Genomic DNA, 109,883 nt, shown 5'->3' on the forward strand with positions numbered 1-109,883 from the left:
GGTCATGAAGGCCATCGGCGACCCCAACGCCTACTTCAGCCAGACGATCACCACGAACAACCACTACGGCGACAAGATCACTCAGCTTGGGTCCCAGAACATCGGCAAGGTGGCGAGATGACGAACTACCACTATGGCGACAACATCACGCAGCACGGCTCGTACAACATCGGCAAGATCCAGAACAACGCGCCTGTCGACCCGCAGGCGGCTTTCCGGGAGATGATCCAGGCGGTCCAGGTGCTGCGCACCCAGGTCTCCCCGGCCGACCGTGAAGCCATCGACGCCGCCGTCGCCACCGTCACCAGCGCCGAACCCGGCGAGGGCGCCTTCCGGCGGGCCTTGCGGGAGATCGCGGGGGTGGCGTCCGTGGTGGGGCAGGTGGGGGCGCCGGTGATCGACGCTGTGCAGAAGGTGACGACGGCTTTGGGCCTGTGAAACGGCTCGCTCAGGTGGGGGTCTGGGACCGTTGGCACCAGCGCCACCAGCACAGCTTCCACGACTTCCTCACGCTTCGTCGTTCCAGGGCTGCTCAGGCAAGTGAAGGTTTGGCTCGGTCAGGCCGAATCGGCGCAGGATCTCCTCTGCAGCCTCCGGCCGACCGTAATTACGCACCAGAAGTGCTATCTGATGTGCGAAGAGATCGCGCTCTCCATCCAGATCGAGAGAGTGCAGGAACGCCGCCAAATCTTCCACCGGCGACGCCCCATTCATCGGAGACTTCGGCGCGAAGAAATCCGCGGCCTCCTCCGTCGGCGTCTTGTTGTTGGCCGCTGAGGAGAGCGTGGCGAGCAGGCCGATGTCGTTCACCGTCTTCTCCACCTGGTCGTCATTCTTGACGAGCCACCACACGACTGCGCTGCCGGTGTCCTTGAGCACGTCTCCGCCGAGGTACTCGCGCTTGCTCTGCTCGTATTTACGGTCGTGTTCCCAGACCACCTGGTCCTTGCGCACCTCGGCCAGTTTGTCGAGCCGTTCCTGATCCTGAGCGCTAAGGGCGACCTGCACGCCTTCGGCCATGGCCAGGACGTGCTCGGTGGGATCCTTCTGCATGGTGCCCAAGATCCCACCCAGTTCATGCGCGACCAGTGGGGCGCGGCCCGGCTCACGGCGTTCGGTGACTTCTCTCGCGCGGGTGAGTATCGCATCCACCGCGAGTGCCGCGAGGTTCACCTGCCTTTCGTCCCGCAGCGGATGGACAGGCGTCCAGAGGACGACGGCAGAGAACAGGAAGTCATAATCGGCTTCCCGGCTGGGCAACGGGACCTGGTCGATGCGCTGTTCCCGTGGCGCGATCGGGAGCGGCGGCGGAAGAGGTTCGTAGACGGGCTCGGGATGTTCCCGCGCCTTCGGAGGCCAATGCCTCCAGCCGATCCTGCCGAGTGCGATAAGCATGATCACTGCCACGAACGCGAGGGCCGACAGCCAGATCACCCGAGGGGCGAAGGCGATCAGACCGGCCAGCACGAGCGCGCCAGTGACGCAGAGGTAGACCATGACCGTGTTACGGCCCGAACTCATGATGCCCTCCACACTGTGGATCAGGGGATACGGAGACCTTGGCTGGTGGAGATTTTGCGCAGGACGACATCGAGAAAGGCGGCAGCCGACTCCGCGTATCGAGACACTGCGCGGGCCTCTGAGTACAGGCGACTCAGAATCGTCCTGCGCTGATCGCCGGCAGACACGAGTACGTTGATGAGAAAGTGGCGGCAACCATGATCGTGGCAGGCCACGAGAAGCCATCGCCGTAACTGTCCTTGCCACTCGGGTTCGTCGCGTTCGGAAAAGACCCGTCGCCACCCGTCGATCAGCATGTCGCGGACTTCCGCTTCCGCGACCAATGGTCGGCTGTGTTCGTCGGAGGTGGTGAATGCCTCCGGGTCGGCGAGCTCCAGAAAGAGCTCGAGGTCTCGTGCGTACTCCCTCCTGCTGCCTTCCATCGGCCGGGTGAGCCGGGTGAGCAGCAACCTGCGGAACCAGGGGTCCCCGGAGACCAGTTCCAGCAGTGCGGTGCGGGCGTTCGTGGTGCGGCTCTCCCGCCTGGCCCGGTGGTGGAGCCGTACAATCGCCTGATCTGGGTGGTTGAGGGCGATGACCTTGACGCACATCATGATGACGACCTCGGACAAAGCGTCCGAGAGATGATCATCCGTCGCCCAGGTGTAGATTTGTTTGCGGAAGAAGCCGCCGTGCTGCTCGTTCTTGAGCGCCTGCTGCAAAGCACGGTCCGCTGCCACCTGGCGGCGGTAGGCACTGGCCCCGCTGGTCCATTCGGCCACGGCGTCGACCAACACCTGCCGGTATCTGAGGTGTAGGCACTGGTCAGCGAACTGCTCAACGAGGAAGTCCCGATCCTGGTCGAGCAGATCGGTACAGTCGATCATCTTCCCAACCCACTGCCGGATGCCGCTCCGCAGTTCGGGCATGTGGTGCCAGAAATGGGCGCGGACCGCCGCGTCGTACCCCAGTTCCTTGAACCGTAGGTGCCCCCGATCGTCTAGCTCCGCATCAATGCCGTTCAGGCTTTCCAGGAGATCGGAACGCTCCAAGAGATGACTCTCGTCGGCATACGACAGGGTCGAGAGCAGTCTCATGGCGGCGTCATAGACAAGATCGACGTGCGCGCCGTGCAACATGGCGGTGGCGAGAAGCAGAGCGCGTTGGGGACCCGAACGCAGCTCGGCCACCATCTCAGCCACTGCGGCATAATGCCCGGCCTGTGCGGACTCCGCTGCCTTGTACCAGGCCTCGTGGTCCCCCTGCGGATCCTTGAGAGATGCCAAGCGGACGAGGTCAGCGAACCGGGCAACGTCCCGGAGTGGCGGATCCTGGCGCAGGAATTTCGGAAGAGGGCTGCTCACAGCATCGCGCACTTCCGCCAGCCGCAAGTGCCGGCGAAGCACTTCGTGCGCGTTCGGCCGTCGTATCCCGGCATGGAGCCGGGTGAACTCCGGCCAGACCTCGCGCCCGTCCTTGCCTGGCAGTACGACTACGAGAAGGGCCGAACGCTCGGCGATCATTTTGCGTACCGAGGACAGCTCATCCTGAAAGGCGCGCCAGCACCGGTCATCCACCTGCGTCAGGTCCAGCCATACACGGTCATCGTCACCGACGGCCGTCGGCTCAAGCCGATATCTTCCGGTCTCTTGGTCCCTCTGCCACACGAGTTCGTGAAAGCGCTCCTCCCCGGTCGACAGTCCTCGTAACAAAGCTTTCGCCGTGGCGACCCTGCCGCTGCCCGGCTCACCGCTCAGGAGCACTGTCCGGTAGGTTTCGAGGACGTCGTCCGCCTTCCCGTAGCCCGGAGGGTGGACAAAGCGCCGCCACAGCCAGTCCAATTCCTCGATGAAGGCGTACCGCGGATCATGGCTCTGCGTTGCCGCCTGGAAATAGTTGAGATCCCCGCTCCCCGCATGGATCGGTCCGGTCACCGCTTGTCGTCCTTCTCCTCTTCGTCGCGCGTATCGCCGAATTTCTGCCGGATTCCGCCACGGTTGTCACGCGCGACGTATATGGCTCCCGCTCCCGAGATGTGTGGGGAGTGTTGATTGATATCCCCGGAGCCGAAATGCGTCGGGCCGTGATTGCCCTTGGATACCATGCCGGCGTCACCGATGAAATTCCCGGCCTGGACGAGGTTCCCGCGCGCCTCGTCGATCGTGTTGCGTACGCCGCCCACCTCCGGCTCCTGCTGGTGCTGCGGCGTACGGTCGGCCGCCTTGAGGCGGGGCAGTTTGGCGGCGAGTACGTCACCGATCCGCTTGAGTCCCGATGGCAGGTCATGGGCGTCCAGCCGGATCGACTGGACGTCCGCGAGCCGCTGCAGCGGTACCGGAAGGTCGGCGGGGTCGAGCCGCTCGGTCATGCGACCGTCGAGGATCGGTATCACCTCGATGCCGCAGGTCAACGCCTCCTGAATCTCCGTGCGCACCCAGTCGTCCTCGGTATGGAGTCGTGGGTGCTTCGACCAGCTCGGTCCGATGACGGCCAGCACGAGACCACTGCGGCGTACCGCTGTGATCAGTGCCTCTGGGTACGTCGCTCCGGGCGGGATGGCGTTGGAGGCTCGGAAGACGTGCTCCTTCCCGAAGCGATGCCCAAGATTCTCCTCCAGTAGAGCAGCGGTCTTGTCGCCGTCGCCTGTGCGGTAATTGATGAACACCTCGTATGTCACTGAAGTCCCCCACATGGGTCTACTTGGAGTTGACGACTTGCAGAGCCGTGCTGAGTTTCGGGGCCACTCGCTGCACCGCCGCGTTCTTCGGGTGGCGGGAAAGCGCGCGCACGAGAGCACGGATATCCGTACCGATGGTGGCTGAGCTGACCGTGGCAGCGGCGGGAAGGATCCGGTCGACCAGATCGCAGGCACGCTCAAGCTCGCCCGCCATGGCATGGGCGAGCGCGCAGCGCATCCCGTAACGGACATGTGTTCGCAACGCATGCGGCGCCACCAGCGTCAGCTGCCCGCTGATCGCCTCGGCCGCCTCGCGTGGACGCCCGAGGTCGTACAGGCACCACCCGGTGATCATCCCGACCGGATCGGGGAGGTTCGTGGTGCCGATGACGGGCGGCCCGCCCGACTGCGACACCGGCATGGACAGCAGGGCGCGAGCTCGGTCCAGGCTGCGCATGCAGGAGTCGTAATCACCCGCGAGCGCGTGGCCCTGTGCCTCGCGTTGCGCCGCCAGGCCACGGATTCGCGGAGGCAACTTGGAACTCTGCGCCTGCCTGGCTAGATCAAGCGTCTGTGCGGCGTCGTCGCGGTAAAGCGCGACAAGCGCATGTCGGACGTGGCCGTACGCGGCCAGATCATGGTCTCCACCCGCCGCCGCGAGTTCCACCGCGTGCCGGGTCCACCACAGCGCACCCTGATCATTGCCGATCTCCTGCATCATCCAACCGGCATATTCGGCGTAGCGAGAAGCCAGCCGCAGAAGCCCGTCACGAGTGCGAGCTCCCGTACGGGCGCAGAGTTCCCGTAGCGAGTGCGTTTGCGCGATGAGTGCGGGCAACAACGCTCCAGGGCCGGTTGCCTGGCCGAGTTGGCGATAATTGTCGAACAACGCACGGGATGCAGCCAGTAGCGTGGCCTCGCCTGAAAGGGGGGTCATTTGCGGATGACCGATGTTCATGCCGACGCTTGCGGCGACACCCATCGACATCAATTGCCGTCGGCTTAGGGGCTGGAACCAGCTTTGGCCATCCCCGGACAACGCCATCAACCACACATCCTCTTCGTGGCTCGCATGAAGGGCTGTTGCATCCTTCGGCCGTACGGGAATCAGCGCCATCAGCTCGCCATCTGCACCGAGCGCGCTGTCGCAGAGGCGGGCCAAATCGCGACTGGGCATCTTCAAAGCCCGTTCGACCTTGCTGAGCTGCGCCTTGCTGTAATGGACCCGATTGGAGAGAGCAGTGAGGGTGAGGCCGGCGGCCAGACGTCGCCTACGCAGCTCCTGACCGAAGCAAGTTGCCTTTTGGACCACCTGACCGCCCTCTCGGCCCGCCGAGCAGTTGAAGTCACTGCCTGCAAGGGTGCGCCAGTTGAGCCGCATGGACAAGGGAGGCCGGTCGTTTCCCGTTTCCCCTTGTTTCGCGGTCCTTGCGGCTCGTCGAGCACCCGGACCGAGCCGGCCCGACGGTGGCCCGCCTGCTTACGAGCTCAGTCCAGCGCGCTTCTTCTGGACGAACGGGTCGGTTTGCGAGGAGGCAGGAGGAGCGCTGGTGTCCGTTGCATAGCGTGCGTGCAGGACAACACCGCAGTCCGTGCCATGGTTCTCGCGCCAACCCACACCAACGGAAGAGCGAAGATCGCCCGGTGGTGAACGGCGTGCACATATCGAGCGCGGCCGCAGGCACGCATCCCCGCCACCGCGGACGACACCTCCTCCATCCTTCCGGGCACCCGCCCCACCCCTGGGGGACCGGGGGCCGGGAGGCTCCGGCAAGGGGGTGTGGGGGAGCTGGGCTCCCCCACAGTCACAGCCCGGAGCCCGAAGGGCGAAGGCCGGCGCAGTTAAAGGGAAGCGTCAACAGCCTCAGGCGACAGCACATGGTCCAACACCATGACCGCACACCCACTGATCCCCGCAGCCGCCCCCAGCCGGCTGGGCTCGATGCGAAGACGACGAGTGGCCAGCGCGGTGGACCGCCGGTAGACGACCTCACGGATGCTGGAGACCAGGGGCGCGAAGGCCTCGGCCACGTCCCCGCCCAGCACGACCACCGCGGGGTTGAGGATGTTGACCGCCCCCGCCAGCACCTCGCCGATCCGCCGGCCGGCCTCGCGCACGATGGCCATGGTCTCGGCGTCCCCGGCTCGCACCAGGGCGGTGATGTCGTCGATGTCCTTGACGTCCTTGCCGGCCGCCCGCAGGTCGCGCAGCAGGGCGGTGCCGGAGGCGACGGAGTCGACACAGTCGATGTTCCCGCAGCGGCACAGCACGCCCCCGCCGTCGCGCACGGGGATGTGGCCGATCTCGCCGGCCGCGCCCAGGGCACCCCGCAGGATGTGGCCGCCGGCCACGATGCCGGAGCCGATCCGGGTGGAGATCTTGACGAAGAGCAGGTCGCCGGTGTCGTCGGCGTACAGGCCGCGATGCTCGCCGACGGCCAGGACGTTCACGTCGTTGTCCACCAGGACGGGCACGTCGAAGCGGCGGCGGATGATCGGCGGGATGACCACGCCGGTCCAGGAGGCCATGACGCGGGCGCTCTCGGTGCGGCCTTCGGCGAACTCGACGGTGGCGGGCACGCCCATGCCGACGCCGCGGATCATCGAGCGGGGCCGGTCGCCGAGGAGTTCTTCCCAGGTGTCCATGAGCAGCGGGAGGACGACGTCGGGGCCTTCCTCGACGTCGATGTGGAAGCGCCGCCCGGCGAGCTCGCGGCCGGCCAGGTCGCAGACGGCCACGCGGGTACGGCTGGCGCCGAGGGCGGCGACCAGCACGACGCCGCCGGAGGCGTTGAACTCCAGACGGACCGGTGGCCGCCCGCCGGTGGAGGGGGCGTCGGTGCGCTCGACGACGAGTCCGCGTTCCAGCAGTTCGCCGACGCGGAGGGCGACGGCGGGGCGGGACAGGCCGGTGACGCGGCCGATGTCCGCCCGCGTGACGGCTTCCCCGGTGCGGATGAGGGTCAGGACCTCTCCGCTGGTGGCGAGCGCAGCCGTACGTCTGGACATCGACTTAGTGAACCACAGATACCTAAGTCATGAAAAGTCCAAGCTTATGTATCTCAAAATGCAAAACTCGGGTTGAAGTCTCACCCAAGTCTGGTTAGTGTCCGGGTTGTCCGTTCATCAGGAGGCTCCCGTTGTCCCCCCTTGCCACTGAGGCGCCCGCGCCGACCCCCGCCGATCTGATCGTCTTCGGCGGCACCGGCGACCTGTCCATGCGCAAGCTCATCCCCGCGCTCTTCCACTCCGACCTCGAGGGCCGCCTGGCGCCCGAGACGCGGATCATCGCGATGTCGCGCGGCGGACTGGACGACTCCGACTTCCGCGGCAAGGTGGACGCCGACGTCGCCGGGCAGGTACCGGACGACGCGAGCGCGTGGCAGCGCTTCCTGGGCCGCCTGCACCACGTCTCGGTGGACGTGGGCAGCGACGACCAGAGCGGCTGGGACCGGGTGAAGGACATGGTGGCCGCGCACGAGGGCCGCGACCGGATCTTCTACCTGGCCAGCCCGCCGATGACCTTCGGCCCGTTCTGCCGGGAACTGCACGAGCAGGGCCTGATCACCGCCGCCTCCCGCGTCGTGCTGGAGAAGCCGCTGGGCCGCGACCTGGCCAGCTCGCAGCGGATCAACGACGAGGTCGGCCAGTACTTCGGCGAGAACCAGATCTTCCGCATCGACCACTACCTGGGCAAGGAGACGGTCCAGAACCTGCTGGTGCTGCGCTTCGCCAACGCCTTCCTGGAGCCGATCTGGAACTCTCTCTGGATCGACCACGTGCAGATCACCGCCGCCGAGACGGTCGGCACGCCGGGCCGGCGCGGCTACTACGACCACGCCGGCGCGCTGCGCGACATGGTCCAGAACCACCTGCTGCAGCTCCTGACCCTGGTCGCGATGGAGCCGCCGGCGCGCAACGACCGCGAGGCGATCCGCGACGAGAAGGTCAAGGTGCTGCAGGCGCTGCGCCCGATCCAGGAGGCCAGCGAGGTCGCCCGCTTCACCGTCCGCGGGCAGTACGCCGAGGCGGCGGGCATGCCGTCCTACCTGGACGAGCCGGCCTCGACGCCGACGACCGAGGCGTCGAAGCGGGTGGAGACCTTCACCGCCATCCGTGCCGAGATCAAGAACTGGCGCTGGGCGGGCGTGCCGTTCTACCTGCGCACCGGCAAGCGCATGCCGTACCGGCGCAGCGAGATCGTGGTGCAGTTCAAGGACGTGCCGCACTCCATCTTCCCCGGCGGCTCCCCCAACCGCCTCGTGCTGCGCCTGCAGCCGGAGGAGGGCATCGAGCTGCACATCATGGCCAAGGAGCCGGGCGCGGGCGAGGTGAGCCTCAAGCCGGTGCCGCTCAAGCTGAGCTTCGGCCAGACCTTCACCACCCGCGTCCCCGAGGCCTACGAGCGGCTGCTGTCGGACGTGCTGGCCGGGAACCCGACGTTGTTCATGCGCCGGGACGAGGTCGAGGCCGCCTGGCGGTGGATCGACCCGATCCTCGCCGCGTGGGAGTCCACGCCCGAGCTGCCCGAGCCCTATCCCGCCGGTTCCACCGGCCCCGCCGGAGCCCACGAACTGCTCGGCCGCAGCGGTCGCGCCTGGCACGAGGAGTGAACGTGCACGAGATCATCCAGCAGGTCACCGACCGCATCGCCGAGCGCAGCCGCGCCAGCCGTACCGCCTACCTGCGGCGGATCGAGCACGACGGCGAGCAGGCGCGGGCCAAGGGCCCGGCCCGCGCGCACCTGGGCTGCGCCAACCTCGCGCACGGCTTCGCCGCCGCGCCCGAGGGCGACAAGCTGCTGCTCAAGTCCTCCGCCAAGCCCGGCGTGGCCATCGTGACCAGCTACAACGACATGCTCAGCGCGCACCAGCCGTACGAGACCTACCCCGCCGAGCTCAAGCAGGCGGTACGGCGGGCCGGCGGCGTGGCGCAGGTCGCGGGCGGCGTGCCGGCGATGTGCGACGGCATCACCCAGGGCCGCGCCGGCATGGAGCTGTCGCTCTACAGCCGGGACGTGATCGCGATGGCGACGGCCATCGCGCTCTCGCACGACATGTTCGACTCCGCGCTGCTGCTCGGCGTCTGCGACAAGATCGTGCCGGGCCTGCTCATCGGCGCGCTGCACTTCGGCCACCTGCCGGCGATCTTCGTCCCGGCCGGTCCGATGACCTCCGGCCTGCCGAACAAGGTCAAGGCCCGCACCCGGCAGCTCTTCGCCGAGGGCAAGGTCGGCCGCGAGGAGCTGCTGGACGCCGAGTCGAAGTCCTACCACTCCCCCGGCACCTGCACCTTCTACGGCACCGCCAACTCCAACCAGGTGATGGTCGAGGTCATGGGCCTGCACCTGCCGGGCGCGACCTTCGTCAACCCGCACACCGAGCTGCGCCACGCGCTGACCGAGGCGGCGGGCGCGCGGGCGGTGGAGATCACCGCGCACGGCGCGGAGTACGCGCCCGTCGGCCGGGTCGTGGACGAGAAGGCGATCGTCAACGCCTGCGTCGCGCTGCTGGCCACCGGCGGCTCGACCAACCACACCCTGCACCTGGTCGCCATCGCCGCCGCCGCGGGCATCGCGCTGACCTGGGACGACCTGGCGCAGCTCTCGAATGCCGTGCCGTCGCTGACCAAGATCTACCCCAACGGCCAGGCGGACGTGAACCACTTCCGCGACGCCGGCGGCATGCAGGCGCTCATCGGCGACCTGCTCGACCACGGCCTGCTCCACGGTGACGTGCTCACCGTCGCGGGCCAGGGTCTCGACCACTACCGCTCCGAGCCGGCGCTGAAGGAGGGCACGCTGGTCTGGACCGAGCGTACGGCAGGCAGCGCCGACACCGAGGTGCTGCGCCCGGTCGCCGAGCCGTTCGCCGCCGACGGCGGCATCCACATGGTCGACGGCAACCTCGGCTGCGCGGTCAGCAAGGTCTCGGCGGTCAAGCCCGAGCACCTGGTGATCGAGGCGCCGGCCAAGGTCTTCGACGACCAGCTCGACCTGCTGGCCGCCTTCGAGCGCGGCGAGCTGGACGGCCAGGACTTCGTGGCGGTCATCCGCTACCAGGGTCCCTCGGCCAACGGCATGCCCGAGTTGCACAAGCTCACCCCGCCCATGGCGGTGCTGCTGGATCGCGGCCAGCGGGTGGCGATCGTGACCGACGGCCGCATGTCGGGCGCGTCGGGCAAGGTGCCCGCGGCGATCCACCTGTCGCCCGAGGCGGCCGACGGCGGGCCGATCGCGCTGGTGCGCGACGGTGACGTCATCCGGCTCGACTCGGCGGCCGGCACGCTGGAGGTGCTGGCGGACCTGTCCGGCCGCGAGCCCGAGGGACGCGCGCTGAGCGACGCCGAGTGGGTCGGGACCGGCCGCGAGCTGTTCGCCGCCTTCCGCCGGATGGCCGGTCCGGCCGAGCGCGGCGGCTCGGTGTTCACCGTGAGCGGGGCCGAGCACCCCGACCACGGTCCGGGCCGCGGCTTCGCCGCCCCCGCCGGCGCCTCCCACGCGGAAACCACCCGATGAGCTCGATGACGGCTCCGTGGCTGGTCGCCGACATCGGCGGCACGAACGCGCGCTTCGGCCTGGTCACCGAGCCCGGCGGGCGTCCTGAGAAGGTCGCCGTCCTGCCGGTCGCCGGCTACCCGACCCTGCCGGACGCCGTGGCCGCCTACCTGGAGCGCAACGCGGCAGGCGTCCGTCCCGAGGCGGCCTGCCTGGCGATGGCCGCGCCGGTCGAGGGCGAGCGCTACCACCTGACCAACGCGCACTGGGCGGGCTCGACCCGCGACCTGGGCATCGACCGGGCCTACCTGCTGAACGACTTCGCGGCGCTCGCCGCGGCCCTGCCGTACCTGGAGGAGGAGGACCTGGTCCCGCTCGGCGGCCCGGCGCCGGGGCACGGCGTCAAGGCCGTGCTGGGGCCGGGGACCGGGCTCGGCGTCGGCGGGCTGGTGCCGGTGGCCGGCGGCTGGGTCGGCGTGCCGTGCGAGGGCGGGCACGTGACCGTGCCGGTGGCCGACGCGCGGGAGCTGGAGATCGTCCGGGTCCTGCAGGCGCGCGGCCGCGGCCGGGTCGAGGCCGAGGACCTGCTGTCCGGGCCGGGCCTGGTGCGGCTGCACCAGGCGCTGGCCGAGGTGAACGGGGTCGAGGCCGCCGAGCTGAGCTCGGCCGCCATCGCCGAGTGCGGCGACGCGTTGTGCGAGGAGACCGTGGAGGTCTTCTGCGCGATGCTCGGCAGCTTCGCCGGGAACGTGGCGCTGACCCTGGGCGCCAGGGGCGGGGTCTATGTCGGCGGCGGCGTGCTGCCCCGTATCGTCGAGCGGGTGCGGGCCAGCCGGTTCCGCGAACGTTTCGAGACCGGGCCGGCGGAGTACCTGTCGGCCATCGCCACCACCTTGATCGTCGCCTCGCAGCCCGCCCTGACCGGCGCGGCGGCCTGGCTGAACCAGGAGATGTCCTCATGAGCCTGCTCGACCTCGCCCCGGTGATCCCGGTCGTGGTGATCGACGACGCCGAGACCGCCGTCCCGCTGGCGCGGGCGCTGGTGGCCGGAGGGTTGCCGGTGATCGAGGTGACCCTGCGTACGGCGAGCGCCCTGGAGGCCGTCGCGCGCATCGCCGCCGAGGTGCCGGACGCGGTGATCGGCGCGGGGACCGTCCGCAGCGCCGCCGACGTGGCCGCCTCGGTGGCCGCCGGGGCGAAGTTCCTGGTCTCCCCGGGTACCACCCCGGCGCTGGCCGACGCGCTGCTGGGCAGCGGCGTGCCGTTCCTGCCCGGCGCCGCGACCGCCTCCGAGGTCATGGCGCTGGCCGAGCGCGGGCTCAAGGAGCTGAAGTTCTTCCCCGCCGAGGCCGCGGGCGGCCTGCCGTACCTGAAGTCGCTGGCCGGCCCGCTGCCGGACGTGCGTTTCTGCCCGACCGGCGGGATCCGGCCGGAGACCGCGCCGGCCTACCTCGCGCTGCCGAACGTCGGCTGCGTGGGCGGCACCTGGCTCACCCCGGCCGACGCGCTGGCCGCGGGCGACTGGGGGCGGATCGAGAAGCTGGCCGCCGAGGCCGCCGCACTGCGCTGACCTCCCGGCGCCGGACGGCCCGTGACTCCCCTGCGGGGTCGCGGGCCGTTCGCGTTTCCCGACGTAATACACAAAATGCGAATGTGATGATTTTTCGCTTTTATGTGGTGACGCTAGGTGGGGAAAATCACATTACCGTCACGGATAGTTCTAGTTCGCACCTTATTGGATGAAACGGTTGTGACACCCGAGAGTGGGTGTAACACTCAAAATCGAGCGCAGGATGGGCCGGGGCCGACCAGCGTTCACGACCCGGACTACCAGGAGGTGGACACGATCGGGAGAAATACCTGATCCAGGGTGGGGAAAAATTGATATGTCGTTGAATCCGCGTCTCGTCAAAGAGAGTTTCTCCGTCGTCGAACCCGTCGCCGACAAGGCCACCGCCTACTTCTACGGCCGTCTCTTCGCCGAGAATCCACACCTGCGGGGAATGTTCCCGCCGGCCATGGACCTGCAGCGCGACCGGCTTTTCAGCGCGCTGACCCGCATCGTCTGGAGCCTGGACAGCCCGGACGGCATGGCGTCCTACCTCGGGCAGCTCGGCCGCGACCACCGCAAGTACGGGGTGGTCGCCGAGCACTACACCGCGGTGGGCAACGCGCTGCTGGCCACCATCCGGCGCTTCGCCCGCGACATCTGGACCAGCGAGATCGAGGCCGCGTGGGTGGCCGCCTACACCGCGGCGGCGAACCTGATGATCGACTCCGCGGACGCCGACTCCGGGGTCTCGCCGGCCTGGTGGCTGGCGGAGGTGGTCGACCACGAACTGCGCAGGCCGGACATCGCGGTCGTCACGCTGCGGCCCACGCAACGCCTGCCGTACACGCCGGGACAGTACGTGACCGTGCAGACCGCCCGCTGGCCCCGCGTGTGGCGCACCTTCTCCATCGCCAACGCGCCACGCCCGGACAACACCGTCCGGCTGCACGTGCGCGCGATCGGCGGCGGCTGGGTCTCCACCTCCCTGGTCCGGCACACTCGCATCGGCGACACGATCATGCTCGGCCCGCCGGTCGGCACCATGGGACCGCCCGAGCGCGGCAACCGCGACGTGCTCTGCGTGGCCGGCGGCACCGGGCTCGCGCCGATCAAGGCGATCATCGAGCACATCATCGGCTCCGGCCGCCGGCCCAACATCCACCTGCTGTACGGCGCGCGGACCGCGGAGGAGCTCTACGACCTGCCGGACCTGATCCGGATGGAGTCGGCCTTCCCCTGGCTACGCGTCGTCCCCGTGGTCTCCGACCAGCCCGGCTACGAGGGCGTGCGCGGCTACCTGCCGGACGTGGTGGAACGGTTCCACTCCTGGTCGGAGCACCAGGCTTACGTCTGCGGGCCGAGCGAGATGGTCAACGACACGGTACGGCGGCTGCAGGTCGGCGGCCTGCCGCTGACCCGCATCCACCGCGACGTGGTGCACGGCGAGAGCTAGCCGGCGGCGGTGAAGGCCCGCGCCGTCTCCTCGTCGGCCGGCCACAACGTCTCGATGGCCAGCTCGGAGACGGTCACGTCGAGCGGGGAGCCGAAGGTGGCGATCGTGGTGAACATCGACAGCACCCGCTCCCCGTCCCGCACCCGGATGGGCAGCAGGATGTCGCCGGGCCCGGGCACGTGCGCGACGTTGAGCTGCACCCCCGGGTAGCGGTAGCCGGCCAGCTCGTCGTGCAGCTCGGTCAGCCGGCCGTCCCCGGACGCCTCCGCCTGGCGGCGCACCCGGTGCAGCAGGTGGGCGCGCACCTCGGCCAGGTTGGCCAGGCTGCGCGCCATGCCGTCCGGGTGCAGGGTCAGCCGCAGCACGTTGACCGGGTCGCCCTCCAGCAGCTCGGGCTTGACCACGCCGGCGAAGAAGGCGCTCGCAGAGTCGTTGGCCGAGACCAGGTTCCAGGCGGCGTCCACCACGACCGCCGGGAACGGGTTGTGCGCGTGCAGGATCTTCTCGATCGCCTGCCGTACCACGCCCATCTCCGGCGCCAGCACCTCGCGCTCGCGGAAGGCGGGGGCGAACCCGGCGGCCACCAGCAGCCGGTTGCGGTGACGCAGGGGCACGTCGAGCTCCTCGGCCAGCTTCATCACCATCTCGCGGCTCGGCCGGGCACGGCCGGTCTCCAGAAAGCTCACGTGCCGGGCCGACACCTCGGCCTCGATGGCCAGATCGAGCTGGCTCACCCGCCGCCGCTGCCGCCACGACCGCAACAGCTCCCCGAACGATTCCTCGTGTACTGCTGGCGCTCCCATGCCCGGCACGTTACCGACTTATGGGAAGGGCAGCGATTACCTGGGAGGTAACCGGCGGGCAAATCCCGTAGACCCCGGCGATTGTCGGTAGCCCGTGACACCATGGCCCAATCGAAGGGAGCATGAGATGAGTGACGCGCTACTCGCCATCGGCACCCGAAAGGGTCTGATCCTGGCCACCGCCCGCGACGGCGGTCCGTTCGAGGTCCAGCCCATCCAGTTCTCCACCGTCGGCGTGCACAGCGTGGCGATCGACACCCGCGGCGAGCGGCCCCGGCTGCTGGCCGGCATCGAATACGGCCACTTCGGCCCGTCGGTGATGTACTCCGACGACCTCGGCGCCTCCTGGCAGGAGGCCGACAAACCGCCCGTGGCCTTCCCCGAGAGCACCGGCGCCACCCTGGAGAAGGTCTGGCAGCTGCTGCCCTCCCCCAGCGAGCCCGGCGTCGTCTGGGCCGGGGCCGAGCCGGGCGCGCTGTTCCGCTCCGAGGACGGCGGCATCACCTACCAGCTCGTCGAGGGGCTGTGGGAGCACCCGCACCGGCCGCAGTGGCATCCCGGCGGCGGCGGGCTGTGCCTGCACACCATCATCAACCACCCGACCGACCCGCAGATCCTGGGCGTCGCCATCTCCACCGGCGGCTTCTACCGCAGCACCGACGGCGGCCGCACCTGGGAGGCGGCCAACCGCGGCATCCGCGCCCCGTTCCTGCCCGAAGGGCAGCAGTATCCCGAGTTCGGGCAGTGCGTGCACAAGGTCGGCATGCACCCGGCTCGTCCCGAACGACTCTTCCTGCAGCACCACTTCGGCGTCTACCGCAGCGACGACTTCGGCGGCACCTGGACCGACATCGGCTCCCCGCTGCCCTCCGACTTCGGCTTCCCGGTCGTGGTCCACCCCGAGCGGCCCGACACCGTCTACGTGCTGCCGCTCCACGCCGACATGGACCGCACGCCCGTCGGCCACCGCTACCGCGTCTTCCGCAGCGACGACGCCGGAGACACCTGGGAGCCGATGGCCTCCGGCCTGCCCGAGGGGCCGGTCTACGGCACCGTCCTGCGCGACGCCCTCACCGCCTCACCCGCCGGGCTCTTCTTCGGCACCCGCGACGGCTTCGTGTACGGCTCGCGCGACGACGGCGAGAGCTGGTTCGAGGTCACCCGCCACCTGCCCGACGTGCTCACCGTCCGCGCGGCGGTGCTCTAGCCGATGAGCAAGGTCGCGACGATGGTCGTGTTCGTGCTGCCCGCGACTTTCCGGCACTGGGTGGGCGGCGACACCGAGGTCAAGGTCTTCGCCGTCGGCGCCCCGCCCACCCTGGGCTCGGCGCTCGACACCCTGCGGCGCACCCACCCCGACCTGGAGGGCCGGCTCCGCGACGACGACGGACGCATCCGCCGGCACATCAGCATGGTGGTCTGCGGGGAGTACGCCCGCGGCATCGGCGACCTCGACTGCGCCCTCCCGCCGGGCGCCGAGGTCTTCGTCCTCCCCGCCCTGGCCTGACCCGGGGCGGGGGGACACCCCGTGAGCGTCAGGGCGCGATGCGCCCGTTGGCCACGAAGGCGGCGTGGGTCAGCGGCATGAGCTCCGCCCAAGCCGCCTCCATCTTCTCCGCCACCATCTCGATCTCCCGCTGCGGGAAGGACGGCACCTTGGCCAGCTCGTTCTTCGTCCGCAACGACAGGAAGTGCATGAGCGCCCGGGCATTGCAGGTGGCGTACATCGACGAGTACAGCCCCACCGGCAGCACCGCCCGGGCCACCTCGCGGGCGATCCCGGCCTCCAGCATCTCCTGGTAGGCCGCGTACGCCTGCCGGTAGGCCTGCTCCATGCTCTCGCTGACCAGCTTGTGCTGCTCCGGCGTGCCGTCGACGAACTCGTAGCGTCCCGGCTTGCCCTCCTGGACGAGCTTGCGCTCCTCGCCCGGGATGTAGAACACCGGCTGCAACTCCCGGTAACGCCCGCTCTCCTCGTTGTAGGACCACACGCGATGCCGATGGAACTCGCGGAAGACGAAGATCGGGGCGCTGACGAAGAAGGTCATCGAGTTGTGCTCGAACGGGCTGCCGTGGCGGTCGCGCATGAGGTAGTTGATGAGGCCCTTGGACCTTTCGGGGTCCTTGTGCACCTCCTCCAGCGACTGCTCGCCGGCCGTCGACACCCGGGCCGCCCACAGCACGTCGCTGTCGGAGGCGCTGTGTTTGACCAGCTCAACCGTCACATCGCTCAAGAAACGCGGCTCCACCGAGATCCCCCTTCGCTCGCCGTCGGACCGCGGCCATCCTAGTCCCGCGGCCGGAACTTGATGCTTCAAGTTTCCTGGCGGTAGCCTGCGTCCACCTAACACTTGAAGGGTCAACCAATGGATGTGTTCCTCTGGGTCCTGCAGATCCTGCTCGGCCTGATGTTCCTGGTCGGCGGGCTGGTCAAGGCCTTCGCCCCGAAGGAGAGGCTCCAGCCCCGCACGCCGTACGTCGAGGACTTCACGCAGGGGCAGGTGCGGATGATCGGCGCGGTCGAGGCGCTGGGCGGGCTCGGCGTGATCCTGCCCTGGGCGACCGGGATCGCGCCGGTGCTCACGCCGATCGCGGCGCTCGGCCTGGCCGTCACGATGGCCGTCGCGGCCCGGGTGCACGTGCGCAGGAAGGAGCCCTTCACGGTTAATCTGGTCATCGCGGCGGTGGCGATCGTCATCGCGATCGGACGGTTCTGACGGTTCTGACGGATCTGAGGGGGCGCGTTGGCAGAAGATGCACGGGCCTCCGAGGATCTTGACGAAGTCGAGCAGCTCGCATGGCAGGGCCTGCTCGCGGTGATGCTGGTCGGCATCCCCCAGGTCGAGCGGACCTTCCGCGAGCGCGGGCTGGTGCACATCGAGTACGCCCTGCTCAACGGCCTCAACGTGCAGTCGATGACGCTCAGCGAGCTGGCCAACCTGTCGAACGTGTCGATCAGCCGGTTGAGCCACCGGATGAGCAAGCTGGTCGACCGGGGCTACGTGCTGGTCCGGCCCTCCGAGGCCGACGGCCGGGTCAGCGTCGCCGAGATCACCGACCGCGGGCGCGAGCTGCTCGCCGAGATCGCGCCCGCGCACACCCGGGCCCTGCGGGAAGTGATCTTCGATCATCTGTCGAAGGAACAGGTGGCCGCCCTGGCCGAGACGATGCAGCACGTCGGCGCCAGACTGGGCGCCTGCATGGGCCGCAACCTCCAGCCTTGACACCGGGCTCAGGTACGGCTCGCGCGCCAGAAGGCGGTGGCTAGCAGGAGCCAGCCGCAGCCGTTGGCCAGGGTCGAGACCGCTCCCCCGGCCAGGATCACCGGAAAGGCCGCGACCATGGCGATCGCCGCCCAGCGGGGTGTGCCTCCGCCTCGCCAGAAGGCGATACCCATCAGGATGGCCCCCGCCGCCATGCACGGCACGAACAGCGCTCCGGCCAGCAGGGGCGCGGCGAAGCCGTCCAGCTCGCCGAGGAGGCGCTCGACCTGCGGCACCTGGCCGCCCAGCACCCGGTGGGCGGCCACCGCCGTGGCGTCGTAGCCGGCGCCGCTGAAAGCGGCCGCGCCGAAGCCCAGGACGGTGAGGACGAGGCCGGCCGTACCGGTCCGGCGGGAGGCGCGCCTGGCCCGCAGGCCCAGCACGATCGCGCCCGGGACGGCGACGACGGCGAACAACAGCAGCATGACGAAGGCCACCTGCAGGCGGCCGGTCCCGGCCGCCGCCTGAGGGATCCAGACGGGTGCCGGCGCCGAGAGCTGGTACGGCACGGCGAAGGCCCAGCCGGCCATGGCCAGGGGGCCGAGCGGGGGCAGGAGCGCCGTCAGGCGCGGAGGTGCGGCGACGGCCGCGGGGGTGGTGGTCATACCCGAAACGCTAGGAAACCGGGAGGGGCGGCCACATCGGTGCTGACCCCGATTTCGCCGCCACCGACCACGCCGGGCCATCTGAGGACAGGGTGGCCCCCCTTCTTTCACCGCGCCGGGCCGTCCGGGACGGGGCGGCCCGGGTTCTCCCCTCTCGCCACGCTGGGCTGTCCGAGGCGGGCCCCGCGTCCTTCCGGTTAGCCGCGCTGTGCCAGCCACAGCAGGGCGGCGCGGACGCGGCGGTTGTGTTCGGCGTCCGGGAGCAGCCCGAGCTTGCCGAAGATCGAGTTGATGTGGGTGTCGACCGTCCGTTCCGACAGCACCAGCCGTCGCGCGATGGCCTGGTTGGTCAGCCCCTGCGCGAGCAGCCCGAGCACCTCGCGCTCGCGGGCGCTGAGTGTGGTGCCGATCAGGTAGTGGTCGATGACCTGCGGGTCGATCGCGGTGCCGCCGCCGGCCACCCGCTCCACCACGGCCACGAACTCGGCCAGTTCCAGCACCCGGTCCTTGAGCAGGTACCCGAAGCGGGCCGGTCGGTCGGCGGCGAGCTTGAGGGCCAGCACCGGTTCGACGATGTGCGAGAGCACGACGACGGCCAGGTCGGGGAAGCGGCGACGCAGCACCAGCACCGCGGCGGCGCCCTCGTCGGTGAAGGTCGGCGGCATCCGCACGTCGGCGATCACCAGGTCGGGCCGGTGGGCGACGACCGCGTCGATGAGCCCGCCCGCGTCACCCGCCTCGGCCACCACCTCCATGCCGTGCTGGGCCAGCAGGCGGGCGATGGACTGCCGGAGCAGCACCAGATCCTCGGCGATCACGACCCGCACGACGGCACCAGCTCCTTCACGGTTGGGGTTGGGGTGGTCACGGCGGGCATGGGAGCGTCACCTCCAGGAGGGTGCCGCGCGGGTCGCGGTCGCTGACGACCAGGTGGCCGCCCGCGCTCCGGACTCGTTCGGCCAGTCCGCGCAGCCCGGTCCCGGCTCGCAGGTCCGCGCCGCCGCGCCCGTCGTCCTGGACGGTCACCGTCGCGCGTCCGGCCTCGACGCTCACCTCGACGCTGACGTTGTCGGCCGCCGCGTGCTTGAGGGCGTTGGTGACCGCCTCGCAGATGACCAGGTAGGCGACGGTCTCCACCGCGGCAGGCAGCCGCGCCTCGGGGACGTCGAGCCGGATCGGCAGGGGGATGCGGCCGGTCAGGTCGGTGAGTGCCGCCCGCAGGCCGCGGCGGCTGAGCAAATCGGGCGCCGAGCCTCCGGCCAGGGCGCGCAGTTCGCCGATGGCCGCGGTCAGGCTCTCGGCGGCGTCGGTGAGCAGCAGCCTGGCCTCGCCGCCGACGGTCTGCTCGGCCATCTTCAGGTCGAGCGCCAACGCCAGCAGCCGGCCCTGCACGCCGTCGTGCAGGTCGCGTTCGAGGCGAGTGCGCTCCTCGGTGACCGCCGCCTCGACGCGGGCGGCCTGGTCGCGCACCGCCACCTCCAGCACGGCCCGGTCGATCAGCGGCCCGAGCTCGGCCAGGCAACCGTCCAGGTCGGCGACCCCAACACCGAGGGCCAGGGCCGAATCTCCGAGGACCCGAGCCGGCCCGCCCAGCACCCGAGTCGGCTCGCCAGCCAGCTCAGCCGACCCGCCCAGCACCCGGGCCGACCCGCCGACCGACTCACCGACCACTCGGGCCGACTCCCCCAAGGGCACGCCCGCCTCCGGCTGTGGGGCGCCGTCGACGTCGGCCCAGCCGCGTTGCTCCGGGAGGCGGAGCAGCAGCCGCAGGTCCGGCTCGTCGAGGGCCTCGCGCAGGATCTCCTGCGCGCTGCGGGCCGGGCTCAGCCCGTCGCCACGCTCCCGAACCAGCCGGGCGGTCCGCGCCCGGACCGGGTCGGCGCGTAACAGCAGCTCGCGCAGGAGCCGGCGGCGCAGCGGGGTCAGCGCGGCGGCGATCAGCAGGGTGGCCAGCACCACGGGCAGCACCGCGTCCAGTTCGCCGCCGACGATGGCGCTGGCCGCGACCACCACCACCGCGAACGGCAGGCCGACCAGCACGGCCAGCAGCCGGGTCCAGCGTTCGGCGACCGGCCGCCGGGCCGGGCCGCCGAAGGCCTCGGCCAGGCCCAGCGCGGCCAGCACGAACGGCAGGCTGAACAGCACCGCCAGCCCCGCCTCGGCCACCTCGGCGCCGAGCACGCCCGACCAGTAGGCCATGAGCCCGGACAGCACGCAGAACAGGATCGTGCCGATCGGCGCGAGCGCGACCACCGCCACCATGAGCGCCCTCGAGCGCGCCTCGCCGCGGGCCCGCCGCACCGCCCGCCACATGATCACCGGTCCGGCCACCGCCCCGGCCATCCACGGCACCGGCAACATCCAGCCCCAGTCCTCGCCGGCCGGCCACACCGGCCGCAGGTCCTGGTACGGCTCGCCGACCGGCAGCAGGAGCCCGGCCAGCACGGTGAAGGCCGCCGAGTAGCCGAGCAGCACCCGCCCGGCCAGCACGCCGCGCCGCCCGACCACCCCGAGGCGTGCCCCGGCGGCGATGAGGCAGACCTGGAGCAGCGCGACCGGCAGGATGTACCCGGCGGTGTGCGCGATCACCACGAGCTGGGTGAGCGGGTCGCGCAGGCCGCGCAGGCCGCCGAACTCCACCGCCAGGGCGGTCGAGACCAGGTAGGCCAGCAGCGAGCCGGCGGTCGCCAGCAGCCACCGGCCGACCCGGCGCTCGCCCCGCCGTACCAGCCGGGTGCCGGACCGGGCGGCGAGCAGGGTGGCGACGGCCAGCGAGCCGACGAAGAACGGGTTGTCCCCGCCGTACCGGAACCCCTGGGCCCAGGCGCGCAGCGCCAGGCCCGCGGCGAGGGCCACGAGCAGGGGAAGCAGGACGGCGGCGGCCGGCCGCGCGAGCCTCATGCCCCGATGATGGCAGCGCCCGGGCCGGCCGGGAATCCGTGCCGGCACCGGGTTCAGGTGATGTCGCGGCGCAGGGTGGTGAGCGAGGCGAGCAGGCCGAACAGCAGCGCGTAGCCGAGCAGCAGCAGGGCTCCGGCCCAGGCGGGCAGCAGGTAGCCGAGGTCGATCATGGAGCCGGGGTCGATACCGGGGTTGGTGAGGGCGGAGGCGGCGCCCTGCGGGGTCCAGCGGCCGATCGGCTGCAGCAGCGGGATGGCGTTGACGAGCTGCTCGATGACGTAGATCCAGACGGCGAGGGAGACGATGGCGGCGATCTGGTTGCGCATGAGCGAGCCGACGCCGATGCCGAGCAGGGTGTAGAGCGCCAGTGCGGCCAGGCCGCCGCCGATCACCCGGGGCACGCCCTCGTCGAGCAGGTGGAGTTCGCCGCCGGACAGCAGCACCGCCGGGATGATCCCGAGCGCGAACAGCAGCAGGATCGCCACCCCGAACAGCAGGCCGACCAGCACGCCCGCGCCGAGCTTGGCGGCCACGACCCGTTCGCGTCTCGGCGTGGTGAGCAGCGTGGTGGTGATCGTCTGGTAGCGGTACTCGGTGGTGACCATGGTCGCGCCCAGGATGGCGACGATGATCGAGCCGGTGACCGCCTGCCCCCAGGCGAGGCGCTGGAAGGCGGGGGTGTCACGGGCGGGGAAGACCGGCGGGGCGCCCTCCTCGGGCGAGACCCCCGCGAAGCCGATCACCGCGCCGAGCGAGATGCTCAGATAGAGCAGCACCACCAGTAGCATGATCCACCACAGCCGGGTGGTGAAGAGCTTGAGCAATTCGGCCCGGACGAGCTTCACGGCCGCTCCTCGGTCAGTTCCAGGAAGACCTTCTGCAGGTCGCTCCGCTCGCGGAGCAACTCGGTGACGACGGCGCGCGCTTCCAGGGCGGTGCGGCCGACCGTCTCGGCGTCCAGCCCGCGCACCCGCAGCAGGCCGTCGCCGTCGGGCTCGACGCGCCCGCCGGCCGCTTCGAGCGCGGCGGCGAAGGGGCCGGGGTCGAGCGCGCGCACGCGGAGCGGCGCCTCGTCGCCCTCGGCGGTGAGCTCGGCGAGGCTGCCCTGGCGGACCAGCCGGCCGCGGGCGATGATGACCACGTTGTCGACGGTCTGCTCCACCTCGGCCAGCACGTGGCTGGAGACCAGCACGGCGGCGCCCTGCTCGTGCGCGAGGAATCGCAGGAAGCCGCGCAGCCACTGGATGCCGGAGGGGTCGAGGCCGTTGGCGGGCTCGTCGAGGATGTAGACCTTGGGCCGGCCGAGCAGCGCGGTGGCCAGGCCGAGGCGCTGGCGCATGCCCATGGAGAAGCCGCCGACGCGCTTGCCCGCCACGTCGGCGAGGCCGACCTGTTCCAGGGCCTCCTGCGCGCGGGCGAGGGGCAGGCCGGCGGCGGTGCAGATGACCTTGAGGTGGTTGGCCGCCGAGCGGCCGGGGTGGAAGTTGGTCGCCTCCAGCACCGCGCCCACCTCGGTGAGCGGGTCCTTGAGGTCGGCGTAGCGGCGGCCGCCGACCAGGGCGGCGCCGGAGTCGGCCCGGACCAGGCCGAGCAGGCAGCGCAGGGTGGTGGTCTTGCCGGCGCCGTTGGGGCCGAGGTAGCCGGTGATCGTGCCCGGCTGCACGGTGAAGCTCACATCGTCGACCGCCTTGACCGCCCCGAAGGTCTTGGCCAGGTTCGTGATCTCGATCGCGCTCATGGTGCGCCCGATTATTCGCGAAAGGTCGGGCGGGCGCCTCCTCCAGACGGAGGAGATCACAACCGGTAGACGCGGCGGGCGTTGCCCGAGCCGATCATGTGCGCCACCCGGGCGGCGTCGGCGACGGCCCACTCACCCTCGGCCAGCCGCCGGTGCACCGCCCTGGCCAGTCCCCGGCGGAAGTAGAGCGCGCCCAGGTGGCAGTTCTCGGCGACGCCGTAGCAGTCGGAGCTGAACATCTGCTTGTGGAAGGGCACCAGCTCCAGCATCTCCTCGATCACCCGGGCGCTGCCGCCGGCGGTGTAGGTGAGCGCGAGCCCGAGGTCGACGTAGACGTGCGGGTAGACGGCGGCCAGGTAGGCGGCCTGGCGGTGGAAGGGGTAGCAGTGCAGCAGCACGATCGGCACGTTGAGCGGCTGCAGCGCGCGGACGAAGACGGTCATCCTGGCCGGGTCGGCGCGGTGCAGCTCCACGTCGGGGTCGCCGAAGCCGGTGTGGAACTGCAGCGGCAGCCCTCGCTCGCGGGCCACGTCGACCGCGGCCCAGAGCAGGTGGCGCAGCAGCACCGGGTCGGTCAGCCGGGCCGCCGGGTCGGCCAGGCGGCGGTTGGCGGCGGCGATCACCGCGCCGCGGCTGGGCCGGGCGGGGTCGAAGTCGAGGCCGTGGCGGTAGGCGATGACCGTCTTGAGCGCCACCGCGCGGGCGGCGCGGGCCGACAGCTCCTCGGCCAGGCCGTCCATGTAGTCGACCGCGAGCGCCGCCGCCTCGGCGACGTCCTGCTCGATCTGCTCGACGCGCACGATCTCGTCGGCCGCGGCGCCGCCGTGCCGGCCCATCTCGGCGGCGGTCAGCAGGTCGGGCTCCTCCACACCGGTGTCGACCAGGAAGGCCACCACCCCGGCCGCCTCCAGCAGCCGCCGGTTGACCTCGCTCGCGCCGAGCTCGGCGCGGCGGGCCAGGTAGACCGCGGGCGAGGCGTGCGGCTCCAGGCCCAGGACCGGGGCGCACCAGCGGCGGATCGCCACGCCGATCGGGGTGTCGAAGTGGGTGGTGCCGGGCGGCGCGGGGCTGGCGGCCTCGGTGATCTGCAGCTCGAACTGGGCGCGGGTCAGGTCGTCCCGGCGCACCCCGTGGCAGTGGTGATCGACCAGTGGTGCCAGGAGGGCGTCACGCACCGCGTCGGGCAGGTCTACGGGGAGCATGCGCCCGACTCTAGGGGCTGTCCCCGCCGGGCGCCGCCGCCTTCCCGGACTGTCCCGATCTGCGTTCGGGCCGATCTTGGGGTACGGCGGAGCATGCCGTACCTTTCGGTCACGCGGCGGGTGCGGGGCCGGTCAGACCGAGGCCAGCCCGGCGATGACGAGGAGCCCGCCCGCCACGGTCACCACCCAGCCGAAGGCCGCCCACGCGCGCCGCCGCCGCGAGCCGAGCCAGTAGGCCAGCACGTACGGCAGGAAGCCCCCGCACAGCACCCCGGTGGCCGGCACGGTGAGCGCGCCGAGCACCCCGGCAACCCCGGCCTTGACGGCCCGGTCGCCCTCGGGCGCGAGCTGGGCGGGGAAGCTCTCGCCCGCCTCGCTGTCCGGGGAGGCGTCCACCGCCACGGCGGGACCGCCCCCGGCAGGCTGGAAGGAGCCCTTGCAGTCGTAGCGTCCCTGCCCCAGGGCCTGGCAGGACAGCACGGTGAGGGTGCCGGGCGTGCCGGTGAGCCCGCGGGCGAGCTGCAGTTCGCTCCAGCCGAGCACGAGCGGCGCGACGACGAGCACCACCCAGAGCAGCACGAGGATGACCTTGCCGGCCCGGCCGGGGTCGTGTCCCGGCCGGGGAGCGGGCTGGAACGCGTCCACAATCTCCGTCATAACGGCTAATAGTGGGACGTTCGGCTTGGAAACGACTTGCGAGTCACTCCTTGCCGGCGAACCGGTCGGTCGCGGTGACCAGGGCGTCGGTGATCCCCGGCTCGACGTAGGCGTGCCCGGCGTCGGCGATGAGGTGGAACTCCGCCTCCGGCCAGGCCCGGTGCAGGTCCCAGGCGGTGGCCACCGGGGTGCACATGTCGTAGCGGCCCTGGACGATCACGGCGGGGATGTGCCGGATCTTGTCGATGTCGCGCAGGAGCTGCTCGTCCTCGAAGAAGCCGCCGTTGACGAAGTAGTGGTTCTCGATGCGCGCGAAGGAGACGGCGTAGTCGTCGTCCTGGTAGGTGGCGATGAGGTCGGGGTCGGGCACCAGGGTGATCGTCGAGCCCTCCCACACGCTCCACGCCCGGGCGGCGGGCAGCCGTACCGCGGGGTCGGGGTCGTTGAGCCGGCGGTGGAAGGCCGACAGCAGGTCGTGCCGCTCCTCCTCCGGGATCGGCTCCAGGTAGCGCTCCCACAGGTCCGGGTAGACCAGCGAGGCGCCCTCCTCGTAGAACCAGTGCAGCTCGAACGGGCGCAGCATGAAGATGCCGCGCAGCACCAGCTCGGTGACGCGGTCCGGGTGGGTCTGGGCGTAGGCGAGGGAGAGCGCGCTGCCCCAGGAGCCGCCGAAGACCTGCCAGCGCTCGACCTCGAGCTCCTCGCGGAGCGACTCCATGTCGGCGACCAGGTTCCAGGTGGTGTTGTGCTCCAGCGAGACCGCCGGGTCGCTGGCGTGCGGCCGGCTGCGGCCGCAGTTGCGCTGGTCGAACAGGATGATCCGGTAGCGCTCCGGGTCGAACTGCCGGCGGTGGCCGGGGCCGCAGCCGCCGCCCGGCCCGCCGTGCACCATCACGACCGGCTTGCCCTCGGGATTGCCGCACACCTCCCAGTAGATCTCGTTGCCGTCGCCGGTCTGGAGCAGGCCGGCGTCATGGGGTTCGATCGGTGGGTAGAGCGTTCTCATGGAGAAGTAATATGCCACCGCTTGCCCACCCTCCGGACCTCGCCACGAGGGTCGCGCGCTTTGCGGTGATCTCCGATACAGTGAGCGCTCCCACCCGCGAAAATGCCCGCTGGGCTGGGATGTTTCCCTCCACACCCCTTTGTCGCGAAAGCACGTGATGCGTCTCGCACTTGTCAGCAGAACCCGGCTCAGCGCCACCGCCAGCCGGATCGCCCAGACCGCCCGCACCCGCGGCTGGGACGTGCAGATCGTCGGCGACCCCGCCACGATCACCCAGGTCGGCGCCACCCCCGCCACCACCCCCGACGTCGTCTACAGCAGGATCCTGGGCACCGAAGGCGACCTGGTCCACCTGCTCTACCTGCAACGCCAGCTCGAACGCCGGGGCATCCCGGTGGTCAACCCCGCCGCCGCCGTGGAGAGCGCCGTCAGCAAGGCGCGCCAGGCGGCGATCTTCACCGAGCACGGCCTGCCTCACCCGCAGACCTGTGTGATCACGCCTTTCGCCGATCCCGCCGAGCTGGGTGCGCTGCTCGGCTTCCCGCTCGTCCTCAAACCCGACGCCGGGCTGGGCGGCGGCGGGGTGGTCAAGGCCGACGAGGCCGCGGCGCTGGGCGCGCTGCTGGTCGAGAAGGCCCTGGCCGGCCAGTGGCTGGGCGTGGCCCAGCGCATGGTGCCGGAAGCGTGGGCCAGCCTGCGGCTGGTCGTCGTCGGCGGCCGGGTGGTGGCGTGCATGCAGCGCCGCGCCGCGGCCGGTGAGTGGCGCAGCAACGTGGCCCAGGGCGCGACCGCGGTCCCGGTCGAGCCCACCGACGCCGAGGTGGACCTGGCCGTGCTGGCCGCGGCCACCCTCGGGCTGGACGTGGCCGGCGTGGACGTCATCCGCGCCGCCGAGGGGCCGCTGGTGCTGGAGGTCAACTGCTCGCCCGGCCTGGTGGCCACCGAGCAGGCGACCGGGGTGCCGGTGTGCGAGCTGATCCTCGACATGGTCGAGGAGCGGGCCGCGGTGCTGCTCGGCTGAGCCGCGCCGCAGCTCGGGCCGGCCCGGTCACCGCTCAGGCGGGACCGGGCCGGTCCGCGTTCAGCGGCGGGTCAGCCGCAGCACGTTGGCGATGATCTTGGCGCCCGCGCCGCCCTCGGCGGTGAGGATGGACTCGGGGTGGAACTGCACGCCGAAGCGCCGGTTGGCGGCGTCCTCGATGGCCATGACGTTCCCGTCCGGGGTGAAGGCGGTGGGGGTGAAGCCCCGCACGCCGTGCTCCTTGGCGTGCACGGAGTGGTAGCGGGCGGCGACGAACTCGGCGGGCAGGCCGTCGAGCAGCGCCGAGTCGCCCAGCCGGGAGACCTGGCCGCGCTTGCCGTGCTCGGGGTAGTCGAGCAGGTCGAGCGTGCCGCCGGCGTGCTCGACCATGGCCTGCAGGCCGAGGCAGACGCCGAAGACGGGCAGCTCGCGCCGGTAGACCTCGTCGATCAGCGCGGCCATGCCGAAGTCGGTCGGCCAGCCGGGGCCGGGCGACAGGACCACCAGGTCGGGCGCGAGGGAGTCGAGCAGGTCGGGCGGGAAGCCGTGCCGCAGCGTGGTGACCTCGGCGCCCTGCTGGCGGAAGTAGTCGGCCAGCGTGTTGACGAAGGAGTCCTCGTGGTCGACGAGCAGCACCTTCATGCCGAGCCCCGGCCGCTCGGCGACGACCGGCTCGGCGACGGCGGCCGGGTGGTTGACCGCTTCGAGCGCGGCCAGCAGGGCGCTGGCCTTGAGCTCGGTCTCGCGCTCCTCGGCCTCGGGGTCGGAGTCGAACAGCAGCGTCGCCCCGGCGCGTACGGTGGCCACGCCGTCCTTGATCTGGGCGGTGCGCAGGGTCAGGCCGGTGTTCATGGAGCCGTCGAAGCCGATGAAGCCGATGGCTCCGCCGTACCAGCGGCGGGTGGTCTCCTCGTGGTCCTCGATGAACTGCATGGCCCAGGTCTTGGGCGCGCCGGTGACGGTGACCGCCCACATGTGGGTGAGGAAGGCGTCGAGGGCGTCGAACTCGGGGCGCAGCCGGCCCTCGATGTGGTCGACGGTGTGGATCAGCCGGGAGTAGAGCTCGATCTGGCGGCGGCCGATGACCTGGACGCTGCCGGGGACGCAGATGCGCGACTTGTCGTTGCGGTCCACGTCGGTGCACATGGTCAGCTCCGACTCCTCCTTCACGCTGGACAGGAGGGTGCGGATGGCCTCGGCGTCCTCGACCGGGTTGCTGCCACGGGCGATGGTGCCGGAGATGGGGCAGGTCTCGACGCGGTCGCCGCTGACGCGGACGTACATCTCGGGCGAGGCGCCGACGAGGTGCTCGCCCTCGCCCAGCGAGATGATGAACTCGTAGGGCGCCGGGTTGGAGACGCGCAGCGAGCGGTAGAAGGCCGACGGGTCGGCGCAGAGGCCGTGGAAGACCTGGCCGGGGACGACCTCGAACAGGTCGCCGCGCTTGAACTTCTCCTTGGCCGCGGCCACGACGGTGGCGTAGGTGCCGCGCACCGGGTTCGGCGGGACCTCGGCGGGCACGACGGGCTCGGCGCTGTCGCCGTCGCGGGGCAGGCCGCTGGTGGCGCGGCCGTCGACGGTGAACTCGTAGCGGTACTCGACGCTGGTCTCGCGCTGGCGGTCGATGACGACCAGCCGGTCGGGCAGGTGGAGCACCAGGTCGCGCTGGTCGGCGGGGCGCTCCAGCTCGTGCCGGATCGGCTCGAACTGGAAGGCCAGGTCGTAGCCGAAGGCGCCGTAGAGCCCGAGGTGCGGGTCGTCGCCCTTGAAGGCGGCCAGCACCTCGCGCAACGCGCTGAAGACGGTCGGGCGGCGGCTGCGCATCTCCTCGGGCAGCAGCTCCTCCGACTCCGGCACGTGCACCTCGACGAAGGTGTCGGTGGGCTCCGAGACCGGCTTGCCGGCGGCCAGCAGGCAGGAGGCCACCACCGGGAGCACCACCTTGCCGCGCTCGTTGAGCGCCCTGGCGTGGATGCGCCGGCCCTTGGCCACCAGCTCCAGGCAGGGGTCGACGTAGCCGAAGGCCCAGCGGCTGTAGCGGCCCGGGTAGTCCATGCCCGAGGAGAACGCCCCGCCGCGCCGCGTCCCCAGCGCGGTCACGATCTCCTCGAGCGCCGCCTCCGGGACCTCACGCGCCTGGCGTTCGACCCGCACGCCCCCGGCGGTGGTATATCCGCTCGTCTCCACCATCTGCCCCTATTCACCGATAAAGCCCCGGGGGCAGGCACAGGAAAGGCCGCCATCCGGGGCGGCCGTCCGTCGTGAATGCGAATGTCTCGCGCCGCCTAGGAGCGGCGCCACCACTGACTCTGCGGTCGGATTCGCATGCGCCAAGACTAGCCCCGGCGGCGCCCCGCCCGCAACGAGGCTACGCCGGGGCCGGGGCGTCATCCGCCGGAGATCGGCGACAGCTCGGGACGTTTGGGGTCGACGCCGTCGCCCGAGGAGCGGCCGTTGAGCCGGCGGGTGATCCACGGGGTCAGGTGCATGCGGGCCCACTCCAGGTCGGCGCGGCGGGCGTGCGTCCACTGGCGGGGCGGCAGGTAGGGGTAGGGCAGCCGCCAGTCCTCCGCCACCTCCAGGCCCACGACCTCGGCGGCGCGCAGGGCGACGCGGCGGTGGCCGTCGGGGCTGAGGTGCAGCCGGTCCTCGCTCCAGGCGCGCTGGTCGCGGAAGACGGTCATCGGCCACAGGTCGACCAGCAGGGTGTCGTAGCGCCGGGCGATGTCGTGGATGTGCAGGTTGTACAGCTCGATCTTGCTGTGCGCGAGCCGCATGACCGGCACGTGCCGCAGGTCGAAGCCGGTGAACAGCAGCACCTGCGAGCCGGCCTCGCGCAGGGCGGCGACGCCCTGCTCCAGCCATCGGGCGACCTGTTCCACCCGGACGCCCGGCCGGATGATGTCGTTGCCGCCCGCGCAGAGCGAGACCAGGTCGGCGCCGGCGGTGACCGCGGGCGGCACCTGCTCGCGCACGATCTCCTCGATGAGCTTGCCGCGGACGGCGAGGTTGGCGTAGCGCAGGCCCGGTTGCGCCGCCTCGATGTGCTCGGCGAGCCGGTCGGCCCAGCCGCGGAAGCGGTCGGGCCCGCCGTCGTCGAGCCCTTCGGTGAAGCTGTCCCCTAGGGCGATGTAAGAGGTGATTCGTCCCATGACCGGATAGTTTGCCAAGGAGGCCACACCCTACGCGACCGTAATAAAGCGCCCAGACGTCCGGGGACCCCGGCCTATCGGGCCTTCGGCGCGATCTGTTACCTGTAGGGAATGCGTTACCGTGTGCGAGTCCATCGAGACCTGCCGGTGCCGATGCCCGACGGCGTCACCCTGCTGGCCGACCGCTACGTGCCGGTCGGCGCCGAGCGCGCGCCGGTGATCCTCATCCGCTCCCCGTACGGCAGGCGAGGCGCGTTCGGCTGGGCCTTCGGCCGCGGCTTCGCCCGCAACGGCTTCCAGGTCGTGATGCAGAGCTGCCGGGGCAGCTTCGGCTCAGGCGGCCGGCTCGACCCGCTGGGCGACGAGCACGACGACGGGCTGGCCACCGTCGAGTGGCTGCGCCGGCAGAGCTGGTACGGCGGAGCCTTCGCCACCTTCGGCCCCTCCTACCTCGGCTACACCCAGTGGGCCATCGCGCCCTACGCCGGCCCGGAGCTGAAGGCGATGGCGGTGCAGATCAGCGCCTCGCAGTTCCGCGACGCCGCCTACCTGGGCGGGGCCTTCGCGCTGGAGTCGACGCTGAGCTGGACCACGCTGACCAACGCGATGGCCCGCCGGTTCGGCGCGACGGCGATCTTCACCGCGCCGCGGCTGGCCCGGCGCGCGGTGCTGTCGGGCCGGCCGGTGGAGGAGCTCGACCTGGTCTCGGCGGGGCAGCCACTGGCGTTCTACCGTGACCTGCTCGGCCATCACGCCGACCCGGCCGTGCCGTACTGGGACAAGCGGGACTTCTCCGCGCGGGTGGGCGAGGTGAGCGCGCCGGTCACCCTGGTCGGCGGGTGGTACGACGTGTTCATCCCCTGGCAGTTGCGCGACTACCTGGCGCTGCGGGCGGCCGGGCACCGGCCGCAGCTCACCATCGGCCCGTGGTACCACGTGGACATGCGGCACGGCCGGGTGTCGATGCTCGACGCGCTGGCCTGGTTCCGCGCCCATCTGCTGGGCGACCCGTCCGGGCTGCGGGAGCAGCCGGTGCGGCTGCACATCACCGGCGCGGGCGAGTGGCGCGACTACCCCGACTGGCCGGTGCCGGGCATGCGGGCCGAGCGCTGGCACCTGCGGGAGGGGTTCGGGCTGGGCCCTGAGGCGCCGCAGCAGGACGGGACCGACCGCTACCGCTACCATCCGGCGCACCCGACGCCGGTGATCGGCGGGCCGGTGCTGCTGGTCGCCTCGCTCCCGCGCGACCAGCGGCGGCTGGAGGCGCGGCGGGACGTGCTGGTCTACAGCAGCCGGGCGCTGCGCGCCGACCTGGAGGCGATCGGGCCGGTGAGCGCGCAGGTGTGGGTGCGGTCGAGCACGCCGTACGTGGACCTGGTGGTGCGGCTGTGCGACGTGCAGCCGGACGGCGCCTCGCTGAACGTGTGCGAGGGCGTGCGCCGGCTGACCCCGGCCGAACCGGCCGACGCCGACGGCTGGCGGCGGGTCGAGGTGGAGCTGTGGCCGATCGGGCACCGGTTCCGGCGCGGCCACCGGCTGCGGGTGCACGTGGCCGGCGGGGCCTATCCCACCATCGCCCGCAACTTCGGCACCGGCGGCTGGTCGTCGGAGGGGATGGTCCCGGCCGACGTGGAGATCTCGCGCTCGCCGGAGCACCCGTCGGCGCTCCTGCTGCCGGTCGTGGGGTGAGCCGCGACCGTTGACCGCAGACCCTGACGCCGTTCGCCGCGGAGAGTAGACCGTTCGGCGATCGGTGACCCGTCCGAAACGTGCGCGTCCCTACAGTGGCCAGGTCCGGCCCGCCGTGAGGAGTGCGCATGACCAGTGAGAAACCACCGGTCAGGAGCGACCGCAGCCCGTGGAACTGGCTGCTTCTCCTGCCGATCGCCGTCCCCCTGCTGCCGTTCCTGTACAACGCGGACGAGCCCCGCCTCCTGGGCTTCCCGCTGTTCTACTGGCTCCAGCTCGCCTTCATCCTGCTGGGCGTGGTCTCGACCACCCTCGTCTACCGGATGACGCGATGAGCGAGCACATCGTCGAGATCGTCATCTTCACCGCGCTGTTCGTGCTGGTCAGCGCCATGGGCTTCGTGGCCGCGCGCTGGCGCAGGCCCGCCGACCTGGCCAGCCTCAACGAGTGGGGCCTGGGCGGGCGCAACTTCGGCTCGTGGATCACCTGGTTCCTGGTCGGCGGCGACCTCTACACCGCCTACACCTTCGTCGCCGTGCCGGCGCTGCTGTTCGGGGCGGGCGCCACCGGGTTCTTCGCCGTGCCGTACACGGTGATCGTCTACCCGCTGGTGTTCCTGGTGCTGATCCGGCTCTGGTCGGTCTCGCACGTGCACAGCCTGGTCACGCCGGCCGACTTCGTGCGGGTGCGCTTCGGCTCGCCGACGCTGGCGCTGCTGGTGGCGATCACCGGGATCGTGGCGACGATGCCCTACATCGCGCTCCAGCTCGTCGGCATCGAGGCGGTGCTGACCACGATGGGCGTGCAGGGCGCGGGCTTCCTCAGCGACCTGCCGCTGATCATCGCCTTCGTGATCCTGGCCGCCTACACCTACCAGTCGGGCCTGCGCGCCCCGGCGCTGATCGCCTTCGTCAAGGACGTGCTGATCTACATCGTGATCCTGGTCGCGGTGATCTACATCCCGGCGCGGCTCGGCGGCTGGGACGTCATCTTCGGCCGGGCGCAGGAGAAGTTCGCCGCCTCGCCCGCGCCCGGCGACGGCATCCTGCTCAACGCCGGCAACCAGCTCAACTACATCACCCTCGCGCTGGGCTCGGCCCTGGCGCTGTTCCTGTACCCGCACAGCATCACCGGCGTGCTCGCGGCCAAGAACCGCAACGTGATCAAGCGGAACATGTCGGCGCTGCCCGCCTACAGCCTGCTGCTGGGCCTGATCGCGCTGCTCGGCTACATGGCCATCGCGGCCGGGGTCAAGCCGAGTGTGGGCGAGAACGGCAAGCCGCTGACCAACACGGTGGTGCCGAACCTGTTCGACGCGGTCTTCCCCGACTGGTTCGCCGGCGTGGCCTTCGCCGCGGTCGGCATCGGCGCGCTGGTGCCCGCGGCGATCATGTCGATCGCGGCGGCCAACCTGTTCACCCGCAACATCTACCGGGAGTACCTGAACAAGGACGCCACCGACGCCCAGGAGGCGAACGTCAGCAAGATCACCTCGCTGGTGGTCAAGGTGGGCGCGGTCCTGTTCATCCTGCTGATCGACCCGCAGTTCTCCATCGACCTGCAGCTCATCGGCGGCGTGATCATCCTGCAGACGCTGCCGAGCGTGGCGATCGGCCTGTTCACCCGCTGGTTCCACAAGGCCGGGCTGATCGCCGGGTGGGTGGCCGGCATGGGCACGGGCATGGTGCTGCTCTACAACATCTCCAACCCGGCCATCGACCACGCGCACTTCGGCGGCTCGGCCTTCCCGCTGGAGAAGCTGGGCCTCGACACCAAGATGACGATCTACGCCGGCTTCCTGGCGATCATCGTCAACCTGGTCGTGGCCGTGCTGGGCACCTGGCTGGCGCGCGCGTTGAAGGTCCCGGACGGGCCGGACGGCACGCGGCCCGACCACTACACCGCCGACGAGGGCGACCCGCGGATCAAGGATCTCGACCTGTCCGGTTCCACCTGATGGGACAAATTAGTCCAAACCGTAATATTCCCGACACTAGGGATTAAATCTCCCGAACGTTACTCTGCTCCGAACGATCCCCCCTGGCAGGGGCCCTGCACCGGGCCCCTGCCCCCGTCTTTCGGAGACTCGATGACCCCCCGGGAAACCCGGACCGATCGCAGTCCATGGAACTGGCTGTTGTTCCTGCCGATCGTGGTCCCGCTGCTGACGTTCCTGTTCAACGCCGACGAGCCCCGCCTGTTCGGCTTCCCGCTCTTCTACTGGCTGCAGCTCGCCTTCATCGCCCTCGGCGTGACCGTCACCACGATCGTCTACAGGAAGACCAAATGATCAGCACCGAGCTCGTCATCTTCGTGCTGCTGTTCGCGGTGGTGAGCGGCATGGGCTTCGTGGCGGCGCGCTGGCGCAAGCCCGAGAACATCGAGAGCCTCAACGAGTGGGGCCTGGGCGGGCGCAACTTCGGCTCGTGGATCACCTGGTTCCTGGTGGGCGGCGACCTCTACACCGCCTACACCTTCGTCGCCGTCCCGGCCCTGGTCTTCGGCGCGGGCGCGCTCGGCTTCTACGCCGTGCCGTACACGGTCGTGATCTACCCGATGGTGTTCGTGGTGCTGACCCGCCTGTGGTCGGTCTCGCACGTGCACGGCTTCGTGACCCCGGCCGACTTCGTGCGCGCCCGCTTCGGCTCGCCGCTGCTGGCCCTGGTGATCGCGATCACCGGCCTGATCGCGACGATGCCCTACATCGCGCTGCAGCTCGTCGGCATCGAGGCCGTGCTGCAGTCGATGGGCCTGACCGGCACCGGCTTCTGGAGCCACCTGCCGATCATCATCGCCTTCGCCATCCTGGCCGCCTACACCTACCAGTCGGGCCTGCGCGCCCCGGCGCTCATCGCCTTCGTCAAGGACAGCCTGATCTACATCGTGATCCTGGTCGCGGTGATCTACATCCCGATCAAGCTGGGCGGCTGGGGCGAGATCTTCGGCGCCGCGGCCAAGAAGTTCGAGGCCTCCCCCGCGCCCGGTGACGGCATCCTGCTCAACGCCGGCAACCAGCTCCAGTACATCACCCTGGCCTTCGGCTCGGCACTGGCGCTCTTCCTCTACCCGCACAGCCTCACCGGTGTGCTGGCGGCCAAGAACCGCAACGTGATCAAGCGGAACATGTCCGCGCTGCCCGCCTACAGCCTGCTGCTCGGCCTGATCGCGCTGCTCGGCTACATGGCCATCGCGGCCGGGGTCAAGCCGACGGTCGTGGACGGCAAGCCGGTCGGCAACACCATCGTCCCGAACCTGTTCGACCAGATGTTCCCCGACTGGTTCGCCGGCGTGGCCTTCGCCGCCATCGGCATCGGCGCGCTCGTGCCCGCGGCGATCATGTCGATCGCGGCGGCCAACCTGTTCACCCGCAACATCTACCGCGAGTACCTCAACAAGGACGCCACCGACGCCCAGGAGGCCAAGGTCTCCAAGCTGGTGTCGCTGGTGGTCAAAGTCGGCGCGGTGCTGTGCATCCTCCTGCTCGACCCGCAGTTCTCCATCGACCTGCAGCTCATCGGCGGCGTCATCATGCTCCAGACGCTCCCGGCCGTGGCGCTCGGGCTCTACACCCGCTGGTTCCACAAGGGCGGCCTGCTGGCCGGCTGGGCGCTCGGGCTCGGCTCCGGCCTGTGGATGCTCTACACGATCCCGAACCCGGCCAGCGGCAAGCAGCACTTCGGCGGCTCGGCCTTCTCGCTGGGCACCCTCGGCTTCGACACCAAGACGACGGTCTACGCCGGCATCCTGGCGCTCGCCGTCAACCTGATCGTGGCCGCGCTGGTCACCGTGGTGCTGCGCGCGCTCAACGTGGCCGACGGCGTCGACGCCACCAAGCGCGACGAGTACTTCGCCGACGAGGGCGACCCGCGGGTCAAGGACCTCGACCTGTCGGCTCCGAGCTCCGAGGGCCGGCCGCACCCGAAGGCGACGAGCTGACTGACCCCTGGTCCTCAGCCGGTACGGCAGGCGGTCAGGCCAGGTAGCCGGGGTTGGCGACCTCCAGCTTGGCCCGGACCGCCCGCCGTACCAGCTCGGTGACCTCGGGACCGTCGAGCTCGCCGGAGCGGATCGCGGCGGCCAGCCCGGCGTCGTCGGCCACGCCCAGCGCGGCCAGCCGGACGGCGTGCTCGGCCGCCTGTTCCGGGCCCAGCAGCAGCTCGCGCTCGACCATGGCGAGCACGTTGATCGCGACCCGGGTGTGGAAGCGCACCCGGCCCTCGACGGCGGGCAGGACGTCGCTGCCGAGGAAGTCGCGCACCGCGGCCACGAGCTCGGCGGCGGTGGGGGCGTCGTGAGGCGTCATACCGAAGATTGTTCCAATTCCCGTTGACCTCGCAACGGATCTGGCGTGAGATCCGCACATGAGCTTCTCCGTCCCCGACCGTGTCCGGCCCGTCCGCGAGGCGGTGCTGGGCTTCGTGACCGAACGCGTCGAACCCGCCGAACCCGCCCTGCACGCCGCCGACGCCGACACGCTGCGCGAGCTGCAGGAGGCGGCCAAGAAGGAGGGCCTGTGGGCCCTCGGCCACCCTCGCGAGCTGGGCGGCGGCGGGCTGGGCTTCCTCGACTACGTCTACGTCAACGAGGTGCAGGGCCGCAGCGAGTACGGCCAGCTCGCCCTGGGCACCTTCACCCTCCAGGACTCGCTGATGCTGCACGAGCACGCCTCGGCCGAGCAGCGCGAGCGCTACCTGGGGCCGCTGGTGCGCGGCGACATCTGGCCCAGCTTCGCGATGACCGAACCGGCCGTCTCCAGCAGCGACCCCACCCAGCTCCGCACCGAGGCGGTCCTCGACGGGGACGAATGGGTGATCAACGGGCACAAGTGGTTCACCACCGGCGCCTCGCGGGCCGCGTACACGACGGTCATGTGCCGCACCGAGCAGGACGCGCCGCCCCACCGCTCCTTCTCGATGATCCTCGTGCCGACCGACACCCCCGGCTACCGCATCGTGCGCGAGACGCCGGTGCTCGGGCTGTCCGGCGGGCACTGCGAGGTGCGTTACGAGGACGTGCGGGTGCCGGCCGGCAACCTGCTCGGCCCGCGCGGGGAGGGCTTCGTCATCGCCCAGCGGCGGCTCGGGCCCGGGCGCATCTTCCACTGCATGCGCTGGCTCGGGCAGGCCCAGCGGGCCTTCGACCTGATGTGCCGCCGGCTGCACGACCGCACCGCCTTCGGCCAGCCGCTCGGCGCCAAGCAGCTCATGCGCCAGCACGTCTTCGACTCCTACACCGAGATCCAGGCCGCGCGGCTGCTCACGCTGCAGGCCGCGCACGCCATCGACGCCGGCTCCGACGCGCGGGTCGAGATCGGCGCGATCAAGGTCGTCGGGGCGCGGATGCTGCACAACGTCATCGACCGGGCCATCCAGGTGTACGGCGCGGCGGGCCTGACGCCCGACACGCCCCTGGACCGGATGTACCGGCACGCCCGGGCCGGCCGCATCTACGACGGGCCGGACGAGGTGCACGTGGACTCGGTCGGGCGGCGCCTGCTGGGCGCCTACGCGGCGGGCGGGAGCTGGGAGTTCGCCGGGTGAGCGCGGTCGCGGAGTCAGTCGTCGAGGCGGTGGCCGGCGAGGTCTTCGGCGGCTCGGCCACCGTCGAGCGGGCCGTCCAGCTGTCCGGCGGCGCCTCCCGGGAGACCTGGGCGCTGGACGTCGCCGAGCCGTCCGGGACCCGCCACGAGCTCGTCCTGCGGCTGGACACCCCCGCGCTCACCCTCGGGCCGGGCGCCGACCTGTTCGCCGAGGCGACCCTCCTGCGCACCGCCGCCGCCACCGGAGTCCCCGTGCCCCGCGTGCACGCCACCGGCGCCACCCCGCAGGGCGGCCGGCCGTACATCCTGATGGAGCGGGTGGAGGGCGAGACCATCCCCCGGAGGATCCTGCGCGAGGAGGCCTACGCCCCCGCACGGAAGGTGCTGGCCGCCCAGTGCGGCCAGGTGCTGGCCGCGATCCACCGCATGCCGCCGGAGAGCGCGCCCGCGATGGAGCAGGACGACCCGCTGCGGCAGTGGCGCGACGTGCTCGACCTGACCGGCCAGCCGCATCCCGCCTTCGAGCTGGCCTTCCGCCGCCTGGCCGAGACCCGGCCGCCGCGGGGCCGCACGACGCTGGTGCACGGCGACTTCCGCAACGGCAACCTGATCGTCGGCCCGGAGGGCCTGCGCGCGGTCCTGGACTGGGAGCTGGCCCACCCCGGCGACCCGCTGGAGGACCTGGGCTGGTTGTGCGTGAAGGCGTGGCGGTTCGGGGCCGGCCCGCCGGTGGGCGGGTTCGGCGGCTACGACGAGCTGGTCGCCGCCTACGAGCGGGCCGGAGGCGGCCCGGTGGACCGCGCGGCGCTGGCCTGGTGGGAGCGCTTCGGCACGCTGAAGTGGGGGATCATCTGCGTCATGCAGGCGATGCGGCACCTGAGCGGCGCGAGCCCCTCGGTGGAGCTGGCCGCGATCGGCCGCCGGGTCTGCGAGACGGAGTGGGACCTGCTGTCCTGAGCTCGTGCGGGCCGGGATCAGGCGGGCCAGGATCAGGCGGGCAGGGGTCAAGCGGGCCGGGATCAGGCGGGCAGGGCGGCGGCGATCGCGGCGGACAGGGCCTCGGCGACCGCGGTCCGCTCGACCTCCTGGTGGTCGAGCCACCAGTCGCCGGTCGTCTGCACCATGCCGACGAAGGCGTGCCCGAGCACCTGCGCCCGCACCGGATCGGCCACCACCCCCTCGGCGGCCAGCAGCGCGGCCAGCTCCTCGCCGAGCCCGCGGACCAGGGCGCTCATGTGCGAGCGGGTCCGCGGGTCCTCCGCGCCGGCCCGGTGGAACAGGAAGCGGTAGAGCGTGTGGTTGGCCGAGATCAGCCCGAGGTAGACGCCGATCGCCTCGCGGGTCCGCTCGCGCAACGACGAACCGGGCCGGGCGAGCTCGGGCCGCAGCAGCCCCAGGACGGTCCGGACGTGCCGGTCGGCGAGCGCCTCGTACAGGCCGCTCTTGTCGCCGAAGTGCCGGTAGAGGATCGGCTTGGTGATCCCCGCCTCGGCGGCGATGGCCGCCATGGAGACCTCGTGCCCGTCGCGCAGGATGACCCGGTCGGCCGCGTCCAGCAGGGATCTGCGCCGGTCGGGGCTGCGTCCGCTGATCATCTGGTCAGGATAACGAGGCGGACGTAGATTCGAATCATGAGCAACGGCACCGGCCCTGGAGCGATCACCCCCGACGGTTCCCCCGTGGAGTTCTACCTGTTGCTGGACGCCAGGCACGAGGCGGAGGTGATCGCCGGGGTGGTCCCGCCCGGCGGCCGCCTGCTGGAGCTCGGCTGCGGCGTCGGGCGCGTCACCCACTCCCTGGTCGAGCGCGGTTTCGACGTGGTGGCGGTGGACGAGTCCCCCGAGATGCTCGCGCACGTGCGCGGGGCGCGCACGGTCGAGGCGCGCGTGCAGGAGCTCGACCTCGGCGAGCGGTTCGACGGCGTGGTCCTGGCCTCGTTCCTGCTCAACACCCCGGACGACGCGTTGCGGCAGGACTTCCTGGGCGCCTGCGCCCGGCACCTGGCGCCGGGCGGCTCGCTGCTGGCCGAGTGGCAGCCCTACGAGGCGCACGAGCGGTGGGAGGCCCACGGCCACTCGCGCACCGACGGCGAGATCACCGTGAGCATGGCCCGGGTGGAGCGGGTCCGGCCCGACCGGCTCGCGGTGACCATGCGCTACACGCACCGCGATCGGGCGTGGACGCAGTCGTTCGAGTCGCGGCAGTTCACCGACGAGGAGCTCGCCGCCGAGCTGGCGCGGGCCGGCCTGGTCCTCGACCGGTTCCTGACCGAGGACCGCACCTGGCTGCGGGCGGTGGCCGCCTAGTAGCCGAGGCCGTGGCCGAAGGGGTAGAGCGGGTCCTCGGTGTCGCCCGGCACGTCCGAGCGGCTCGCCTCGACCGCGGCCATCGAGCGCGGCAGCTCGTACGGCAGGCGTCCCCGTGGCGCGGCCCGCCCGAACACCACGTCGAGGAAGGCCTCGTCGCTCGCCCCGTAGTCGCCCAGCACCGCGGCGCTCGCGGCGTCGATCTCCGGGAAGACCGCGGGCCGTTCCAGGTAGATCCCGACCACGGTCGGCACGGCGTCCTGGACGGCCCGCAGCCGGGCGATCTCGGCCTCGGGGAAGGCGAGGCTGCCGGCGTGGAAGAACGCCTCGAACCCGCCCTCGCGGGGCTCGTACGGCGCGGCCAGCCGGACGAGGGCGACGTCGGCCTCGCCCGGCCGTTCCACGACCTTGCCGTAGGCCGAGGCGGCCTGCGCGTCCACGCCCTCGACGTAGAGCCGCACCCCCTCGGCCAGCGGCAGCGGCCCGTTCTTGAGCAGCGTCAGCGAGGCCCGCTGCGCGTCCAGCCCGGCGGCGGCGAAGTCGGGCCGGCCGACGATCTCCTCGGCCCGGTCCGGGTCGACGAACCGGTGGTCGAACAGGCCGAGCACGAACTTCTCGCGCAGGATCCGCCGCAGCGAGACGTCGATCCGCGCCTCAGATATCCGGCCCGACTCCAGGAGCTCCACGATCAGCTCGGGGCAGGCCTCACCGCCGAACTGGTCGACCCCGGCGTCCAGGGCCTTGAGCGCGCGCTCCGGGGGCGTCAGGTGCTCCACGCCCCAGGCGCGGGCGGGCATGGCCTGTCCCATGATCTCGGCGTCGGTCAGCAGCCCCCAGTCGGTGCAGACGATGCCGTCGAAGCCGTAGCGCTCGCGCAGCAGGCCGGTGATGACGCCGTGGTTGAAGCCGAAGCCGACCTCCTCGTGCCCGGTGCCGACCGGCATGCCGTAGTAGGGCATGATCTGGCTGGTGCCGGCCTCGAAGGCGGCTTCGAAGGGCTTGAGGTGGTAGTCGAAGCGGCCGCCGGGGTAGACCTGCTCGCGGCCGTAGGGGAAGTGCGGGTCCTCGCCGTCCTTCTGCGGGCCGCCGCCGGGGAAGTGCTTGGTCATGCAGGCGACGCTGTCCGGGCCGAGCCGCTCGCCCTGGAAGCCGCGGATGTAGGCGCGCACCAGGCGCGAGGTGAGCTCGGCGTCCTGGCCGAAGGTGGCGTTGACGCGCGCCCAGCGGGGCTCGGTGGCCAGGTCGATCTGCGGGTGCAGCGCCACCCGGATGCCGACCGCGAGGTACTCCCGGCGGGCGATGCCGGCGAAGGTCTCGACCAGGTCCTCCTCGCCGATGGCGGCCAGGCCGGTGGACTCGGGCCACTGCGAGAAGGGCCCGGCGAGGATGGCGGCGCCCGGGTTGTGGGAGAAGGAGTGGCGCGGGTCGGTGGAGAAGGTCACCGGGATGCCGAGCCGGGTGGCCAGGGCCTGCTCCTGGGCGGCGTTGTGCCACTCGGCCATCTCGCGGGGCGCGGCGCCGCCGAGCACGTTGAAGTGGCTCATGAGCTGGTCGCCGATCAGCTCCACCGGCCGGCCGCACAGGGCGATGGTGTGGAAGAGCTGGCCCGCCTTCTCCTGCGGCGTCATCCGGCTGATCAGGTCGTCGACCCTGGCCGCCACGGGGCGGCCGGGATCCTGGTACGGATTCATGCTTATACGTATAAACGGTGAGCGGCGACCCCGGCAAGTGCTTGCCGAACAAGGTTCTATTACGCTGTGCCGGATGACGACGACCGGAGCCGACTTCCTGCGGGCCATCGCCGAGGGGACCGTCGAGTCCTCCCCCCACCTGCGCCACCTCGGACTGCGCCTGACCTCGGTCGAACCGGGGCGCGTGGTGCTCGGCTGGCTGCCCGGCGCGGAGCTGACCAACCGCTCGGGGGTCGTGCACGGCGGGTACATCGCCACCGCCCTGGACGACGCCTGCGGCATGGCCTGCGGGAGCGCGGCCGACCGGCCCACGCTGCACCTGACCATGAACCTCAACGTCGACTACCTGCGCCCGGTGCAGGCAGGTGAGCCGCACACGGTGACCGGCTGGGTGGAGCATCGGGGCCGCACCCGGCTGCTGACCCGCGCCACCGTGACCGACGGCGAGGGGCGGCTGTGCGCGCAGGCCACCTCCAGCCTCACCCCGAACAGGGCGACCCGGCCGAGCTGACCCGGGCCGGGACACAGATCCACCACCTCGCGGGCCGGGCCGGTGCGCCCGGCTCCTGGGGTGGCGCGGATCAGATCCGGCGGCGCCAGACGTCGATCACCAGGATGGGCCGCATGCCGGCCGAGGTGTACAGGCCGAGCGCCGGGGTGGTGTTGTTGGAGTCGACGTGCAGGATCGTGCCCTTCCTGCCACGCGCGGCGTCCTCGGCGAAGGCCGTGCGGAGCAGGTAGCGGCCCAGGCCCAGGCCGCGGAAGGCCGGGAGCACGCCGAGCGTGGCGACGTAGCCGCACTGCTCGTCGGGGGCGAACTGGTTGTTGGACAGCAACACCGCCGCCGGCTGCCCGTCGACCTCGGCCAGCACGGCCTGCTCCCAGTCGTTGGCGCTGGAGCCGTCGCGCCGGGCGAACCAGTCGTCGAAGTCCACCTTGGCGAAGCCGAAGTGGTCGGCGAAGGAGTCCTGGTGCACCTGGTGGATCCGCCGGCGCACCTCGTCGGTGGTGCCCCGGTGCAGCGTGACGCCGGCCGGGGCCTCGGGCGCGGCGACCCGCCCGCCGGGGGCGGCGTCGGCGAAGTCGATGCGCATGCGGTGGAAGCTGGTCCCGGACTCGAACCCGTGCCGGCGGACCACCTCCCGCTTGGCCTCGTCGGCGCGGTAGACGCCGATGTCGAGCGTGGCGCCCTCGTGGCCGAGCTCGGTGGTGATCTCCTTGGCACGGTCCAGGACCATGGCCCAGAGCCGGTCGGTGAGCTCCTCGGAGCCCGGCCGCACGACCACGTCCAGGTCGATCTGGTCGCTGGCGCCCTTGCGGCGGGCCCAGGCCCAGCCGACGAGCGTGCCGGCCGCGTCGTGCACGAGCCAGCCGTCGCGCTCGCGGTCGAAGCCCGGCTCGTCGAGTTCGTCGGCGACGTCCTCGACGGTGGCGTCCACGAAGCCGATGACGCGGACGTCGCAGTCGCGGATGAGGTCGAAGACGGCTTCGGCGTCCTCGGGCCGCGGCCTGCGGAACTGATAGGTATCCATGCCGGTGATTGTGCCCATCGTCCTGGTTGATCCGCCTCTGGTTTTCGGGGGTGCTATCCTGTCCCGCCGTCACGCCCGGTAGCATCGGTGGCGTGCTGCGCATCGAAGTCGGCAATCCGGACACCACGACCGTACGGCTGGCGTTGAGCGGCGACCTCGACTTCACCTCCGTGAGCGAGCTCTCCGATCTCACGCTGGCCGACGGTCTTCACCGGCTCGACGTGGACCTGTCGGGCCTCGACTTCATCGACTCCTCCGGGCTGGCCGCCCTGATCCGGCTCTACCACCAGGCCGAGGAGGCGCACGCCGTCTTCCAGGTGACCGCGCTCACCCCCTACCTGCGGCATCTGCTGCACACGACCGCGCTCGACCGGCTCTTCCGGCTGCCGCCCGCCTGACACGAGTGGGGCTGGAGGTGGTTGGGACCCCCCTCCAGCGGGCAGGGGAGGCCCGTGGAGGCGACAATCGCGCTGAGGCTGCCGAGAGACGCGGCCAGCGTTCCCCTGATCCGACAGATGCTCGACGCCGCGCTTCGCTCGCTCGGCGTCGTTCCCGATATCCGAGACGACATCGAGCTGATGTTGACCGAGGCGTGCTCGAACGTGATCAAACACGCCGACCCGAGCGACGAGTACACGGTGAGCGCGACCGTGCACAACGCGCTGTGCGTGATCCGGGTGATCGACACCGGCGACGGCTTCGACCCGCACCGGCTGCGTGAGGCCGCTCCCGGGGCCGAGGGCGGGCGCGGGGTGCAGATCATGCGTGCCCTCGCCGACGACGTGCGCTTCGACAACCGGCGCGAGCACGGCGCCATCGTCTGCCTGGAGAAACGGCTGAGCTTCCTGCCCGACGCCCCGCTCAAGGCCGGCTGAGCCCGAATCCCTCGCGGCCCGACCCCCTCGCGGCCCGACCCCCTCGCGGCCGCCCGGTCAGTCGGGCAGGCCGTCCAGGCGGCGCAGGATCACGCCCTCGCGCAGCGCCCACGGGCACAGGTCCAGCCGGTCCACCTCGAACAGGTCCATCGCCGCGTCGGCCACGATCGCCCCCGCCGCGAGCTGCGCGGCCCGGCCCGCCGACACGCCCGACAGCTCCGCCCGCTCCCGCGACCCCAGCCCGACCAGCTTGACCGCCCACTCGGCGACGCTTTCGCGCGTCAGCGAGCGCGGCACGTACTGCCCCTCGTGCGAGGGGGCCGCCCCGGCGATCCTGGCGAGCTGCTTGAAGGTCTTGGACGTCGCCACCACCCGGTCCGGCTGCCCGTAGCGCGCCACCCCGCCGACCGTGCGGGCGATCTCGGCCCGCACGTGCTTGCGCAGCTTGCGCACCTCCTCGGCCGGCGGCGGGTCCGCGGTGAACCAGTCACGGGTCAGCCGCCCCGCGCCCAGCGGCAACGACACCGCCACGTCCGGCTGCTCGTCGACGCCCGCGGCGATCTCCAGGGAGCCGCCGCCGATGTCGAAGGCCAGCAGCCGCCCCGACGACCAGCCGAACCAGCGCCGCACCGCCAGGAAGGTCAGCCGCGCCTCGTCCTGCCCGGACAGCACCTGGATGTCCAGGTCGCAGCGCTCGTTGATCTCGGCGAGCGCCTCCTCGCCGTTGGCCGCCTCGCGCACCGCGGAGGTGGCGAAGGCCATGAAGTCCTCCACGCCCTTGTCCTCGGCGATCTGCTGGGCCTCGGCCACGAACTCCCCCAGCCGCTGCACGGCGGCCGCGGCCAGCCGGTTGCCGTCCTCCAGCAGCTCCGACAGGCGCAGCTCGGCCTTGTGCGAGTAGGCGGGCAGGGGCCTGGCCCCGCGGTGGGCGTCCACCACGAGCAGGTGAACCGTGTTCGAGCCGATGTCCAGGACCCCTAGTCGCATGGCGGCACGCTATCGCCCCGCCTGCCGTACTGCGAAAGTGAGGGCGAAGTGGTCCAAACTCCCAGGCAGGACGGCAGGCAGGCGGGGGCCGGCGAACTGGCGCTCGCGCAGCAGCTCGGTCAGTTCGGCGGTGGCCAGCTCGGTCGCGAGGTCGCGGCCGGGGCAGGCGGCGTGCCCGGCGCTGAAGGGCACGCCGGTCGGGGCGCCGGGGGCGAAGCGGTCGCCGCCGGCCTCCCGGTTGACGTAGGGGACGTGCACGGCGACCGTCGCGCCGTCGGGCGCCGTGCGCAGGATGATCGGCGTGGTCGGCCACAGGCGCACGGACTCCAGCACGCTCTCCCGGATCGGGGCGCCGGGGTGGGCGGCTAGCAGGGCCAGGGCGCGGTAGGCGGCGATGCCGACCGCGTCCATGGCGAACAGCCAGTGCGGGACCTGGCCCTCGGCGTGCAGTTCGGGGTCGGCCGGGGTGGCTGCGGCGCGGGCGGCGAGGCTGCCGGGCTCGGCGCGCTCCAGGTGCGTGCGCAGCCGGCGCTCGAAGCGGGACCGCACGTCGGTGCGGTGGCCGCGCAGGTAGGACCAGTTGGCGTCGCCGCGCAGCCGGTTCAGCATCCAGGTCAGCGCCTCGTCGTCGCGGGCGCCGTCGCCGAGCACGACCCGGCGCGCGATGCGCCAGTGCACCGCGGAGAAGGCGTCCCAGGTCAGCCGGCCGTACCGGGGCAGCGTGCGCAGCTCCTGGCGGGCGATCTCGCCCAGCACGCCCGGATCGGACGCGGCCAGGACCCGCTCGTTGAAGGCCCGGCGGCGGGCGCGAAGCCCGGGATCGCGGGTGGCCAGCACCCCGTCGGGCTGGAAGTGCGCGAGCGCGCCGGTCTTCTCCCTGGTCGCCGGGTGGTGGGCCGGGTCGGCCAGCACGCGCTCGACGTCGGCGGCGGCCAGCGGCAGGATCAGCGGACCGCGCCCCGGGAGGGGCACCACGAGGGGGCCGTCACCGTACCGCGCGCGCATCCGCCGCAGCAGCCTGGTCGCGCGCCCGTCGGCGTCGGCGAGGGCCGCCAGCCACACTCCGCTCCGGCGTCGCAGGATCACTCCCTGCAGCAGTGGGGGTGCCATGACCTGGGCGGCGAGCCGTACCGACGCCGGAAGGGAGGCCCGCGGCAAGGACTTGGCAGACATAGGGCACGACTACCCCCACCGGCAGTCCCGACACCCCGGCGCGCGGCCATAGTCTGATCGCATGCGATTGCTCATCACCGGCGGGGGCACCGGAGGACACACCTATCCGGCGCTGACCACCCTGTCCGCTCTCCAGAAGCGAGGCGTCCCGCACGACGTGCTCTGGGTGGGCACGGCCAACGGCCTGGAGGCCAGGATCACCGCCGAGCACGGCATCCCGTTCAAGGCGATCACCACCGGGAAGCTGCGCCGCCGGCCCAACCTGCGCGAGCTGGGCACCAACCTGGCCGACCTGTTCCGCATCCCGCTCGGCGTCAGCCAGGCCATCGGCCACTGCGCCCGCTACCTGCCGGACGTGGTGCTGTCCACCGGCGGGTATGTGGCGGTGCCGATCGGCCTGGCCGCGAAGATCATCCGGCGGCCGCTGGTCATGCACGAGCAGACCACCGTGGTCGGGCTGGCCAACCGCATCCTGGCCCGCTTCGCCACCCGCATCGCGCTGAGCCACCAGTCGTCGGTCGAGCACCTGCCGGCCTCGGTGCGCGACCGGGTGGTGGTCACCGGCAACCCGGTCCGTCCCGAGCTGCTGCGCGGCGACCGGGCGGCGGCCTACGACCACTTTGGGCTGACCTTCGAGGTGCCGGTCATCTACGTGACCGGCGGCGCGACGGGAAGCCTGCAGATCAACACGCTCATCGCCGAGCTGCTGCCCCGGCTGCTGCCGCACGCGCAGGTCGTGCACCAGTGCGGCCCTGCCTGGATCGACCGCATGCGCGCGGTCGAGCTGCCGCCGGAGCTGGCCGAGCGCTACCACCCGCTGCCGTACGTGGGCTCCGAGCTGCCCGACCTGTTCGCGGCGGCCGACGTGGTGATCTCGCGCAGCGGGGCCGGCACGGTGTCGGAGCTGACCGCGATCGGCAAGCCCTCCGTGCTGATCCCGCTGATCCCGACCGGCGGCGACGAGCAGCGCAAGAACGCCGCCTACCTGGCCGAGGCGGGCGCGGCCCGGGCGCTGCTGGAGCCGAAGCCGAGCGCCGACCTGCTGCTGGCCGAGCTCATGCCGCTGCTGGCCGACCCGGAGCTGCGCGCCTCGATGGGCAACGCCGCGCGGGCGCTCGGCCGGGTGGACGCGGCCGACGCCCTGGCCCAGCTCCTGCTCGACGCCGCGCAGCTTCCGCCGGCACCCGCCGCGCACGCGGCGGGCGGGCCTCAGGCGCCGGGCTCGAGGTAGCCGAAGGCCTCGCGGGCGGAGCTCACGCTCCGCCTCAGGGCCTGCTCCAGGTCGCCGGCGTCGTCGGCGAGCCGGTCCAGTTCCGGTACGGCTCCCGCCCCGGCCTCGGCGACCAGCTCCTCGTACTCCGGCAGCCGGCTGCGCAGTTCCTCGACCTGCCGATGGGCGTGGAAGGCGGCCTCGGCCTCGGCGACGTGCTCGGCGTAGCGTTCCAGCGCCTCCACCCGGGCCACCACCGCCTCCTCGCTGCTGTCCAGCGCGCGGGCCAGCGGTTCGGCGACCGCGGCGAGCTCGGCGGTCATGCCCTGGGAGACGGTGTCGCGATGCTTGCCGCGCAGGTCCGACAGCTTGGCCAGCAGCCGCGCGATCTCCCACTCCTGGGCGGGCAGCATCACCGAGTTGCGCACCGAGTCGAGCAGGCCCTCCCGGTTGACCTCGGAGTCGGTGATGGACACCACCGCCCAGCGGGCCCGCTGCAGCAGCCGCCGGGCCGATTCGTCGAGGTCGGAGCCGAGTACGTAGCGGCCTTCGTACCAGCGCGCCTGGTCGTAGACGTGCCGGTGCTGCTCGGCCTCCTCCTGCACCGACTGGCGGGCGAAGTAGCCGAGGAAGACGGCGAGCGCGATGATCACCACGATCATGGAGCCGTTGATCGCCATCCCGGCCAGGACCAGCAGCCCGCAGACGAGCGCGACGACGGCCAGGTCGGGCACCCTGCCGACCAGCCGTTTGCGCCGCCCCTCCGGCACCCAGCCCGTGCGGAACCTCGCTAACAGCTCCCCGTTCTCCCGGAGCAGCCGCGCGTCGTCCTCTGGCACTCCTGGATCAATCACGACATCCATTACCGAGCGATCCTATGGCGGTATCGAGCGCGATGTCAGCCGTCCAGGTAGCGAAAGGCGTCCTTCGCGGAGTCCAGGGTGCGCCGGAGCACCCGATCGAGCTGTCCGGCGTCGTCGGCCAGGCGCTCCAGTTCGGGGACGTTCCCGGCCCCGACCTCGGCGACCAGTTCCTCGTACTGCGGCAGCCGGCTGCGCAGTTCCTCGACCTGCCGGTGGGCGTGGAAGGCGCGCTCGGCCTCGGCGACCCGCTCGGCGTACCGTTCCAGGGCCTCCACGCGGGCCACCACGGCGGCGTCGCTGCTCTCCAGCACCCGGCCGAGCGGCTCGGCGACGGCGGCCACCTCGGGGACGGTGCCCGCGGCCAGGGTGCGTTCGTGCTTGACCCGCAGCGCGGAGAGCTTGGCCAGCAGCCGGGCGATCTCCCACTCCTGGGCGGGCAGGGTGACCGCGTTGCGCGGGCCGTCCAGCAGCCCTTCGGCGTTGACCTGCGAGAAGGTGACCGAGCGCACGGCCACCCTGGCCCGGTGCAGAACGCGCAGCGCGGGCTCGTCGAGGTCGGTGGCCAGCACGTAGCGGCCCTCGTGCACCCGGGCCCGCTCGTAGACCGCGCGGTCGGCGCACGCCTCGACGTCCTCGTCGTCGATGGGCTGGTTGATGAAGGCGGCGGTGAAGATGATGAAGCCGATGAAGCCGAGGATGGTCAGGCCCGGGCCGGTTCTGGCCAGCCCGATGAAGATCATCAGCGTGCTGACCGCGAGGAAGCCCAGTAACCCCATGATCAGCGCGCCGGCCAGGCCCACCCGGCGCGAGCGCGGCCGGGGCCGCCAGCCGGCCCGCATGCGAGCCAGCAGCTCGGTGTGCTCCCGCAGGAGCCGGGCGTCCTCGGCGGGGACGAGCGGGTCGATGACGACGTCCATGGAGGTCACCTCTCCAGATAGCGGAAGGCGTCCCTGGCCGACCGGACGCTGCGGCGGAGCGCCTGCTCCAGCCGGTCGGCGTCCTCCGACAGCCGGGCGATCTCCGGCTCGATGTAGTCCTGGGCGCCGGTCTCGGCCAGCAGTTCCTCGTAGCGGGGCAGCTTGGCGCGCAGCGCCTCGATCTGGTGCTGGGCCCGGTAGGCCCGTTCGGCCTCGGCGACGTGCCGGGCGTAGCGTTCCAACGCCTCCACCCGCGCCACGACGGCGGCCTCGCTGCTGTCCAGGGCTCGCGACAGGGGCTCGGCGACCGCGGCCACCTCGGCGGTCACCTCCCCCGACACCAGCTCGCGGTGCTCGGTGCGCAGCCCCGACAGCTTGCCCAGCAGCCGGGCGATCTCCCACTCCTGCGCCGGGAGCATCACCGCGTTGCGCGCGTCGTCGAGCAGGCCTTCCTCGTTGACCTGGGAGTTCATGACGGAGTCGACGGCCACCTGCGCGCGGCGCATCAGCCGGATCGAGGGTTCGTCGAAACGGTCCAGCAGGACGTAGCCGCCGCGGTGCTCGCGGGCCTGCTCGTAGACCTTCCACTCGGCCTCGGCGCGTCTGTCGGCCTCGCTCACCGGGTCGCCCTTGACCAGCGAGCCGAAGAACAGCAACGACAGGCCGAGCATCACCAGCGCGAAGGGCGCCAGGATCGTCGCGTCGAACAGCACCAGCGCCATGAACAGCGCGCCCAGCGCGGCGATGACCCGCGCCACCTTCCATCCCGTGCGGGCCACGGCCCGTCTCCGGTCGCGCACCGGCTCCCAGCCGTTGCGCATCCTGGCTAACAGGGGCGCGTTCGCACGCAGCACTGCCGCTACTTCCGGAGGCACCTCCGGGTTCACTACCACGCTCGAGCCACGTCCCGCCACGTGCAGCCCCCAACGTTCCGGGTATTTCGGATACTACGGATCGATCTGGGCGAATGTCAGCCCTTTATATGCCCGAACGTTGACCGTGAAACACCGGATTCGCCGGGCGGCGCGGCAACCAGCCCCGATGCGGGCGCGGCGGGCGGCGGGAGGGCCACGCCCCCGATAACATGACGGAAATATCATGTCTTGCGGGGGTGGCCATGGAGCTGTGGAACAAAGTGGTGCTCGTGACCGGCGCCTCCTCGGGCATCGGCGAGGCCACGGCGCGCGAGTTCGCCCGCGCCGGGGCCAAGGTCGCCCTCGTCGCCCGGCGCGAGGACCGGCTCAAGTCCCTGGCCATGGAGATCGGCGAGCCGGCCTACGTCTATCCCGCCGACCTGTCCGACCCGGACTCGGTCGTCGAGCTGGCCAAGCGGGTGCGGGCCGAGCTCGGCGTGCCTGACGTGATCGTCAACAACGCCGGGGCGGGGGCATGGCTGTTCGTGGACGAGACCACGCCGCACCAGTTCCGCGAGCTGGCCGCCGTGCCGTACCTCGCCGCGGGCTACGTGACCACCGCCTTCGCCGGCGACATGGTACGGCGGGGCAGCGGCCGGATCGTGGTGGTGAACTCCCCCGTCTCGCGCATCGCCTGGCCCGGCGCGTTCGGCTACGCCGGGGCCCGCTGGGCGCTGCGCGGCCTGGTCCGCGCCCTGGAGGCGGACCTGCGCGGCACCGGCGTCGGGGTGACCGAGGTGATCCCGGGCAAGGTGTCGAGCGACTACTTCCTGGCCAACCCCGGCTCGGAGGAGCGCATCCCGCGCATCGCCGCGCTCATCCCCGAGGTGACGCCGGAGCAGGTGGCCCGGGCGCTGGTGAACGCCACCCGGCGGGGGCGCTCGCGCACGCAGTTGCCGTTCATGCTCCGGCTCTTCCTCGGGCAGAGCTGGGCCGCGCCCCGGCTGACCGACTGGATCGCCGGCATGACCGGCGCCCGCCGCTGAGGCTCGCCCCCGTCGGCCGCCCGCCGTACGGGACCGCGCCTATTTGCGGCGCGAGATGGCCACACCGGCCAGGCACAGCGCGCCGCCGGCGAAGGTGAGCCAGCCCGGCACCTCGGCCAGCACCACCCACGACATCGCCACCACCAGGGCGGGCACCACGTAGGTGGTGGCGCCCATCTTCCCGGCGGTGGTGCGGGCCAGCGCGTAGGCCCAGGTGGTGAAGGCCACGGCGGTCGGGAACACGCCGAGGTAGACCAGGTTGAGCGTCGCCGACAGCGGCGCCTTGGCCGCCTCCTCGACGAGCTGCCCGGTGAACGGCAGGCAGGCGACCGTGCCGACGAGGCAGCCGAAGGTGGTCACCTGCAGCGCCGAGGCGACCCGCAGCGCGGGCTTCTGCGCCAGCACCGCCACCGCCCAGGACGCCGCGGCGACCAGGCACAGCACCACACCGAGCACCGAGGAGTCCGCGCCGCCCGACTTGGAGACGCCGACCACGACCGCGCCGGCGAAGGAGACGGCCATGCCGGCCAGGAGCTTGCCGGGGAAGCCCTCCTTGAGGAACCACCCGGCCAGCAACGCGATCAGCAGCGGGCCGATGTTCACCACCATCGCGGCGGTGCCCGCGTCCACCAGTTCCTCGCCCCAGTTGAGCGCGACCATGTAGACGCCGAACCAGAGCACGCCCGAGACCAGGATGCCCGGCCACGCCGCGCGCGGTGGCCAGCCCTCGCGGCGCAGCAGGAGGATGACCACGAGCGTCACCGTGCCCGCCAGCAGCCGCCCGAGCGCCAGCGCGCCGGGCGAGTAGGACTCGACCGCGACGCGGATGCTCACGAAGGCCGAGGCCCACAACACCACGGTGACCCCGGCCGCGAGCAGCGCGCGCCGGTCCGTCCTTTCGGCAACCTGATTCATAGGGGCACGCTAGCGGGCCGATGTTTCGATCGGTGACGAAGGGTGCACGACGTCCGGTTTTCGCCACCAGGCGTGCGGCGGGTACCATACAGCCGTTCCACCTCAGGCTTAAGGGGCCCGCGACGTCACCTCCAGTGACGGAGCCAGTGGGACAGCTCGGCGCGTCCTTAGCGCCGGGCTCTCGCGGGCCCCCTTCGACCATTTCTCGTTCCTTGGCGGCCCGTGCCTGTTCGCACCAAGGTTCAAAGGAATGACGATGGTCCCGCGATTCGACACGATCGCCGTGCTCCGCACCGCCAAGGCTCTGCTGACCTTCACCGTGGGCGGTTTCGCCCTCCTGGTGGTCTTCGGCAACCTGACCGACTACGGCACCAACTTCGAGTTCGTCCGGCACGTGCTGGCCATGGACGCGCAGAAGCCGGAGCTGGCCGCGGTCAGCCAGATCAACTACCGCTCCATCCCGTGGACGTGGGCGCACCACGCCGCCTACATCGGCGTCATCGTCACCGAGGCGCTCATCATGGTCACCTGCCTGGTCTCGGCCTGGCAGCAGGCCAGGGCCATCGGCAAGGACGACGCCGCCTTCCACGCCGCCAAGCGCTGGGGCGTGGCCGGCTGCACCCTCGGCCTGCTGCTGTGGTTCTTCGGCTTCCAGGCCATCGGCGGCGAGTGGTTCGGCATGTGGATGAACGGCACCTGGAACGGCATCCCCGACGCGGTGCGGCTGTGCACCTACATCGGCGGCGTGCTGATCTTCCTCTCGCTCCGCAACGACCGGCGACAGGACGCCTGAGCCGCCGGCATCCGCCAAGATGGAGCCGTGGACACTTTCCGACTGCTCGCGCCCCTGCACCTGCCGCCGGCCGCCGAGCTGGCCGATGCCGTACGCCGGACACCGCTGGCCCGCGCCCTGCTGGAGCTGGAGGGCCCGCGCGAGCTGGCCCTGCGCACCGGCCTGCTGGAGGCGGAAGGCGGGCCCGGCGGCGAGCTGGAGGTGCTGCGCGACGGGGCGCCGGAGGAGGTCCTGCGGCTCTGGTCGGAGGTGAGCTTCGTCGCCGTGCACCCGGCCGAGCTCGGCACCGAGCAGGACGCGGTCACCCTGGCCGAGCTGTTCCTGCTCGGCAGCTCGACCGAGCCGCCGGGCGAGGTGCTGGCCGGGCTCGGCCTGGTCACACCCGGCGGCGGGCTCACCCCGCTCGGGCAGTGGGCCGGCCGCCGCGTCTTCGCCAGCCTCACCGGCCAGACCGTGCCGGTCTTCGGCTCGCTCGCCGACCGCGACGCACCCACCCTGCTGTACGGCCTGCGGTCCTACTCCGAGGACGAGCGGCGCGAGGAGGTCCGCGGCTGGCTGGAGGGCCGCGACCCGGCCAAGGCCGCCCAGGCCATCGCCACCGTCCTGGCCGACGTCAGCCCGCTGGCCCGCACGGTCGGGCTGCAACTCCTGCACGCCGAGCTCGGCGAGGAGGGCGTCGAGGCGCTGCGGAGCCTGCTGCCCTCGTCCAAGGTCGGCGCGCTGGCCGCCGCCCGGCTGGGCGTGGAGCGCGACTCCGCCGCCGAGGAGATCGCCTGGGTGCTGGTCGACATGGCCGCCTCGCTGCTGGAGTACGGCGGCGACAGCGAGCAGGTGGTCGCCGCGATGGCCATGGGCATGAACCCCGGCGAGCAGGTCGAGACCATCGCGATCCTGCCCTTCGGCGGCCACGCCGAGACCGAGCGCGTGCTGCTCACCCTCGTGGAGGGCCACCCCGACCCGGCCGTGGTGGCCGCCGCCCGCAAGGCCCTGCGCCGCGCCCGCGGTCTGGCCGAGGGGTAGGGTGAGGCCCCATGCACCTCATCTTCCCGCGCGCTGACGCCGTCCTGGGCGAGGTCTTCGGCTGCGAGTGCGGTGCCACGCTGTCCGGCCGGATGCCCGCCGAGCTCCACGCCGCCGAGAACCAGCTGTGCACCGTCTGCCTGGGCAGCGCCCGCGAGGAGCTGGCCCCCGGGCTGGTGCGCGGCTGCTCGGCGTGCGCCGGCACCGGGCGGCGCCGCGAGCAGATCACCTGGCAGCTCGCGCACACCGAGGCCGAGCAGCTCATCACCGTGCCGCTGGTGCGGTCGGTGATCTCCGGGTACGAGGGCAGCTTCCGGCTGTCCGAGATCGCCGACGCGGTCCGGTCCGGGCTCGGGCTGCCGGCCGGGCGGCTTCCGGTCGGGCCCCGGGTCCGCGACATCCTGCTGCAGCTCCAGTTCTGGGGCGAGATCGTGATGGTCTCGGCGCCCGACGAGCTGGTCGACGACGTGCCGACCTTCCTCTACCGCGACCCGAGCTGGCAGCGGGCGCGCACGCTCAGCGGCTGACGCGGCCTGCCCGGCGGCTGAGGCGGCCTGCCCGGAGCCTGAGCCGGCCTGCCCGGCGTCAGTCGCGGCAGATGACCTCGCCGTGCAGGATGGCCAGCCAGCCGTCCGGCTCCTGCGCCCAGGCCGCCCAGCCGGCGGAGATGCGCCGCAGGTCGGCCTCGGTGGCGGCGCCGGTGGCCAGGGCCTGGGCGGCCATGTCCGAGCTGAGGACACGCTCGGCCCACATCCCGCCCCACCAGGCTCGGTCGCCCTCGTCGGCGTAACACCACACCGAGGCGCTCGGCTCGACGCTGCCGAAGCCGGCCTCGCGCGCCCAGGAGAGCAGGCGGCGGCCCGCGTCCGGCTCGCCGCCGTTGCTGCGGGCGACCTTCTGGTAGAGCGCCAGCCACTCGTCCAGCTCGGGCAGCAGCGGGTACCACGCGAAGGCCGCGTAGTCGCTGTCGCGGGCGGCCACCACGCCGCGCGAGACGCGGCGCATCTCGCGCAGCGCGCCCACCGGGTCGGCGACGTGCTGCAGCACCTGGTGGGCGTGGACCACGTCGAAACTGTCGTCGGCGAAGTCGAGGGCGTGCACGTCGGCCACGGCGAAGTCCACGTTGGTCAGGCCGCGCCGCTCCACCTCGGCTCGGGCCAGGTCGAGCGCTTCGGGCTTGACCTCGGAGGCGGTCACCCGGGCGACGTGGCCGGCCAGGTCGGCGGTGATGGTGCCGGGGCCGCTGCCGATGTCGAGCAGGGTGTGCTCCGGGGACAGGTGCGGCAGCAGGTAGGCGGCGGAGTTCGCGGCGGTGCGCCAGCGGTGGGAGCGCAGGACCGATTCGTGGTGGCCGTGGGTGTAGGTCATGACGATCACGCTAGTGCATGTCCCATATTTCGGGAAATATCGTCTTACATGATGGACGCCAGCCATTCCTCCGCTGATCGGGCCACGCTCGGCCTGCCGTACAGGCGGGTGCTGTGCGCGGTGCCGGGCACCACCCGCACCTCGGCGAACGGCTGTAGCGGCAGGCTGTGCTCGGGCGGCACGAACTCGCGGGCGGAGTGGTAGAAGACCATCGGCGGGCTGCCGGGGCCGGCGTGCGCGGCGACCTCCATGCTCCGCCAGACCCACGGGCAGCGGCGCGGGCGGCAGCCGGCCAGCGCCACCGCCGAGCGGCCCAGCCGGCCGCCGGCATCGAAGGCGAGGTGCGGCGAGGTGACCGGCGAGAAGGCGAGCACGCCGCGCAGGCCCCGCGGCCCCGAGCGGTGCACCGCGGCCGAGGCGGCGATGTGGCCGCCGGCCGAGAAGCCCACCAGCGCGTAGCGGCCGGGGTCGAAGCGGAAGCGGGCCGCGTGCCGGCGGGCGTAGGCGACGGCCCGCAGCGTGTCGTCACGCTGCGCGGGCCAGCGGGCGGCGCCGGACAGGCGGTAGTTCAGGTTGAACACGGCGTAGCCGAGGTCGGCGAAGCGGGCGGCCACCGCGGCCAGGGCGCTCTTGTCGCCCTCGGACCACCAGCCGCCGTGCACCAGGAAGATCCCGGGGCGGCGGCCGCTCGCGCCGGGGAGCACGTCCATGGACTGCGTGCCGTACGACACGACCGTGGTGCGGGGACCCGCCGGCGCGGAGGGAAAGGCCAGCGTCACGACCACGAGCAGGGCGGCGGTGAAGCTCACGCGCGCCAGAATCCCACCGCCCCGGCTCCCGGCGCGCCTTCAACCACCCCTCCGTGCTGCCGTACGGCGGTCCTGGCGCGACGAGCGGTCAGACCCGTTTCGGCTCGTAGGTGGCGGGAAGGGGCGAGCAGATGATGAGGAACCTGCTCCGAGGCGCCGCCGCCGGCAGCATGGCCACCACCGCGATGAGCACGGTCATGCTCGCCGGAGACCGGCTGGGCCTGATGGGAGAACAGCCGCCGAAACGGATCGTCCGCCGCGTCCGGGGCGGCAAGGCCAGCGACGCCGCCGCGATCGCGGGCCATTTCGGCTTCGGCGCGGGCGCCGGGGCGCTCCTGAGCCTGCTCAGCCGCGGCCGCAGCGTGCCCGGCTGGCTCGGCGCCGCCTACGGCCTGGGCATCTGGGCCGCCTCCTACCAGGGCTGGCTGCCCGCCATCGGCGCGATGCCACCGGCCCACCGCGACCGGCCCGGCCGCCAGGCGGTCATGATCGCCGGCCACCTCGTCTACGGGGTGACGCTGGCCCGGTCCCTGCGAAAGGCGACATGATGAAGGCGCTCACCTGGCACGGCAAGCGCGACGTGCGGGTCGAGGAGGTCCCCGACCCGCAGATCAAGGAGCCCACCGACGCCATCGTCAAGGTCACGACGACCGCGATCTGCGGCTCCGACCTGCACCTGTACGAGCTGCTCGGCCCGTTCCTGGGCGAGGGCGACATCCTCGGGCACGAGGCGATGGGCATCGTCGAGGAGGTCGGCTCCGACGTCGGCCACATCAAGCCCGGTGACCGCGTGGTCGTGCCGTTCGTCATCTCCTGCGGGCACTGCTTCATGTGCCAGCGCGAGCTCTACACCCAGTGCGAGACCACGCAGGTCAAGGAGCACGGCTCGGGCGCCGCGCTGTTCGGCTACACCCGGCTGTACGGGCAGGTGCCCGGCGGCCAGGCCGAGTACGTGCGCGTCCCGCAGGCCCAGTTCGGGCCGGTCCCGCTGCCCGCCGAAGGGCCGGACGAGCGCTTCGTGTACCTGTCCGACGTGCTGCCCACCGCCTGGCAGGCCGTGCAGTACGCCGACCTGCCCGCCGAGGGCGGCAGCGTCACCGTCTTCGGGCTCGGCCCGATCGGCCAGATGAGCGTGCGCATCGCCCGCCACCTCGGCCACCGCGTCATCGCCACCGACGGGGTGCCCGAGCGGCTCGCGCTGGCCCGCCGCTACGGCGCCGAGGTCATCGACGCCCGCGAGGGCTCGGTCGCCGACCGGGTGCGCGACCTCACCGGCGGGCGCGGCACCGACTCCGTGATCGACGCGGTCGGCATGGAGGCGCACGGCTCGCCCGTCGCCAAGCTCGGGCAGGCCGTCACCGGCCTGCTGCCCGACGCCCTGGCCGCCCCGCTCATGCGCAACGCCGGCGTCGACCGGCTGGCCGCGCTGATGGAGGCCATCGAGGCGGTACGGCGGGGCGGGACGATCTCGATCGTCGGCGTCTACGCCGGGATGGCCGACCCGATGCCGATGTTGCGGCTGTTCGACAAGGGGATCACGCTGCGGATGGGGCAGGCGCAGGTCAGGCGGTGGATCCCGGCGCTCATGCCGCTCGTGCTGGAGGAGTCGGACCCGCTCGGCGTCATGGACCTGGCCACGCACCGGCTGCCGCTGTCGCGGGCTCCTGAGGCGTACTCGATGTTCCAGCGCAAGCAGGACGGGGCCATCAAGGTGCTCTTGACACCGTGACGGACATTGACAAGAGGGCGGGCTTCCGGGCCCGCCCTCTTTCGTGCGCCTGCTCTCATCCGCCGTGCGTTTTGGGCCGTGCGTTGGGGCCGTGCGTTTGGGGCCGTGCGTTTGGGGCCGTTTTGTCGTGCCGGTCTACGGGCGGGCGCCGACGCCGGTGCTGAGCTCGCTCAGGCGGCTCGGGTGGGCCTCCAACGGCGGGGTGTTCATGCCCGCGCCGCCCGCCAGCCCGTCCACCAGCTCGCCCACCGTCTCCATCGAGCTACGGCGAGCCCGCCACCCCAGCTCGTCATGCGCCCGCGTGATCGACATGACCGGGATGTTCATCAACATCTCGAACATCCCCGGCGACGCCGGCACCAGCCGCGCCCGCCAGGCCGCCGCGACACCCTGCCGAGCCGCCCACGCCGGGAGCGGCACCAGCTTGGCCCCGAGGATCTCGGCCAGGTCCGCCGGCGTCAGCACCGGATCGGCGGCCAGGTTGAACGCCCCGCGCACGTCACTCCCGAGCGCCAGCCGGTAGGCCTCGGCGACGTCGTCGGCGTGCACGGCCTGGACCCGCAGGCCCGGGATGTCCGGCAACACCGGCACCGCCTTCACCAGCCCGCCCGGCAGGAACGGCCCGGCGAACAGCCGCCGCTGGTGGCTGGCGGCCTCCCGCTTGAAGATGAACCCCGGCCGCATCCGCACCACCCTGGCCTGCGGGTGGTCGCGCTCGAAGATGTCCAGCAGCCGCTCGACGTAGGCCTTCTCCCGGGAGTAGGCCGAGTTGGGCCAGCCGTGGGTGGGCCACGACTCGTCCACCTCGCGGCCCTCCGGGCCCGGCGAGTACGCGCCCACCGAGGAGGCGACGACCAGGGTGGGCACGCCCGCCTTGGCCACGGCGTCGATCACGCGCGCGCTGCCCAGCGCGTTCGCCCGCCAGGTCACCACCGCGTCGCGGGTGGGCTGCAGCAGCCACGCCAGGTGGACCACCGCGTCCGCGCCCTGGAAGATCTCGGCCAGGTCCGAGCTGGCCACCTCGGCCTGGCGCCACTTGGTCTTGCCGCCCGGGTTCCAGGACGGCAGCCGCCGGGCCAGGCCCAGCACCTCCGTCACCGACGGGTCGCGCTCCAGGGCCTTGACCAGGCTCGTTCCGACGTTTCCGGTCGCTCCGACCACCACCACTCTCATGCCTGTCGCCTGCCCACACCGGCCCGCGCTACTCCCACCGGCTGCGGCGTGACCGGTCTTTTGGCGGAGTACGGGCCTGCTGTGGAAGCGCCCTTTTGGGGAGTGGGGGACCCCCGGCGGCGGCGGCCTTCCAGGGCGTCCGCGGCCGACGGTGAGAGCCGCCGTCGGCCAGTTCGGGGCCCGCGGTGAGAGCCGCCTTCGGGGAGCTCGCGACCCGCTGGGAGCCGCCTTCCGGGGAGTTCGGTGCCCGCGCTGGGAGCCGCCTTCCGGGGGTCCGTGGCTGCCGTCGGGACCGGTTTTTCGTGGAGTGCGGGACTGTCGGTGGCCGTCGCTAGAGTCGCGCCATGGTCACCGTCGAGGATGTCCGGCGTCTCGCCGTCACCCTGCCCCGCTCCTCCGAGCACCTGATCCGCGACCGGGTCAAGTTCCGCGTGGGCAGCATCGTCTACGTCGCCTTCTCCCGCGACGAGACCATCATGGGCTTCGGCTTCCCCAAGGAGGAGCGCGAGGCCCTGGTGGCGGCCGAACCGGACAAGTTCATGCTGCCCGGCGAGTCCGACATGCGCTTCCACTGGGTCCACGCCCGGATGAGCGCCCTCGACGAGCAGGAGATGCGCGAACTGGTCGTCGAGGCGTGGCGGATGTGCGTGCCCAAGAAGATCCGGGTACTGATCGACGACCAGGGTCGTCCGGTGCCGCAGACATGACCGTTGACCGCGGGCCTGCGTCCGCTGAGGGAAGGATTGCATCGATATGAGCCATCGGCACCACACCATCGACTACATCGAGCTCGGCAGCCTCGACCTGGAGCGCGACAAGCGCTTCTACGGCGAGGCCTTCGGCTGGGAGTTCAACGACTACGGCCCGGGCTATGCCGGCATCCGTTCCGCCGACGGGACCGGGGAGGTCGGCGGCCTGCGCGCCGACGAGACGGTCAAGCAGGGCGGCCCGCTGGTCCTCTTGTTCTCCACCGACCTCGACCGGTCGGTCGAGGCCGTCACCAAGGCCGGCGGCACCGTGGTCAACGGCCCCTACCCGTTCCCGGGCGGCCGCCGCTTCCACTTCACCGACCCCAGCGGCAACGAATTGGGCGTCTGGTCCGAAGCCACCGAGGACTCCCACTAGAGGCTCCCGCTGGAGCGCTGCCCCTGGAGCGCTGCCGCTCGAGCGCTCCCGCTCGAGCGCTGCCTCTAGAGCGCTCCCGCTAGAGGGCTCCCGTGCGACCGCGCACTGCGACAGGCCCCAGCACGTCCATCCGACCCCGCGCCCGCGCCCCAGTTGGAGGCTGCCGTCTCCACCGGGGCGGTCGGTTGGAGCCGCGGTTAGAGCCCCATCCTGGCCCAGCCGGGGATCTGCGGGCGGCGCTGGGCGCAGGCGGCCGGCGCTTCTGCCGAGGGAGGGCCTAGGCGACCCGGTAAAGGCCCGTACCTGGGTGTTGGGCGGAGGCCGGGGTCAGAGGAGGGATCGGTAGAGGGCGGCGGTGAGGCGGTTGATCCTCTTCACCGAGTCGGTCCAGGTGCCGCCCGCCGGGTGGGCGGTGAGCAGGACCAGGATGTAGCGCTCCCCCGGCCCCACCAGGCCGGTGGTATGCAGCACCGGCCGCCCGAGATCCGGCACGCTGGCCGTCCGCCCCGCCAACTCGCCACCGCTAGCCGTCCGCCCCGCCAGCTCCCCGCCGCTGGCCGTCCGCCCCGTCAGCTCGCCGACACTGGCCGTCCACTGCGTCAGCTGGCCGGCACCGCCCTTCCGAGGGGCGACGATGTGGGCCGCCGCTACGGCGGGTGCCACCGGCTGAGCGGCGGGCAGCGGCTGGGACTGGGTGGTGGCGGGCTGGCCGGTGGCGGGCTGGGGCTGCGGGGAGGTGCGCTGGGTCTTGGTGGAAGGGGGCTGCGGGGTGGTGCGTTGGGTGGCGGGGGTGAGGGAGTGGGTGGTGCTTCGGGTGGCCTTGCACTTGACCGGGGGCACCGTGCCGAAGCCCGACCACCCCTGCTTGACCGCCCAAGGCCGTGGGACGGCGGAGGGGATGCCGAAGGTCTGGTCGAAGCCGTCGGTCCCGCACGGGGTGGCGGCACGAAGGTGGCCGAGGACGAGCTGCCGGATGTCGGGGCGGGCGGTGTCGAGGAGGTAGCGGTAGGTGGTCACCACATCCCGGGCACTGAAGGAGACGTACCCCCAGAAGCCGGGCTTGGCCGCGGGCGGCGGGGTGGTCTCGGTCAGGCCGAGCTTGCGCGCCATCCGCACCACGATCTGCCCCTTGCCTCCGCGGTTCCAGAAGGCCGAGGCGGCGTCGTCGTCGCTGGAGCGGAGCATGACCTTGAGGAGTTCGAGGTCACCAGCGCTCACCTTCTTCGTCCGCTCCAGAAAGTCGACCGCAAGCAGGATCTTGATCACCGAGGCGGAGCGGAACTGGCGGCGGGCGTTGCGGTGGGCCACGATCTTCCCGCTCTGCCGGTCGAAGACCACGTAGCCCGCGGTCGTCCCCGGCGGCACCCGGGGCGGCGCCACGGACACGGCGTGAGCGGGGCTGCCACTGGCGAGGACGGCGGCGGCGAGCAGCGGAAGGCCGAGGAGGGCTGGCGAGCGGCGCATGTCGGCCATTCCTATCAGAGTTGTGAAATATCAGCACTCGGGACGATCGGCTCACAGGTGTGGAATATGGGCACCGGGGACGGATCAGCGCAGAGCTGTGGAATATCGGCACCCCGGGACGAATCAGCGCGGAGTCGTGAAGTATCGGCACCCGGAGCGATCAGCCGACCAGGGTCCCGGCGTAGTAGGTGACGACGGCGGCGAGCAGGACGATGAGGAGTTGCCGCAACGCCCCGAAGACGATGTTCCGCCCGCTCGACCGCGCCACGACGGCGCCCACGCCCAGCCCGGCCAGCCCGGTCCCGGCGATGGAGGCGATCACCGCCCCGGTGCCACCGGCGAAGAACCAGGGCAGCACCGGCACCAGACCACCGACCGTGAACAGCGCGAACGACGAGATGGCCGCCGTCCAGGGCGAGCCGAGTTCGCCGGGGTCGATGCCGACGATCCGCCGCGCGGAGACGGCGAACAGGCTCTCCTCGGTCGCGGCGGCCTCCCGGGCGGCGGCTTGCGCGGTCTCGCCGGAGAAACCGGCCTTGCGGAGCGAGGCGGCGAGCATCGAGGCGAGCGCGTCCGGGGCCGAGCGGACGAAGCCCCGCAGTTCCTTCAGCACCCCCTTGAACAGCTCGACCTGGGCGGTGACGGAGATCCACTCCCCCGCGGCCATGGACACCGCCCCGGCCAGCAGCCCGGCCAGGCCGGCCAGCCGTACCGCCGTGGGAGAGGAGCCGGCGCCGGCCACGCCGAGGATCAGGCACAGCACGCTGACCAGGCCGTCGTTGACGCCCAGCACCGCCGCCCGTGCCCCGCCCTGCTGCACCTGGTCGGCGCGGCGGGCGAGGTCGCCGATCGGGACGCCCGGCGGCGGCTGGTCGTCTGGGTGCTGGGTCACAGGGGGCGAGATTTCCGGCCCCGGCCCGCCACAAGCCCCGGCCGCGGTAAAACCCCGCCCGGAGGGCCGGAAGCACGATCGGACGGGAAGCACGAGGGCGGGGAAGCACGAGGGGTCGGGAAGCACGATGGGCCGGGAAGCCCGATGAGCCCGGAAGCACGAGGGGCCGCAGGGTCGCTCTCGGCCAGAGACACGGCGGGACGCGCATGGTTGCTCCCGGTCGGGAAGTACGGCGGGGCTCGCGCGGTTGCTCCCGAAGGGGACGATCCAGGCACCCTGGCACGGCGAGCCACCGAAGCGGCACACCGCGTGACAGGATGCCAAGGGCCCCCGACGCCGGGCCGAACCGCGGCCCGGTCCTTTGCGTAGGAGCAGATATGGACCTTGCGGACATCGGTGTGACGGGTTTGGCGACCATGGGGCGCAATCTGGCGCGCAACCTGGCCCGGCACGGGTACGCCGTGGCGGTGCACAACCGGAGCAACAGCCGGACCGACCACCTTGTGGAGCAGTACGGGTCTGAGGGCACGTTCCTGCCGTCGCGGGATGTGCGGAGCTTTGTGGAGTCGCTGAGCCGCCCCCGCCGGGCGATCATCATGGTGAAGGCGGGCGCGCCCACCGACGCGGTGATCGAGGAGCTCGCCGCGGTGATGGAGCCCGGCGACATGATCGTCGACGGCGGCAACGCGCTGTACTCCGACACCCGGCGACGCGAGGCGGCGTTGCGCGATCGCGGCATCCACTTCGTCGGCGCGGGCATCTCGGGCGGCGAGGAGGGCGCGCTCAACGGGCCGAGCATCATGCCGGGCGGCTCGCCCGAGTCGTACAAGGCGCTCGGGCCGATCCTGGAGGACATCTCGGCCAAGGTGGACGGCGTGCCGTGTGCGACGTACGTCGGCCCGGACGGTGCCGGACATTTCGTGAAGATGGTGCACAACGGCATCGAATATGCCGACATGCAGCTCATCGCCGAGGCGTACGACCTGCTGCGCCAGGCCCTGGGCGCCTCGCCCGAGGAGCTGTCCGGCGTCTTCCGCGAGTGGAACCAGGGCGATCTGGGGTCCTACCTGATCGAGATCACCGGCGAGGTGCTCGCCCAGGTGGACGCCGAGACCGGCAAGCCCTTCGTGGACGTCGTACTCGACCGCGCCGAGCAGAAGGGCACCGGCCGCTGGACCGTGCAGAGCGCCCTCGACCTGGGCATCCCGGTCACCGGCATCGCCGAGGCGGTCTTCGCCCGAGCGCTGTCCGGCCACCCCGAGCAGCGCGCCGCCGCCCGGCCGCTGGAGGGGCCGGAGCTGACCGGCGTGGCCGGGCGCGAGCTGATCGAGGACGTACGGCAGGCGCTGTACGCCTCGAAGATCGTCGCCTACGCCCAGGGCTTCGACCAGATGGCCGCGGCGTCGAAGGAGTACGGCTGGGACGTCGACCTGGGCGCCATGGCCACGATCTGGCGAGGCGGCTGCATCATCCGGGCCCGCTTCCTCGACCGGATCCGCGAGGCCTACGACGCCCAGCCCGACCTGCCGACCCTGCTGGCCGCGCCGTACTTCGCCGGCGCCCTGGCACTCGCGCAGGACGCGTGGCGGCGGGTGGTCACCACCGCGGTGTCCATCGGCGTGCCGGTGCCCGGCTTCTCCTCCGCGCTGGCCTACTACGACGCGCTCCGGCGCGAGCGCCTCCCGGCCGCGCTGGTGCAGGGCCTGCGCGACTACTTCGGCGCGCACACCTACCAGCGGGTCGACCGCGAGGGCGCCTTCCACACCGACTGGTCCGGCGACCACCGGGAGTACCCCGCCTGAGCCCCGGCTCAGGTCAGCCCGGTGAACATCGGGTGAAACCGGTTGCCCACGGAGCCCGCCTGCCCTTCGCTGGCCCCGTGGACAACGCGGTCACCGTGTACGAGCAAGTGGCGAAACGCCCCACCGGCGAGCTGTCGCACGAGGGCAACCGGGTCCCGGACGTGGCCGTGCTGGGCGGCGGCAGGCTGGTGGTCGCCTGGCGGGCCGGCGTCCCCGACCCCGTGGACCCGGCCCCGGCCGACCAGGGCTCGATCCTGGTCGGCCGCTCGTCCGACGACGGCCGCACCTGGACCGTCGGCGTCCTGGCGAAGGCGAGCGCCCAGCACCGCTACCACTACGTGATCCTCCTGCACGACGCCGGCGTCGTGCACGCCTTCCTGGGCCGCATCACCGTGGCCCGGGACCGCGACCCCGCCGGGAACGTCGACGGGTTCCCGGTCGAGCTGGTGGCCAAGCGCAGCACTGACGCGGGGGCCACCTGGACGGACTTCCCCGTCGAGACCGACGTGCCGCCCAACGGCCGTGGCGTCGTCCTGGCGGCCCGCCCCCTGCGCCACCGGGGGGACTGGCTCCTGCCGTACTGGCAGCAGGGCGGCGCGGGCGTGCTGCGCTCGGCGGACCTGCGCACCTGGCGGCGCGGCGGCCTGGCCCGCGCCCCGCGCGGCATGGGGGTCGAAGAGCCACAGGTCGTCGTCTCCCAGGACGATCCCGGCACCCTGCTCATGGTCGCCCGGACCCTCGACCTGTCCGGCGGCAGCACGCCGGCGGAGAAGGACGCGCACTACCGCCGGCACGCCTGTTACTCCCTCACCGCGACCAGCACGGACGGCGGAGCCACCTGGTCACCGATGACGCTCGACCGCAACCTGCCGAATTTCTACGTGAAGGGCTTTTTCACCCGCGACGCCGACGGTCGCTACGTCGCCGTCTACAACACTCTCGGCGGCCCGTTCCAGGGCGAGCGGCCCGACCGGCACCGCGAGGTGCTGCACGTCAAGGTCAAGGAGCCCGGCCGGCCGTGGAGCCCGGGGCGGCTGTTCGCCGACGGCCCCCGGCTGACCACCGGGGCGGCGCGCGGCTGGGACGTCTACGCCAGCGCCGACGAGGAGGCGCCCGGCCGGTTCGTGGTGGTCTGGGAGCACAACCAGACCGCGATCAAGCTGGCCCGCCTCGACGTCACCCGGGTCTTCACCGGCCTGCACCGGCCGGAGCTGCTCCCCCGGCACTTCCTGCTCACCGTGGGCGCCGGCCCCGTCGAGCTGTCCACCGGCCGGCACCTGCTCGCCGCCGAGGGCCCGGCGCGGTTCGTGGTGCGGGACGGCGTCGCCGTACAGCCGGAAACCGGGGCGCGGCTGCGCCTGCCGGCCAACCCCGGGCCGCCGCGGTGCACCGGCCCCGCAGAGGCCGCGGAGGTCCTCGCGGCCTGGACCGAGGAGGTACGGCTCAGCGGCCCGGCCTCGGTGTCGCAGCCGATCGCGCGCTGCGACTTCGGCGTCGAGTTCCGGGGCGAGGTGACACGCGGCGCCCGGCTCGACCCGGCGACCGGCCGCGGGGTGTGCCTGGGTGTCAAGGTGGCCAACGGCGCGAAACGCCTCATGCTCGCCGTACAGCCGGACGGCGTCTGGGCGATCGTGAAAGGCTCCTCCGGCTGGACCCGCGTGCTCGCCGGGCCGATCGCCGGCCCGGCCGTCTGGCGGGTGGCCGTGGACAGTGCCGGTGCGGCCGTCCTGCTCCGCGACGGCCGGCCCACCGGCGCCGCCTGGGTGGTCGGCGACAGCGGCGAGCGCCCCCACGCCGCCCACTGGACCAGCGCCTCCGCCGCCTGCCGGATCACCTGGAGCATCGTCACGGCCCCCTGCTCCCCTCAGCCCTGAGCCCTGCCCCGGGTGTCAGCTCGGCGGCCGGGTCATCAGCCCGCCGCCGGGATTGGCGACCGCGGTGACCAGGCAGTAGCCGACCGGCCCGTGCAGATCGTGCAGCGTGCAGTGGCCCGTGGCGATGCCGTCGGCGCTGAGGTGCCCGCTGGACTCCAGCCCCAGCTCGGGCGTGCTCGGCGTCCGGCTGAGCGTCAGGGTGTAGTCGGCGTTGATGAAGTGCAGCCCGGCGCTGCCGCTGTTGGCCAGCGGGCTGGCGAAGTCGGCGGCCAGCGCGGCCCGCACCAGCGGCGACAGCGGCTCCTCCGCCACCAGCGGGTACAGCTCGCGCATCCAGGCCCGCTTGGGACCGGTGCCGGTCCACTCGGTGAGCGGCCACATCTCGAACGGCGGGAACTCCCCCATCCGCGGCGCGGGCCCCTCCGGCGGCGGCTCCGCCCAGGCGGGCGTCGGCGCGACATGCCCGGGCGGCTGCTCGCCCTCCCGCAGGAACACCACGCTCGCCCGCCCGAGCGCCCCCTGCGCCGAGCTGATGGTCACGTCGGCGACCCGGATGCGGCGCCCGTCACGCACCCGGACCGTCTCCACGGCCAGCGGCAGCAGGGCCGCGTTCCGGAACAGGTCGACTGTCAGCCGCGCGGCCCGCAGCCCCGGCTCGGCGTGCTCCAGTTCGGCCGCCCGTGCCGCCAGCCCGCCGAGCAGCCGTCCGTGCAGCATCTCCGGCGACCAGGGGCCGCGCGCGTGGGGGGCGGGGACGAACTCGCCCGCCTTGAGGGTGAAGAAGGCAGTCACAGAACGATATTCTAGTGACTCCGGCTCTCCTGCGGGACTCCCCTGGCGCACGGGCCAGGCGGCGGGCCTGGCCTCTTGGTCAAGCAGCGGACCCGGCGCTTGGGTCAGGCGGCGGACCTGGCGCTTGGGTCAGGCGGCGGACAGGCAGAACAGGTGGCCCTCCGGGTCCCGGACCACCGTCCAGTTCCCGTCGCCCGGCTGGTGTTCCGGCAGGGTCGCGCCGAGCTCCTGCAGCTCCTTCACCGTCCGCTCCACGTCCTCCACGGCCAGGTCGAGGTGCGCGTGCTTGCCCGCCTCCCCCGGCCAGGCGGGCGGGCTGTAGCCGGGGACCCGCTGGAAGCTGAGGGTGACCGGCCCGCCCTGCAGGCTCGCGAAGTCGGCGTCGCTGTAGCCGATCTCGCCCCCGAGCACCTTCTGGTAGAAACCGGCCAGCTCCGTGGGGCTGGCGCAGTCGATGACGATCGCGGAAATCTTGTTCATGGGGCCAAGCCTCGCCCGGCCGCCGGGCCCCGGTCTTGAACATCCTTGCGCCCGCCGAAACTGTCGGAGGCGGGGCGTACCTTCTCCAGCGTGCGCACCTCTGTCCGCCTCGCCACCGGCGACGGGTTCACCGCCGACGCGGTGACCTGCCTCGACGACCACCGCGACTGGTCGGCGCAGCAGGCCGGTGACCATCACCTGATCGTCCTGGTCCGCCGGGGCCGCTTCCGCCGCAGGTCGCGAGGTCATACCGCCGACCTCGACCCCACGCTGGCCTATCTCGGGCTGCCCGGCGAGGAGGAGCACTTCGCGCACCCCTCCGGCGGTGATCTCTGCACCTCCCTCGCCCTCACCGGCCCCCTCTGGCACCGCCTCACCGGCGGCCGTCCGCTCCGCCCGACGCTCTACGTCGACGGCCGTCTCGACCTGGCCCATCGCCGGCTCCTGCGGGCCACTCGCTCGGGTGATGCCGGTTTCGCGGTGGCCGAGTCCCTGCTGGACCTCCTGCGTGCCGCTCTCGCCCAGTCGCCGCCGCCTGCGGCCTCGACCGCTCCCCTCGCCCCGTGCCCCGCGTCCGGGCGCCCTCCTGGGCACCACCGGCATCCCGGGGCGGTCGGCGGGAAGGCGAGCGGACCGGCGCGGACCGGCCCGGGCGGCGCGCGGCGCAAGGTGAAGGGCGACAGCGGCCCTGGCCTGGTCTCGTCGGCACGGGAGGCCATCGCCGCCGGGCACCCCGCCGCCGGGGGTCTGCTCACCCTGGCCGCCCTGCTGGAGGTCTCGCCGTTCCAGCTCAGCCGGGCCTTCACCCGCGAGATGGGCGTCTCCCTCACCCACTACCGCAACCGGGTGCGGGTGGCCGGGGCCCTCGACCGCCTCGAACAGGGCGAGAGCGACCTGGCCGGGCTGGCGGTGGAGCTGGGATTCGCCGACCAGGCCCACCTGACGCGCACGACCAGGCAGCACGTCGGCCACACCCCCGCCGCCCTGCGCCGCCTACTGGGGGCTGAGCGATGACGGAGCGAGGTTCCATGACGTCCGGTTTCGTGGCGGGTGAGCAGCAGTGGCGGGCTCGGCTGAGCACGCTTCGGCAGGTCGTCCGGCAGGAGCTGGTGGCCCGGCAACTGGCGGGTCACCTTGCCGGTGCGGGGCCGCAGCGGGTGCTGGATGTGGGCTGTGGTCAGGGCACCCAGCTCGTACGGCTGGCGCGGCTCGGGCATGAGGTGACCGGGCTGGACTCCTCGGCGACGTTGCTCGGTGATCTTCGGCGGGATCTGGCGGGTGAACCGGACGAGGTTCGAGCGCGGGTGCGGGTGGTTCAGGGGGACGCGCGCGATCTCGCCGGGGTGTTCGAGCCTGGGAGCTTCGAGGTCGTGCTGTGTCATGGGGTGCTGATGTACTTCGCCGATCCGGGACCGCTGCTGGACGGCCTGGCGCGGGTCGTGGCACCCGGGGGCATGGTTTCGCTGCTGGTGCGCAACGGGGACGCGCTGGCGATGCGGGCTGGGCTGCTCGGCGACTGGGACTCGGCGCTGCGGGCGTTCGACCACGTGTCGTACGGCAACCGGCTCGGGGTTGCGGCCCGGGCTGACCGGGTGGACGACCTGGTCGCCTCGCTGGCCGGCCGGGGGCTGTCGGTGCGCGCCTGGTACGGGGTGCGCCTGTTCACCGACGTCGCACCCGACGATGCCGGGCTGCCGGACAAGCGGGAGCTGGCGGCGCTGCTGGCCTGCGAGGAACGGGCCGCAACCACCGACCCGTACCGGCGGGTGGCGGCCCTGACCCACCTGATCGCCGAACGAACCCAACCCGCGATCCAACCGAGTGACCACCCGCAGACCCATCCCGCGCTCCGGCCGACCGGCCCCCCGCGAGCCTAACCCGCAGCCCGGCCTCGCGGCCGCCCGCGGACCACCCGCACTCCGGTTGAGCGGTTGCCTGCGATCCCAAACCCGCGGTCCAGCCGACCGACCCACTGCGGACCTAAACCGACCTCGAGCTGAGTGGTTGCCTGCGGACCGCTCCGGTCAACCGGCCCCACAGATCTGGCCCGCCCTCCGGTTGAGCCACTGGCTCTGGGAGGGGTGGTGGATTTGGGGGTGGTGATCACCGTACGCTCTGCTTCGTGGATTTGTTCGGAGATGACCCTCGTCCGGCGCGCGGTGCGGTGCGCGAGATCTACAGCATCGACCGGGCCGCCACGCTGGCGTACTCCCCCGACCTGGACGGTCTGGCCGATCCGGGGGAGATCGTCTGGGCGTGGGTGCCGTACGAAGAGAACCCCGCCCGCGGCAAGGACCGGCCGCTCCTGGTGGTGGGCCGGACCGGGCGACGGCTGCTGGCGATGATGCTGTCCAGCAGGGGCGACGACGGGCCGGAGTGGCTGGAGCTCGGCTCCTGGGACGGCGACGGGCGTGTGTCCTACCTGCGGCTGGACCGGGTCTTCGTGCTGGACGAGGACGACATCCGGCGGGAGGGCGCGGTGTTGCACCGCGAACGTTTCCAGCGCGTCGCCGCGCGGCTGCGGAGCTCGCACGGGTGGGCAGCCGACGGCTGACCGGCCCAGAGCCCAGCCGGATCTCGCCCGACAGGACCGGATCGGGAGGGGGTGCTGGGCGTCGCGTGGTCTCCCTGGTCACAGGGGTTTGTGACAACCCAGATCCGAAAGCCGGAAAATGCGCGATTGGATCACCCGCAGGGTGGGAATCCCTTCACGGTATCAAGCGTTAGACACCGTGGGAGACAGACCCCCACGATGGGGGCCCTGTAGGAGGCATTAAGACATGGGCGAGCGCGCGCTTCGTGGCACCCGGCTCGGGGCAACCAGCTACGAGAACGACCGTAACACGGATCTGGCACCGCGCCAGGACGTGTCCTACACCTGCTCCAAGGGCCATACTTTCGAGGTCCCGCTTGCCGCTGAGGCCGAGGTCCCCGCGACCTGGGAGTGCCGCATGTGCGGCGCCACCGCCTGGCGAGTGGACGGCGAGTTGCCGGAGGCCAAGAAGTCCAAGCCCCCGAGGACGCACTGGGACATGCTCCTGGAGCGGCGTTCGATCGAAGACCTGGAAGAGGTGCTCAACGAGCGGCTGGCCGTCCTTCGGGCCCAGCGGCGGAAGAGCGCCTGACGACCTCACGGTGTGACGTGGAGCCCCCGGCCCCTTATGGGTGACCGGGGGTTTTGCATGCCTGGCCACCGTAGTGGCGAGCGGGCGTCCGGAGGGGGTGCTCGTCTCTTGGGGAAAAGGGGGGCGGCCGGGCCGTACGGGGTGCTCGTCTTTCGGGGGTGGGCCGGCCGCACGGGGTGCTCGTCTCCCGGAGAGAGCCGGGCCGTACGGGGTGCTCGTCTCCCGGAGAGAGGGCCGGGCATCCCGGGCGTCCGAGGGTGCCGGAGGATCGGCTAGCGGTCGTCCTCGTCGACGACCTCGCCGTGGACGACCTTGGAGCCCGGCTGGGGCTGGGGGCGGGCGTCGGGGTCGAGGCGGAAGCCGAGGTTGGCGTACGGCGAGGCCGCCGTCATGGCCTTGACCCGCCGCGCGAAGAACCACCCCGCCACCCGCCGCATCATCGGCCGGGTGAACGGCAGGATGCACAGGAACCCGAGCACGTCCGTCAGGAACCCCGGCGTGAGCAGCAGCGCGCCGCCCACCAGGATGAGCCCGCCGTCGGCCAGTTCGCGGTCGGGCATGCGGCCGGAGCCGAGCGCGCCCTGGAGGTTGCGCCAGGCCTTGCGGCCCTCGCGCCGGACCAGCCAGGCGCCCAGCAGGCTGTCGGCGATCAGCAGGGCCACCGTGGGCCAGCCGCCGATCACCGAGCCGACCTGGATGAGCAGCCAGATCTCCAGGACCGGGACCACCAGGAAGGCCAGGAAGAGCAGAAGCCTCATCGTCGTCCTCATTCGCGCGTCAGCCGTACAGAAGGGTCAACGTCCGGGGAGGCGGTCACGTTCCGGCCTCCACCGTGAGCGAACCGCGGAGGTCAGTGGCGGTGGCGGCGGAAGCGGCGCGGCAGGCCGGTGAGCCCCCAGACGGTGACCCGCCACAGCGCCTCGTTGATGACCTTGCCGCTCATCTTGCTGGTGCCGACGGTGCGTTCGACGAAGGTGATGGGCACCTCGACGATGCGCAGGCCGTTGCGGTCGGTGCGGAGGGTGAGGTCGACCTGGAAGCAGTAGCCCTGGGAGTCGACGTCGGACAGGCCGATCTTCTCCAGGGTGGAGGCGCGGTAGGCGCGGAATCCGGCGGTGGCGTCGCGGACCGGCAGGCCGAGCATGAGCCGGGTGTAGACGTTGGCGCCGCGGGAGAGGAACTCGCGGCGGGCGGGCCAGTTGACCACCTTGCCGCCGGGCACCCAGCGCGAGCCGATGGCCAGGTCGGCGCCCTCGCTGAGCGCGCGCAGCAGCTTGGGCAGCTCCTCGGGCTGGTGGGAGCCGTCGGCGTCGATCTCGACCAGCACGTCGAAGCCTTCGGCCAGGCCCCAGCGGAAGCCGGCGATGTAGGCGGCGCCCAGTCCTTCCTTGGCGGTGCGGTGCAGGACGTGGAGCTGCTCGTCCTCGGCGGCGAGCTCGTCGGCGATGCGGCCGGTGCCGTCGGGGCTGTTGTCGTCGGCGATCAGGACGTGCGCCTCGGGAAGGGCCGCGCGCAGCCGGGCGACGATGCGGGGCAGGTTGTCACGCTCGTTGTAGGTCGGGACGACCACGAGGACCTTCCCGATCGAGCCGTCGGCCGGGGCTCTGCCCGTGACGTCCGGGTCGTCAACCGAGTTCATCCAGTGCCCTTCCGACTCTGCCGTTTGTGGCAAGGGTAGACCAGTTCGGGCCATAGGCATGCTCTTGACCGGCCGGCCCGTGTCACCCCGTGTCGCCTGCCCGTCCGGGGCGCGGCTAGGCCACCGGTTCGCGGCGGCGGCGCCAGCCCAGGGCGACGGCGGCGGCTCCGGCCAGCACGAGCGCCCACTCGGGCGCCGGGCCGAGCCGGGTGGCCAGGGTGCCGGCGGTTCGGACCGGGACGGTGACCACGGTCATGTCCCGCACCCGCTCGGCGGTGCTCCAGGCGACCTTGCCGTCGGGGGTGACGTAGGCGGAGATGCCGGTGGTGGCGGCGGTGACGACGGCCCGGTTGTGCTCGACGGCGCGCAGCTTCGACATGGCGAGCTGCTGCGGCGGCAGGTTGGACAGCGCGTAGCTGGCGTTGTTGGTCTGCACGACCAGGGGCGTCGCGCCGGTGCGGACGGTCTCGCGGACGATGCCGTCGAAGGCCACCTCGTAGCAGTTGACCGCGCCGACGGTGACCGGCCCCATCTTCAGGTCGCCGGGCCGGTCCCCCGCGACCGACTGGCGGCCGACCAGGGCGGCCCGCTCGAACAGGGCCAGGAAGATCTCCTTCATCGGCGTGTACTCGCCGAAGGGCACGAGCTGCTGCTTGTCGTAGTAGGCGCCGGGGCCGGTGACCGGGTCCCAGACCAGGCTGCGGGTGGCGCGCTCGTCGGTGCCGAGGCCGACCACCGCGCCGACCAGGGTGGGGACGCCGACGTCCTTGACCGAGTCATCGATGATCTTCCTGGCGGTGGGGTCGGCGTACGGGTCGATGTCGGTGGAGTTCTCCGGCAGCACGACCAGGTCCGGCTTGGGCAGCTTCCCCGCGCGCACGGCGGCGGCCAGGGCGTGGGTGGTGTCGGCGTGGTTGCGCAGCACGACGGCGGGCTCGTCGCCGAAGATCGCCATGCCCTCGCCGGGCACGTTGCCCTGGACGAGGCCGATGTTGACGGTGCGTCCCTCGTCGCCGAAGCGCGGTACGGCGAGGCCGAGCAACGGGAGGAGCAGCGCGCCGCCGGCCAGGAGCGCGACCGGCCGCCGTCCCGGAAGCCCCGGTGCCGTCCGGGGGGCCGCCAGCCGCAGGACCGCCGCGGCCAGGAGCGCGCCGCACAGGGCGACGACGAAGGAGACGAACGGCACCCCGCCGAGCGCGGCATACCGGGTGAACAGCGACTCGCCCTGGCTGAAAGCCACCCGAGCCCACGGGAAGCCGCCGATCGGGAAGAGTCCCCTGGCCCACTCCATCCCCACCCACAGTGCCGCGAACCACAACGGCCACAGACGCAAGCGGAAGAGCAGGGCGGCCCCGGCAGCCAGGGCGGCGTAGAAGGCGCTCTCCAGGGCAACCAGGGCCAGCCAGGCGTCATAGCCGATGGGCCGGACCCAGGCGAGTGCGGGGAGCAAAAAGACCAGGGCCGCGAGGTAGCCCAGCCAGGCCGCCCGGCGGGGCCGCGTGCCGTACAGGCTGCCGGCGATCAGCGCGAGGCCGAGCGGGGCGGCCCACCACCAGTCGAGCGGCGGGAAGGCGAGGAAGAGCGCGAGGCCGCCCAGGGCGGCGGCGGCCACTCTGGCGAGGAGGGGCGCCCCGGCGCGCGGGGTGTCGGTGCGTGCCGCGCCGGCGGTCTCGGAAAGGTCCTGCGCCACGGCCGTGCTTCTCCTCGCGATAGGACGTGCTGGGACAAACGCTACCGCCCTCGCGAGGCAGGCCGGACAGGGCCGGGCGGTCCCACCGTCGTGGGACCGCCCGGCGCTCTCGCGGTGAGTCCGGGAGCACGGGAACGGGAAGAGGGCCCGGCAACCCTTCGGACCGGATCCGTCCCGTCGGCGGCGAGCGCGGAGTTCCGTTGTCTACTGGGCTGCCGGGCCCGTCCCGGGTCCAACCCCCCGTCCGGTTGGGGTGCCCCGACTCGACGGACCGACGGCCCTGCACCTGGCTGTGTGGACGAAACCATCGGCTTCGTCACGGACGCAGGATCTGTCGATGTCAGAGACGGCCAACCGGCCAAGTCCCGTGCTGGACTGGGCAGCAAACTACCGACTCTGGCGATGATGTCAACCGTGTCCCGATCAGCGGCAACATCAAGTTTTCGCAGCTAGGACATGCTTGGCGCACTGCTCAATGACCCGTTGTCGGGACATTTCCCAGGCGGGACAGGCTGGACGGAAGGGGCAAGTCGTGCACGACGCCGAGCCGTTGCGTGGCCCGGGTCAAAGCTACGTAAAGATCGCTCAAGCCTCGCGGTGACTCCGCCACGATGCCCGCCGGCTCCACGACGATCACCGAGTCGAACTCCAGTCCCTTGGTGTCGCCGACGCCCATGACCGCCACCGGGGCGTCGAGCGCCTCGGCGCCGGCCCGCTCGCCGGGCCGTACCACGACCGCGTCGCCGAGGCTGAGCGTCGCCAGCATCGACTCCGGGGCGATCACCACCGTCTTGCCCCCGGCCTCGGCCGAGGCCTTGACCAGGGCGGGCAGTTCGGCCAGCGGCGCGGACCACGGCTGGAAGCCGCTCTCGCGCACCGACAGCGGCGGGCGCAGCTCCGGCCCGATGGCGGCCAGCACGTCGGCGGCGACCGCCATGAGCTCGACGGGCGTGCGGTAGTTGACCGTCAGCTCCTCCTGCCGCCAGCGGCCGGCGACGTAGGGGTCGAGCACCTCGCCCCAGGAGCGGGCGCCGGCCGCCGAGCCGGTCTGGGCGATGTCGCCGACGATGGTCATCGACCGGGTCGGCACCCGCCGCATCACCGCGCGCCAGGCCATCGGCGACAGCTCCTGCGCCTCGTCCACGATGACGTGGCCGAAGGCCCAGGTGCGGTCGGCGGCGGCCCGCTCGGCGGTGGTGAGGTAGGGGCCCTCGCCGCGCTGGCGCTCGGCCAGGCGCTCGGCCTCCATGACGTCCGACAGGCCGGTCAGCTCCAGCACCTCGCGCGCGTAGGCGAGCTCGGACTCGCGCTCGCGCTCCTCGGCCAGCCGGGCGGCCAGCAGTTCCTCCTCGGCGTGCGCGGCCGAGGCGCGCAGGACCTGCTCGTCGATCTCGCCGAGCAGCTCGGCCGCCTCGTCGAGCAGGGGGACGTCGGCCTCGGTCCAGTCGCCGCCGGTGCGGGCCAGCAGCTCCGCCTCCTGCGGGGTCAGCCCGGCCGCGGCCAGGCGGTCGGGCGAGCCGTACAGGGAGATGAGCAGCCGCTGCGGCGTGAGGTAGGGCCACCAGCGGTTGAGCGCGCTGCGGACGACCGGTTCTGTGCGCAGGTCCTCGCGCAGGTCGGCGAGCTCGTCGTCGTCGAGCAGCCCCTTGCCGAGCTTCTTGCCCGCCTGGCGGGCCAGCGCGTTGAGCAGGGAGCGGACGAAGACCGCGCGGGCGGCGTTGTGCGGGCGGCGCGACTTGATCGCCTTGCTGCGGGCGGCGTCGAGCATGCGGCCGTCGATGGTCAGCGTGTAGCGGCCCAGCGGCAGCTCGACCGTGCTGCGCGGCACCCGCTGCCGCTCGCGTACGGCCCGCGTGAGCACCTCGGTCATCCGCAGGCTGCCCTTGAGCGCGGCGGTCTCTGGCCGCTCGCGGGCCAGGCCGGTGACGCCCGGGTAGAGCTCGCCGACGGTGGACAGCAGCACGTCGGTCTCGCCCAGCGAGGGCAGGACCTGCTCGATGTAGCGCAGGAAGGTCGGGTTGGGCCCGAGGATGAGCACGCCGCGCCGCTCCAGCCGCTCGCGGTGCGAGTACAGCAGGTAGGCGGCGCGGTGCAGCGCGACGACGGTCTTGCCGGTGCCGGGGCCGCCCTGGACCACCAGGACGCCGTTGAGGTCGGAGCGGATGACGCGGTCCTGCTCGCCCTGGATGGTCGCGACGATGTCGCGCATGCGGCCGGTGCGCTGCTCGCCGAGCGCGGCCAGCAGCGCGGCCTCGCCGTTCAGCGTGGCGCGGTCGGCGTCGGCCAGGTTGTCGAGGTCGAGCAGGTCGTCGTCGACGCCGGTGACGGTACGGCCGCGGGTCTGGATGTGCCGCCGTACGGTGACGCCCATCGGCGCGGCGGGCGTGGCGCGGTAGAACGGCTGCGCCACGGGGGCCCGCCAGTCGATGAGCAGCCGTTCCTGCTCGTCGTCGGTCAGGCCGATCTTGCCGATGTAGAAGCGGTCGCCGTCGGCCTGGTCGAGCCGGCCGAAGGCCAGGCCGCGCTCGACCGCCCACAGGCGCGCCAGCCGGGCGGCGTACATGCCGGCGAAGCTGTCACGCTCGGAGCGGTTCTGTTGCGTGCCGACCGCGCCCGTGGCCAGGACGTCCTTGAGTTGCCGCTGGGTTCGCTCGCGCAGTACGTCGAGGCGCTCGTACAGGCGCGTGACGTAGTTTTGCTCCCTGGCGAGCTCGGAATGAGTCGAAATAGGGCACTCCCGCTGTGAAGACGACTATCAAGTATGCCGCAGCGAGGGTCACGGCTTGGTTGCGCCGCTTGACCCGGACGGTCCGAGTTCCCTATGGTCAGAGCTAGTTAGGAAAGTTTCCTAACCCACAACGAGGAGCCGATGTGAAGCCTGGGACCCCGAGCCTGCTGCGCGCGATCAACGACCGCGCAGCCTTGGAGGCGCTCTTGGAGCGCGGTCCCCTGACACGCCCGGAAATCGGTACTTTGACCGGTTTGTCGAAGCCCACAGCCTCCCAGCTGCTCTCCCGCCTCCAGGAGGCGGGGCTGGTGGTGCTCGACGGCATCCGGGAAGGCCTGCCGGGCCGGACCGCCGAGGTCTACCGCATCAACCCGGAGGCCGCCTACGCCGCCGCGCTCGACGTCACCCCCGACCGGATCGAGGTGCGCGTGGCCGACCTGACCGGCACGGTCGTCGGCGAGCACACGCTGGAGACGCCGCGCCGGCCCACCGGGGGCCTGGTCGAGCGGCTCAAGAGCGCGCTGGCCGGGGCCAACCCGCCCCCGGGGCTGCGCCACGTCGTCATCGGCGTGCAGGCGGCGGTCGACCCCAGCACCGGCAAGCTGGGCTACGCCACCGCCAAGGACATGCCCGGCTGGCAGATCCCCGACCTGGTGCCCACCCTCGGCAAGGGCCTGGGCGTCCCGGTCGACGTGGAGAACAACGTCAACCTGGTCGCGCTCGCCGAACAGGCGCACGGCGCGGCCCGCGGCCACGGCGACTTCGTGCTGCTCTGGGCCGACGAGGGCCTGGGCTCTGCGGTCGTGCTCGGCGGCCGGCTGCACCGCGGCGCGACCGGCGGCGCGGGCGAGGTCGGCTACATGCCCACTCCGGGCGCGCCCACCGCCCGGGAGACCGGGCGCACCGGCGACCACGGCTACCAGGCGCTCACCGGTGGCCGGGCGATCCACAAACTGCTCAGGTCGTACGGCGTGCGCGGCGCCGACTTCCGCCAGGCGATCACCAACGCGGTCCGGCTCAGCCCCCGCTCGGACGACGCCAGGGCGGGACTGCGCGACGTGGCCGCTCGGCTGGCGGTCGGCCTGGCCGCCATCACCTCCGTCCTGGACCCGGCGCTGATCGTGCTGACCGGCGGAGTGCTGAGCGCGGGCGGCGAGACGCTGCGCGAGCTCATCGAACACGAACTGCACGCCCAGACCATCCCGCGGCCGCAGGTGCGGCTGTCGAGCGTCGAAGGCAACCCCGTCCTGGCCGGAGCCCTCGGCCTCGCCCTGGACGCCACCCGTGAAGAGGTCTTTCCCTAAACCGATCAGGAGGCACCCCCCGTGCGTTTGATCCCCCTCGCGGTCGCCGGGCTTCTGGCCCTGACCGCCTGCACCGCCACCCGGGAGGCGCCGCCCACCCTCGGCGCCCAGCCCAAGCCCAGCGCGGCCGGCACCGAGCCGGCCGCCGCCGCCCTGCCTCCGGCCTCGCTGGAACTGTGGCACGGCTTCTCCACCGACGCCGAGGTCAAGGCCTTCGAGGACGCCATCGCCGGCTTCAACAAGAAGTTCCCGCAGATCAAGGTCGTCGCCAAGAAGGGCATCCAGGACGACCAGATCACCTCGGCCATCCGCAGCGGCAAGGCGCCCGACGTGGCCGCCTCCTTCACCACCGACAACGTCGCCCAGTGGTGCAAGAGCGGAGCGTTCCAGGACCTCACCCCGGTCATCCAGCAGGACGGCATCGACCTGTCGGTGCTGCCGGCCGCCTCGCGCTCCTACACCGAGTTCGAGGGCAAGCGCTGCACCATGCCGCTGCTGGCCGACGCCTACGGCCTGTACTACAACAAGGCCCTGATGAAGGGCAGCGAGCCGCCCAAGACGCTGAGCGAGCTGACCGAGCTGACCAAGAAGCTCACCGTGCGCGACGCCGACGGCACCATCAAGGTCGCCGGCTTCATCCCGAGCTTCCAGTACTACGAGAACTCCCCCTCCCACCTCGGCCCGATGACCGGCGCGAAGTGGTACAACGAGGACGGCACCTCGGCCATCGGCTCCGACCCCGCCTGGAAGCAGCTCCTCACCTGGCAGAAGGAACTGGTCGACTGGTACGGCTACGCCAACCTGGAGAAGTTCCGTAAGAGCCTGGGCGACGAGTGGGGCGCCGAGCACCCGTTCTTCAAGGGCAAGGTCGCCATGATCGTCGACGGCGAGTGGCGCAACGCCATGATCGCCAACGACCCCAAGGCCAAGACCCTCGACTACGGCACCGCCCCGCTGCCGGTCGCCGACGACAAGCCCGACCTGTACGGCAGCGGCTTCACCGCCGGCACCGTCGTCGGCGTGCCGAAGGGCGCCAAGAACCCGCAGCACGCCTGGGAACTGGTCAAGTACCTCACCACCGACACCGACTCGCTGGTGACCCTGTCCAACGCGCTGCGCAACGTGCCCACCACGAAGGCCGCGGCCGAGTCGCCGAAGCTGGCCAACGACGCCAACTTCAAGACCTTCCTCGACATCTTCGCCCACCCGAAGACCTCGACGCTGCCCGCCAACGTCAACAGCGTCTTCAACCAGGACGCCTTCAGCACCTTCCTCACCTCGTGGGAGAAGGGCTCCGTCAAGGACCTGGACGCCGGGCTCAAGGACGTCGACAAGCGGATCAACGACAAGCTGAAGCTGTCCGGAGGCTGATCGTGGCTTCCTCCCTCGCCGCGCCGCCCGTCCGGCGGCGCGGCCAGGGCCTGCGTGCCCTGGTCTGGCTCTCGCCCCTGCTGGCCGGTCTGGCGATCTTCCTCGTCTACCCGCTGCTCGCGACGGTCTTCTACTCCTTCCACCGCTACGACCTCTACACCCTGGAGTTCGTCGGGCTCGCCAACTACGAGTACCTGCTCTCCGACGAGCGGGTCTGGCAGTCGGCCCGCAACACGCTCTGGCTGGTCGTCTTCATGGTGCCCGCCCAGCTCGCCTTCGCCCTGGCGCTGGCGCAGCTCGTCACCCGGATCAAGGCCGGGGCGGGCGTCTTCCGCACCATCTTCTACCTGCCCTCGCTGGTGCCCATGGTGGCCGGCACGGTCGCCTTCGTCTTCCTGCTCAACCCGGCCACCGGTCCGGTCAACAACCTGCTGTCGCTGCTCGGCGTCGCCGGTCCCGACTGGTTCGGCGACCCGGCCTGGTCCAAGCCGAGCCTCACGCTGCTCGGCATGTGGGGCGCGGGCAACACGATGGTGATCTTCCTGGCCGCCCTGCTCGACGTGCCCAAGCACCTGTACGAGGCGGCCTCCATCGACGGCGCCGGGGCCTGGCGGCAGTTCAGGAGCATCACGCTGCCGACCATCTCGCCGGTGCTGATGTTCACGGCCATCACCGGGGTCATCTACGCGCTCCAGTACTTCACCCAGGCGATGATCGCCTCCCGGGTGGCCTCCGGCGCGACCGACTCGGCCGGGTCCACCTTCACCCCCGGCTACCCCGAGGGCTCCCTGCTCACCCTGCCGCAGCATCTGTTCCACTCCGGCTTTCGCGACTACGAGCTCGGTTACGCCTGCGTGCTGGCGCTGGCGCTCTTCCTGACCGCGATGGTCTTCACCCTGTTCCTGCTGCGCCGCTTCCGCTTCGCCGAGGAGGCCTCATGAGCGTCGCCGCTCCGCCCCGCCCCGTCGCACCGCGCGCGGCCGCCCGGGCCGCCCGCGGTACGGCCCGCCGGCGCCGTGCCCTGCACTGGATCGCCGTCCACGCCATAGCCGTGGCCCTGGCGATCATGTTCCTCGCGCCCGTCGTCTTCGTCGGGCTGACCGCCCTGATGACCGACGAGCAGGCGCTGACCAGCCAGTTGTGGCCCCAGGACTGGCACTGGGGCAACTTCGTCACCGTCTTCGCCGACTCCCAGCTCATGACCTGGATGGTCAACAGCTTCCTGTACGCCGGTCTGGCGACCGTCTTCATGCTGCTGTCGTCCATCCCGGCCGCCTACGCCCTGGCCCGCTTCCGCTTCCGCGGCCGGCGGTTCATGCTGCTGCTGGTCATCGCCTGGATGATGCTGCCGCCGCAGGTGGTCGCGATCCCGGTCTTCACCATCTGGGTCAACCTCGGCCTCACCGGCTCGCTGTGGCCGCTGATCCTGCCCATGCTGCTCGGCGACTGCTTCTCCATCTTCCTGCTGCGCCAGTTCCTGGTCAGCATCCCGCGCGACTACTTCGACGCCGCGCAGGTGGACGGCTGCTCCGACTTCCGCACCCTGGTCAAGGTCGTGCTGCCGATGGCCCGTCCGGCGATCGCCGCGGTGGCGATGTTCTCCTTCTTCTACTGCTGGAACGACTACTACGGCCCGTTGCTCTACACCGACCCCGGTGACCAGAGCGGCTGGACGCTCTCCCTGGGGCTGGCGACCTTCAAGGCCTTCCACAGCGTGCAGTGGAACCTCACTATGGCCGCCACCCTCCTGGTCACCGCACCGGTGATCATCGTCTTCTTCCTGGCCCAGCGGGTCTTCATCGAGGGAGTCACGCTGACGGGAGTCAAGGGGTGAACACCGCAGGGCGGCTGCTGGCCGTCGACGGGGGCAACAGCAAGACCGACGTGGCGCTGGTGGCGATGGACGGCAGTGTCCTGGCCACCGTGCGGGGCGGCGGGTTCGATCCGGGCCAGACCGGCTTGGCGCCGGCCGTGGACCGGCTGGAGGAGGCGGTACGGCGGGCGGCCGGTCCCGGTGCGGCGCCGCCGTACGCCGGGCATGTGGCCGCCTACCTGGCCAACGCCGACTTCCCCGAGGAGGAGGCGGCGATCGCCGCGGAGCTGGCCGGGCGCGGCCTGGCCGGTTCCGTGACGGTCGGCAACGACACCTTCGCCCTGCTGCGCGCGGGTGCGGCCAACCCGTGGGGGGTGGCCGTGGTGTGCGGGGCGGGCATGAACGCGGTGGGGGTCTCCCCCACCGGCCAGGTGGCGCGCTTCCCGGCCCTGGGCGCGCTGAGCGGCGACTGGGGCGGCGGCCTGGACCTGGGCACGGACGTGCTGTGGCACGCGGTCAGGGCCGAGGACGGGCGCGGCCCGGACACGGTGCTGACCGAGCTGGTCAAGGAGCGGTTCGGCGTGGCCACCGTCCTGGAGGTGGTGCTGGAGCTGCACGCCGGGCGGATCGAGTGCGCGGGACTGCAGGTGCTCGCGCCGGGGTTGTTCGAGGTGGCCCAGGCCGGGGACGCGGTGGCACGCTCCATCGTGGGCCGGCAGGCGGCCGAGGTGGTGGCGATGGCGGAGGTCTGCCTGCGCCGGCTCGACCTGCTCGACACGCCGGCCGAGGTGGTGCTGGGCGGCGGCGTGCTGGCCGCGCGGCACCCGTTGCTGGAGGCGCGGCTGGAGGAGGAGTTCGCCCGGCGCGCGCCGCAGGCCAAGCCGGTGGTGGCCGACCTGCCGCCGCTGGCGGGGGCGGCGCTGCTGGGCCTGGAGCACCTGGGTGCGGGCGAGACCGCGAAGGCCCGGCTGCGCGCCCACTTCCAGGCGAGCCGTTAGGCCCTACTCGGCCGCGGGCGCCTCGCCGATGGTCGGCGGGCGGTGCTCGAACGGGGTGCTCAGCACCACGGTGGTGCGGGTGGAGACGTTGGCCGCCGCGCGGATGCGCTGGAGCAGGTCCTCCAGCGCGTGCGGCGAGCCCACCCGCACCTTCAGGATGTAGCTCTCGTCCCCGGCCACGCTGTGGCACGCCTCGATCTCGACGAGGTGGGCCAGCCGGTCGGGGGCGTCGTCGGGAGCGGCGGGGTCGATCGGCTTGATGGACACGAACGCGGTCAGCGGCAACCCGATCGCCTCGTGGTCGACCAGCGCGGTGTAGCCGCGCAGAACGCCGCGCTTCTCCAGCCGGCGCACCCGCTGGTGCACCGCCGAGACCGACAGGCCGGTCTCCTTGGCCAGGTCGGTGAAGCTCATCCGGCCGTCGGCGGCCAGGAGCGTGACGATGCGGCGGTCGATCTCCTCCATCGGACAAAGGTAGCGGTTCCGGCCGACCGCCTCATCATGCGTGGATGCCCGCCCGCCCGGCCGCGTGCTGGAGCAGGGCGATGAGCACCTCCTTGCCCGATTCCCGGCGCCGGGCGTCGCAGGTCACCATGGGGACGTCGATGTCCAGGTCGAGCGCCTGCCGTACCGCGTGCAGAGGCAGCTCGCCGGCGCCCTCGAAGCGGTTGAGCGCGACCACGAAGGGCGTGCGGTGCTGCTCGAAGTAGTCGATGGCCGGGAAGCTGTCGGCCAGGCGGCGGACGTCGGCCAGCACCACCGCGCCGACCGCGCCGGAGGCCAGCTCGTCCCAGACGAACCAGAAGCGGGCCTGGCCGGGGGTGCCGAACAGGTACAGAAGGTACTGGTCGCGGATGGTGATGCGGCCGTAGTCCATGGCCACCGTGGTCGTGGACTTGCCTTCCACGCCGGAGAAGCCGCTGATGCGTTCCTCCGTGCGTACCGGGCGGGTTTCCGAGACCGCCCCGACCATCGTGGTCTTGCCCGCGCCGAATCCGCCCGCGATCAAGATCTTGATCGCGACTGGCGGCCGCAAGCGGTCCATCGCTCACCACCCCGTGTCAGGAGAGTGTCAAGAATGTAGCAACGCTCCTGACGCCCCTCAAGACCCATTCGCCGCAATTTGAACTTTCTTCACTTGACTCGCATGGTCAGGAAACCTGGTCAGGCGGTTGTGCAGCCCACCCATGGCATGGCCCGGTTTCCATTCGTTGCGACAACCGCTTGCCACGATTGAATGTGCGGTTTTCGTGAGCATTGTGGCCATGTATTGACAAGGAACGCAAGCGCTTGCACTCTTGTGCCCACCCCCGGTCATGAAAGGACGTGTCCCGCGATGGACCACTCCCCCGTGCCTCGACGGCAGGTGATCAAGGGTGCGCTCGGGTTCGCCGCGCTGGGCGCGCTGGCCGCCTGCGGCTCCGGATCAGGCGGCGGACCAGGCGGCGGACCAGGCTCCGGACCTGGCGCCCAGACCTCCCGCGCCGCCGTACGGTTGCCCGACCACCTGCCCTACACCGGGCTCGAGCCCGACCTGCCCGGCACGCCGGAAGGGGCGCTCCCGGCCTTCTTCGCCTACCCGGCCGACCCGGTCCGCTTCACCACCGGCACGCCGGCCCGCGGCGGCACGATCCACGCGCTGTGCACCATGAACACCCCGCCCACCCCGCTGCCCGGCAACCGCTACTGGCAGGCGCTCAACACCGCGCTCGGCGCCGAGCTCAAGGTCACCGGCGCGCCGACGGCCGACTACGTCAACAAGTTCCAGACGCTGATGGCCGGCGGCGACCTGCCCGACACCATGGAGGTCCGGGCCAACACCCCGCAACTGCCCGGCCTGCTGGAGGCCAGGTTCCAGGAGCTGTCGGAGTTCGTGTCCGGCGACCGGATCAAGGACTATCCGGGCCTGGCCAACATCCCCACGGTGAGCTGGCAGTCCACCGTCTACAACGGCGGCATCTACGGCATCCCCATCCACCTGCCCGCGGTACGGCTGGCCGCCTCGGCCCGCGCCGACCTGATCGCCGCCAAGGGGCTCGACCTCGACGTCAAGACCGGCGCGGAGTTCCTGGAGCTGTGCCGCGCGCTGAGCGAGCCGGCCGCCAACAAGTGGGCCATCGACGAGCCGCTGTCCACCCTGGAGTACGTCGGCTCGATGCTCGGGATCGCCAACAACTGGCGGGTCGAGGGCGGCCGCTTCACCAAGAACTACGAGGACCCGCGGTTCGCGAAGGCCCTCGAACTCGTCGCCAGGATGTGGGCCGAGCAGGCCTTCCACCCCGACGCCTTCACCGCCACCGGCGCGCAGAAGGTCGCCTGGATGTCCTCGGGCGCCACCAAGATCCACATCGGCGCCTCGACCTGGTCGAACATCGCCGTCGCGGCCCGCGCGGCCGACCCGAAGGCCGAGATCAAGGCCATCGCCGCGCCGAAGTTCGACGGCGGCGGCCAGGCGGCCACCTACCTCGGTCCCGCCGTCTTCTCCATCACCGGACTGAAGAAGGCTCCCAAGGAACGCATCCAGGAGGTGCTGCGGGTGCTCGACTGGCTGGTCTCCCCCTTCGGCACCGCCGAGCACCGCCAGCGCGTCTACGGCGTCAAGGACTGGGACTTCACCCTCAAGGGCAGCGACCCCCTCCACACCGACGTCGGCAAGTCCGAGACCACCGTGCCGACGCTCTACATCGCCGCCTCGCCGGTGGTGCACTACACACCGGGCTTCCCCGACATCACCAGGAACGAGTACGAGGCCGAGAAGACCGCTCTCGCCACCCGGGAGGCCTGGCCGACCGGCGGCCTGTACTCCCCCACCGACCAGGCCCAGGGCGCAGCGCTCGACAAACGCATGAAGGACCTGCAGGCCGACATCATCCAGGGCCGCAAGCCCGTCTCCGCCTGGGCCGAGGGCGTGGCCGCGTGGAGGTCCGGCGGCGGGGACAGGATCCGCGCCGAGTACGCCGACTCGTTGCAGAAGACCGGGAGGAACTGACCCATGATGCGCCGCCTGCTCACCCTCACCGCCTTAGCGGCCGTCCTCGTCGCCGGCACCGCCACCAGCGCGGGCGCCGGGCGCCGGGCCGACCTGCTCCAGCCGCGCACCCAGGCCCACGGCATCTCCCGCGGCCAGGTCTTCGACAACCGCATGCCCGACAGCTCGGTCTACCAGGGCCGCGTGCCGTTCGTGTGGGGCGCCTACCCGCTGGACGCGCAGCCGCCGGACGTGGTGCCCAGCCGCTACCTGCCGGCCATCCGCGACAACGGCCCGGCCCGGCCGCTGTCGTGGTACCAGGCCAACCACCCGGACTGGATCATGTACCAGGCCGACCGGACCAGCCCGGTGATCCAGGGCGGCAGCTCGCCCATCGTCACCCTCGACGTGGCCAACCCCGCCGTGCGCGAGTTCTACTTCACCACCCTGGTGCTGCCGAACATCCAGGCCGGCTACCGCTGGATCGCCCTCGACAACGTCGTGCCGTGGAACTGGACCGCCGCGGCCGGCCACTACGACGCCTCCGGCGCCTGGGTGCAGCAGTACAGCGGCCTGGACGACCCCGCCTACGCCCAGGTCTTCCTCGACTGGCTGTGCTGGCTGCGCAACAAGCTGCACAAGTACGACGTGGGCCTGGCCGGCAACATCAGCCCGCTCGGCGTCAACGCCTTCCAGCGCGACAAGTCCGCCAAGGCCGTGCGCATCGTCGACCTGTGGCTGCACGAGGGCGGCTTCACCCGGGCCCGCGACAGCAACATCCTCGACGGCGAGTGGGCGCAGACCTTCGCCCTCTACCGCTCGGTCGTGCCCGCCAAGCCGGTCGTCAGCGTCGGCATGACCACCGGGGCGCTGGCCACCGCGAGCCAGAGCCAGATCGACTGGATCATCGCCAACTACCTGCTGGTCCGCGAGCCGGCCACGATGCTCGCGCTGGTCGGCCGGTTCGACTACGGCTACTTCGTCGACCGGCCCGAGCTGGACCTCGACCTCGGCGCCCCCACGGCCGCCCCGGCGCAGCACGCCGGCGGCCTGTGGTACCGCGACTACCAGCGCGGGCGCACCGTGGTGAACCCCTCCTCCACCGCCACCTCGACACTGCCGCTGCCCGCCGGCACCTGGACCGACAGCCACGGCGCCGCGCACACCGGCCAGGTCACCCTGGCGCCCAACTCCGGCCTGATCCTCACCCGTTCCTAGGAGGTCGCCCCGATGCGCCTGTCCGCACCCGGCGAGCTGAGCGGCGGCCTGGCCGAGCTCGCCGCCGAGCACCCCCGGCGGTTCGGCCACGGCCCCGAGGTCCGCCTCGAACCCGACCCCGCCGTCGCGGGCTTCTCGACCACCGCCGAGGAGTACGGCTGGCGCATCGGCTACGCCCGCCCGCGCGACGCCTACCGGGCGCTCGGCGCGCTCCTCGGCGAGGCCGCCGAGCGCGCCGAGTCCAGCCCGTTCACCAGCCTGGCGGTGATGCTCGACACCTCGCGCAACGCCGTCATGCGCCCCGAGGCCGTGGCCTCCTACCTGCGCAAGTGCGCGCTCATGGGCATCGACACGCTCTGGCTCTACATGGAGGACACCTACCAGGTGGCCGGGGAGCCCGTGCTCGGCTACGCCCGCGGCCCCTACACCCCCGAGGAGCTGCGGGCCATCGACGACACCGCGCACCGGCTCGGCATCGAGGTGATCCCGTGCGTGCAGACGCTCGGCCACTTCGAGCAGATCCTGCAGTGGCCGGCCTACTGGCCGCTGCGCGACACCGAACGGGTGCTCATGGCCGAGGCGGCCGAGGGCTACGCGCTGATCGGCCGCATGCTGGCCACGGTCGCCTCCTGCTTCCGCAGCCGGCGGGTGCACGTCGGCCTCGACGAGGCGCACGGCGTCGGCACCGGCGGCTACCGCCGGCGCTTCGGCGACCGGCCGCCCTTCGAAATCCTCTCGGCGCACCTGAAGAACGTGCTCGGCCTGTGCCGCGAGCACGGCCTGGCGCCGATGATCTGGAGCGACATGTACTTCCGGCTCGGCTCGGCCACCGGCGACTACTACGACCCGGCCACCGAGATCCCCTCCTGGGTGGCCGGGCAGATCCCGGCCGAGGCCGAGCTGGTCTACTGGGACTACGAGCACGGCGACGCCGCCTTCTACGCCGGCTGGATCGGCCGCCACCGCCGCGACCTGGGCAAGACGCCCGTCTTCGCGGCGAGCGGCTGGACCCACCACCGGCTGTGGGCCGCCCTGCCCCGCGCCCTGGCGACGCTGACCGCCGGGATGACCGCCGCACGCGCCGAGGGGCTCACCGAGGCGGCGATCACCATGTGGGGCAACGACGGGACCGAGTGCGACCTGTTCTCCGCGCTCCCGGCCGTCCAGGCCTTCACCGCGCTCGCCTACGGCGCCGAGCCGGAACGCGACCCGCTACGGCCCTCCGCGCGGCTGGCGGCCGACTTCCGCGGCTCCTGCGACGCCACCTTGGAGGCGTGGCTGGCCGCCGCCGAGCTCGACTACCTGCCGGGGGCGGGCGATCCGGCGCGCTGGCGGGGCAACCCGGCCAAGTGGCTGCTCTGGCACGACCCGGTGCTCAGCTTCCTGACCGCCGGCCTGCCCGGCTGGCTGGCCGGGCACTACGCGGAGCTGGCCGCCCGGCTGGAGGGGCCGCTGCCCGGCGACGTACGGCTGGCCTTCCCGCGGGCGCTGGCCGAGACCTTGGCCGCCAAGGTCGTGCTGCACCGGGAGCGCCGGGCCGTACCGGGCCTGGCGGAGCAGGTGCGGGAGCTCCGCGAACGGCACCGCGAGGTGTGGTGCGGCGACAACAAGCCGTTCGGCTGGGACGTCATCGACCGGCGCTACGGCGGGCTGCTGGCGCGGCTGGAACACCTGGAGCGGTTCGGGGCGGTGGAGTTCGAGGCACTCGACCCGTACCCGGACGGGGCGCTGGCCCAGTGCCTGCCGTACGCGCGCACCGCCTCGGCGAGCTTCCATGCGTGAGCGGCTGCGGCGGGACGGCTTCCTGCTCCTGCTGGCCGTCCCCGGCATGGCGGTGATCGTCGTCTTCCAGTACCTGCCGCTGCTGGGCAACGTGATCGCCTTCAAGGACTACCAGCCCTACCTCGGCATCGCCGGCTCCCCTTGGGTCGGCTGGGACAACTTCGGGGTCATCCTCACCCTCGACCCGCTGTTCCTGACCGCGCTGAGCAACACGCTGATCATCGCCTTCCTGCAGGTGGTCTTCGTCTTCCCGGTCCCGATCGCGCTGGCGCTGCTGCTCAACTCGCTGCTGTCGGAACGGCTCAAGCGCCTCGTGCAGTCGGTGCTCTACCTGCCGCACTTCATGTCCTGGGTGATCGTCGTCGCGCTGTTCCAGCACATGCTGGGCAACGGCGGCCTGCTCAACGCGTGGCTGCGCAGCAAGGGCATGGAGGGCTTCTCGATCATCGGCGACCCCGAGCTGTTCAAGGTGCTGATCACCAGCCAGGTCGTCTGGAAGGACACCGGCTGGGGCACCATCCTGTTCCTGGCCGCGCTCTCCCGGGTGGACGTCGAGCTCTACGAGGCGGCGGCGGTGGACGGGGCCTCGCGGCTGCGCCAGCTCTGGCACATCACGCTGCCCTCCATCCGCGGCGTGATCGTGCTGCTGCTCATCCTCAAGCTCGGCGACGCGCTCACCGTCGGCTTCGAGCAGATCCTGCTCCAGCAGCGCGCGGTCGGCGTGGACGCCTCGGAGGTGCTGGACACCTACGTCTACAACAACGGCGTGATCAACGGGGGCTGGGGGACGTCGGCCGCGGTCGGCCTGGTCAAGGGCGTGATCGGGGTCGCGCTGGTGCTCGGCGCCAACAAGCTGGCCCACCTGTTCGGCGAAAGGGGCGTCTACTCCCGATGAACACCTTCACCCCTTCCCCGCCCGTGCGGGCCGCCAAGGGCGTGCTCCTGCTGCTGTGCTGCGCGGTGGTGGTACTGCCGTTCGCCGCGGTGGTCGCCACCAGCCTGGCCGGGCAGGCGCAGATCAACGCCGCGGGCGGCTACGTGCTGTGGCCCTCGCCGGTCACCTTCGACGCCTACCGGGCGATCTTCGCCGGCGGGGTGGTCTCGCGGGCGCTGGTGATCTCGCTCCTCGTCACCGTCGTCGGCACGGTGCTCAGCCTGGGCTGCAGCACGCTGCTGGCCTACGCGCTGTCGCGGCCGGGCAGCCTCGGCTCGCGGCCGCTGCTGATGCTCGTGCTGTTCACGCTGCTGTTCTCGCCCGGCATCATCCCGCTCTACCTGGTGGTCCGGCAGCTCGGGCTGCTGGAGTCGCACTGGTCGCTGATCCTGCCGGTGCTGATCAACGGGTTCAACGTGATCGTCATCCGGTCGTTCTTCCTGGACCTGCCGCGCGACCTGCTCGACTCGGCGCGCATGGACGGCGCGGGCGAGCTGCGCGTGTTGTGGCAGATCGTGCTGCCGCTGTCGAAGGCGGTGCTGGCCGTGGTCGGGCTGTTCTACGCGGTCTCCTACTGGAACAGCTTCTTCGCCGCCCAGCTCTACCTCAACGACTCGGCCGACTGGCCGCTCCAGCTCGTGCTGCGCACCTACGTGGTGGACGGCTCGACCATGGGCGTGGACAACGCGGCGCTGACCGGCGAGCTGCCGCCGCCGCAGCAGGCCATGCAGATGGCCGTCCTGGTCGTCTCACTGGTGCCGATCTTGCTCGTCTATCCTTTCCTGCAGCGGCACTTCGCGAAGGGCGTCCTGGTCGGTGCGGTGAAGGGATGAACGTGCTCTGGTTGTTCTGCGGCGACAGCGTGACCCAGGGGGCGCTCCACACCTTCGGCTTCCGCGACTACACCCAGCTCTTCGCCGAGCGGGTCCGCTTCGAGCTGGAGCGGCCCGGCGACGTGGTGGTGAACACCGCGGTGAGCGGCGCGCGGTTCACCCAGCCGGACCTCGCGCGGTTCGAGCCGGACGTGGTCTCGCTGATGTTCGGCATGAACGACTGCCTGGACGGGACGCGCGGGCTCGACGGCTTCCACGCCGCCTACGCCGAGGCCGTGGCGCGCATCCAGCGTGCCGGGGCGCGGGCGGTGGTGCACACGCCCAACCGGGTCCTGCCCGGCGCGCTGCCGGAGCGGATCGAGCACCTCGGGGCCTACGCGGAGGTGGCGCGCAAGGTCGCCGCCGACACCGGCGCACTGCTGGTCGACCACCACGCCGAGTGGGGCGACCGGCCGATCGCGCACTGGATGGCCGACGACTGCCACCCCAACGAGTACGGTCACCGGGCCCTGGCCCGCGGCCTCCTGCGAGCCCTCGACCTGTGGGACCCGGCCAGCGGGACCGGGCGGTTGTTCATCCCCTGAGCTCGCCGGGCGCCAGGCGCGCGGCCAGGCCCGGGATCACCGCCTGCCAGCCGTACGCGGGCTCGCCGACCCCGGCCGCGACGGCGGCGCGCGGGTCGAGCGGCGCGGCGCCCTCCACCGCGCGCACCCGCGGCTCCAGGCGGGCGGCCAGCGTGACCAGCAGCGCCTCCTCCGGCCCCGCGCCGTACAGCACCAGGCCGGTACGGCAGGCGGCCAGCCGCTCGTCCCGCCAGGCGAACCCGACCGCCCGCAGGACGTCGAACACCCGCCCGGCGGCCAGGCTGTCGCCCAGCCACAGCAGGTCGGTGGCCAGCTTGAAGGTGGTGTCGAAGTACCCCGGCGCTCGCGCGTTGACCGGCGCGGGAGCCAGCGCCCCGGTGCCGCGCACGTCGATGGCGAGCACCAGCCGGCCGGGGCCGGGCTCGGGCGGCTCGCCGAGCGCGATGACCAGCTCGCGGGCGCCCTCCGGGTCGCCGTGCAGCACGCCGCAGTTCCACAGGTCGGCCTCGGAGCGCCAGAAGACGTGCCGGTCGAACCAGCGGGGGAAGAACTCCTCCGGCGGCGTGCGGTGCGCGTGCACCCGCTCGGCCAGCCACCCGGTCCAGTCCCGGCCCGCGTCGGGCAAGTGGGCGAGGTTCAGGTCGCGGGGGTGGCGGGTGTCCGGGCGGTCGGCGAAGATCCCCTTGGCGGTGCAGCGCAGGAGGTGCTCGGGCAGCGGTTCCGGCTCGCGCTCGTCGGTGACCCGGCCGCCGAGGTGCTCGGCGAGGAAGGCGGTCGCGGCGCGCGCCAGCTCGGGGAAGAAGCCGTGCCCGACCTCGGAGCGCACGAGCCGCAGCCGGTCGGCCGCGCCGAGCAGGCCGAAGGCGCGGCGCGCGCGGCGGACGCTGCGGACGGTGCCCTCGATCGGGAAGAAGTCGTAGTCGGCGGCGAGCACGAGCGTGGGCCTGGGCGCCATGGCCAGGAGGAAGTCCTCGTGGTCGACGCCGCCCAGGGTCGCGCCGGGCAGCACCTGTTCGGCGTCCTGGGCCTGGCCCGACCACAGGTAGGCCTCGCGGCCGGTGACGAACGTGCCGGGCGCGGCGGCGGCCAGGCGCGGCTCCAGCGCCATCAGCAGGGTGGTGATCGTGCCGCCGCCGCTGTTGCCGGTCATGCCGATGCGGGCCGGGTCGACGTCGGGGCGGGCCGAGAGGTAGTCGATGGCGCGGCGGGCGTCGTGCACGAAGTAGCGGGCCACCGAGTGGCCCAGCCACCAGCACTGCACGCCCGCGTCGGTGTGCTCGGAGACGCCCCCGTCGGTGCGGGCGGTCGCGGCGCGTTCGCCCTGGCCGAACGGGTCCGTCGCCAGCGCGATCAGGCCGGCTCTGGCCAGGCGGGCGCAGACGGCCTGGTAGGTGGGGTGGGCCTTGGCCTCGGGACCGTGCCCGCAGGCGAACAGCACCGCGCCCGCCGGCTCGCGCACCTCGGCGGGGCGCCACAGGTTGGCCGGCACCACCACTCCGGGGGCGGTGGTCAGGAGGAGTTTCTCGACGACGATGTCGCCGAGGTCGATCACCCCGCACTCCTCGGCCTCGACCGCCACCCCGCGCTCATCAGGCAGGTCGACGGATGGCGGGGCGCCGGTGACGTCGGGGAGGCCGCCTAAAGAGGCGAGGACCTGGGCGCGGATGGCCGCCTGGCGGGCCCGCACGTCCTCCGGCGTGGCGAGGGCGTCGTTGACGGCGTGCCAGCGGCGCAGCTCGGCCAGGGTCCGCCGGTAGACGTGCGCCTGCAGGTCGTGCGAGACGTCGAAGCGCCCGCCCAGGTGCGGCCCGAAGCTCACCGCCGCTCCGGCGCCGGCCCGGTGGAGCTGCGCACCACGAGGTAGGTCTCCAGCTCGGCCAGCGGCGTGCCGCCCCCCTCGTGGGTGCCGTCGATGACGTCCAGCAGCAGGTCCACCGCGGTCGCCCCCGCCTCGGCGCCGGGCACGTGGATGGAGGTGAGCGTCGGATAGGCCACCCCCGACAGCGGGCTGTCGTCGATGCCGATCACGCTGAGGTCGCGCCCGACGCTCTGCCCGCGCTCGGCCAGCCGCGCCATCACCCCGAGCGCGATCAGGTCGTCGTAGGCGATGACCGCGGTGACCGGGCTGCCGTGCAGCAGGTCGGCCGCCTGCACCCCGGCCTGCACCTGCGGCTCGAACGGCCCGAAGACGGTCAGCTCGGTCCCGAGTTGCGCGCACGCCTCCTCGATGGCCGCGGTGCGCTGCTGGTTGGACCACGAGCGCCGCGGCCCGGCCAGGTAGCCGATGTGCCGGTGGCCGAGGGCCACGAGGTGCTCGACCGCCTGCCGGATGCCGTCCGCGTTGTCGATGATCACCGTCGGCGCCTCGGGCACCTGCCGGTTGACGAACACGACCGGTCCGAGCCGGACGATCTCGGCGATCCGCGCCTCGCTGGACCGCGGCGAGACCATGATCAGCCCGTCGACCTGCTTGGCCAGCACGCGGGCCCGGTCGAGCTCGTCTGCGGCCCGCTCGTCGGTGTCGGCCAGCACGACCGCCAGGTCCTTGCGCGCCGCCCGCGCCTGCACGGCCTTGATGATCGGCGGGAAGAACGGGTTGGCGACGTCCGGCACGATCAGCCCGATGGTGCCGGTGCGGCCCATCGACAGCGAGCGCGCCACCCGGTTGGGCGTGTAGCCCAGCTCGCGGGCGACCCGCTGCACCTTGTCGCGGGTCTGCGCGCTGACCCGGCCCGGGTCCGACAGCGCCCTGGAGACCGTGGACGGCGACAGGCCGCACGCCTCGGCCACCTCGGCCAGCGTGACGGTCATGGCCACCTCCCCTTCGAGTTCGCAACCGCTTGCCGGAAGCTTCCCACACTCACCCGAGCGGTCCCGCCGGATCGGCGCCGCCCGCGACGGCGAGCAGCGCGTCCACGTCGACCGCCTGGCCGGTGCGGATGGAGCGCCGCACCGCCTCGCCCAGCACCACCGCGCGCGCGGCGTCGGCGGCGGGAGCCAGGTCGCCCGGACCGTCGCCGAACAGGTCGGCCACCATCGGCCCGTCGGCGCCCAGATGGCCGCCGTGCTCGCCCGGCACCTCGTACGCGCGGCGCTCGCCGAACATCGGGTGGACCACCACGGGCGGCTGCGGGCCGGCGGCCTGCCTGCCGTACTCCAGGCTGGTCTCGAGGCGGCCGTGCGTGCCGTTGACGCCCAGGCGGTAGCCCTCCCAGGGGGCGGCGAACTGGATGGAGTACGACAGGTGCGCGCCGCCACGGTAACGGACCAGGGCGGCGTAGTTGTCCTCGATGTCGATCTCGGCGTCGTAGAGGTACCGCTCCTGCCCGCCGTACTGCCGGCCGCGCAGGGCGGGCAGTTCCACGCCCTCCTCGCGCCAGCGCGCGTTGAACGGGCAGCGGCGGCGCTGCTCGGCCACCGGCAGCGCCGCGCCCGGGTTGTGCGGGCTGGCGGCGCCGAAGTAGGCCAGCGAGCCGGCCGCGTAGACCTGCTGCGGCGTGTCGCGCAGCCACCAGCCGACCAGGTCGAAGTGGTGGCAGCTCTTGTGCACCGCCAGCCCGCCCGACAGCGCCGCCCGCCGGTTCCAGCGCTGGAAGTAGCTCGCGCCGTGCAGCGACTCCACGTTCCAGACCAGCTCGACGCCGAGCACCCGGCCGATCGCGCCCTCGTCGAGCAGCCGCCGGATCAGCCGGTGGCGGGGCGCGTAACGCAGGTTGTGCGTCACCCGGACCTGCCCGGGCGCCGAGGCGGCCAGGACGCGGCCGGCGTCGGCGGCGGTGGTGACCATGGGCTTCTCGGAGACGACCCGGAGCCCGTGCCGCAGCCCGGTCAGGATCGCGCCGGCGTGGGTGTGGTCGGGCCCGGCCACCAGCAGCACGTCGGGGGCGGTCTCCAGGACCATGCGCTCGAAGTCGTCCGGCGCGTACCACGCCAGGCGCTCGTCGAAGGCCCGCACCCGCTCGCGGTCGGGGTCGAGCACGGCGACCAGCTCGCCGCGCCCGGCGTACTCGCCCAGCAGCGGCCGGGCGAAGACCGACATCCCGCGCGCGCTCAGCCCCGACAGCGCGTAGCGGGTGCGTTCAGGACGCATCGGCCGGCACCAGCGCCGCGGAGTCACGGTCGAGGAAGAGCCGCGCCCCGGCCTGCTCACGCAGCCACGTGGCCGGGCAGTGCGCGCCGACCGGGCCGCACAGGCTCTCCTGTACGGCTGCCGCCTTGCGCCCCTCGGGCACGACGGCCTGCACGACGGCGGCGCTGAGCAGCGCGGGCACGGTCAGCGTGAGCGCGGTCGCCGGGACCGAGGCCAGGTCGGGGAAGTGCCCCTCGCCCACCTGCTGGCGGCGCGACTCCGGGGTGAGCGTGATCGTCTTCACCCAGCGCGGGTCGTGCCGGTCGGCCTGGTGGGGCTCGTTGAAGGCCAGGTGACCGTTCTCCCCGATGCCCAGGCAGACCAGGTCGAGCGGCGCGGCGCGCAGCAGGTCCTCGTAGCGGCGGCACTCGGCCTCGGGGTCGGCCGCGTCGCCCGCCAGGTAGCGCACCGCCGCCGGGCGCAGCGGCTCCTCGACGTTCTCCCTGATCCAGCGCCGGAACCCGGCCGGGTGCCCGGCGGGCAGGCCCGCGTACTCGTCCATGTGGAAGACGGTCACCGCCTCCCACGGCACCCGCTCCTCGCGCAGGGCGCGGACGAAGCCGAGCTGGGAGTTGCCGGTGGCGATCACCACGCGGGCCGAGCCGCTCGCGGCGACGCGCTCGCGCAGCACCTCGGCGGTGTGCCGGGCGGCGGCCTCGGCGAGCTCGGCCTGGTCCCGGTGGACGTGGACGGCCAGCAGCCCCGCCTCGAAGCGGTGGTTCACGGTGTGGTTTCCCTTCTGATGACGGTTCCGGCGCCGTGCCGGGCCAGGTCGCGCAGGTCGGCGTGGAGCAGGTCGGTGAAGCCGCGGTGGCCGGGCAGGTCGTCGCCGAAGACGGCGCGCTCGCCGAGCAGCCGGCCCAGGTTGGCGGCCGGGTTGCCGGCGGCGCGCCGGGCCAGCCGGGCGGCTCCGGGGTCGGCGGCCTCGACCGGCCGGCCGGCGTCGTCGAGCCCGACGGTGACGTGCCGCAGCCAGGCGGCGACGGCCAGGACCGCCCAGCGCGGCACCGCCCCGGCGGCCAGCCGGTCGCGTACGGTGCCGAGCAGCCGGATCGGCACCTTGAGCGAGCCGTCGGCGGCCACCTGGGCGCAGCGGTGCCGCAGCGCGGGGTTGCGCATGCGGCCCAGCACGGTCGCGGTGTACTCCCGCAGGTCCACGCCGTCCGGCGGGGTGAGCGTGGGCAGCACGTCCTCAAGTGCCAGCCGCTCGGCCAGCCGGCCCAGCGCCGGGTCGGCCAGGGCCTGGTCGATGCGTTCGTGGCCGGTCAGGGCGCCGGTGTAGGCCAGGGCGCTGTGCACGCCGTTCAGCACGCGGATCTTGGCGCGCTCGTACGGGGTGACGTCGGCGGTGAACACCGCGCCGGGCCAGGCCGGCCGGCCGCCGGGGAAGCGGTCCTGCAGCACCCACTGCCGGTACGGCTCCGCCACCACCGCCGCCCGATCGCGCTCGCCGGTCAGCGCCTCGACCAGCGTGTGGTCGGCCTCGGTGGCCGCGGGCACGATCCGGTCCACGACGGTGGCCGGGAAGGCGACCCCGGACTCCACCCACCCGGCCAGCCCCTCGTCCCGAGCGGCGCAGGCGGCGAGCACGAGCCGGGCGAGCGTGGGGCCGTTGCCCGGCAGGTTGTCGCAGCACACCACGGCCAGCGGCCCGGCCTCGGCGGCCCGCCGGGCGGCGAGCCCGTCCACCAGCAGCCCGAGCACGTCACCCGCCGGGGTGTAGGCCTTCTCGGTGACGGTCAGGGTCACCACCCGGGTGTCGGGATCGGCGAGGGCCGCGACCGCCTCGGCCCGCTGCGTGGGCGCGTGCAGCGTCTCGGTGATCGCGCTCACCGGCACCGCCTCGGCCCGGCCGTGCTCGCGCACCAGCACGTGGTAGCGGTGCCCCTGGGCTCGTAACGCCCCGGCCACCGTGCCCGACCTCGGGGCGATCGCCCGGATCCGCCAGCCGGGCGAGTCCTGGGTGTAGACGGCCTGGTGCGCGCGGTGGAAGGCGCCGAGGCCGACATGGACCACGGAGGGCATCACATCACCGCCCCGAGCTGCCACGGCACGAACTCCTCGGCGCCGAAGCCGAGCTCCTCACTGCGGGTGCGGCGGCCGGAGGCGGTCTCGACCAGCAGGCCGAACAGCCGCCGCCCGGCCTGCTCGACGTCCTCCAGGCCGTCGGCGACGGTGCCGCAGTCGAGGTCCATGTCGTCGCCGAGCCGGCGGAACAGCTCGGTGTTGGTGGCGACCTTCACGCTGGGGACGGGGCGGCAGCCGTACACCGAGCCTCGGCCGGTGGTGAAGCAGATGAGCTGCGCGCCGCCGGCGACCATGCCGGTGGCGGAGACCGGGTCGTAGCCGGGGGTGTCCATGAAGACCAGGCCGCGCTCGGTGACGGCCTCGCCGTACTCGTAGACGGCGGTCAGCGGGCTGGAGCCGCCCTTGGTGACCGCGCCGAGGGATTTCTCCAGGATCGTGGTGATGCCGCCCGCGCGGTTGCCCGGGGAGGGGTTGTGGTCGAGGCTGCCGCCGTGCCGGGCGACGTAGCCGCGCCACCAGTCGATCCGGGCCAGCAGCCGGGCGGCCACCTCGGGTGACGCGGCCCGCGCGGCCAGCAGGTGCTCGGCGCCGTAGATCTCCGGCGTCTCGCCCAGCACCGCGGTGCCGCCGTGCGCGACGAGCAGGTCGGCGGCCACGCCGAGCGCCGGGTTGGCGCTGAGCCCCGAGTAGCCGTCCGAGCCGCCGCACTGCAGGCCCAGGACGAGCTCGGCCAGCGGCACCGGCGTGCGCCGGGAGCGCGCGGCCTCGGGCAGCAGTTCGCGCAGGGCGGCGGTGGCGGCCGCGACGGTGGCGGCGGTGCCGCCGGACTCCTGGATGGTGAGCGTGGGGATGGGCAAATCGAGGGCGGAGATCTGGTTGACCTCGCAGCCGAGCCCGATCATGACCAGGCCGGCGAAGTTGGGGTGGCGCGCGTAGCCCTCCAGGGTGCGGCGCAGGATGGCCAGGCCCTCGCCGTCGTCGGCCAGGCCGCAGCCGGTGCCGTGGGTGAGCGCGAGCACGCCGTCGGTGCCGGCCTCGCGGGCCTCCTGGTCGAAGCGCTGGGCGACCAGCTTGGCGACGGTGGCCGAGCAGTTGACCGAGGTCAGGATGCCCAGGTAGTTCCGGGTTCCGGCCCGGCCGCCCGGGCGGCGGTAGCCGTCGAAGGTGCCCGAGAGCGTGGGCTCGGCGGGTGTCGCGGAGGCCGGGGCGGCGGCCGTTCCGCCGTGCTCGGCGAACTCCAGGTTGTGGGTGTGCACGTGCTCGCCGGGGACGATCGGGCGGCTCGCGGTGCCGATGGGCTGGCCGTACTTGCGCAGCCAGGTCCCGGCGGGCACCGGGCGCAGGGCGAGCTTGTGCCCGCGCGGCACCGGCCCGGCGACGGTGAGGGAACCGATCCGCTCCCCCGCCACCAGATCGCGCAGCGCCACGGCCACGTCGTCCTCCGGCCTCAATACCAGCACGTCCTTGGTCATCGCCCCGCCCCGATCCCGCTCGTGCTCAGCCATGGACCGGCTCCCCGATCCCGGTCAGGTCGACCGCCCAGCGGCCGGCCACGATGGTGGCGACCGCGGTGAACTCCTCGTCGAACAACGCCAGGTCGGCCGCCAGGCCGGGCCGCAGCGCGCCCCGGTCGCGCAGCCCGAGCACCCGCGCGGGCACCTCGGTCGCCGCGGCCACCGCCTCGCCGAGCGGCAGCCCGAGGTCGCGGTGCAGATGCCGCAGCATGCCGTCCAGCCCGGTGACCCCACCGGCGAAGCTCCCCGTCCCGGGCAGCACGCCGACCCCGCCGGCCACCACGCAGTCCAGGGCCCCCAGCCGGTACGGCGAGCCGTCCGGCAGCCCCGCACCGGGGGTGGCGTCGGAGACCACGGCCAGGTCCCCGCCCAGGCACCGGAAGGCGATGCGCAGCAACGCCGGAGGCAGGTGGCGGCCGTCGGCGATCACCTCGGCGGTCAGCCCGGTCGAGGCCAGCGACTCCTCCAGCAGCCCCGGCACCCGCCAGGGCCCTTCGCGGCGCAGGCCCGACTGGCCGCTCCACAGATGGGTCAGATGCCGCACCCCGGCCTCGACCGCGGCGGCGAAGAGGGGGCCGTGCGCCTGGCTGTGGCCGATGGCGACCACCGTGCCCGCCGCCGCGAACCGCCGCACCGCCTCCAGGCCGCCGGGCAGTTCGGGGGCGAGGGTGACCATCGTGGGCGGGCCCGCCGCCAGCAACCGCTCGACGAGCGCGGCCGACGGGTGCCGCAGCAGCCCCGGATCGTGCGCCCCGGCCTGCTCGGGAGCCAGGAAGGGCCCTTCCAGATGCACCCCGGCCAGCCGTGCCCCTCGCTCGGGTGCCGTGCCCGGCCGGCGGGTGGCGAAGGCCAGGGTCTCGGCCATCCGGTCGAGCTCGGCGGTGGCCAGCGAAGCCTGGAGCGTCGCCACCCCGAACCGGGCGTGCGCGGCCAGCACGGCCTCGTACCCGGCGGCGGACGGCTCGTCGAACCCGTGCCCGGCGGCCCCGTGCGCGTGCAGGTCGATCAGCCCGGGCGTCAGCAGCAGCCCGGAGACGTCCACCCGCGTCACCCCGCCCGGCACCTCGGCGGCGGGCGGCATCGCCTCGATCACGCCGTCCCGCACCAGGACGGCCCGCGTCCCCCCGGCGGGCAGCCGGGCGCCGACGAGTGCGTATCGCGTCATGCCGTCCCTCCGGTGTGCAAGCGGTTGCGCACACTTTCTATCCCATCGATACAGCCCCCTACAAGACCGCGATGGAAATTGCGGCAATCGCTTGCGCAACCGATGCCACCGCCTCCTAGGATCAAGCCATCCCCGTCGAAAGGAGCGGTCATGTCCCGATTCCAGGGCCGCACGGCCCTCGTCACCGGCGGCGGCTCGGGCATCGGCCTCGAGATCGCCCGCCGCCTGAGCGCCGAGGGCGCCGCCGTCACCGTGGCCGACCTCGACCCCTCGGCCGCCGCGCGGGAGTTGGGCGCGACCCCGCTGGAGCTGGACGTCACCGACGAGCGCGCCGTCTCCGCCCTCGACCTGGCGCCGGACGTCCTGGTCAACAACGCCGCCACCTGCACCGACACGCCGTTCCCCGAGCTCAGCGGCGAGGAGTGGGACGCCGACCTCGCCTCGGTGCTCAAGGGCCCGTTCCTGATGTGCCGGACCCTGCTGCCGCGCATGCCGGCCGGCGGCAGCGTGGTCAACATCGGCTCCGTCAACGCCGCCGCCTTCTTCGGCAACGACGCCTACAGCGCCGCCAAGGCCGGTCTCGAGAGCCTCACCCGGGGCCTGGCCGTGCGGTACGGCCCGCGCGGCATCCGGGTGAACCTGGTGGCCCCGGCCACCATCCGCACCCCCATCTGGGACGCCCGGCTGAGCCGCGACCCGGCGCTCATGGCGCGCCTGGCCGGCTGGTACCCGCTCGGCCGCATCGGCTCACCCGCGGACGTCGCCGCCGCCGTGCTCTTCCTCGCCTCGCCGGAGGCCGCCTGGATCACCGGGACCACGCTGCGGGTCGACGGCGGTCTCACCGCGGGCAACGCGCGGCTCGTGGCCGACATCCTCACGCCCGGCCACCTCCGCTGAGCAGGGGCGCCGGACACGCGACGGCCCCCGCGCGGTCGAGCCGTCGCGGGGGCCGTCGTCAGCGCGCTGAGCCGATCAGACGATCACCAGGTCGCGGGTGGTGCGGTTGAGCCGCTCGCCGCCGTCGGCGGTGCAGACCACGATGTCCTCGATCCGGGCGCCGTGCCGGCCGGGCAGGTAGATGCCCGGCTCGACGGAGAAGGCGAAGCCCGGCTCCAGCAGCTCGCCGTTGCCCGCCACGATGTAGGGCTCCTCGTGCGTCTCGATGCCGATGCCGTGCCCGGTGCGGTGGATGAAGTACTCCCCGTATCCGGCCTCGGCGATCACCTCGCGGGCCGCGGCGTCGATCGACTCGCACGACACGCCCGGCCGTACCGCCTGGCAGGCGGCTTCCTGGGCGCGCTGCAGCACCGCGTAGTACTCGGCGAACTCGGCGGGCGGCTCGCCCACGCAGTACATCCGGGTGGAGTCGGAGCAGTAGCCGCTGTGGAACTGGCCGCCGATGTCGACGACGACCGGCTCGCCCGGCTGGATCACCCGGTCGGACAGCTCGTGGTGCGGGCTGGCGCCGTTCGGCCCTGAGGCGACGATGACGAAGTCCACGACGGCGTGCCCGGCGGCCAGGATGGCGTCGTGGATGTCGCGGCCGACCTCGCGCTCGGTCCGCCCGGCCTTGAGGAACTGCGGCACCTGGCGGTGCACGGCGTCGATGGCCGCCCCCGCCTCGCGCAGCGCCGCCACCTCGACGGCCGACTTGCGCATCCGCAGCTCGCGCAGCACGCTCCCGGCCAGCACCTGCTCGGCCTGCGGCATCGCCGCCCTGAAGCGCAACGAGGCCATCGCCCACATCCGGTCGGCCAGGCCGACCTTGCGCACCTGACCCAGGCGGGCGGCGACCACCGCGTAGGGGTCGTCGGTCTCGTCCCACGCCACGAAGTCCAGGCCGAGGCGCGCGGCGGGCGAGGCCTGCGCCGCGGGCAGCTCCAGGCGTGGCACCATCATGAAAGACTCTCCGGAAGCCGGCACGACCAGGCAGGTCAGCCGCTCCAGCGGCAGGGCCTCATAGCCGCTGACGTAGCGCAGGTCCGGGCCGGGGGTGAGCAGGAGGGCGTCCAGGCCCGCCCGGGCGGTGGCCTGCTGAACTGCGGAAAGCCGGGACACCGGATAAAGGTCGGTTGAGGTCACGCTCGCTAATCTACTCCGGCGCAGCCCGGCAAAATCCACGAAAAGCTCTCACAACACGGCAAGCTATCGCTACACTCCGTTCAAGGACGATCACATACTGTGGGGGTAATTGTCCTGTTCCGTTGAGGTCTGAGAGTGAGACATATGGTCGGCGTCGTTCCCTCCTCGTCGCAAGACCGCCGCCCGCTGACCGCGGAGGAGCTCGTACGCCAGCTCACCGACCAGCAGGCCGCCGAGCGTGAGGCCGCCATGCTCTCCATCCAGCTCGCGCACGCTCAGCGGCTGGGGAACATGGGCTGGGCGCGCTGGGACCTGCGCAGCGGCGAGATCACCTGGTCGGAGCACGTCTACGTGATCTTCGGGCGCGACCGCGAGCGCGGTCCCGCCGCGCTGGCGGACCTGGCGGCCTACATCGACCCGGCCGACGCCGCCGCGCTCGACCGGCTGCTCGACGCGGTGGAGGCGGGCGTGAGCCCGATCCAGGCCGAGTTCCGCATCCGCCGGGCCGGCGAGGTGCGCAACGTCCGCATGGTCCTCGAACCGCTGCCCGCCGCCGACGGCGTGTCCGGCGTGTCCGGCGGGCCGGGCGGCTCCGGGGTGCCCGGCGTGCACGGGGTCATCCAGGACATCACCGGCCGCCGCCGCGCCGAACGCCTCATGTCCGAGTCGCGCCGCCAGCTCCTGGAGGAGCGGGAGAAGGCCGCCGTCGACCGGACGATCATGCTGGCCATGCGCGAGGCCATCCTGCCCGCCGAGACGCCCTGCCTGGCCCTCCCCCGCACCAACGTGGCCGTGCGCTACGTCCCGGCGGAGAAGACCGCCTCGCTGGGCGGCGACTGGTTCGAGGCCGCCGGGCTGCCCGACGGGCGCGTCCTGCTGGCCATCGGCGACGTCTCCGGGCACGGCCTGCCCGCCATCGCGCACATGGCCCAGCTCCGGCACGCTCTGGTCGGCCTGACCATGACCGGCGAACCGGCCGACCGGCTGCTCGGCTGGCTCAACGAGCTGGTCATGCACCGGCTCGACGGCACCACCGCCACCACGGTGCTCGGCCACCTCGACCCGGTCAGCCGCGTCTTCACCTGGGGGCAGGCCGGGCACCTGGCGCCCATCCTGGTGCGCGGGGGGCGGGCCCAGCAGCTCATCGCGCCGAAGGGCGTGCTGCTCGGCGCGACCTGCGATCAGCCGTACCGGCTGGCCAGCACCCGGCTGGAGGCCGGCGACGTGCTGCTGCTGTTCACCGACGGCCTCGTCGAGCGGCGCACCCGCGACCTCGACGCGGGCCTCGCCCTGGCCCTGGCCGCGGCGAGCGAGCTGCCGCCGCTCGACCTGGAGGCCGGGCTCGACCGGCTGCTGGAGCGCATCGGCGGCCCCAACCCCGAGGACGACGCCTGCCTGCTGGCTGTCGGTATCCTCGGCTAGGTTGAGTCCGTGCTGATGCTGCTGGACACCCCGTCGCTGTACTTCCGCGCCTTCTACGGGATCCCCGAGTCGATGACCGCGCCCGACGGCATGCCGGTCAACGCCGTGCGCGGGCTGATCGACATGATCGCCACCCTGGTGCGCACCCACCGCCCGAGCGAGCTGGCCGCGACCATGGACGCCGACTGGCGGCCCGCCTTCCGGGTGGAGGCCATCCCCACCTACAAGGCGCACCGCGTGGCCCACGGCGAGGTCGAGGAGGTGCCCGACACGCTGGTGCCGCAGATCCCGGTCATCGAGCAGGTGCTCGACGCGCTCGGCATCGCGCGCCTGGAGTGCGCCGGCTACGAGGCCGACGACGTCATCGGCACCCTCACCCACCGTGCCAAGGGCGCGGTCGACATCGTCACCGGTGACCGCGACCTGTTCCAGCTCGTCGACGACAGCCGGCCCGTGCGCGTCCTGTACACCGCGCGCGGCATCCGCAACCTCCAGCTCGTCGACGAGGCCTTCGTCACCGCCAAGTACGGCATTCCCGGCCGCTCCTACGCCGACTTCGCCACCCTGCGCGGCGACCCCAGCGACGGCCTGCCCGGCGTGCCCGGCGTCGGCGAGAAGACCGCCGCCGCGCTCATCACCCGCTTCGGCTCGCTGACCGCGCTGCTGGAGGCCCTCGACGCGGGTGAGAGCGCCGGCTTCCCGGCCGGGGCCCGCATCAAGCTCGCCGCCGCGCGCGACTATCTGCGCGTCGCGCCCGCCGTCGTCGAGGTCGCCGCCGACGCGCCGCTCCCGGCCGCCGACCTCACCCTCCCGGCCGCGCCGGCCCACCCCGACGAGCTGGTACGGCTCGCCGACCGCTACGACCTGACCAGCCCGCTCAACCGCCTCCTCAACGCCCTCCAGCTCTAGGCTTTTGGCGGACGGCTTCAGGTGGCGGCCCCGCGTTCCTGGATCAGGGCCTCGACGCCGTCCAGGATGCGGGCCAGCCCGAAGCCGTAGTCCAGCCGCCGCTCCTCCGGCGGCAGCTCGGCCGGATAGGCGTACGCCCCGGCGTCGATCGCGGCACGCAGGGCCGGGAAGCGCCGCGCGTCGACCAGGCGCGCGAGCAGCGTGCTGTAGGCGGCCACCGACTCGTCCCTGGCGGCCTGCCCCACCTCGGCCGCCAGCCGGGCGGTGGCGTGCAGGTAGTTGGCGACCAGCAGCACGACCTCGACCTTGTCGGCCTCGGCGAGTCCGGTGCCGCGCAGGGCGGCCAGGGCGTGCTCGGTCCAGGCGAGCTGGTTGGGCGTGACGGGCGGCCCGGTGATGGGCAGGTGCACGATCCAGGCGTGCGCGCGCAACATTCGCCACTGGGCCGCGCTCCAGCGCTCCAGCCCGGTCCGCCAGTCCCCGGCGGGTTCGCCGAGTTCGGCGGGCACCGCCGCGACCGCGTCGAGCATCATCAGCAGCAGCTCGTTCTTGCTCTTGACGTAGCGGTAGAGCGACATCGGCGTGTAGCCGAGCCGGTCGGCGAGCTTGGCCATGGACACGGCCTCGAGCCCTTCGGCGTCGGCCGCCTCGACCGCCGCCGCCACAATGCGGGCCTGGCTCAGGCCGGGCCTGGGTTCCGGCTCCGGCCGGTCGAGCCGCTCCCAGAGGCTGCGCAGCCCGGGCGGAAGGTCGCCGTTCATCTGATGTCCCCACATAGCAACGAGGCTTGCCGTCCCGTCGAGTATATGGCATAGATTAGGTATATGGCATATACAGCACTGGTCATCGGTGGCGGCATCGCGGGCACGGCGAGCGCGATCGCGCTGCACAAGGCCGGGATCGAGGCGGTCGTCCACGAGGCGTACGACCGGCCGGCCGACGACGTCGGGGCCTTCCTCACCCTCGCGGTCAACGCCCTCGACGCCTTACGCGCCCTCGGCTTCGACGTCACCCGCCTCGGCTTCGAGACCCCGCGCATCACCCTCACCAGCGGCTCCGGCCGGCGGATCGGGGACCTGCCGCACGGCCCCCGGCTCCCGGACGGGACGGTCAGCCGTAGCGTCAAGCGGGCCGAGCTCTACCGGGCCCTGCGGGAGCAGGCCCTCGCCAGAGGCATCCGCATCGAGTACGGCAAGCGGCTCACCGACGCGGTGAGCACCGGCGGCGGCGTCCGGGCCCGGTTCGCCGACGGCAGCACCGCCGAGGCCGGCCTGCTGATCGGCGCCGACGGCGTGCGCTCCCGCACCCGCCGGATCATCGACCCCGACGCCCCCGGCGCCCGCTACGGCGGGATGGTGAACGTGGGCGGCTGCGCGCGGGGCGTCCGGGCCGGCGAGCCGGGCACGATGCACGCCGTCTTCGGCCGCCGCGCCTTCTTCGCCTACGCCGCGCAGCCCGACGGCCAGGTCCTGTGGGCGGCGAACCTGATGCGGCCCGTCGAGCCCACCCCCGCGGACCTGGCCGCGATCTCCGGGCCGCGATGGCGGGCCGACCTCACCGACGCCTTCCGTCGCGACCACAGCCCGGCTCTGGCCCTCATCGAGGCGACCGAGACCCTGGTCACCGGCTGGACCACCTATGACGTCCCCTCCGTGCCGAGGTGGCACCGCGACCACCTGGTCATCGTCGGCGACGCCGCCCACGCGACCGTCCCCTCCGCCGGCCAGGGCGCCGCCCTCGCCCTGGAGGACGCCGTCGTGCTGGCCAAGTGCCTGCGCGACACGCCCGGCATCGGCCCTGCCTTCGCGGCCTACGAACGGCAGCGCCGCGACCGGGTGGAGCGCGTCGTCGCGCACGGCCGGCGCACCGACACCTGGAAGACCCTCGGCCCGGCCGCCCGGCTGACCCGCGACCTGGTCATGCGCCTGGCACTGAAGCACCTGGCCCGCACCGGCCACGACCCCAGCCGCTGGATCTACGACCACCACCTCGACTGGGACGAGCCGGCGCCCGCGGCCCGGTGAGAACCGTGGCGGGTCAGGCGATGGGGGGTCAGACGATGACGGCTCAGGGGATGGCGGCTCAAGGGTTGGCGGCTCAGGGGATGGCGGCCAGGTCCACGACGAGCCACTGCTGGCCGAGCCACTGCACCACGGTGCGGCCGTCGGACAGCACGCGCGGCAGGCGCAGTCCCTGGCCCGGCGGGGCCGCCGGACCGAGCGCCGCGATCAGGCCGCGTTCGGCGTCCTGCAGCACGGGCCGGTGCCGGCCGGTGGCCTCGGACACGACACCGGCCCGGAAGCGGTCACGCACCAGCGGCTCCGGCGGCCCGGCGACCGCGTACGGCACCGGGCGGCTGGTGCCGTCGGCGGCGACCAGGGCGGCGGACTGCCCGCCCGCGTCCGCGTGCAGGCAGCGTGTGGCGCCGCAGCCGAGCAACCGGCCCGATCCGCTCGCGGCCTGCCGGGCCTGGCCGGTCTTGAGGTTGCGGACCGAGGCGAAGGTCCCGTCGCCGAAGGGACGGCGACCGGGGCTGCCGATCCACGGCCAGGCCAGCAGGTGCTGCCCCTCGGTGCCCGCGACGAGCTGGGGGCCTGCGCCTGGCTCGGCCCGGTACAGGCCGCCCGCTCCGGCGGAGTAGACGATCCCGCCGTCGGCCAGGGCCAGTTCGGAGGGACGCTGCGCCCGGTCCCGCGCCGGGAAGGCGACCGCCACCGCCGGGGTGCCGCCGGTGACGGGAACCGTCCAGATCTCGACGAGCTCGCCGCCGGCCGCCTTGCGTGCGGTCCACCAGGCGACCTTGCCGTCGCCGACGGTGAAGTCCCCGGCGAACAGGACCGCCCGGCGGGGGGTGACGACGTCGGCCACCTTGGTGGGCGGGCCGCCGGCCAGGTCGTAGCGCCACAGGGAGTCGGACTTCTCGAAGCTCGACTCGGTGGTGACCAGCAGGGTCCCGTCGTCCAGCAGGGCTTGGGGGTGGAAGCGGCGGCCGTCGGGGAGGGTCGCGGGGATCCGCCTGACCGCCTGCGGCCAGACCGCGGCCGCCTCCTGGAGAGGGTCCTCCGCCTGCCGTACCGGCTGGGCCGGGACCAGGGCGGCGGGCGCGCCGGGGCGGGCCAGCCAGGTGGCTCCCGCCACCACGACGCAGACCGCCGCGGCTCCCGCCAGAGCCGTGCGCCACGGCCGGCCGCGTCGGGCCGGGGCGGAGAGCTGCTCGGGGTCAGGCATAGAAGACTCCCTTCGAGCCGCAGTTGAAGACCCGGACGCCGCCCGAGACCGAGTCCCTGCTGCACGCCTGGAGCTCGACCTGCTCGCCCTCGTAGAAGGAGGCGTAGTAGTCGTCGCCGGTGCCGGCGCCGCCGGTGTAGTCGTAGGTGCCGTAGTAGCTGCCGTACTGCCACACCTTGACCCGGACGCCGTACCCGTCGGGCTCGTAGTCGTGGATGTAGATCGTCTCGGTGGCGAGACCGTCGTCGAACCAGGCGCCGCCGCTGCGGTTGCCGGTGAAGACGCTGCCGTCGCTGGCGTGCGCGGGCGTCGCCCCACTCGCCACCAGCGCCAGCGCGGCGGCCACCATCGCCACCCGCCTCGCTAAAGGCCCTATGTCAAGCACTGTCCCACCTTCCAGTCAGATAGCCAGTCATATCGTGGTCTATCAAGACGGCCCCGGAAGCGAAAGATCTTGACTTGTCCCGCCACCCCGGCGCTGACCGGGGTAGTCACGACATCACCCGACTTCTTTCCCGATAGGTTGATCACATGACGAGCATCCGCGTGCCCGGCGAGCCCCACCCCAAGCTGAGCGACGGCCTGGAGCGCATCAGACGTGAGCAGAAACTGCCCGACGCCTTCCCGCGCGCGGTGCTCGACGAGGCCGAGTGGATGGCCACCTCCCCCGAGCACACCCGCCGCGACCTGACCGAACTGCCCTTCATCACCATCGACCCGCCCGGCTCGATGGACCTGGACCAGGCGATGTACATCGAGCGCCTGGGCGAGGGCTACCGCGTCTGGTACGCCATCGCCGACGTCGGCGCGTTCGTCCGGCCGGGCGGCGCGATCGACGCCGAGGCGCGGCTGCGCGGCGAGACGATCTACATGCCGGACGGGCGCATCCCGCTGCATCCGCCGGTGCTGTCGGAGGGCGCGGCCAGCCTGCTGCCCGGCGCCGACCGCCCGGCCGCCGTCTGGCAGATCGACCTGGACGCCGAGGGCAAAACGGTCGGCGCCGACGTGCAACGCGCGCTGGTGCGCAGCCGCGAGCGGCTCGACTACGACTACGTGCAGGCCGCCGTCGACACCGGCACCGCCGACGGCGTGCTGAGCCTGCTGGCCGAGGTGGGCGAGCTACGGCTGCGGCTGGAGCGCGAGCGCGGCGGCGTCACCCTGCCCACACCCGAGCAGGAGATCGTCGCCCTGGGCTCGGACGACTACCGGCTGGAGTACCGCATCCCGCTGCCGGCCGAGGCGTGGAACGCCCAGATCTCCCTGCTCACCGGCATGGCCGCCGCCGCGATGATGCTCGACGCCGAACTCGGCCTGCTGCGCGTGCTCCCGCCGCCGCACCCCGACGACCTGGCCAAGGTCCGCCGCGTCGCCGCCGCCCTCGACGTGCCCTGGCCCGAGGGCGCCGGCTACGGCGACGTCGTGCACGGCCTCGACCCCAGCAAGCCCCAGCAGGCCGCCTTCCTGCAGGAGTCGAAGGTGCTGCTGCGCGGCTCCGGCTACGTCGCCTTCAACGGCGCTCCCCCGTCGCTGGCCGAGCACTCCGCCGTGGCCGCGCCGTACGCGCACGTCACCGCGCCGCTGCGCCGCCTGGCCGACCGCTACGCCACCGAGATCTGCCTGGCCATCGCCGCCGGCGAGCCCGTCCCCGACGACATCCAGGAGGCGCTGCCGGACATCCCGGAGATCATGTCCACCACCGGCCGCCGCGCCGGTGCCGTCGAGCGCGCCTGCGTCGACCTGGTCGAGGCCTTCCTGCTGCGCGAGCGGGTCGGCCAGAGCTTCGACGCCTTCGTCATCGACGTCGACGAGCGCCGCTCCGGCGGCCTGGTGCAGCTCCTCGACCCCGCCGTCATCGCCCGCTGCACCGGCGCCCTCCCCCTGGGCGAACCGGTCACCGTACGGCTGGCCCAGGCCGACCCTGCCACCCGCGAGGTCCGCTTCACCCTGGCCTGAGGGCCCGCTTCGCCCCGGCCCGGACATGGGCCAAGGCCGCGTCCGGGCGGGACGCGGCCTTGGGGACGACGGCTACTTCTTCAGCAGGCTCCACCCCGCCCCCACCCCCATGAGGTGCAGGGCGACGCAGAGCAGGCCGGCCGTGCCGAGGGTGGCGACGGTGACCACGCTGCCGACGGCGACGCCGGCGATCTCGAAGACGAGGGCGAGAACGAAGAGCAGGGCGGCGAGAAGAGCGAACATCGGCAACCTCCGAGGGGTGGCGGACGCGGCGGCCTCAGGCGGAAACGTCCGGCGGCTGGTGCTTCGACAGGGGGATTTCCGCTGCGATCACCAGGGAAACTGACCGCCAGGTGACGTTGAGTGAACTCACGATCACACCACCTTGACCGGGCGGTCAGCCACCCGCACTACACCATCGAGGAGTAGGCCACCACGCCGCGGCGCATCGCGTCGATCGCCTTCGAGGCGGTCTGCTTGACGCTGCTTCCGGGCGGGGCGGCGGAGCCGAGCTGCGACAGCAGGTCCATGAGCTGCTTGACCCAGCGCACAAAGTCGCCCGCGGCCAGCTCGTTGCCGTTGATGCCGTCCATGAGCACCGCGTCCAGCGAGTGGCCCTTCGTCCAGCGGAAGGCCGCCCAGGCGAAGCCCAGGTCGGGTTCGCGGATGATGGACACGCCGTTGTCGCGCTCGATGCCCTCCAGTTCGCCCCACAGCCGGACCATCGCGGTGAGCGCGTCTTGCGCCCGCCCGGCCGGGATCTTGGGCCGGCGGGCGTCGTCGGACTGGCGGGACTCGAAGACCAGCGCCGACACGCACGCGGCCAGCTCGGGGGCGTCGAGCTTCTCCCACAGGCCCGAGCGCAGGCACTCGGCGGTCAGCAGGTCGAGCTCGGTGTACAGCCGGCCCAGGCGGCGGCCCTCGTCGGTGACGGTCTCGTCGTCGAGGTAGCCGAGCTGGTCGAGCACCCCGCAGACCCGGTCGAAGGTGCGCGCGATGACGTGCGAGCGGCCCTCGACCCGGCGGCGCAGCCCTTCGGTCTCGCGCTGCAGCTTGTAGTAGCGCTCGGCCCAGCGGGCGTGGTCCTCGCGCTCGTCGCAGCCGTGGCAGGGGTGCTGGCGGATCTGCCGGCGCAACTCGAGGATCTCGTCGTCCTCCACCGCGTGGTCACGGGCCCGGTCGGGCTTGCCGAGGTCGCGGTCGCCGATCTTGGCCAGCAGGGTGGAGACCAGGTTGGCCCGTTCCTTGGGCGCGCGGGCGTTGAAGTTCTTCGGGATGCGCAACGTCTCGATCGGCTCGACCGGCACCGGGAAGTCGGCGGAGTCGAGCTTCTTGACCTGCTTGCCGATGGTCAGCACCAGCGGGCGCGGGCCGTCGCCACGCGGGGTGAGTCCGGGGTCGAGCACGATGGCCAGCCCGGCGCGACGGCCGCCCGGCACCCGGATGACGTCGCCGGGCTTGAGCGCCTCCAGCGAGCGCAACGCGGCGGCCCGGCGGGCGTGGCCGCGCTGCTTGGACAGCT

107 protein-coding genes (2 of these 107 running past the window's edge) are annotated in these 109,883 nt (G+C 72.4%); 54 read left to right on the plus strand and 53 right to left on the minus strand.

Features of this window, described 5'->3' with window-relative positions; genetic code table 11:
- Both AB0I67_RS29990 and AB0I67_RS29995 read left to right on the plus strand, forming a co-directional pair.
- Window positions 1–121 carry the 3' portion of a DUF6232 family protein gene (locus tag AB0I67_RS29990; protein WP_357930054.1) on the plus strand. The gene continues 389 nt to the left of window position 1, outside the view, so only the last 121 of its 510 coding nucleotides appear in the window; the start codon falls outside the window, past its left edge; the stop codon is at window positions 119–121.
- Window positions 118–438: a hypothetical protein gene (locus AB0I67_RS29995; RefSeq protein ID WP_357930057.1), complete on the plus strand. Its 321-nt coding sequence runs from the start codon at window positions 118–120 to the stop codon at window positions 436–438. Before AB0I67_RS29990 ends, AB0I67_RS29995 begins: the two co-directional genes overlap by 4 nt.
- A 69-nt stretch (window positions 439–507) precedes the next feature.
- On the opposite strand, the gene AB0I67_RS30000 is transcribed toward AB0I67_RS29995, so the two are convergent.
- The 5 genes from AB0I67_RS30000 to AB0I67_RS30020 all read right to left on the minus strand — a co-directional run bounded on the left by AB0I67_RS30000 (window position 508) and on the right by AB0I67_RS30020 (window position 7,186).
- Window positions 508–1,521 carry a hypothetical protein gene (locus AB0I67_RS30000; RefSeq protein ID WP_357930059.1) on the minus strand — a complete coding sequence of 338 codons (1,014 nt, stop codon included), beginning with the start codon at window positions 1,519–1,521 and terminating at the stop codon, window positions 508–510.
- Between the two features lie 20 nt (window positions 1,522–1,541).
- Window positions 1,542–3,434, minus strand: a complete 1,893-nt coding sequence (locus AB0I67_RS30005; protein WP_357930062.1) for a hypothetical protein — start codon at window positions 3,432–3,434, stop codon at window positions 1,542–1,544.
- On the minus strand, window positions 3,431–4,177 hold the full coding sequence (locus AB0I67_RS30010; RefSeq protein WP_357930065.1) for a toll/interleukin-1 receptor domain-containing protein: 747 nt from the start codon (window positions 4,175–4,177) through the stop codon (window positions 3,431–3,433). The genes AB0I67_RS30005 and AB0I67_RS30010 overlap by 4 nt, the downstream gene beginning before the upstream one ends.
- Before the next feature lie 19 nt (window positions 4,178–4,196).
- Window positions 4,197–5,558 carry a helix-turn-helix transcriptional regulator gene (locus AB0I67_RS30015; RefSeq protein ID WP_357930068.1) on the minus strand — a complete coding sequence of 454 codons (1,362 nt, stop codon included), beginning with the start codon at window positions 5,556–5,558 and terminating at the stop codon, window positions 4,197–4,199.
- A 461-nt stretch (window positions 5,559–6,019) separates the two neighbouring features.
- Entirely contained in the window at window positions 6,020–7,186 is a 1,167-nt protein-coding gene (locus AB0I67_RS30020) for an ROK family transcriptional regulator (protein WP_357930071.1), read from the minus strand.
- A gap of 131 nt (window positions 7,187–7,317) precedes the next feature.
- Here AB0I67_RS30020 and zwf point away from each other — a divergent pair, with 131 nt between their 5' ends.
- The 5 genes from zwf (at window position 7,318) to AB0I67_RS30045 (ending at window position 13,678) form a co-directional block, all read left to right on the plus strand.
- Window positions 7,318–8,790 (plus strand): glucose-6-phosphate dehydrogenase, encoded by a 1,473-nt coding sequence (zwf, locus tag AB0I67_RS30025; RefSeq protein WP_357930073.1) that lies wholly within the window; start codon window positions 7,318–7,320, stop codon window positions 8,788–8,790.
- Window positions 8,787–10,694, plus strand: coding sequence for a phosphogluconate dehydratase (edd, locus tag AB0I67_RS30030; RefSeq protein ID WP_357930075.1), 1,908 nt, complete (start codon window positions 8,787–8,789; stop codon window positions 10,692–10,694). The genes zwf and edd overlap by 4 nt, the downstream gene beginning before the upstream one ends.
- A 5-nt stretch (window positions 10,695–10,699) precedes the next feature.
- Complete coding sequence (glk, locus tag AB0I67_RS30035) at window positions 10,700–11,635, plus strand: glucokinase (RefSeq protein ID WP_357930078.1); 936 nt, start codon at window positions 10,700–10,702, stop codon at window positions 11,633–11,635.
- Window positions 11,632–12,243 (plus strand): bifunctional 4-hydroxy-2-oxoglutarate aldolase/2-dehydro-3-deoxy-phosphogluconate aldolase, encoded by a 612-nt coding sequence (gene eda, locus AB0I67_RS30040; protein WP_357930081.1) that lies wholly within the window; start codon window positions 11,632–11,634, stop codon window positions 12,241–12,243. The genes glk and eda overlap by 4 nt, the downstream gene beginning before the upstream one ends.
- 316 nt (window positions 12,244–12,559) lie before the next feature.
- Window positions 12,560–13,678: a globin domain-containing protein gene (locus tag AB0I67_RS30045; RefSeq protein WP_357930084.1), complete on the plus strand. Its 1,119-nt coding sequence runs from the start codon at window positions 12,560–12,562 to the stop codon at window positions 13,676–13,678.
- Here the strand turns inward: AB0I67_RS30045 and AB0I67_RS30050 are convergent.
- Entirely contained in the window at window positions 13,675–14,481 is an 807-nt protein-coding gene (locus AB0I67_RS30050) for a helix-turn-helix transcriptional regulator (RefSeq protein WP_357930086.1), read from the minus strand. The two genes, AB0I67_RS30045 and AB0I67_RS30050, sit on opposite strands and share 4 nt — an antisense overlap.
- Window positions 14,482–14,608: 127 nt before the next feature.
- Between AB0I67_RS30050 and AB0I67_RS30055 the strand changes: the two genes are divergently transcribed.
- Together AB0I67_RS30055 and AB0I67_RS30060 are read left to right on the plus strand one after the other, a co-directional pair.
- Window positions 14,609–15,688, plus strand: coding sequence for an exo-alpha-sialidase (locus tag AB0I67_RS30055; protein ID WP_357930089.1), 1,080 nt, complete (start codon window positions 14,609–14,611; stop codon window positions 15,686–15,688).
- Window positions 15,689–15,691: 3 nt separating this feature from the next.
- A complete protein-coding gene (locus AB0I67_RS30060; protein ID WP_357930092.1) occupies window positions 15,692–15,988 on the plus strand; it encodes a hypothetical protein in 297 nt (98 codons plus the stop codon).
- A gap of 28 nt (window positions 15,989–16,016) precedes the next feature.
- On the opposite strand, the gene thyX is transcribed toward AB0I67_RS30060, so the two are convergent.
- Window positions 16,017–16,706: an FAD-dependent thymidylate synthase gene (thyX, locus tag AB0I67_RS30065; protein ID WP_357930094.1), complete on the minus strand. Its 690-nt coding sequence runs from the start codon at window positions 16,704–16,706 to the stop codon at window positions 16,017–16,019.
- Window positions 16,707–16,847: 141 nt separating this feature from the next.
- Here thyX and AB0I67_RS30070 point away from each other — a divergent pair, with 141 nt between their 5' ends.
- On the plus strand, window positions 16,848–17,198 hold the full coding sequence (locus tag AB0I67_RS30070; protein ID WP_357930097.1) for a DoxX family protein: 351 nt from the start codon (window positions 16,848–16,850) through the stop codon (window positions 17,196–17,198).
- A gap of 27 nt (window positions 17,199–17,225) precedes the next feature.
- The gene (locus AB0I67_RS30075; protein ID WP_357930099.1) at window positions 17,226–17,705 is read left to right on the plus strand and encodes a hypothetical protein; all 480 of its coding nucleotides are present in this window, start codon (window positions 17,226–17,228) and stop codon (window positions 17,703–17,705) included.
- A gap of 8 nt (window positions 17,706–17,713) precedes the next feature.
- Here AB0I67_RS30075 and AB0I67_RS30080 read toward each other — a convergent pair whose 3' ends face one another.
- The 8 genes from AB0I67_RS30080 to pip all read right to left on the minus strand — a co-directional run bounded on the left by AB0I67_RS30080 (window position 17,714) and on the right by pip (window position 25,853).
- On the minus strand, window positions 17,714–18,349 hold the full coding sequence (locus AB0I67_RS30080) for a hypothetical protein (RefSeq protein ID WP_357930102.1): 636 nt from the start codon (window positions 18,347–18,349) through the stop codon (window positions 17,714–17,716).
- Window positions 18,350–18,546: 197 nt separating this feature from the next.
- Complete coding sequence (locus tag AB0I67_RS30085) at window positions 18,547–19,176, minus strand: response regulator transcription factor (protein WP_357930104.1); 630 nt, start codon at window positions 19,174–19,176, stop codon at window positions 18,547–18,549.
- 37 nt (window positions 19,177–19,213) lie between these two features.
- Entirely contained in the window at window positions 19,214–21,250 is a 2,037-nt protein-coding gene (locus AB0I67_RS30090) for an ATP-binding protein (RefSeq protein ID WP_357930107.1), read from the minus strand.
- Between the two features lie 53 nt (window positions 21,251–21,303).
- Entirely contained in the window at window positions 21,304–22,095 is a 792-nt protein-coding gene (locus tag AB0I67_RS30095; protein ID WP_357930110.1) for an ABC transporter permease, read from the minus strand.
- On the minus strand, window positions 22,092–22,988 hold the full coding sequence (locus AB0I67_RS30100) for an ATP-binding cassette domain-containing protein (RefSeq protein WP_357930112.1): 897 nt from the start codon (window positions 22,986–22,988) through the stop codon (window positions 22,092–22,094). The genes AB0I67_RS30095 and AB0I67_RS30100 overlap by 4 nt, the downstream gene beginning before the upstream one ends.
- A 56-nt stretch (window positions 22,989–23,044) precedes the next feature.
- Entirely contained in the window at window positions 23,045–24,190 is a 1,146-nt protein-coding gene (locus AB0I67_RS30105; protein ID WP_357930115.1) for an amidohydrolase family protein, read from the minus strand.
- Window positions 24,191–24,322: 132 nt separating this feature from the next.
- Window positions 24,323–24,847 carry a hypothetical protein gene (locus tag AB0I67_RS30110; protein ID WP_357930118.1) on the minus strand — a complete coding sequence of 175 codons (525 nt, stop codon included), beginning with the start codon at window positions 24,845–24,847 and terminating at the stop codon, window positions 24,323–24,325.
- 43 nt (window positions 24,848–24,890) lie between these two features.
- On the minus strand, window positions 24,891–25,853 hold the full coding sequence (gene pip / locus AB0I67_RS30115; RefSeq protein WP_357930121.1) for a prolyl aminopeptidase: 963 nt from the start codon (window positions 25,851–25,853) through the stop codon (window positions 24,891–24,893).
- Window positions 25,854–26,010: 157 nt separating this feature from the next.
- Between pip and AB0I67_RS30120 the strand changes: the two genes are divergently transcribed.
- Window positions 26,011–26,874 carry a RimK family alpha-L-glutamate ligase gene (locus AB0I67_RS30120; protein ID WP_357930124.1) on the plus strand — a complete coding sequence of 288 codons (864 nt, stop codon included), beginning with the start codon at window positions 26,011–26,013 and terminating at the stop codon, window positions 26,872–26,874.
- A 60-nt stretch (window positions 26,875–26,934) separates the two neighbouring features.
- Here AB0I67_RS30120 and AB0I67_RS30125 read toward each other — a convergent pair whose 3' ends face one another.
- Both AB0I67_RS30125 and AB0I67_RS30130 read right to left on the minus strand, forming a co-directional pair.
- Window positions 26,935–29,064, minus strand: coding sequence for an anthranilate synthase component I (locus tag AB0I67_RS30125; protein WP_357930126.1), 2,130 nt, complete (start codon window positions 29,062–29,064; stop codon window positions 26,935–26,937).
- A 197-nt stretch (window positions 29,065–29,261) separates the two neighbouring features.
- Complete coding sequence (locus AB0I67_RS30130; protein ID WP_357930129.1) at window positions 29,262–30,026, minus strand: SGNH/GDSL hydrolase family protein; 765 nt, start codon at window positions 30,024–30,026, stop codon at window positions 29,262–29,264.
- Between the two features lie 123 nt (window positions 30,027–30,149).
- Here AB0I67_RS30130 and AB0I67_RS30135 point away from each other — a divergent pair, with 123 nt between their 5' ends.
- The 5 genes from AB0I67_RS30135 (at window position 30,150) to mctP (AB0I67_RS30155) (ending at window position 35,651) form a co-directional block, all read left to right on the plus strand.
- The gene (locus AB0I67_RS30135) at window positions 30,150–31,715 is read left to right on the plus strand and encodes a CocE/NonD family hydrolase (protein ID WP_357930132.1); all 1,566 of its coding nucleotides are present in this window, start codon (window positions 30,150–30,152) and stop codon (window positions 31,713–31,715) included.
- A gap of 128 nt (window positions 31,716–31,843) precedes the next feature.
- The gene (locus AB0I67_RS30140; protein WP_357930135.1) at window positions 31,844–32,050 is read left to right on the plus strand and encodes a DUF3311 domain-containing protein; all 207 of its coding nucleotides are present in this window, start codon (window positions 31,844–31,846) and stop codon (window positions 32,048–32,050) included.
- On the plus strand, window positions 32,047–33,672 hold the full coding sequence (gene mctP, locus AB0I67_RS30145; RefSeq protein ID WP_357930138.1) for a monocarboxylate uptake permease MctP: 1,626 nt from the start codon (window positions 32,047–32,049) through the stop codon (window positions 33,670–33,672). The genes AB0I67_RS30140 and mctP (AB0I67_RS30145) overlap by 4 nt, the downstream gene beginning before the upstream one ends.
- A 132-nt stretch (window positions 33,673–33,804) precedes the next feature.
- Window positions 33,805–34,005 (plus strand): DUF3311 domain-containing protein, encoded by a 201-nt coding sequence (locus AB0I67_RS30150; RefSeq protein WP_357930140.1) that lies wholly within the window; start codon window positions 33,805–33,807, stop codon window positions 34,003–34,005.
- Complete coding sequence (gene mctP, locus AB0I67_RS30155) at window positions 34,002–35,651, plus strand: monocarboxylate uptake permease MctP (RefSeq protein WP_357930143.1); 1,650 nt, start codon at window positions 34,002–34,004, stop codon at window positions 35,649–35,651. Before AB0I67_RS30150 ends, mctP (AB0I67_RS30155) begins: the two co-directional genes overlap by 4 nt.
- A gap of 34 nt (window positions 35,652–35,685) precedes the next feature.
- Here the strand turns inward: mctP (AB0I67_RS30155) and AB0I67_RS30160 are convergent, their stop codons facing one another.
- Window positions 35,686–36,018 (minus strand): DUF6285 domain-containing protein, encoded by a 333-nt coding sequence (locus AB0I67_RS30160; RefSeq protein WP_357930146.1) that lies wholly within the window; start codon window positions 36,016–36,018, stop codon window positions 35,686–35,688.
- Between the two features lie 58 nt (window positions 36,019–36,076).
- Here AB0I67_RS30160 and AB0I67_RS30165 point away from each other — a divergent pair, with 58 nt between their 5' ends.
- Entirely contained in the window at window positions 36,077–37,255 is a 1,179-nt protein-coding gene (locus AB0I67_RS30165) for an acyl-CoA dehydrogenase family protein (protein ID WP_357930149.1), read from the plus strand.
- Window positions 37,252–38,211: a phosphotransferase family protein gene (locus AB0I67_RS30170; protein ID WP_357930152.1), complete on the plus strand. Its 960-nt coding sequence runs from the start codon at window positions 37,252–37,254 to the stop codon at window positions 38,209–38,211. Before AB0I67_RS30165 ends, AB0I67_RS30170 begins: the two co-directional genes overlap by 4 nt.
- A gap of 62 nt (window positions 38,212–38,273) precedes the next feature.
- Here the strand turns inward: AB0I67_RS30170 and AB0I67_RS30175 are convergent, their stop codons facing one another.
- Window positions 38,274–38,849: a TetR/AcrR family transcriptional regulator gene (locus AB0I67_RS30175; RefSeq protein WP_357930155.1), complete on the minus strand. Its 576-nt coding sequence runs from the start codon at window positions 38,847–38,849 to the stop codon at window positions 38,274–38,276.
- Between the two features lie 36 nt (window positions 38,850–38,885).
- On the opposite strand from AB0I67_RS30175, the gene AB0I67_RS30180 reads away from it, so the two are divergent.
- Window positions 38,886–39,560, plus strand: coding sequence for a class I SAM-dependent methyltransferase (locus AB0I67_RS30180; RefSeq protein ID WP_357930158.1), 675 nt, complete (start codon window positions 38,886–38,888; stop codon window positions 39,558–39,560).
- On the opposite strand, the gene AB0I67_RS30185 is transcribed toward AB0I67_RS30180, so the two are convergent.
- Window positions 39,557–41,251, minus strand: a complete 1,695-nt coding sequence (locus tag AB0I67_RS30185) for a glycoside hydrolase family 3 N-terminal domain-containing protein (protein WP_357930160.1) — start codon at window positions 41,249–41,251, stop codon at window positions 39,557–39,559. The genes AB0I67_RS30180 and AB0I67_RS30185 overlap by 4 nt on opposite strands.
- 73 nt (window positions 41,252–41,324) lie before the next feature.
- Here AB0I67_RS30185 and AB0I67_RS30190 point away from each other — a divergent pair, with 73 nt between their 5' ends.
- Window positions 41,325–41,762, plus strand: coding sequence for a PaaI family thioesterase (locus AB0I67_RS30190; protein ID WP_357930163.1), 438 nt, complete (start codon window positions 41,325–41,327; stop codon window positions 41,760–41,762).
- 70 nt (window positions 41,763–41,832) lie between these two features.
- On the opposite strand, the gene AB0I67_RS30195 is transcribed toward AB0I67_RS30190, so the two are convergent.
- Window positions 41,833–42,783, minus strand: a complete 951-nt coding sequence (locus tag AB0I67_RS30195) for an N-acetyltransferase (protein ID WP_357930165.1) — start codon at window positions 42,781–42,783, stop codon at window positions 41,833–41,835.
- Between the two features lie 92 nt (window positions 42,784–42,875).
- On the opposite strand from AB0I67_RS30195, the gene AB0I67_RS30200 reads away from it, so the two are divergent.
- Window positions 42,876–43,181, plus strand: coding sequence for an STAS domain-containing protein (locus AB0I67_RS30200; RefSeq protein ID WP_357930168.1), 306 nt, complete (start codon window positions 42,876–42,878; stop codon window positions 43,179–43,181).
- Between the two features lie 54 nt (window positions 43,182–43,235).
- Window positions 43,236–43,658, plus strand: coding sequence for an ATP-binding protein (locus tag AB0I67_RS30205; RefSeq protein ID WP_357930171.1), 423 nt, complete (start codon window positions 43,236–43,238; stop codon window positions 43,656–43,658).
- Window positions 43,659–43,715: 57 nt separating this feature from the next.
- Here the strand turns inward: AB0I67_RS30205 and AB0I67_RS30210 are convergent, their stop codons facing one another.
- The gene (locus AB0I67_RS30210; RefSeq protein WP_357930173.1) at window positions 43,716–44,645 is read right to left on the minus strand and encodes a Ppx/GppA family phosphatase; all 930 of its coding nucleotides are present in this window, start codon (window positions 44,643–44,645) and stop codon (window positions 43,716–43,718) included.
- Window positions 44,646–44,654: 9 nt separating this feature from the next.
- Window positions 44,655–45,818, minus strand: a complete 1,164-nt coding sequence (locus AB0I67_RS30215) for a hypothetical protein (RefSeq protein ID WP_357930176.1) — start codon at window positions 45,816–45,818, stop codon at window positions 44,655–44,657.
- A gap of 61 nt (window positions 45,819–45,879) precedes the next feature.
- Here AB0I67_RS30215 and AB0I67_RS30220 point away from each other — a divergent pair, with 61 nt between their 5' ends.
- Complete coding sequence (locus AB0I67_RS30220) at window positions 45,880–47,049, plus strand: UDP-N-acetylglucosamine--N-acetylmuramyl-(pentapeptide) pyrophosphoryl-undecaprenol N-acetylglucosamine transferase (protein ID WP_357930179.1); 1,170 nt, start codon at window positions 45,880–45,882, stop codon at window positions 47,047–47,049.
- On the opposite strand, the gene AB0I67_RS30225 is transcribed toward AB0I67_RS30220, so the two are convergent.
- Genes AB0I67_RS30225 through AB0I67_RS30235 form a run of 3 tightly spaced genes read right to left on the minus strand, consistent with a single transcriptional unit; the run spans window position 47,028 to window position 49,662 of the window.
- A complete protein-coding gene (locus AB0I67_RS30225; protein WP_357930182.1) occupies window positions 47,028–47,891 on the minus strand; it encodes a hypothetical protein in 864 nt (287 codons plus the stop codon). The genes AB0I67_RS30220 and AB0I67_RS30225 overlap by 22 nt on opposite strands.
- Window positions 47,892–47,926: 35 nt before the next feature.
- Window positions 47,927–48,808: a hypothetical protein gene (locus AB0I67_RS30230; protein ID WP_357930185.1), complete on the minus strand. Its 882-nt coding sequence runs from the start codon at window positions 48,806–48,808 to the stop codon at window positions 47,927–47,929.
- A gap of 5 nt (window positions 48,809–48,813) precedes the next feature.
- A complete protein-coding gene (locus AB0I67_RS30235) occupies window positions 48,814–49,662 on the minus strand; it encodes a hypothetical protein (protein ID WP_357930187.1) in 849 nt (282 codons plus the stop codon).
- A gap of 263 nt (window positions 49,663–49,925) precedes the next feature.
- Between AB0I67_RS30235 and AB0I67_RS30240 the strand changes: the two genes are divergently transcribed.
- Complete coding sequence (locus tag AB0I67_RS30240) at window positions 49,926–50,708, plus strand: SDR family NAD(P)-dependent oxidoreductase (RefSeq protein WP_357930190.1); 783 nt, start codon at window positions 49,926–49,928, stop codon at window positions 50,706–50,708.
- A gap of 39 nt (window positions 50,709–50,747) precedes the next feature.
- On the opposite strand, the gene AB0I67_RS30245 is transcribed toward AB0I67_RS30240, so the two are convergent.
- The gene (locus AB0I67_RS30245; protein ID WP_357930192.1) at window positions 50,748–51,623 is read right to left on the minus strand and encodes a DMT family transporter; all 876 of its coding nucleotides are present in this window, start codon (window positions 51,621–51,623) and stop codon (window positions 50,748–50,750) included.
- 256 nt (window positions 51,624–51,879) lie between these two features.
- Between AB0I67_RS30245 and AB0I67_RS30250 the strand changes: the two genes are divergently transcribed.
- From AB0I67_RS30250 to AB0I67_RS30260, 3 genes are read left to right on the plus strand one after another with little or no spacing between them, the layout of a single operon-like run.
- On the plus strand, window positions 51,880–52,416 hold the full coding sequence (locus AB0I67_RS30250) for a DUF2165 domain-containing protein (protein WP_357930195.1): 537 nt from the start codon (window positions 51,880–51,882) through the stop codon (window positions 52,414–52,416).
- Between the two features lie 27 nt (window positions 52,417–52,443).
- Window positions 52,444–53,436, plus strand: coding sequence for a hypothetical protein (locus AB0I67_RS30255; RefSeq protein WP_357930198.1), 993 nt, complete (start codon window positions 52,444–52,446; stop codon window positions 53,434–53,436).
- Between the two features lie 11 nt (window positions 53,437–53,447).
- Complete coding sequence (locus tag AB0I67_RS30260) at window positions 53,448–53,963, plus strand: hypothetical protein (protein WP_357930201.1); 516 nt, start codon at window positions 53,448–53,450, stop codon at window positions 53,961–53,963.
- A gap of 58 nt (window positions 53,964–54,021) precedes the next feature.
- Here AB0I67_RS30260 and AB0I67_RS30265 read toward each other — a convergent pair whose 3' ends face one another.
- Together AB0I67_RS30265 and AB0I67_RS30270 are read right to left on the minus strand one after the other, a co-directional pair.
- A complete protein-coding gene (locus AB0I67_RS30265; RefSeq protein WP_357930204.1) occupies window positions 54,022–54,804 on the minus strand; it encodes a class I SAM-dependent methyltransferase in 783 nt (260 codons plus the stop codon).
- 44 nt (window positions 54,805–54,848) lie between these two features.
- Window positions 54,849–55,613, minus strand: coding sequence for an alpha/beta hydrolase (locus tag AB0I67_RS30270; RefSeq protein ID WP_357930206.1), 765 nt, complete (start codon window positions 55,611–55,613; stop codon window positions 54,849–54,851).
- A gap of 131 nt (window positions 55,614–55,744) precedes the next feature.
- Between AB0I67_RS30270 and AB0I67_RS30275 the strand changes: the two genes are divergently transcribed.
- Entirely contained in the window at window positions 55,745–56,161 is a 417-nt protein-coding gene (locus AB0I67_RS30275) for a DUF6789 family protein (RefSeq protein ID WP_357930209.1), read from the plus strand.
- Entirely contained in the window at window positions 56,161–57,342 is a 1,182-nt protein-coding gene (locus tag AB0I67_RS30280; RefSeq protein WP_357930405.1) for a zinc-dependent alcohol dehydrogenase, read from the plus strand. Before AB0I67_RS30275 ends, AB0I67_RS30280 begins: the two co-directional genes overlap by 1 nt.
- A gap of 135 nt (window positions 57,343–57,477) precedes the next feature.
- Here AB0I67_RS30280 and AB0I67_RS30285 read toward each other — a convergent pair whose 3' ends face one another.
- Window positions 57,478–58,515 (minus strand): NAD-dependent epimerase/dehydratase family protein, encoded by a 1,038-nt coding sequence (locus AB0I67_RS30285; RefSeq protein WP_357930212.1) that lies wholly within the window; start codon window positions 58,513–58,515, stop codon window positions 57,478–57,480.
- Window positions 58,516–58,859: 344 nt separating this feature from the next.
- On the opposite strand from AB0I67_RS30285, the gene AB0I67_RS30290 reads away from it, so the two are divergent.
- Together AB0I67_RS30290 and AB0I67_RS30295 are read left to right on the plus strand one after the other, a co-directional pair.
- The gene (locus AB0I67_RS30290; RefSeq protein ID WP_357930215.1) at window positions 58,860–59,222 is read left to right on the plus strand and encodes an MmcQ/YjbR family DNA-binding protein; all 363 of its coding nucleotides are present in this window, start codon (window positions 58,860–58,862) and stop codon (window positions 59,220–59,222) included.
- 46 nt (window positions 59,223–59,268) lie between these two features.
- Window positions 59,269–59,640: a VOC family protein gene (locus tag AB0I67_RS30295; protein WP_357930217.1), complete on the plus strand. Its 372-nt coding sequence runs from the start codon at window positions 59,269–59,271 to the stop codon at window positions 59,638–59,640.
- Window positions 59,641–59,967: 327 nt separating this feature from the next.
- Here AB0I67_RS30295 and AB0I67_RS30300 read toward each other — a convergent pair whose 3' ends face one another.
- Window positions 59,968–61,104: a hypothetical protein gene (locus AB0I67_RS30300; protein WP_357930220.1), complete on the minus strand. Its 1,137-nt coding sequence runs from the start codon at window positions 61,102–61,104 to the stop codon at window positions 59,968–59,970.
- Window positions 61,105–61,264: 160 nt separating this feature from the next.
- Entirely contained in the window at window positions 61,265–61,996 is a 732-nt protein-coding gene (locus tag AB0I67_RS30305) for a VIT1/CCC1 transporter family protein (protein WP_357930223.1), read from the minus strand.
- Window positions 61,997–62,373: 377 nt separating this feature from the next.
- Here AB0I67_RS30305 and gndA point away from each other — a divergent pair, with 377 nt between their 5' ends.
- Complete coding sequence (gene gndA, locus AB0I67_RS30310; RefSeq protein WP_357930226.1) at window positions 62,374–63,798, plus strand: NADP-dependent phosphogluconate dehydrogenase; 1,425 nt, start codon at window positions 62,374–62,376, stop codon at window positions 63,796–63,798.
- A gap of 77 nt (window positions 63,799–63,875) precedes the next feature.
- Window positions 63,876–65,672: a sialidase family protein gene (locus tag AB0I67_RS30315; RefSeq protein ID WP_357930228.1), complete on the plus strand. Its 1,797-nt coding sequence runs from the start codon at window positions 63,876–63,878 to the stop codon at window positions 65,670–65,672.
- Between the two features lie 15 nt (window positions 65,673–65,687).
- On the opposite strand, the gene AB0I67_RS30320 is transcribed toward AB0I67_RS30315, so the two are convergent.
- Both AB0I67_RS30320 and AB0I67_RS30325 read right to left on the minus strand, forming a co-directional pair.
- Window positions 65,688–66,464, minus strand: a complete 777-nt coding sequence (locus tag AB0I67_RS30320; protein WP_357930231.1) for an acyl-CoA thioesterase domain-containing protein — start codon at window positions 66,462–66,464, stop codon at window positions 65,688–65,690.
- Between the two features lie 129 nt (window positions 66,465–66,593).
- On the minus strand, window positions 66,594–66,944 hold the full coding sequence (locus tag AB0I67_RS30325; protein ID WP_357930234.1) for a VOC family protein: 351 nt from the start codon (window positions 66,942–66,944) through the stop codon (window positions 66,594–66,596).
- Window positions 66,945–67,034: 90 nt separating this feature from the next.
- On the opposite strand from AB0I67_RS30325, the gene AB0I67_RS30330 reads away from it, so the two are divergent.
- From AB0I67_RS30330 to AB0I67_RS30345, 4 genes are all read left to right on the plus strand, one after another.
- The gene (locus AB0I67_RS30330; RefSeq protein WP_357930237.1) at window positions 67,035–67,958 is read left to right on the plus strand and encodes an AraC family transcriptional regulator; all 924 of its coding nucleotides are present in this window, start codon (window positions 67,035–67,037) and stop codon (window positions 67,956–67,958) included.
- 14 nt (window positions 67,959–67,972) lie between these two features.
- Window positions 67,973–68,821, plus strand: coding sequence for a methyltransferase domain-containing protein (locus AB0I67_RS30335; RefSeq protein WP_357930239.1), 849 nt, complete (start codon window positions 67,973–67,975; stop codon window positions 68,819–68,821).
- 245 nt (window positions 68,822–69,066) lie between these two features.
- Window positions 69,067–69,498: a type II toxin-antitoxin system PemK/MazF family toxin gene (locus tag AB0I67_RS30340; RefSeq protein ID WP_357930242.1), complete on the plus strand. Its 432-nt coding sequence runs from the start codon at window positions 69,067–69,069 to the stop codon at window positions 69,496–69,498.
- A 226-nt stretch (window positions 69,499–69,724) separates the two neighbouring features.
- Window positions 69,725–70,069: an RNA polymerase-binding protein RbpA gene (locus AB0I67_RS30345; RefSeq protein ID WP_357930245.1), complete on the plus strand. Its 345-nt coding sequence runs from the start codon at window positions 69,725–69,727 to the stop codon at window positions 70,067–70,069.
- Window positions 70,070–70,341: 272 nt separating this feature from the next.
- On the opposite strand, the gene AB0I67_RS30350 is transcribed toward AB0I67_RS30345, so the two are convergent.
- From AB0I67_RS30350 to AB0I67_RS30365, 4 genes are all read right to left on the minus strand, one after another.
- The gene (locus AB0I67_RS30350) at window positions 70,342–70,827 is read right to left on the minus strand and encodes an FxsA family protein (protein WP_357930247.1); all 486 of its coding nucleotides are present in this window, start codon (window positions 70,825–70,827) and stop codon (window positions 70,342–70,344) included.
- Window positions 70,828–70,919: 92 nt separating this feature from the next.
- A complete protein-coding gene (locus AB0I67_RS30355) occupies window positions 70,920–71,708 on the minus strand; it encodes a polyprenol monophosphomannose synthase (RefSeq protein ID WP_357930250.1) in 789 nt (262 codons plus the stop codon).
- Window positions 71,709–71,823: 115 nt separating this feature from the next.
- On the minus strand, window positions 71,824–73,398 hold the full coding sequence (gene lnt, locus AB0I67_RS30360; RefSeq protein WP_357930252.1) for an apolipoprotein N-acyltransferase: 1,575 nt from the start codon (window positions 73,396–73,398) through the stop codon (window positions 71,824–71,826).
- A gap of 472 nt (window positions 73,399–73,870) precedes the next feature.
- Entirely contained in the window at window positions 73,871–75,961 is a 2,091-nt protein-coding gene (locus AB0I67_RS30365) for a DNA/RNA helicase domain-containing protein (RefSeq protein WP_357930255.1), read from the minus strand.
- 308 nt (window positions 75,962–76,269) lie between these two features.
- Between AB0I67_RS30365 and AB0I67_RS30370 the strand changes: the two genes are divergently transcribed.
- The 5 genes from AB0I67_RS30370 to AB0I67_RS30390 are packed head-to-tail and all read left to right on the plus strand — an operon-like array spanning window position 76,270 to window position 81,612.
- On the plus strand, window positions 76,270–77,430 hold the full coding sequence (locus AB0I67_RS30370) for an ROK family transcriptional regulator (RefSeq protein ID WP_357930258.1): 1,161 nt from the start codon (window positions 76,270–76,272) through the stop codon (window positions 77,428–77,430).
- A gap of 21 nt (window positions 77,431–77,451) precedes the next feature.
- Window positions 77,452–78,801 (plus strand): ABC transporter substrate-binding protein, encoded by a 1,350-nt coding sequence (locus AB0I67_RS30375; protein ID WP_357930261.1) that lies wholly within the window; start codon window positions 77,452–77,454, stop codon window positions 78,799–78,801.
- A 2-nt stretch (window positions 78,802–78,803) separates the two neighbouring features.
- Window positions 78,804–79,742 carry a sugar ABC transporter permease gene (locus AB0I67_RS30380; protein ID WP_357930264.1) on the plus strand — a complete coding sequence of 313 codons (939 nt, stop codon included), beginning with the start codon at window positions 78,804–78,806 and terminating at the stop codon, window positions 79,740–79,742.
- Window positions 79,739–80,635: a carbohydrate ABC transporter permease gene (locus AB0I67_RS30385; RefSeq protein ID WP_357930266.1), complete on the plus strand. Its 897-nt coding sequence runs from the start codon at window positions 79,739–79,741 to the stop codon at window positions 80,633–80,635. Before AB0I67_RS30380 ends, AB0I67_RS30385 begins: the two co-directional genes overlap by 4 nt.
- Complete coding sequence (locus AB0I67_RS30390; RefSeq protein WP_357930268.1) at window positions 80,632–81,612, plus strand: BadF/BadG/BcrA/BcrD ATPase family protein; 981 nt, start codon at window positions 80,632–80,634, stop codon at window positions 81,610–81,612. Before AB0I67_RS30385 ends, AB0I67_RS30390 begins: the two co-directional genes overlap by 4 nt.
- Window positions 81,613–81,615: 3 nt before the next feature.
- On the opposite strand, the gene AB0I67_RS30395 is transcribed toward AB0I67_RS30390, so the two are convergent.
- The gene (locus AB0I67_RS30395; protein ID WP_357930271.1) at window positions 81,616–82,077 is read right to left on the minus strand and encodes an AsnC family transcriptional regulator; all 462 of its coding nucleotides are present in this window, start codon (window positions 82,075–82,077) and stop codon (window positions 81,616–81,618) included.
- A gap of 34 nt (window positions 82,078–82,111) precedes the next feature.
- Window positions 82,112–82,657 carry an ATP/GTP-binding protein gene (locus AB0I67_RS30400; RefSeq protein WP_357930273.1) on the minus strand — a complete coding sequence of 182 codons (546 nt, stop codon included), beginning with the start codon at window positions 82,655–82,657 and terminating at the stop codon, window positions 82,112–82,114.
- Window positions 82,658–82,948: 291 nt separating this feature from the next.
- Between AB0I67_RS30400 and AB0I67_RS30405 the strand changes: the two genes are divergently transcribed.
- The 6 genes from AB0I67_RS30405 to AB0I67_RS30430 are packed head-to-tail and all read left to right on the plus strand — an operon-like array spanning window position 82,949 to window position 89,931.
- Window positions 82,949–84,601, plus strand: a complete 1,653-nt coding sequence (locus AB0I67_RS30405) for an extracellular solute-binding protein (RefSeq protein ID WP_357930275.1) — start codon at window positions 82,949–82,951, stop codon at window positions 84,599–84,601.
- 3 nt (window positions 84,602–84,604) lie between these two features.
- A complete protein-coding gene (locus AB0I67_RS30410; RefSeq protein WP_357930278.1) occupies window positions 84,605–85,798 on the plus strand; it encodes a putative glycoside hydrolase in 1,194 nt (397 codons plus the stop codon).
- 12 nt (window positions 85,799–85,810) lie between these two features.
- On the plus strand, window positions 85,811–87,580 hold the full coding sequence (locus AB0I67_RS30415; protein WP_357930281.1) for a hypothetical protein: 1,770 nt from the start codon (window positions 85,811–85,813) through the stop codon (window positions 87,578–87,580).
- Entirely contained in the window at window positions 87,573–88,475 is a 903-nt protein-coding gene (locus tag AB0I67_RS30420; protein WP_357930284.1) for an ABC transporter permease subunit, read from the plus strand. The genes AB0I67_RS30415 and AB0I67_RS30420 overlap by 8 nt, the downstream gene beginning before the upstream one ends.
- A complete protein-coding gene (locus tag AB0I67_RS30425) occupies window positions 88,472–89,347 on the plus strand; it encodes a carbohydrate ABC transporter permease (protein WP_357930286.1) in 876 nt (291 codons plus the stop codon). The genes AB0I67_RS30420 and AB0I67_RS30425 overlap by 4 nt, the downstream gene beginning before the upstream one ends.
- Window positions 89,344–89,931: an SGNH/GDSL hydrolase family protein gene (locus tag AB0I67_RS30430; RefSeq protein ID WP_357930288.1), complete on the plus strand. Its 588-nt coding sequence runs from the start codon at window positions 89,344–89,346 to the stop codon at window positions 89,929–89,931. The genes AB0I67_RS30425 and AB0I67_RS30430 overlap by 4 nt, the downstream gene beginning before the upstream one ends.
- Here the strand turns inward: AB0I67_RS30430 and AB0I67_RS30435 are convergent.
- From AB0I67_RS30435 to AB0I67_RS30465, 7 genes are read right to left on the minus strand one after another with little or no spacing between them, the layout of a single operon-like run.
- Entirely contained in the window at window positions 89,921–91,750 is a 1,830-nt protein-coding gene (locus tag AB0I67_RS30435) for a CocE/NonD family hydrolase (protein WP_357930289.1), read from the minus strand. The two genes, AB0I67_RS30430 and AB0I67_RS30435, sit on opposite strands and share 11 nt — an antisense overlap.
- Window positions 91,747–92,742: a LacI family DNA-binding transcriptional regulator gene (locus AB0I67_RS30440; RefSeq protein ID WP_357930291.1), complete on the minus strand. Its 996-nt coding sequence runs from the start codon at window positions 92,740–92,742 to the stop codon at window positions 91,747–91,749. Before AB0I67_RS30440 ends, AB0I67_RS30435 begins: the two co-directional genes overlap by 4 nt.
- A gap of 49 nt (window positions 92,743–92,791) precedes the next feature.
- The gene (locus tag AB0I67_RS30445) at window positions 92,792–94,021 is read right to left on the minus strand and encodes a Gfo/Idh/MocA family oxidoreductase (RefSeq protein WP_357930294.1); all 1,230 of its coding nucleotides are present in this window, start codon (window positions 94,019–94,021) and stop codon (window positions 92,792–92,794) included.
- On the minus strand, window positions 94,011–94,784 hold the full coding sequence (locus tag AB0I67_RS30450) for a glucosamine-6-phosphate deaminase (protein WP_357930296.1): 774 nt from the start codon (window positions 94,782–94,784) through the stop codon (window positions 94,011–94,013). The genes AB0I67_RS30445 and AB0I67_RS30450 overlap by 11 nt, the downstream gene beginning before the upstream one ends.
- Entirely contained in the window at window positions 94,781–96,085 is a 1,305-nt protein-coding gene (locus tag AB0I67_RS30455) for a mannitol dehydrogenase family protein (protein ID WP_357930298.1), read from the minus strand. The genes AB0I67_RS30450 and AB0I67_RS30455 overlap by 4 nt, the downstream gene beginning before the upstream one ends.
- Window positions 96,085–97,593 carry an altronate dehydratase family protein gene (locus AB0I67_RS30460; protein WP_357930299.1) on the minus strand — a complete coding sequence of 503 codons (1,509 nt, stop codon included), beginning with the start codon at window positions 97,591–97,593 and terminating at the stop codon, window positions 96,085–96,087. The genes AB0I67_RS30455 and AB0I67_RS30460 overlap by 1 nt, the downstream gene beginning before the upstream one ends.
- A complete protein-coding gene (locus tag AB0I67_RS30465; RefSeq protein ID WP_357930302.1) occupies window positions 97,586–98,767 on the minus strand; it encodes an amidohydrolase family protein in 1,182 nt (393 codons plus the stop codon). Before AB0I67_RS30465 ends, AB0I67_RS30460 begins: the two co-directional genes overlap by 8 nt.
- A gap of 150 nt (window positions 98,768–98,917) precedes the next feature.
- Here AB0I67_RS30465 and AB0I67_RS30470 point away from each other — a divergent pair, with 150 nt between their 5' ends.
- A complete protein-coding gene (locus AB0I67_RS30470; protein WP_357930305.1) occupies window positions 98,918–99,664 on the plus strand; it encodes an SDR family oxidoreductase in 747 nt (248 codons plus the stop codon).
- Between the two features lie 75 nt (window positions 99,665–99,739).
- On the opposite strand, the gene AB0I67_RS30475 is transcribed toward AB0I67_RS30470, so the two are convergent.
- Window positions 99,740–100,849: a Xaa-Pro peptidase family protein gene (locus tag AB0I67_RS30475; protein ID WP_357930308.1), complete on the minus strand. Its 1,110-nt coding sequence runs from the start codon at window positions 100,847–100,849 to the stop codon at window positions 99,740–99,742.
- A 144-nt stretch (window positions 100,850–100,993) separates the two neighbouring features.
- On the opposite strand from AB0I67_RS30475, the gene AB0I67_RS30480 reads away from it, so the two are divergent.
- Both AB0I67_RS30480 and AB0I67_RS30485 read left to right on the plus strand, forming a co-directional pair.
- Entirely contained in the window at window positions 100,994–102,271 is a 1,278-nt protein-coding gene (locus tag AB0I67_RS30480) for a SpoIIE family protein phosphatase (RefSeq protein WP_357930311.1), read from the plus strand.
- A gap of 15 nt (window positions 102,272–102,286) precedes the next feature.
- A complete protein-coding gene (locus AB0I67_RS30485; protein WP_357930408.1) occupies window positions 102,287–103,180 on the plus strand; it encodes a 5'-3' exonuclease in 894 nt (297 codons plus the stop codon).
- A gap of 17 nt (window positions 103,181–103,197) precedes the next feature.
- On the opposite strand, the gene AB0I67_RS30490 is transcribed toward AB0I67_RS30485, so the two are convergent.
- Complete coding sequence (locus tag AB0I67_RS30490; RefSeq protein ID WP_357930314.1) at window positions 103,198–103,941, minus strand: TetR/AcrR family transcriptional regulator; 744 nt, start codon at window positions 103,939–103,941, stop codon at window positions 103,198–103,200.
- Window positions 103,942–104,004: 63 nt separating this feature from the next.
- On the opposite strand from AB0I67_RS30490, the gene AB0I67_RS30495 reads away from it, so the two are divergent.
- Window positions 104,005–105,204, plus strand: coding sequence for an FAD-dependent monooxygenase (locus AB0I67_RS30495; RefSeq protein WP_357930317.1), 1,200 nt, complete (start codon window positions 104,005–104,007; stop codon window positions 105,202–105,204).
- Between the two features lie 73 nt (window positions 105,205–105,277).
- Here the strand turns inward: AB0I67_RS30495 and AB0I67_RS30500 are convergent, their stop codons facing one another.
- Together AB0I67_RS30500 and AB0I67_RS30505 are read right to left on the minus strand one after the other, a co-directional pair.
- Window positions 105,278–106,408 (minus strand): hypothetical protein, encoded by a 1,131-nt coding sequence (locus AB0I67_RS30500; protein WP_357930320.1) that lies wholly within the window; start codon window positions 106,406–106,408, stop codon window positions 105,278–105,280.
- A complete protein-coding gene (locus AB0I67_RS30505; protein ID WP_357930323.1) occupies window positions 106,401–106,793 on the minus strand; it encodes a hypothetical protein in 393 nt (130 codons plus the stop codon). Before AB0I67_RS30505 ends, AB0I67_RS30500 begins: the two co-directional genes overlap by 8 nt.
- A 146-nt stretch (window positions 106,794–106,939) precedes the next feature.
- Between AB0I67_RS30505 and AB0I67_RS30510 the strand changes: the two genes are divergently transcribed.
- On the plus strand, window positions 106,940–108,361 hold the full coding sequence (locus AB0I67_RS30510; RefSeq protein WP_357930325.1) for an RNB domain-containing ribonuclease: 1,422 nt from the start codon (window positions 106,940–106,942) through the stop codon (window positions 108,359–108,361).
- 72 nt (window positions 108,362–108,433) lie between these two features.
- Here AB0I67_RS30510 and AB0I67_RS30515 read toward each other — a convergent pair whose 3' ends face one another.
- On the minus strand, window positions 108,434–108,604 hold the full coding sequence (locus AB0I67_RS30515) for a hypothetical protein (protein WP_357930328.1): 171 nt from the start codon (window positions 108,602–108,604) through the stop codon (window positions 108,434–108,436).
- Window positions 108,605–108,771: 167 nt separating this feature from the next.
- A protein-coding gene (locus AB0I67_RS30520) for a DEAD/DEAH box helicase (RefSeq protein WP_357930331.1) crosses the window boundary here: on the minus strand, window positions 108,772–109,883 show its 3' end. The gene runs 1,615 nt beyond the window's last position; only the last 1,112 of its 2,727 coding nucleotides appear in the window; the start codon falls outside the window, past its right edge — the gene reads right to left on this strand; it ends in the stop codon at window positions 108,772–108,774.

The organism is Nonomuraea sp. NPDC050310 (assembly GCF_040655795.1).
Taxonomy (GTDB): domain Bacteria; phylum Actinomycetota; class Actinomycetes; order Streptosporangiales; family Streptosporangiaceae; genus Nonomuraea.

Excerpts from the sequence above, each read along its gene's own strand:
- AB0I67_RS30245 (WP_357930192.1), bottom strand. The coding sequence starts at position 51,623 with ATGAATCAGGTTGCCGAAAGGACGGACCGGCGCGCGCTGCTCGCGGCC.
- mctP (WP_357930138.1), top strand. The coding sequence starts at position 32,047 with ATGAGCGAGCACATCGTCGAGATCGTCATCTTCACCGCGCTGTTCGTG.
- AB0I67_RS30490 (WP_357930314.1), bottom strand. The coding sequence starts at position 103,941 with ATGAACGGCGACCTTCCGCCCGGGCTGCGCAGCCTCTGGGAGCGGCTC.
- AB0I67_RS30295 (WP_357930217.1), top strand. The coding sequence starts at position 59,269 with ATGAGCCATCGGCACCACACCATCGACTACATCGAGCTCGGCAGCCTC.
- AB0I67_RS30415 (WP_357930281.1), top strand. The coding sequence starts at position 85,811 with ATGCGCCTGTCCGCACCCGGCGAGCTGAGCGGCGGCCTGGCCGAGCTC.
- AB0I67_RS30290 (WP_357930215.1), top strand. The coding sequence starts at position 58,860 with ATGGTCACCGTCGAGGATGTCCGGCGTCTCGCCGTCACCCTGCCCCGC.
- AB0I67_RS30500 (WP_357930320.1), bottom strand. The coding sequence starts at position 106,408 with ATGCCTGACCCCGAGCAGCTCTCCGCCCCGGCCCGACGCGGCCGGCCG.
- AB0I67_RS30515 (WP_357930328.1), bottom strand. The coding sequence starts at position 108,604 with ATGTTCGCTCTTCTCGCCGCCCTGCTCTTCGTTCTCGCCCTCGTCTTC.
- AB0I67_RS30400 (WP_357930273.1), bottom strand. The coding sequence starts at position 82,657 with ATGGACCGCTTGCGGCCGCCAGTCGCGATCAAGATCTTGATCGCGGGC.
- AB0I67_RS30070 (WP_357930097.1), top strand. The coding sequence starts at position 16,848 with ATGGATGTGTTCCTCTGGGTCCTGCAGATCCTGCTCGGCCTGATGTTC.
- AB0I67_RS30385 (WP_357930266.1), top strand. The coding sequence starts at position 79,739 with ATGAGCGTCGCCGCTCCGCCCCGCCCCGTCGCACCGCGCGCGGCCGCC.
- AB0I67_RS30120 (WP_357930124.1), top strand. The coding sequence starts at position 26,011 with ATGCGTCTCGCACTTGTCAGCAGAACCCGGCTCAGCGCCACCGCCAGC.
- AB0I67_RS30185 (WP_357930160.1), bottom strand. The coding sequence starts at position 41,251 with ATGAATCCGTACCAGGATCCCGGCCGCCCCGTGGCGGCCAGGGTCGAC.
- AB0I67_RS30350 (WP_357930247.1), bottom strand. The coding sequence starts at position 70,827 with ATGAGGCTTCTGCTCTTCCTGGCCTTCCTGGTGGTCCCGGTCCTGGAG.
- AB0I67_RS30165 (WP_357930149.1), top strand. The coding sequence starts at position 36,077 with ATGAGCTTCTCCGTCCCCGACCGTGTCCGGCCCGTCCGCGAGGCGGTG.
- AB0I67_RS30175 (WP_357930155.1), bottom strand. The coding sequence starts at position 38,849 with ATGATCAGCGGACGCAGCCCCGACCGGCGCAGATCCCTGCTGGACGCG.
- AB0I67_RS30230 (WP_357930185.1), bottom strand. The coding sequence starts at position 48,808 with ATGGACGTCGTCATCGACCCGCTCGTCCCCGCCGAGGACGCCCGGCTC.
- AB0I67_RS30215 (WP_357930176.1), bottom strand. The coding sequence starts at position 45,818 with ATGTCTGCCAAGTCCTTGCCGCGGGCCTCCCTTCCGGCGTCGGTACGG.
- AB0I67_RS30445 (WP_357930294.1), bottom strand. The coding sequence starts at position 94,021 with ATGCGTCCTGAACGCACCCGCTACGCGCTGTCGGGGCTGAGCGCGCGC.
- AB0I67_RS30250 (WP_357930195.1), top strand. The coding sequence starts at position 51,880 with ATGGTCCCGCGATTCGACACGATCGCCGTGCTCCGCACCGCCAAGGCT.
- AB0I67_RS30480 (WP_357930311.1), top strand. The coding sequence starts at position 100,994 with ATGGTCGGCGTCGTTCCCTCCTCGTCGCAAGACCGCCGCCCGCTGACC.
- AB0I67_RS30365 (WP_357930255.1), bottom strand. The coding sequence starts at position 75,961 with ATGTACGCCGCCCGGCTGGCGCGCCTGTGGGCGGTCGAGCGCGGCCTG.
- AB0I67_RS30430 (WP_357930288.1), top strand. The coding sequence starts at position 89,344 with ATGAACGTGCTCTGGTTGTTCTGCGGCGACAGCGTGACCCAGGGGGCG.
- AB0I67_RS30210 (WP_357930173.1), bottom strand. The coding sequence starts at position 44,645 with ATGCGACTAGGGGTCCTGGACATCGGCTCGAACACGGTTCACCTGCTC.
- AB0I67_RS30160 (WP_357930146.1), bottom strand. The coding sequence starts at position 36,018 with ATGACGCCTCACGACGCCCCCACCGCCGCCGAGCTCGTGGCCGCGGTG.
- AB0I67_RS30140 (WP_357930135.1), top strand. The coding sequence starts at position 31,844 with ATGACCAGTGAGAAACCACCGGTCAGGAGCGACCGCAGCCCGTGGAAC.
- pip (WP_357930121.1), bottom strand. The coding sequence starts at position 25,853 with ATGAGAACGCTCTACCCACCGATCGAACCCCATGACGCCGGCCTGCTC.
- mctP (WP_357930143.1), top strand. The coding sequence starts at position 34,002 with ATGATCAGCACCGAGCTCGTCATCTTCGTGCTGCTGTTCGCGGTGGTG.
- AB0I67_RS30275 (WP_357930209.1), top strand. The coding sequence starts at position 55,745 with ATGATGAGGAACCTGCTCCGAGGCGCCGCCGCCGGCAGCATGGCCACC.
- AB0I67_RS30240 (WP_357930190.1), top strand. The coding sequence starts at position 49,926 with ATGGAGCTGTGGAACAAAGTGGTGCTCGTGACCGGCGCCTCCTCGGGC.
- AB0I67_RS30280 (WP_357930405.1), top strand. The coding sequence starts at position 56,161 with ATGAAGGCGCTCACCTGGCACGGCAAGCGCGACGTGCGGGTCGAGGAG.
- AB0I67_RS30045 (WP_357930084.1), top strand. The coding sequence starts at position 12,560 with ATGTCGTTGAATCCGCGTCTCGTCAAAGAGAGTTTCTCCGTCGTCGAA.
- AB0I67_RS30105 (WP_357930115.1), bottom strand. The coding sequence starts at position 24,190 with ATGCTCCCCGTAGACCTGCCCGACGCGGTGCGTGACGCCCTCCTGGCA.
- AB0I67_RS29995 (WP_357930057.1), top strand. The coding sequence starts at position 118 with ATGACGAACTACCACTATGGCGACAACATCACGCAGCACGGCTCGTAC.
- AB0I67_RS30190 (WP_357930163.1), top strand. The coding sequence starts at position 41,325 with ATGACGACGACCGGAGCCGACTTCCTGCGGGCCATCGCCGAGGGGACC.
- gndA (WP_357930226.1), top strand. The coding sequence starts at position 62,374 with ATGGACCTTGCGGACATCGGTGTGACGGGTTTGGCGACCATGGGGCGC.
- AB0I67_RS30260 (WP_357930201.1), top strand. The coding sequence starts at position 53,448 with ATGCACCTCATCTTCCCGCGCGCTGACGCCGTCCTGGGCGAGGTCTTC.
- AB0I67_RS30285 (WP_357930212.1), bottom strand. The coding sequence starts at position 58,515 with ATGAGAGTGGTGGTGGTCGGAGCGACCGGAAACGTCGGAACGAGCCTG.
- AB0I67_RS30420 (WP_357930284.1), top strand. The coding sequence starts at position 87,573 with ATGCGTGAGCGGCTGCGGCGGGACGGCTTCCTGCTCCTGCTGGCCGTC.
- AB0I67_RS30225 (WP_357930182.1), bottom strand. The coding sequence starts at position 47,891 with ATGGATGTCGTGATTGATCCAGGAGTGCCAGAGGACGACGCGCGGCTG.
- AB0I67_RS30325 (WP_357930234.1), bottom strand. The coding sequence starts at position 66,944 with ATGAACAAGATTTCCGCGATCGTCATCGACTGCGCCAGCCCCACGGAG.
- AB0I67_RS30130 (WP_357930129.1), bottom strand. The coding sequence starts at position 30,026 with ATGGGACGAATCACCTCTTACATCGCCCTAGGGGACAGCTTCACCGAA.
- AB0I67_RS30050 (WP_357930086.1), bottom strand. The coding sequence starts at position 14,481 with ATGGGAGCGCCAGCAGTACACGAGGAATCGTTCGGGGAGCTGTTGCGG.
- AB0I67_RS30510 (WP_357930325.1), top strand. The coding sequence starts at position 106,940 with ATGACGAGCATCCGCGTGCCCGGCGAGCCCCACCCCAAGCTGAGCGAC.
- AB0I67_RS30020 (WP_357930071.1), bottom strand. The coding sequence starts at position 7,186 with ATGTCCAGACGTACGGCTGCGCTCGCCACCAGCGGAGAGGTCCTGACC.
- AB0I67_RS30440 (WP_357930291.1), bottom strand. The coding sequence starts at position 92,742 with ATGACCGTCACGCTGGCCGAGGTGGCCGAGGCGTGCGGCCTGTCGCCG.
- AB0I67_RS30055 (WP_357930089.1), top strand. The coding sequence starts at position 14,609 with ATGAGTGACGCGCTACTCGCCATCGGCACCCGAAAGGGTCTGATCCTG.
- AB0I67_RS30455 (WP_357930298.1), bottom strand. The coding sequence starts at position 96,085 with ATGCCCTCCGTGGTCCATGTCGGCCTCGGCGCCTTCCACCGCGCGCAC.
- AB0I67_RS30060 (WP_357930092.1), top strand. The coding sequence starts at position 15,692 with ATGAGCAAGGTCGCGACGATGGTCGTGTTCGTGCTGCCCGCGACTTTC.
- AB0I67_RS30000 (WP_357930059.1), bottom strand. The coding sequence starts at position 1,521 with ATGAGTTCGGGCCGTAACACGGTCATGGTCTACCTCTGCGTCACTGGC.
- AB0I67_RS30015 (WP_357930068.1), bottom strand. The coding sequence starts at position 5,558 with ATGCGGCTCAACTGGCGCACCCTTGCAGGCAGTGACTTCAACTGCTCG.
- eda (WP_357930081.1), top strand. The coding sequence starts at position 11,632 with ATGAGCCTGCTCGACCTCGCCCCGGTGATCCCGGTCGTGGTGATCGAC.
- AB0I67_RS30425 (WP_357930286.1), top strand. The coding sequence starts at position 88,472 with ATGAACACCTTCACCCCTTCCCCGCCCGTGCGGGCCGCCAAGGGCGTG.
- AB0I67_RS30100 (WP_357930112.1), bottom strand. The coding sequence starts at position 22,988 with ATGAGCGCGATCGAGATCACGAACCTGGCCAAGACCTTCGGGGCGGTC.
- AB0I67_RS30465 (WP_357930302.1), bottom strand. The coding sequence starts at position 98,767 with ATGACGCGATACGCACTCGTCGGCGCCCGGCTGCCCGCCGGGGGGACG.
- AB0I67_RS30395 (WP_357930271.1), bottom strand. The coding sequence starts at position 82,077 with ATGGAGGAGATCGACCGCCGCATCGTCACGCTCCTGGCCGCCGACGGC.
- AB0I67_RS30080 (WP_357930102.1), bottom strand. The coding sequence starts at position 18,349 with ATGACCACCACCCCCGCGGCCGTCGCCGCACCTCCGCGCCTGACGGCG.
- AB0I67_RS30485 (WP_357930408.1), top strand. The coding sequence starts at position 102,287 with ATGCTGCTGGACACCCCGTCGCTGTACTTCCGCGCCTTCTACGGGATC.
- AB0I67_RS30410 (WP_357930278.1), top strand. The coding sequence starts at position 84,605 with ATGATGCGCCGCCTGCTCACCCTCACCGCCTTAGCGGCCGTCCTCGTC.
- AB0I67_RS30150 (WP_357930140.1), top strand. The coding sequence starts at position 33,805 with ATGACCCCCCGGGAAACCCGGACCGATCGCAGTCCATGGAACTGGCTG.
- AB0I67_RS30300 (WP_357930220.1), bottom strand. The coding sequence starts at position 61,104 with ATGCGCCGCTCGCCAGCCCTCCTCGGCCTTCCGCTGCTCGCCGCCGCC.
- AB0I67_RS30090 (WP_357930107.1), bottom strand. The coding sequence starts at position 21,250 with ATGAGGCTCGCGCGGCCGGCCGCCGCCGTCCTGCTTCCCCTGCTCGTG.
- AB0I67_RS30335 (WP_357930239.1), top strand. The coding sequence starts at position 67,973 with ATGACGTCCGGTTTCGTGGCGGGTGAGCAGCAGTGGCGGGCTCGGCTG.
- AB0I67_RS30195 (WP_357930165.1), bottom strand. The coding sequence starts at position 42,783 with ATGGATACCTATCAGTTCCGCAGGCCGCGGCCCGAGGACGCCGAAGCC.
- AB0I67_RS30405 (WP_357930275.1), top strand. The coding sequence starts at position 82,949 with ATGGACCACTCCCCCGTGCCTCGACGGCAGGTGATCAAGGGTGCGCTC.
- AB0I67_RS30110 (WP_357930118.1), bottom strand. The coding sequence starts at position 24,847 with ATGACGGAGATTGTGGACGCGTTCCAGCCCGCTCCCCGGCCGGGACAC.
- AB0I67_RS30180 (WP_357930158.1), top strand. The coding sequence starts at position 38,886 with ATGAGCAACGGCACCGGCCCTGGAGCGATCACCCCCGACGGTTCCCCC.
- AB0I67_RS30460 (WP_357930299.1), bottom strand. The coding sequence starts at position 97,593 with ATGGCTGAGCACGAGCGGGATCGGGGCGGGGCGATGACCAAGGACGTG.
- AB0I67_RS30345 (WP_357930245.1), top strand. The coding sequence starts at position 69,725 with ATGGGCGAGCGCGCGCTTCGTGGCACCCGGCTCGGGGCAACCAGCTAC.
- glk (WP_357930078.1), top strand. The coding sequence starts at position 10,700 with ATGACGGCTCCGTGGCTGGTCGCCGACATCGGCGGCACGAACGCGCGC.
- AB0I67_RS30355 (WP_357930250.1), bottom strand. The coding sequence starts at position 71,708 with ATGAACTCGGTTGACGACCCGGACGTCACGGGCAGAGCCCCGGCCGAC.
- AB0I67_RS30265 (WP_357930204.1), bottom strand. The coding sequence starts at position 54,804 with ATGACCTACACCCACGGCCACCACGAATCGGTCCTGCGCTCCCACCGC.
- AB0I67_RS30220 (WP_357930179.1), top strand. The coding sequence starts at position 45,880 with ATGCGATTGCTCATCACCGGCGGGGGCACCGGAGGACACACCTATCCG.
- AB0I67_RS30125 (WP_357930126.1), bottom strand. The coding sequence starts at position 29,064 with ATGGTGGAGACGAGCGGATATACCACCGCCGGGGGCGTGCGGGTCGAA.
- AB0I67_RS30495 (WP_357930317.1), top strand. The coding sequence starts at position 104,005 with ATGGCATATACAGCACTGGTCATCGGTGGCGGCATCGCGGGCACGGCG.
- AB0I67_RS30470 (WP_357930305.1), top strand. The coding sequence starts at position 98,918 with ATGTCCCGATTCCAGGGCCGCACGGCCCTCGTCACCGGCGGCGGCTCG.